Genomic DNA, 115,343 nt, shown 5'->3' on the forward strand with positions numbered 1-115,343 from the left:
TGGATGATACGTTCCATGCCGACCTGCTCGATCGATTCGAGAATGCCACTTTCACAATGTTTACGCATCAGCATGCAGAACATCGGTGCTTCCTGCGGATTCATAAACGATTGCTCTGTAAACTGCACCCGCGGATAAGTCGGGTTCGCACTCAAAAGTAATTTGCGATTATCACGCTGTGCGCGTATTTGAAATACGATATCGTTCTCAGTAGGTTGATGAATTTTATTAATACGCGATCCTACAAGAACCTGAAGCTCCTGTACAATCGCACGGGTTACAATACCATCCAGTGCCATGTGTATAATTCTCCTATTCCTCTATTTATCGGAAAATGGGCGTATGCGTTGCTTGCCCACCCTTTCTATGATGCCACAAACCATTCGCAATTGACAGCTATCTCATGCTATGCTTACCCCATAGATTGCATTTTGACCAGTATACAGAGCAGGGAGAGAGCCAACATGGAATTTACAAAAATGAACGGACTTGGTAACGACTTTATCGTCGTTTATGGCGAGCCCTCGCTGCCTGCCAACGCAGGCGAGCTAGCGATTCGCCACTGCAACCGCTACTTCGGGATCGGTGCAGATGGACTGGTATACATATTACCATCAGCGCGTGCGGATGTGATGATGCGCATTATTAATTCAGATGGATCAGAAGCAGAGCAATGCGGCAATGCCGTACGCTGTGTTGCCAAATACGTGTACGACCGTCAAATCGTTGCACATACCGATATTCGCATCGAAACGATCGGTGCAGGCGTGCAAACCGTAACGATCCAGGCTGAGAACGGCAAAGCCCAAACCGTACGTGTCGACATGGGGGAGCCGATTCTTGAGGGCGAGCGTATCCCCGTTGCCATAGCGAGCAATCCTGTGCTAAATGCACCGATTGAAGCGGGTGGAGAAACGTTCGAATTTACCGCCGTATCGATGGGCAATCCACACTGCATCATCTATGTCGATAATGCTGTCGACTTCGATCTGCACAAATGGGGCCCTCTATTCGAAAAGCATGAACTGTTCCCACGTAAAACCAATGTAGAATTCACCACAGTCCGCAGTCGCGACCGAATCGACATGCGCGTCTGGGAACGCGGAGCAGGCCCCACCCTCGCCTGCGGTACAGGCGCATGCGCGACACTCGTCGCATCCGTCCTCAACGGCTACACCGACCGTAACGCCTACGTATCCCTTAAAGGCGGAGACCTGTACATCGAATGGGACGAAGCAACAAACCGCGTATACATGACCGGCCCTGCTGAAATGGTGTATACCGGGCAGACGGTTGATTAATGTACAATGCAACATATTGCCTTTGAATAAGGCTATTTTAAAACTAGAATAGCTATACAGGTATAGAAACAGAATGAGTTTGAAAGGTTTAGTGAATTTCAAGAGTGTAAGAAAAGGATTAGATTGAAACTATCCTTAACAAGCTGAATCTAATTCAGTCGTATACATTGTGCAGTAATGGTGAATTACTATCATGCTATAGTTTTTATAGAAAGATGATTTATTTATTTTCAGAAGACTAATGTATCGAATAAAGTACACTTGTGTATGTGTATGTGTATGTGTATGTGTATGTGTATGTGTATGTGTATGTGTATGTGTATGTGTATGTGTATGTGTATGTGTATGTGTATGTTTTGCATAAGAAATAGATATGTAAGAAATATCGTCTATTATCAGCAACCAGCAGAGAACGGAGGGAAGGAAATAAGGGAAAAGGACGATTTGCAGTGTTAGTGATTTTCTAACACGGGGTTCAATGAAGAGTGATTTTTGCGAAGCAAAATATCTTACAGTTTTGGAGGGGCGGGAATCGTCAATTACTCTTCATCCAAAAGATTCCCGCGGCTCCACGGAGTCCGTTCCCTTATTCCTTACCGCAGTGGATGATGCTCCAACAAAAAAGTCTACAAGTACGTTTTTTCTGCTAACGAACAAGACAATGCACTAAATAAAACTTAATAACTATTTGATACACTGTAAGCTACTCTGCATTCCATCTGCCCACATTTCAGCTCCAACAAACGCAGATACCCCAGCAGTTATACCTTTTAGCTATATCAGTCGATTTTGCCTTTAATTGCCTGCAATTTATGTTACATTAAGCGTACATTATGACAGCGAGGTGTAGCTTTATGAAGCCTGATTTGCGGACAAGATGGACAGAAGGCGTCATCGTAGGCGATGGTGCGATGGGAACTTATTTATACCAGCTCGGTTTTCCGGTTGGCATTTCAAATGAAGAACTGAATCTGCTCAATCCGCAGATCATTGAAGATATTCACCGCCAGTATGTAAACGCCGGTGCAGAATTAATTGAAACAAACACATTCTCTGCCAACTATGAGCGGCTTGCCAAGTTTGGTCTGGAGCATAAGGTAGAAGAGATTAACCGTGCCGGTGTGCGAATTGCACGTCAGGCGGCAGCGGATAAAGCATATGTCGTCGGCTCAGTCGGTGCGATTCGAGAAGGCAAACGCTCGAATACGCCGCTACAGGAGCTGCGCAAGTATTTCAAGCAGCAGCTTCATGCGATTCTGGATGAAGGCGTGGATGGCATTTTGCTGGAAACGTTTTTCGAGCTCGAGGAATTGGCGCTTGCTTTGCGTCAGGTTCGTAAAATGACCGATATTCCGGTTATGTGTCAGCTCACAGTCGAGGATTCAGTGCGTACGCAGGACGGGTACGATCTGCCAGACGCATTTGCGATTCTTGCTGAAGCTGGTGCAGATATGGTCGGCTTGAATTGCCGTGTTGGCCCCAATGGAACGATGCGTGCACTGGAATATATTCGTGGTAAGGTTGCGTTGCCATTGTCCGTATACCCGGATGCGGGTGTAGCGAGCTATATTGATGGAGAGTATCGCTACAAGGCGAAGCCGTCGTATTTTGGTCAAAGCTCGGTACGGCTGGCTGAGCTGGGTGCACGGGTCGTGGGCGGATGCTGCGGCACCACACCGAAGCATATCGCTGCGATTGCACGGGCGCTGGAGGATTATAGTGCGCCTGCGCTTGATTTTTCGAATGTGAAGGTGCCTTCACCGAAGGTAAGCATCACGATGGAAAAGGATATTTTACACGGCTGGGATTCGATTGGTGAGGAAGCACCGCCAACACTCGTGGATCTGGCGCGCGAGCGCCCGACAGTTATTGTGGAGCTCGATCCGCCGCGCGATCTGGACATTAGCAACTTTATGACTGGAGCGGAGGCGTTGAAAAAGGCTGGCGCCGATGCGGTAACGATGGCGGATAACTCGCTGGCGGTGACGCGGATGAGCAATATGGCGCTTGCGCATCTGGTACAGCGAGAATATGGCTTGCGTGCACTGGTGCATATTACGTGCCGGGATCGCAATATGATCGGCAGTCAGTCGCATATGATGGGATTGAATGCGCTTGGAATCGACCATGTGCTTGCTATTACAGGCGATCCGTCCAAATTCGGCGATCTTCCAGGTGCAAGCTCGGTATATGATATGACCTCATTCGATATGATCCGTATGATCAAGCAGCTCAACGAGGGTGTAGCATTTTCGGGTAAAACACTCAAGCACCGCGCGCGCTTCGTCGTCGGTTCAGCCTTTAATCCGAATGTGAAGCATCTGGATAAGGCCGTACAGCGTCTGGAAAAGAAAATTGCTGCTGGAGCCGATTATGTGATGACGCAGCCGGTCTATGATGCAAAGCTAATTGCCGATATTCGGGCAGCAACGAGTCATCTAACAGTGCCTGTGTTTATTGGTATTATGCCGCTTGCAAGCGGACGTAATGCGGAATATCTGCACAATGAGGTGCCAGGTATCCAGTTACCGGATCATATTCGCGGGCGGATGTCTGGACTTGAAGGTGAAGAAGGACGCCAGATGGGGGTAGCGATCGCTGAGGAATTGATCGACGTGGCGCTGGAGCATTTTAACGGAATCTACATCATGACACCGTTCATGCTGTACGAGATGAGTGCTCGCCTGACCGAATACGTATGGGCAAAAGCAAAGCAACGTCCCAACCCCTTGTTTCAAGGCAAATAATCAATTACAATAGTATAACGGATGTGATGCCGATGTCATTCAGTATGACCGGATACGGTCAGTCCACCGTTCAACACGGTGGCTACAAAATCCAGATTGAAGTAAAATCCGTCAACCATCGCTATTGCGAGATCATGCTTCGTATGCCGCGTGAATGGGCAAGTATGGAAGACAGCTTGCGCAAGCTCGTGCAGAGTAAGGTGAAGCGTGGACGGATTGATGTATTTGTAAATAAAGAGCAGGATGACGGGCAGCCGTCATCTCTCCAGCTTGATCATGAGACGGCGGCAGCCTATATTACGGCAGCCGCAGAGCTAAGGCAACGATATGAGGTGGCAGGCACATTAGAGGTCAGTCATCTGCTTGCGTTGCCTGGCGTCATGAAAATGCAGGAGCGTAGCAATGAGCAAGATAATCCTGAGCAATTGCAGGAAATGCTGGAGCAGGGATTGGACGAGGCGCTGAACGGCCTGGTGGAAATGCGGGTGCGTGAGGGTCGGCATCTGGTCTTTGACCTGACGAGCAGACTTGCTCACTTGGAACAGCTTTATCAGGAGATGCGAGAGCTTGCACCTACTGTGGTGGAGGAGCACCGCCTTCGGATGAAGCAGCGACTAAGTGAGCTTCAGGATGGTAGCTTTCACTGGGATGAATCAAGAATTGGAATGGAAGTGGCGATTTTTGCCGATCGTTCCAATATCGATGAGGAATTGACCAGGCTATCGAGTCATTTTGGGCAGTTCCGGCAATTGCTGGAGCAGGATGATTCGATTGGCCGTAAGCTCGATTTCCTACTTCAGGAAATGAACCGGGAAGTCAATACGATTGGTTCCAAAGCTAATCATCTGGCTCTAGTTAACCATGTCGTCGAGATGAAAGCGGAACTGGAAAAAATCCGTGAACAAGCCGCGAATTTGGAATAAGACCAAGAAGCGACGTCAGTTTCGGCGCAATTGAGTCAAATGCATAGGGGGAAAAACCTGAACATGGCAATCAAACTTATCAACATTGGCTTTGGTAATATTGTATCCGCAAACCGGATCATTTCTATCGTAAGCCCGGAATCCGCACCAATCAAACGGATTATTCAGGAGGCACGCGATCGCCATATGCTGATTGATGCAACCTATGGTCGACGTACACGTGCGGTAATTATTACCGATAGTGATCACGTCATTTTATCGGCGGTTCAGCCGGAAACCGTAGCCCATCGTCTGTCCCTCAAAGACGACGATAACGACGAATAAACAAAATCAGACTGCCGGTGCTTGGAATCAGGCTACCGGCAGTCTACATTGGAGTGTATCATGTCTAAAGGATTATTATTTGTACTGTCCGGCCCGTCCGGTGTCGGCAAAGGAACCGTCAGCGCAGAGCTGCGCACACGCAAGCCCGAGCTGATCTATTCGGTATCCGCAACCACTCGCCAGCCGCGTGAGGGCGAAGTTGATGGGGTCAACTATTTCTTCAAAACACACGAGGAGTTTCAGCAAATGATCGCTGGCGATATGCTGCTGGAATATGCAGAATACGTAGGTAATCATTACGGCACACCACGTGATTTTGTAGAGAGCACACTGGAAACAGGCAACGATATTTTTCTGGAAATCGAAGTGCAGGGCGCACTGAAGGTGATGGAAAAGTTCCCTGAGGGTGTGTTCATTTTCCTGACGCCTCCTTCGTTTGAAGAACTGCAAAATCGTCTGACCAACCGTGGTACGGAAACAGTCGATACGATCAACAATCGCATGACGGTTGCAGCAGATGAGCTGGAAATGATGAAGCATTACGACTACTCCGTGGTGAATGATGAGATTGAGCTGGCTTGTCAGCGCATCGAAAGCATTATCATCGCTGAGCATTGCAAGATTCGTAAATAAGTTGCAGAGCAGAAATGTTCTGACAGAATATGAGGTGCAAAACTATGTTATATCCATCCATTGATGAAATGATGAACAAAGTAGACAGTAAATACTCGCTCGTTGTTGCGGCATCCCGCCGTGCAAGACAACTGCGTGATGGCAGCAAAAGCGAACTGCACCATCCAAAAGCTCACAAATTTGTCGGCGTAGCGCTGGAAGAAATCTACAACGACAACATCAAGATCGAGCGTCGTACTGAAGCAGAGCTGGAGCAAAGCGACCGCGAAAACTAATTCCTTCATTTGCTTATAGCATACCAATGCTATAGCGTAACCAAAGGGCAATGATAACAACCGAAAGGTTGTTATTTTTTGTGTAAACGAACGCACGATAAGGCACAGGATGTACGAATACCTGTACCCTTTTTGCACATTTAGAGGTATAATAAAGGGATTGAGAAGACAATTTCTCAATCCTTTTTTTATTTGATAATCGGGGTTTTCGATAGGAGCCAATAGTGAATTTTTAGTTGAAAAACTAGTAACTTTTTTGCTTATTGCACCCTGATTATATTCCACACAACAATAATAAATGCTCTAAGATATTTATTGGAATGTTGGTGCTTCAATCGTACTTGTACCAATGCTCCACACCATAAAAGATATTTTATCCTGGCTGTAGAAAGACTTGTGTTGCAAATGCGACGGAACGAAGATAAGGAAATAAGGGAAAGGACGACTTTGGAACGCGGGAATCTACAATTTTTCCTGCTCCGTAGATTCCTGCGTTCCACCGGAGGACGTTCCTTATTCCTTGTCGTAGTGAAGCATGCGTTACAACAAAAGTCTATACACGCACCAGGTAAAATCACTTTCCCACCACCAATTTATAAGAAAGCAGGGAATATCATGCTAAAAGGCAAAAAGATCGTGCTTGGCATCACCGGCGGTATTGCGGCTTACAAAGCAGCCTCGCTCTGTAGTGGGCTGGTCAAGCAGGGAGCCGATGTGCATGTGGTCATGACTGAATCGGCTGTCAAGTTTATTACCGAGCTTACCTTGCAGACGCTATCACGTAACCCTGTGCATATTGATACATTTGACGAACGCAATCCAGAGGTAGTAACGCATATTCATCTAGCTGATCTAGCCGACCTCGTATTGATTGCCCCAGCAACAGCGAATACGATTTCCCAAATGGCGCTGGGTCTAGCAGATAATATGCTCACGTCCATGCTGCTAGCAACGACAGCACCGATTATGGTCGCTCCAGCAATGAATGTGCATATGTACCAGCATCCGGCGATTATCGGTCATATGAACACACTTGTGGATCGCGGTGTGATGATGGTGGAGCCAGGCGAAGGTATGCTGGCATGTGGCTATGTGGGCAAAGGACGCTTGGAAGAGCCCGAGACGATCATCGCGGTAGTACAGCAGTATTTTGCCACACAGGAACGCGAACGCCAGCTTGCAGGGCTGTTAGCTGGACGCAAGGTGACAGTGACAGCAGGTGGAACGATTGAACGAATTGATCCAGTTCGCTATATTACGAATGATTCCTCTGGCAAAATGGGCGTTGCTGTGGCACGTATGGCACATCGAATGGGCGCAGAGGTAAAGCTTATCGCCGCCTCGGTTCAGGTGCCTTTGCCGACAGACATCGAGACGATTCGCGTCCAATCTGCACAGGATATGTATGAAGCGGTGCTGGCAGAATGGAACGATACCGATATTATGGTGCAAACGGCTGCGGTTGCTGATTACCGTCCGAAAACCGTACATGCCACCAAAATGAAAAAGAAGGATGCTGACCTGACGCTAGAGCTTGAAAAAACCGTCGACATTTTGCAGAGTCTGGGTGAGCGTAAGGTCGATCAATTTTTGATTGGCTTTGCCGCAGAGACAGGCAATGTTGCCGAATATGCGATGGACAAGCTTCGACGCAAGCGCTGTGATCTGATTGTCGCGAATGATGTGACAGCAGCAGGCGCTGGCTTTGGCACAGACACGAATCGTGTACAGATTTTTGATGAAAATGGGCTTGCTGATGACGTACCGCTGATGAGCAAGGACGAAGTCGCATCACGCCTGCTACAGCTTGCAGCGAAGCGAATGAGCGGGGTGTCTGCCTCATGAGCCGGATTGCCAGGGTGATCGTTGATGTTCCGAGCCGTGGCACTGACCGACCGTTTGATTACTTGATCCCGGACTCGATGCAGGGCTGGCTGGAGATTGGCAGTCGGGTCGGTGTACCTTTTGGTCCGCGTACCTTACAGGGCTTTGTCATCGGACTTGCTGAACAGTCGGAAACGCCAGATATAAAGCTGAAGCCGATTAAGGAGCTGCTCGATCTCGTTCCACCTTTATCTGAGGATCTGATCGAGCTGTCAGCGTGGATGAGTGCGCGTTATGCGTGTCACCGGATTACCGCGCTGCAAGCGATGCTGCCATCGGCGCTAAAGGGTAAAGCAGAGCGATATATTCGAGTTGCCGATCCATCCGAGTGGGGTGAGCGTGAACAGGATACAGCTACTGCGGCGGATGAGCCTGTCCTATTTGAAACGGTAGATGAGCTGGATGAAGCAGAAGCGGCGATCGTTGCTCATATTCGCAAGCAGCAGGAAGTACGGATGGAGCATCTCAGCCGCAAGTTTGCTGGACAGGCAGATACAATCAAGCGTTTGCTCCAGCGTGGTGTATTGTCGGAAACACGCAGTATTCGTGATAAGGTGCAGAAGAAGACGGTACGGACGATATCGCTTCGACTCCCAGAGGATGAGATTCGCACGATTATCGATGAGTTTCCTGCGCGAGCGAGTCGGCAAAAGGAAGTGCTCGCTTTTATCGCGGATATTGGCGGTGAGGTGACAATGAAGCAGATTCTGAGTGTGCTTGGTGTTACAGCTAGCACGGTCAAGTCGCTTGCGGATAAAGGCTATATTGCGATTCAGGATACCGAGGTATTCCGTGATCCGTACAAGGATCGTCATTTTAAGCCGAGTCAGCCCTTCGTACTGACGGATGAACAGCAGATGGTGTATGACTCCATCGTACAGCGTATCGACAGCCGTACCGAGGGTGAATTTCTAGTGCACGGTATTACAGGGAGCGGTAAGACCGAGGTGTATCTGCAATCGATTCAGCGGGTGATTGAGCAGGGACGGCAAGCGATTATGCTCGTGCCAGAAATCTCACTCACCCCACAAATGGTGGAGCGTTTTAAAAGCCGCTTCGGTGATCATGTGGCGGTGCTGCATAGCCGTTTGTCCAGCGGTGAGCGTTATGATGAATGGCGCAAAATTCGTGAAGGTCAGGCGCTGGTGGCAATTGGAGCACGCTCGGCGATTTTTGCCCCATTTGCCCATCTCGGTCTGATCATTATGGATGAGGAGCATGAGACTTCCTACAAGCAGGAGGAAAGCCCAAAATATCATGCTCGTGATGTGGCGGTGCATCGTGCGCATCAGCATCAGGCGGTGGTCATTCTTGGTTCGGCTACCCCTTCGCTGGAGAGCTATCATGCTTCTCGTTCACAAAGTAATGATGAATTCAAACCGACGCTACTGGAAATTCACGGACGTGCGCTTGGTAGCGAGCTACCTGCGGTACACATTGTAGATATGCGTGAGGAACTGAAGGAAGGCAACCGCTCCATGTTCAGCCGTCCACTACATGAGGCAATCGCCGATCGGTTGGAGAAAAAGCAGCAGACCGTGCTATTGCTGAATCGGCGTGGACACTCGACATTCGTGATGTGTCGCACCTGTGGCTATGTTGCTGAATGCCCGAACTGCGATATCTCGCTTACCTTCCACCAGCGCTCAAATAATCTGCGTTGCCATTATTGTGGTCATGCGGAGCCGGCGCCAGAGGTGTGCCCAGAGTGCGGAAGTGAGCATATTCGCTATTTTGGTACAGGAACACAGCGGGTGGAGGAAGAGCTGGCGAAGCTGTTCCCGGGTATTCGGGTGGTGCGCATGGATGTGGATACGACTACGCAGAAGGGTTCACACGAAAAGCTATTGAACACATTCCGTGATCGGCAGGCAGATTTACTACTTGGTACACAGATGGTCGCCAAAGGTCTGGATTTCCCGGATGTAACGCTTGTCGGCGTTATTGCTGCTGATTCGGCGCTGCATCTGCCTGATTTTCGTGCAGGAGAGAAGACATTTCAGCTATTGACTCAGGTAGCTGGACGTGCAGGTCGGCACCATTTGCCAGGTGAGGTTATCGTACAGACGTACAATCCGGATCACTATTCGGTGGTGCATGCGAGCCGACATGATTATGCTTCCTTTGTACGTGAAGAGCTGAAGCATCGTCAGGGGCTTGGCTATCCACCTTACTGCCGCCTGGCACTGATCACCTTTTCGCATGAGAAACTGCCATTACTTGTACGAATCGCTGAAAATTATGTGCAAATGGTCAAGGATCAGGCACAGCGATTGGGCTGGCTAGGCAGTCTGGAGCGCTTTTCTACCGAGGCGCTGGACGTGCTTGGACCAGTCGCTTCACCGATTCCACGGCTAAAAAATAGATACCGATTCCAATGTATGATAAAATGGCGTGGAGATATGGACGTTGCGAAGCTGGCGGAATTTGTATCCCAGCAGCTACAGGACAGCACGCGCGATAAAGAACTTTTGATCAGCATTGATGTTGATCCACAGGTAATGATGTAGCACCAACTGCCCCGATTGCTCCTACAGCTGCCTATAGTCAGGCGCTACTTGGAGTAGCGGGGCTGCTGTTTGCGGATGATCAACGATAGAGTCTGCGCAAATGATGCTGCATCAAGTAAACAAAACAACTGAACTGATATGACGTAAAGGATGGATGAGACGATGGCAATTCGTATTATTGTAAAAGAACCGGATGAAGTGCTTCACAAAAAAGCAAAAGAAATCACAAAAATTACTCCTAATGTACAAAAGCTGCTGACTGATATGGCAGAAACGATGTATGACGCAGATGGCGTAGGACTGGCTGCACCACAGGTCGGTATTCTTAAACGTGCAATTGTAGTTGATGTAGGAGATGAGCATGGCTTGATCGAGCTGATCAACCCTGAGATTGTCGCAAGTAGCGGCGAGCAGTTCGGTTCGGAAGGCTGCCTGAGCATTCCAGCATTGAATGGTGAAGTACGCCGTGCAATGGAAGTGACGGTAAAAGGTCTGGATCGCGATGGTAACGAGATTACGATAACGGGACGTGAGCTGCTGGCACGTGCGCTACAGCATGAGATCGATCATCTGAACGGTGTATTGTTCACCGATATCGCCGAGCGTGTCTATGACCGCAGACTGGACGAGGAAGGGGAATAAACATTGACCAGAATCGCTTTTATGGGAACGCCTGACTTTGCGGTAGCTAGCCTCAAGCTGCTACTGGAGCAGGGGATGAATGTTGTGTGCGTGGTTACCCAGCCAGACAAGCCACAGGGACGTAAAAAAATTCTAACACCATCGCCAGTCAAATCAGCAGCATTGGAGCATGGTCTGCCTGTATTACAGCCGCAGCGTATGCGCAATCCGGAAGCAGTAGCGGAGCTAGCGGCGTATGAGCCTGATCTAATCGTAACGGCGGCGTATGGACAAATTTTACCTAAGGCTGTGCTGGATCTACCACGTCTGGGCTGTGTTAATATCCATGGCTCGCTGCTGCCTAAATATCGCGGCGGCGCACCGATTCAGCGCTGCATCATTAACGGTGAGACGGTGACAGGAATCACGCTCATGTACATGGCGGAAGGTCTGGACACCGGTGATATGATCGCACGTCTGGAAGTGCCGATTACGGACGAAGATACGTCAGGAGCGCTATTTGAAAAAATGAGCGTTGCTGGTGCAGAATTGCTGAAGCAGGAGCTTCCACGTCTGTTGGAAGGCAAGCTGGATGCAGAGCCGCAAAATGACGACGAAGCGACCTATGCACCGAACTTGACGCGTGAAGACGAGAAGATCGACTGGAGCAAGGATAGCCGGGCGATTTATAATCAGATTCGCGGTCTTGTACCCTTTGCAGGGGGCTTTACGCTATGGAATGGCGATGTGTTCAAGGTATGGAAAACACTCAAGCCCCAGGCAAATGAATCGTTGCCGAGTGGCGTTGCGGATGCCGTGCCAGGTACAGTAGTCGAGTTTAACAAAAACGGAATCGTGGTTCGTACAGGTGATGGTGTACTAACGCTGACCGAAGTACAGCCTGCGGGTAAAAAAGCGCTGCGTGCAGCTGACTTTGCACGTGGGAATGTAATGACCACAGGAACGGTGCTGTCGTGAGTTCATCCGATAAGCGCCCACGCCGTCCATCGCAGTCATCAGGAAACGGCTCCTCAAATGGGCAAGGTAAACGATCGTCCTCACCTGCGAATCGTAACGGCTCCAGTAACCCGCAATCAGCACCAAAGGTAGGAGCGCGCAAGCTGTCTGCTCGTGATGTTGCGCTAAATGTATTGACCGATGTGGAAGCAAGCGGCTCGTATAGCAACCTGCAATTGAATCAGGCGCTGGTACAGGCAGGTCTGGAGCGAGCGGATGCTGGATTGACGACAGAGATCGTCTACGGCACCATTTCCCATTTGAATACGATTGATTATTTTCTCGGACGCTTTGTAGCGAAGGGAATGCATAAATTACAGCCATGGGTACGAAGCTTGTTACGGCTGAGCTTTTACCAGATTTATTATCTTGATCGCATTCCTCCGCATGCAGCGGTGAATGAAGCGGTCAATATCGCCAAACGCCGTGGACATCAAGGAATCTCCGGTATGGTAAATGGCGTGCTGCGTAATGTACTACGTCAGCTCGATGAGCTGGTGATTCCAGACAATCTGTCTGCGGTACAGCGTATTTCTCTCCAATATTCACATCCTGAATGGCTGGTAGAGCGCTGGGTGCAGCAATTCGGTGAAAGTGTTACCGAGCAGATTTGCATGTCTAACAATGAACCACCTGCTGTGAGTGTGCGTGTGAACACGAACAAGACGACACGCGAGCAGATGCTGAAAACGCTGAATGATGCTGGCTATTATGCGCAGCCATCTACCATTGCACCAGATGGTATTCTGGTGGGTGGTAGTGGCAATATGGCATTAACGGACTGGTATCGTGATGGTATGCTGTCGATTCAGGATGAAAGCTCCATGCTTGTGGCTGAGGCGGTTCAGCCAGAACCGGGCATGAGCATACTCGATTGCTGCGCAGCGCCCGGTGGTAAAACTGCTCATATCGCAGAAAAAATGCACAATCAAGGGCATATTATCGCCAACGATATTCATGAGCACAAGCGTAAGCTGATCGACGATCAAGCGCAGCGTCTGCATCTGTCCGTGATCGATACTGCTGTCGGCGATGCGATGGCTTTGCCTGAGCGGTATGAGGCAGCTTCGTTTGATCGTATTTTGCTGGATGCGCCTTGCTCAGGTCTGGGTGTCATTCGTCGTAAGCCAGATTTGAAATGGAACAAGTCCGCTTCGGATATTAAAGAAATTGCGGCTTTACAGCGCCGATTGTTGGAGCGCGTTTCTTCATTACTCAAGCCCGGTGGGATACTGGTGTATAGCACATGTACGATTGAGCAGAGTGAAAATGAAGATGTGGTGCGTAGCTTTGTCGATACCCACCCGCAATTTGAACCGGTCGTAGTTCCGTTATTTGCCGATAAGCTGGCACATGCGACAGCGTCGGAGCAAGCCGCGCTTGGCGTACAAATTTTGCCGCAGGATTATCATTCGGATGGATTTTATATCGCTGCGCTGCGTTTAAAACCTTAAATGAATGTATTAACTTTTATTTTTAACGAATCAGATGAATAGCAAAGATAGACCGCTATAGCCTGAAAAGCTGGTGCGGTATAGCCTACAGCGGGCCCGACAGAAGATGCTCCAAGCAGATTGTAGCAACGAATGGCGGCGCGCCCCTTTAGGCTTTCTTTGTTTTGTGCTAAAATAGTAAAGATGTGAACCCGATAGTAATGTTCAGTTAAACAAATTTAAGATATGAAGAATAGGTGTGATAAATCTAATGAAACCCTTTATATATGACTTTTCCCTGGAGGATCTTCAGGACTGGGTGAAAGAAAATAATGAGCCTGCATTCCGGGCATCGCAAATTTTTGACTGGCTGTATGTGAAGCGCGTAACTTCGTTTGAAGAAATGACGAACTTGTCCAAGGGGCTGCGTGCCAAGCTGAACGACCAGTTTTCTTTTGTCATGCTTGATGAGATTACCAAGCTGCAATCCAAGGACGGCACGGTGAAATTCCTGTTCGGTCTGCATGATAACCATGCGATTGAGACGGTTATTATGCGTCACAACTATGGTAACAGCATCTGTGTGACTACACAGGTCGGTTGCCGTATCGGTTGTACGTTCTGTGCATCCACACTAGGCGGTCTGAAGCGTAACCTGACAGCTGGTGAGATCGTAGCTCAGGTTGTTCAAGCGCAAAAGATTCTGGACGAAACGAATGAGCGCGTAAGCAGTATCGTTATTATGGGCTCTGGTGAGCCGTTTGAGAATTATGATGCAACGATGAAATTCCTGCGCATTATGATTCACGAAAAAGGGCTTAACATCGGACAACGCCACATTACCGTATCCACAAGTGGTATCGTACCAAGCATCTACAAATTTACTGACGAAAATACACAGATCAATCTGGCGATCTCGATTCACGCACCAAATGACAAGCTGCGTTCCAAGCTGATGCCGGTTAACCGCCGCTTCCCATTTGATGATGTAATGGAATCTCTGCGTCATTATATGGCGAAAACAGGTCGCCGTATTACATTTGAATACGCATTGATCGGTGGCGTAAATGATCGTCCTGAGCATGCAGAGGAACTGGCTAACGTGCTGAAGGACATGATGTGTCACGTGAACCTGATTCCGGTCAACTATGTACCGGAGCGCGATTATGTGCGTACTCCGCGTAAGGATATTTTTGAATTTCAACGTATTCTGGCAGACAAAGGTGTGAACGTAACGATCCGTCGCGAGCAGGGACATGATATCGCTGCTGCCTGCGGACAGTTGCGTGCGAAGCACATGGAGTCGACTGCGAGGTGATCGGTGTTGATTAAAACAGCACAGTTGAGTGATAAGGGACGCGTCAGACAGGTAAATGAGGATTCCGTATGGGTTGGCAATATACAGGGTGACTATGTACTCGGTATTGTAGCGGACGGCATGGGGGGGCATCGCGCAGGCGATACCGCCAGCCGTTTGGCTGTGCAGACGGTCATTTCAGATTTGCAGGGTCTTGAAGCGGGGCTATCGGCAGAAGCGTGCCGTGCCGCGCTGCATGATGCGATTTTACATGCGAATGATGTTGTTTTTCATACGGCTCAGATCAGCGATGATTATCATAATATGGGAACGACCGTGGTTGCCGTATTGCTGAGAGGAAGTCAGGGGATTATCGGTCATATTGGCGATAGTCGTGCCTATCTGATCAGCGAGGAAGGACTGCGTCTGATCACTCAGGATCACAGTCTGGTGAACGAGCTCCTAAAAACCGGGCAAATTAGCCAGGAGGAGGCGGCTGCTCATCCGCGTCGTAATGTATTGACGCGCGCGCTTGGCACCGATTCTGAGGTGAGCGTAGAGCTGGATGATATTGAACTGTCTTCAGGCGAAGTATTGCTGCTATGCAGTGATGGACTTAGTAATATGATCACACGCGATCAGATCGAGACAGTAGCGCTGGCTGGCATTGCGCTGGATGAGCGTGCACGTCATCTGGTTGCACTCGCGCTGGAAGCTGGTGGCGAGGACAATATTACCGTAGCCCTGTTTGAATATGATAAAACAGCACAGGGTGCACATAGTGAGGGGTGGACGCCATGATTGGACGTATTCTAGGCGGCCGCTATGAAATTATGGAAGAGATCGGCGGAGGCGGTATGGCACTTGTATACAAAGCGCTGGATGTACTGCTGAACCGTCATGTCGCCATTAAAGTATTAAGACAGCAGTTTGTGCATGATGAGGAATTCATTCGTCGTTTCCGCCGTGAAGCGCAGTCCGCAGCTTCGCTGTCCCATCCGAATGTGGTGAGCATCTATGACGTAGGGCAGGAGGACGATGTTCATTTTATCGTGATGGAATACGTGAATGGACAGAATCTGAATGAGATCATCAAGGCACGCGCACCGTTGCCAGTCGAAGAAGCGGTTCGCATTGCGACCCAGATCTGTGATGCACTGGAGCATGCGCATCATAATCAGATTATTCACCGTGATATTAAGCCGCATAACATCTTGATTGGCTTGAATGGTCGTGTGAAGGTGACTGACTTTGGTATCGCACGGGCGGTTACATCCACGACGATTACACAGACGGGTTCAGTGGTAGGCTCGGTGCACTATTTTTCACCGGAGCATGCGAAGGGCGTAACGACAGGCGAAAAGTCTGATCTGTATTCGCTCGGTATTGTGATGTATCAGATGCTAACGGGCAGACTGCCGTTTCAGGGCGAAAGCCCGATCAGCGTTGCGCTCAAGCATTTGCAGGATGAATTTGAAGATCCGCGCGTGATCAATCCATTGATTCCGCAAAGTGTAGAAAATATCATTCTCAAATCGATGCGCAAAAATCCAGCCGAGCGTTATCATTCGGCACAGGATATGCTGCTCGATCTGGATACATGTCTGATGCCAGAACGCAGCACCGAAACGAAGGTATATTTCCCAACTAATGACGATGATGAGCAGACCAAGGTCGTATCGGCAATCCGTCCGAACTCGATTCCGATACCGCCGCCTGAAAAGGAGGACGTTCGCCATATGGAACGTGACCGCGGAAGAACAAGCCCTGCCACCAAACCGAAAAGCTTTTGGAAAAAGCCAGCGGTATGGGTATCGATCGTTGTCGTGGTACTCTTGATCATGACAGCCATCGTAATGTACGTCAGCTCTACACTGGAAACAAAGGATGTTATCGTACCGAGCGTGCTGAATCAAAAGGAACAAAGCGCGGTACAGCAGCTGGAGGCAATGGGTCTTACCGTTTCGGATAAGATTAATTATGAATATCAGGAAGGTAAAGAAGCGGGAATTGTTTTCGCTCAGGACCCTGAACCGAATTCGACGGTCAAGTCAGGCGCACAGGTTACACTCAGCGTGACGGTAGACAAGGACCCGATCAAAATGCCGGACTTCAAGGATGGACAGACGACGTACGAGGATGCCCGCAAGCAGCTACTCGCGCTTGGATTCAAGGATAATCAGATTACCCGTGAAGACCAAACAAGCGACAGTGTAGATAGCGGCATCGTGCTTGATCAGAATCCAGGTGCAAATGAGGATGTGAAGCCAGAGACGCAGGCAGTCACACTCGTTGTGAGTAAGGGCGTATCCACGGCAACCGTACCGGATTTGACCAATTCCGGACAATCCTCAGCACAATCGAAATTATCCAGTGCAGGCTTTTCAATGGGTAATGTACAGCAGGAATCAAGCTATACGGTAGAAGCAGGCAAGGTTACACGTCAAAATCCACAGGCTGGCTCTTCTGCAACTAAAGGCAGCAAAGTGGATGTGTGGATCAGTAGCGGATATCCACCGGAAGCACTCGACTTTACGTACTCCGTTTCCGTACCACCAAAAACGGCAGGTCAGTCGAGCAAGATCAATATCATCTATACCGATGCACGTGGCGCAGATCGTAACTGGGGTACCAAAACGATCAATTCTCGCCAATCGCTACAGGTGAATATGATTCTGGACCCAAGTCAAAATGGTGTGGTCAAAGTATATCGTGATGGTCAGTTCCTGGATACATTTGCGATTAGCTATAATGATGCGAAGCAGGGAACTGTGCAGGAGGGTATTATCGAGCCAGACAATACAGGTCAGGTAACGCCTCCGCCAGATGGTGGTACAACCTCGCCAACAACACCTCCAGCTGACAATGGTGGTACCGATCCAGCTACAGGTAGTACGGGAACAGATAATGGAAATGGCAATGGAAATGGTAGCGATAATCAGGGACCGGGTAATAACAATGGTAACGGCAACGGGACATCAGATCCTGCGGCAGGCACCAACGGGCCTTGAGTTGTAGCTAGAGCTTGATCTTAACAAGCCTCATTTACAAACAATCATGGGCTATTCAAGCCAGCCTTTGTGCGAATGAGTAGGCACAACAACGATAAATAACAGGCTATTGCAACATAGCCAAGCTCAAGAAATGAAAGGACGGATGGCATGCCTGAAGGCTTAATTGTCAAAGCGCTAAGCGGATATTATTACGTTAAACCGGATACGGAGAGCGGAGATTACGCTCTCTCCGAAACGGGCACCATCCAGTGCCGCGCCAGAGGCATCTTTAAGAAAAAAGGCATTTCGCCGCTTGTTGGCGATGAGGTCATCTATTCATTGACTGAGAACGGAGAAGGCACCGTTGATGAAATATTGCCACGGAGGACGGAACTGATCCGTCCTCCTGTGGCGAATATTCGTCAAGCGGTGCTACTCTTTTCCGTCAAGGAACCAGACCTTAGCCTGATTCTACTGGATAAATTTCTGGTACATATTGAACATGCCGGACTGGAGCCGCTAATCTGCTTTACAAAAATGGATCTGATCGACCCGCAGGATACAGCGACACGGAATGAGGTGGAGCAGGCGAAGCAGCTATACGAACGTATCGGCTATCAGGTTATTCTGACCAGTGCGGAAAATGAACTGGGCACGGATCAGATTCGTGAAGAGCTGAATGGTAAAATTAGCATGTTCGCTGGTCAATCCGGGGTAGGCAAATCGTCGCTACTGAATAAGGTAATTCCAGGTAGCGATCTGAATACAAGTGAGATCAGTATGCGACTTGGTCGCGGACGTCATACGACACGTCATGTAGAGCTTATCGAGCTTCAAGGCGGCGGGTATGTCGCAGATACGCCAGGTTTCAGCCAGCTCAATTTTACGCAGCTGGGGGTAGATGATCTCGGTTCGTGCTTCCGCGAGTTTAACGAGTACGCAGACGGCTGCAAATTCCGTGGCTGTACCCATCTGCATGAGCCGGGCTGTAAAGTAATCGAAGCACTGGAGACAGGCGAGATTGCCAATACGCGCTACAAGCATTATCAGCAGTTCTATCAGGAAATGAAAGACGAGAAACGGAGGTACTAACCATGCATAATATCAAAATTGCTCCTTCTATTCTGTCCGCAGATTTTGGACATTTACTGGATGAAATAAAAGAAGTGGAGCGCAGTGGCGCAGACTGGCTGCATGTCGACGTGATGGACGGACATTTTGTGCCGAATATTACTTTTGGCGCACCTGTACTACAAGCAGTATCCTCTCACACCGGATTGTTCATCGATGTCCATCTGATGATCGAAAATCCAGAACAATACGTAGCTGACTTCGTGAAAGCTGGAGCACAGATGATCACCGTTCATGCGGAAGCTTGTACGCATCTGCATCGTGTGATCCACCTGATCAAGGAGCACGGCGCCAAAGCAGGCGTAGCTCTTAACCCAGCAACCCCAGCCAGCGCGATTCGCGAGGTGCTGGAAGATATCGATATGGTGCTCGTCATGACCGTTAACCCGGGCTTCGGCGGACAATCCTTCATCCCACGCACCGTACACAAAATTTGCGAAATCCGCCAATGGGCAAACGAAATGGGACACACCGCCCTGCACATCGAAGTAGACGGCGGCATCGCTGCCTCCACCGCCCGCCAGGTGGTCGAAGCAGGAGCCGACGTCCTCGTAGCCGGCAGCGCCGTCTTCGGCGCCCCAGACCGCGCAGCCGCGATTCGTAGTATTCGTGATAGTCTGGTATAAAGTCAGGTACGAATAGGGTGCAGGTCATAAAGCGATTTAGCAAAATAAGCTTAATCATCAAAGTGTAATCTAATATCATAAGACAAAATAAAAGCGTGTCGAAGTTACTCCTAACTTTGACACGCTTTTTACATGTAGATACGTAATTGAAACGATAGCGAAGAAATGAAAAATGATAGCTGTAGAGTAGCGAGCCAATACTACAAATCGAAAGTTTGCGATGATAAGCGATACGAGATGAGCAGACTTCCAATTTTTTCAGAGTTACAAAAAAATGTACGGCAAGCTTGAAAATGGTACGGATTGAGATTAAAAGTAGTAAGTAGGGAAATCAAAATGAAATCGACAGAAAAACTAGATAGAGATTCTCAATTATATATGACTTAAAATACATTGATTAAGAGAATATGATTAATGTATACTAACATGCTAAAGTGATAAAGTGTTTATGAACAAAAGAGTACACATTGTTGTAACTGAAATTCATAAAATAACGTAGTATTTTACATGGTTAACTAACTGGATACAATGAATTCAATCGAAATATCGCGTCAAGGAGAGCTGGTTTGCTGTATAAAATGTTTAGATTACTCGAAGCATTTATAAGTAATAGAAGTATTTATGAGTAATAAATAAAAAGTACATATGTACAACCCAGCACAGAGCGGAGGCAAGGGAATAAGGGTTAAGGACGACTTTGGAGGGGCGGGAATCTTCATATACTCCTGATCCAAAAGATTCCCGCGGCTCCACCTGAGTCCGTCCCCTTATCCCTTGCCGGAGCGCTTTACCTCACAAGCGCTCACATTTAAGATCCTAAAGTTCTTAACGCTCTTTTCCTTAAATCTTATTCTTAATTAATGAGCAAAAGCAAACTTCTAAACCCCAATCATCCAGCAACCTCAAAATCCACAGCAAAAAAGCACCCTCAGCGAGAGTGCTTTCTTCATCGACATATCATTATACGCGAGTAACTTTACCGGATTTCAGAGCACGAGTACTTACATAAACGCGCTTTGGTTTACCGTCAACGAGGATGCGAACTTTTTGAACGTTCACGCCCCAAGTGCGGCGATTACGGTTGTTTGCGTGAGATACGTGGTTACCGCTACCAGCAGTTTTACCAGTTACATAACATTTACGAGCCATAGTTACACCTCCTATTTCCAAAAAAGTGCATGAAAACAACACTCATAACATACTATCATAATCAAGAAAGCAACGTCAACACTTCTAAATACTTTATTTATTTCTGAACACGGTTATAGTACAATGTAACATAGTTCAGTGTGATATTTTGGCAATAAAGCAAGCCTATTTGCGGACAAATGTAAAAGCGTTTTATTTCCGGTACATCGGAAGTGAAGGGTATATTTCGCCGCTATTTATGCTTGTTGTGTGGGCGAATGCCTGTTCTTGGTACTTGGTACGAATACATGGTGCTAAAAAAGGTGGAACGACCCTGATGCGAGTGCGTATTGTATGTCAGAACATTGGGTATTGATATAGAGAGCACGGCACGCATGAATGCTGGGGCATCAATCAATACCGGCAAGCTGGATATACATTTACAATTCAAGCTCACGTATAAAATGAAAATAACGACAATAACAGAATGTTGAATCAGACGCGATCGATAGGCTTAATGCACAGAGCAAGCCGGATCATACGAGTGATGATAGATAAGGAAGGGGATTTTTCATTGAGCAAGCGTTCTTTAAACGGGGTTGATTTTACCGCGATGGTATTAGCTGGCGCGGAGAAACTGCATAATCATGCCGAGCATGTCAATTCCTTGAATGTATTTCCTGTACCGGATGGTGACACAGGAACCAATATGAATTTGACAATGACAGCAGGGGTAGCGGAGCTAAAAGTGAACTCCTCGGCTGTTATTGGACAGGCAGCAACCGTCTTGTCCAAAGGGTTACTGATGGGAGCGCGCGGTAATTCCGGTGTAATTCTGTCCCAGCTTTTCCGTGGGTTCAGTCGTTCTGCGGCATCGCGTGATGAGCTGAATGCAGCTCAGTTTGCGGCAGCCTTACAGCAAGGGGTAGAAACAGCTTACAAGGCGGTAGTCAAGCCGGTAGAGGGAACGATTCTGACGGTAGCACGTGAAGCAGCCAAGCATGCTGTATATTACGCACGTCGTACGACAGACATTACCGAGTTGATGGGCGAGGTATTGAAGCAAGCACAGGCAACACTGGCACAAACGCAGGAAATGCTGCCTGTGCTCAAGCAGGTCGGTGTCGTCGATTCTGGCGGTCAGGGACTCGTATATATTTATGAAGGCTTTTACGATTACTTACAGCATGGTGGATCGTCCACCAGCGATAGTAGCATAGTAGCTTCCGCTTCAACAGGGCAAGCAGCTGCGCCTTCGGTGACCAAGGTGGCGGTTGATGTGCCATTATCTGCACAGGCGAAGCTGGAGACAGAAGATATCGAATTCCTGTATGATATGGAATTTTTCATTAATCGTACACTTGGTGCATCTGCTGGTGCGCGTTTTGATGAAGAAAAGTTCCGCGCTGCGCTGGCTGTAAATGGTGATTCGATTATCGTGATTTCGGATGATGAGATTATTAAAGTCCATGTGCATTCGAGAGCGCCAGGAGAGGTGCTGAATCTGGCACTGCAATATGGCGAAATTACACAAATCCATATTTTAAATATGCGTGAGCAGCATCGTGATTTGCTATCCGCAGGGCTCGATATTGCGCCGCCGCCGGAGTTATTTGCCGATATTCCACAGGAGCCGATTAATCCGCAAACGGAAGCTTCCATACCTGCGGAAGAAGTGGCTGCCTATGGCATGATCGCTGTTTCATCCGGTGATGGAATTGCTGAGATTTTCCGCAGTCTGGGTGTAGATGTGATTCTGGCTGGTGGGCAGACGATGAATCCGAGCACAGAGGATTTTGTGAAAGCAGTGGAAAGTCTGTCTGCGCGTCATATTTATATTTTGCCGAATAACTCCAATATCGTACTGGCAGCACAGCAGGCACGTGATCTGCTGGAGGATCAGCGCCAGATTACCGTTATTCCAAGTAAAAGTATTCCACAAGGCATCGCAGCTGCATTCGCATTCCAGGAGGATGAAGATGCGGATGTGAATACCGCTAACCTGAATGAGGCGCTAACGCATGTTAAGTCCGGTCAGGTGACGCTGGCTGTACGTGATACAACGATGGATGAGATGTCGATTCGTCAAGGGCATTATATCGGTATTCATAATTCGAAGATCGTTGCTACAGCGTCCGAACTGGTAGAGACATGCCAGCAGCTGCTCGGCGCAATGGTTGAGGATGGTCAGGAAGTGATTACGATTCTGACCGGTAGTGAGGCTTCTGAAGAAGAAACCAACCAGCTTGCAGAATGGGTTGAGGCGACTTACCCCGATGCTGAGCTGGAAATTCACAATGGCGGACAGCCTGTATATCACTATCTGTTCTCTGTTGAATCCTGAGGTACTGCTGGGGGCGAATGGTAGCCACAGCAGTCGTATAGAGGAGGAACCGGGATGACCCATCCGATTATTGTAACGGAGAGTACCGCAGATATTCCGGCGGAGCTAATTAAGGAATATAATATTCAGATTATTCCGCTGCGACTGTTTTTTGGACAGGATTCGTATGCTGATGGTGTGGATATGACGCCAACGACCTTTTATGAGCGACTGGCTACCGTTTCACAGCTACCTACGACATCTCAGCCGTCACCTGCTGACTATGAGGCGATGTACACACGATTGCTCAATGACTATCCAGATCGAGAGATTGTATCGATCCATCTGTCCTCGGGTCTGAGTGGCACGTATCAGTCGGCTACGATTGGACGCTCGATGGTAGAGCAGGAGGATCGTATTACCGTGATCGATTCACTGTCTGCATCATATGGATATGGGATGGCGGTTGTGCATGCGGCACGTCTTGCTCAGGCAGGCGCATCCGTAGCTGAGATACAGGCAGGTGTGAAGCATATCCTGTCCCAGCGTGAGCTTTATTTTCTAGTAGATGATCTGGAGTATTTGCGTAAAGGTGGACGGATCGGGCGTGCATCGGCTGCGCTGGGTACGCTGCTGAATGTGAAGCCGATCCTATCGATTGATGAACAGGGTGTTATTTATCCGGTTGAAAAAATACGCGGACAGAAAAAGGCAATGGCGCGCATCGTAGAGATGATGCGTCAGAAGCTAACAGCACGCAAAATCCATCTGGCGCTGGGACATACGGCTAATCGTGAATCGTGCGAACCGATGCTACAGATGCTGCGTGAGCATTATGAGATCGTGGACGTGGTCTATTCGGAGATCGGTCCCGTGATCGGTACGCATACGGGCGCAGGTACGATTGCCGTATATGCTTGGCCGGATGAGGAATAGATGAGGGATGAACAATGAATATCAGTCTGGATCAGATTGGCGTTCGGCAGGTCAACGGCGTGAGTGCTTCCAAGGAAGGGGAGCTTCACGCCTTTGGCATCTCTACCGTACTTGATTTGCTGGAGTATTTTCCGTTCCGGTATGAAGATTACCGTTTGCGGGCGCTTCAGGATGTGAAGGACGGCGACAAAATTACCGTTGAAGGCAAGATTGTCGGTCTGCCGGTATTACAGCGCTATGGCAAAAAATCGCGTTTGACATGTAATGTTATGGTAGATAACTGGATGGTGAAAGCAACCTGGTTCAATCGTCATTTTCTGAAGGATCAATTGACGACAGGGCGCGATATTATTTTGACCGGTAAATGGGATCAGCGTCGTGCACAGATGACCGTTACCGATTCGGAGTTTCCTGATAAGGGCACACAACGTAGTGGTAGCTTGCAGCCGGTGTATTCAATCGGCGGTAAAATCACGCAGGGCTGGATTCGGAAAATGATCCATCAGGCGCTAGAGCAATACGGTGAGATGATTCCCGAGGTGCTGCCGCAGGAGCTGATACAGCGCTACAAATTAATGTCGCGTAAGCAAGCGATTCGGCAAATTCATCAGCCCGAGGATGTGGGCGAGGGTAAACAGGCACGGCGACGTATGGTGTATGAGGAGCTATTTCTATTTCAGCTCAAGCTGCAAGCGTACCGTAGTATGAATCGCAAGCGCAAAACAGGAATCGTGCATACGGTAGATAATGCAACCATTCGTGAATTTGTACGCAGTTTGCCGTTCGAGCTAACCGATGCGCAAAAGCAGGTAGAGCTGGATATTCTCAAGGATATGCGTTCCCCCTACAGTATGAATCGTCTGTTGCAAGGGGATGTAGGCTCTGGTAAAACGGTAGTCGCTGCGATTGGTCTGTATGCTACAGTGAAGTCGGGTCATCAGGGCGCGCTCATGGTGCCAACCGAGATTCTGGCAGAGCAGCATGTACGCTCGCTGAAAAAGCTGTTTGAGCCATTTGATATTGCGGTGGAGATGCTGACCAGCAGTGTAACCGGACGTAAGCGGAAAGACCTGCTAGCTTCCTTGCAAATGGGCATGACTGACATCATTGTCGGTACGCATGCGCTCATTCAGGAGGATGTATTTTTTCGCAGTCTTGGCTTCGTCGTGACAGATGAGCAGCATCGCTTTGGGGTGAATCAGCGTAGTATCCTGCGGCGTAAAGGCTTTGACCCGGATGTGCTCACCATGACAGCGACACCGATTCCACGTACGCTGGCCATTACAGCCTTTGGCGATATGGATGTGTCCACGATTGCTGAGCGTCCGAAGGGACGCAAGCCGATTACGACGTATTGGGTTAAGCATAATATGATGGATCGCGTGATGGGCTTTATTTCGCGTGAGATTAAGCAAGGTAGACAGGCATATGTCATCTGTCCATTGATCGAAGAGTCGGACAAGCTGGATGTGCAAAATGCGATCGATCTGTATGTGCAGCTGGATCAAGCGTTACCGGATATTCATGTCGGTCTGCTGCATGGCCGTATGAATGCTGCGGAGAAGGAAGAAACGATGCGTGCCTTTTATACAAATGATATTCAGCTACTCGTCTCCACTACTGTTGTTGAGGTGGGTGTGGATGTGCCAAATGCTACATTAATGATCGTGATGGATGCCGATCGCTTCGGGCTATCCCAGCTGCACCAGCTACGTGGACGGGTTGGACGGGGTGAGCATGAGTCGTTCTGTATTCTCGTTGCTGATCCGAAGTCTGAGATGGGGCAGGAGCGTATGCGTGCGATGACCGAGACAGATGATGGCTTTGAAGTGTCTCGCCGTGATCTGGAGCTACGTGGGCCGGGTGAATTTTTCGGTACGCGTCAGAGTGGATTGCCTGAATTCAAAATTGCGGATATGGTGAGCGACTTTGAAGTGCTGGAGGTTGCTCGCGACGATGCCGCCAAGCTAGTGAATCATGAGTTTTTCTGGACTTCACCCGAATATGAACCGCTACGTGAGTTTTTGGCAAGGCAGCAGGTATTTCAGGGTGAGCTGATCGATTGATCGGACAGTTTGACTATACAGTCTTTACAAAATAAAATCCCCATAATCTGAACAGATAGCATAGTGCTGTTCAGGACATGGGGATTTTTATTGATTCAATTATAAAAATAAAAGTCATAGCGCAATAATCAATTGCAGCTGTTCGTCCAGCATGTCGATGTACTGATCATATTGCCACTGTGTAATTTTCCCGGAGGAATGCTCCTCTTTCAGGGTCAAGCTTATGTTATGGCATAGCAGCTCACGGAATTGCTCAGCGGCGATGCCCTGGTGTTCGGCAATATGAATAATGTGATCGCCATCTTGTAAATATTGCTTAAGCTCCAGTAAGGTAAGTCCCAGTAAGCTTGCAGCATGATCGAGCAGGCGGTTCAGCATGAACGTCGCCTCAGGCTCTGCAATCAGTTCAGCGTCAGACGATCCGGTATAGACAGAAGTCGAATCCGCGCCGGATAATAAGCTTGATGCTGATGCTGATGCTGATGCTGATGCTGATGCTGATGCTGATGCTGATGCTGATGCTGATGCTGATGCTGATTCATCATGGTATATATAGTGAAGCTTGTATACGCAACTAATCGATGGATGTACCGTGTCGTCTGCCCAATGAATCATAGGGGAGGCCGCCGGGTTAATAGCAGGGACGGTTGCTTCGGCATAGGCGTTATTCCATACAAGCTGTCCGGGTACGAATCGTGGCATGAGGTTCATTCGGCTTCCTGCCTCTCTGGATGTGTCATAGATATGAGTTTGATTGTAGAGCAGTCATATGAACGATTCGTTAAATAAATCTTAAAGCAGGATAAAAAGCACCATTCCGTTACTGTTGTTCACATGATAGTCACGTCTGGATGAAGCGATCCAGCTGTTTTATTGAATTTCTGAATGATTACGGGATTCGGTTTGTTTATAATAGAGGGATGGAGATTGGAATGAATTCGCTGGAGGATTATAAATGTGACTAGCTATGTGACACCGATTATTTTATTGCAGCTGCTCGAACGGGCGGCGTTGCTGTTAATTTGTTTATTTTTACTGAGTAAGCTTCCGCATTTTCGGCAGATTTTTCAGAAGGAAGTGCTGGATACAAAGGATCGGATTATTTTATCGGTTATATTCAGTGGATTTGCTATTTTAGGAACGTACACAGGGATTAATGTCGAGGGCTCGCTGGTGAATGTGCGTATTATCGCCATTGTGTCTGGTGGGATTTTATTTGGTTGGCCGGTTGGCTTAATCACAGGTATTGTGTCAGGAGCGCATCGTTATCTGATCGATATCGGTGGGGTGACCTCGGTGCCGTGTCTCATAACGAGCATTACGGCTGGTATCGTGTCAGGATATATTCACAACCGGGTGAGTAGCCGTCGGCGCTGGATTGTCGGTATTGCTGCGGGGATGGCATGTGAAGCGCTCACGATGGTGCTGATTTTACTTATGTCGCATCCTTATGAGCTAGGACGAGAGATTGTATCGATCATTGCACTGCCAATGATTTTGGGACAGGTAGGCGTTGGTCTGATCGTACTATTCGTGCAAGGGGTAGAGGGAGAACGCGAAAATATCGCTGCCCGGCAAGCCAAGCTAGCACTGGATATCGCGAATAAGACATTGCCCTATTTTCGCTCGATTAATAGTGACTCATTACGTAAAATATGTACGATTATTCGGCAGGATATTCACGCAGATGCAGTGGCGATTACGGATAAACGCTATATTCTCGCTTATGTTGGACTTGGTGAGGAGCGCTACAATATCGGGCATGAGATCATTACCGATGCGACCAAGCAGGCGATATCGAGCGGTGAGATTGTATTGATCAATGATGATGCTGAGGGTAAGGTGCCGAATATCCAATCGCTTATCATTATTCCGCTTCAGGAAAAGGGCATCGTTACCGGTACGCTGAAAATCTACTATCGTAATGCGCATAAAATCACCTATTCTCTGCAAACGTTAGCTGTCGGTCTATCACAGATTATCTCCACTCTGATGGAAGTATCACGGATCGAGCAGATGAAGGAGATGGCGAACAAAGCAGAGATCAAAGCACTGCAAACGAGCATCAATCCGCATTTTCTATTCAATGCGCTGAACGCAATTGCCTCATCGATTCGTATTAATCCAGACAATGCACGCGAGATGATCATTAATCTGTCAGGCTATTTACGTCATAGTCTGGAGTGGAGCGACGAGCTGATCGATATCAATAAGGAGCTTGGGCAGGTCGTGAACTATGTGGAGATTGAAAAGGCGCGCTTTGGCAGTAAGCTTCAGGTCGTTTATGATATCGATGAGGTCGAGGTGAAAATGCCGAGCTTAATCATCCAGCCGCTGGTGGAGAATGCGATCGTGCATGGTATTTTAAAAGGACGTGGCTCCGGTACCGTCACATTAGCAGTGAAGGATGGAAGCGACTTCGTAGAGATTAGTGTCGAGGATACAGGAACAGGTATCGATCCCGATATTATTAACAGAGTCTATGATGGCAGTATGCCAGAGAATCGAATCGGTCTGTCCAATGTGCATCAGCGGGTAAAGCTGATCTATGGGGAAGGTTTACAGATTGAACGATTGGAAAAGGGAACACGAATCCGGTTCCATATTAAAAAGGAGCGTTCGGCATCATGAAAGCGATCGTTGTAGAGGATGAGTTCCTGGCGAGACAGGAGCTTGAATATTATATTCAGACATACAGCAATATTGAGATTACAGGTAGCTTTGAGGATGGTCTGGATGTGCTTCGTTATGTGCAGGATCATGAGATCGATGCGATCTTTCTCGATATTAATATTCCTTCATTGGACGGGGTGCTGCTAGCACACAATATTAGCAAGTTTTCGCGCAAGCCGTACATTATTTTCATCACAGCGTACAAGGAGCATGCAGCAGAGGCGTTTGAGATTGAAGCCTTTGATTATATACTCAAGCCTTACAGTGAATCGCGGATTACCTCTATGCTGCATAAGCTGGAGGCAACATATGCACGCGATTATATGCAAGCTGATCCGGGTACAGCTTCTGCCTCGTCATCAGCTTCAATACCAGCAACAGCACTACCTCAGGATGGGAATGACTCGGTAGGCAGCAGCCGTGCATTCGTGCGACCTTCCGCAGGTACAGCTACACCTGCGCTACAGGGCAAGCTCAGTCTGTGGAAAAACGATAATATTCACGTGATTTCCGTCGATGATGTCTATTATGCCTCAGCCAGCGAAAAGATCACCGAGGTGTTCACACGGCGAGATCGCTATACAGTACATGCTAGCATTAGTGATTTTCAGGCGCTGCTACCGGATGATTACTTTTTCCGATGTCATCGCTCTTATGTTGTGAATATGAGCAAAATTCGTGAGATCGTGCCGTGGTTTAACAGCACGTATTTGCTTCGATTACATGATCTTAATGATGAAGTGCCTGTTAGTCGTAGTAAAGTAAAAGAATTTCGGCAACTCATGCACATATAAATGCATTTCATTCCAGCATAAAGCATCTCATTCCATTTCCGTTATGCAGTGAAGGCTACAGGGGTATACTCGACCTATAGAGAATTCTCCTCACATCCATTACACATTGCAGTTATGACGGAAAGGAACGTCCATTATGAAAACATTATCTGCTCACACATCCACTACACGCTCGGGAGCCGATGCACCAGCTGTGAAGCGCTGGCTGATCGTTCTCGGTACGATTATTGTACAGATGGGACTCGGAACGATCTACACCTGGAGCCTATTTAACCAGCCGCTCGTTGATAAGTTTGGCTGGCAGCTCAGCTCGGTTGCTATTACCTTTTCGATTACGAGCTTTGCGCTCGCTTTTGCTACTTTATTTTCAGGTAAGCTACAGGAAAAATGGGGCATTCGTCGCTTGATCGGCACCGCAGGTATTGTGCTTGGACTGGGCTTGATGCTTAGCTCGCAGGTGTCCTCGCTTCCACTGCTGTACTTGCTGGCTGGTGTGGTGGTCGGATTTGCCGATGGTACGGCTTATATGACATCGCTGTCTAACCTGATCAAATGGTTCCCGGAGCGTAAAGGTCTGATCTCCGGTATTTCCGTAGGTGCCTATGGTACAGGCAGTCTGTTGTTCAAATACATTAATGGTTCGTTAATCGGTTCGGTCGGTGCCTCGATGGCATTCCTATACTGGGGTGTGATCGTACTGCTGATGATCGTGATCGGCTCGCGCATGATCAAGGAAGCTGTCGTAAGTGAAGCACCGGTAAGTAATACTGATGCAGCACCAGTGAGTGCATCCGCTAATCAAGCGGCACAGGCAGGCAATGGTCAGCTAGAGCCAAAGGGTGCAGTACCTGCTATAGCCCATAACTATAGCGTGAAGGAAATGCTGAAAACAAAGCAAGCGTATCTGCTCTTCATCATGTTCTTCACCGCTTGTATGAGCGGACTGTATCTGATTGGTATTGTAAAAGATATCGGTGTACAGCTTGCTGGTCTGGATCTAGCAACAGCAGCCAATGCAGTCGCGATGATCGCCATCTTCAACACAGTCGGTCGTATTATTCTGGGTGCGCTGTCGGATAAAGTAGGACGTCTCAAAGTATTGTGTGGTACATTCCTGGTCACAGCGATAGCTGTAGCGGTATTGAGCTTTGTTCCATTAACGTTCGGAATCTTCTTTGCAGCCGTCGCTGCGATTGCATTTTGCTTCGGTGGGAATATTACCGTATTTCCAGCGATTGTCAGTGACTTTTTCGGTCTGAAAAATCATGGAAAGAACTATGGTGTGATCTATCAGGGCTTCGGAATCGGTGCGCTGTCCGGTGCATTTATCGCTGCCTGGATGGGTGGCTTCAAGCCAACCTTTATCGTTATCGGCATTCTATGTCTGATCTCGTTCTTGATCGCAGTGATGATCAAGCCGCCAGTATATGGTGAGCGTGAGCAGCAGGCAACAGATGCTAAAGCGGCAAAATGGAAAGTCAATCCGCATACCGTACGCTAAGGTAGGTTGATTGAGCTAAACAAGCTAAACACTACCTTACAACCTTCTTATCATGAAATCACATCGATTCACAGTGATATCGTCACACTGCAATCAACATCAAACAATACAAACTATGATCCCTGTCCATGCTAGCTATGGCAGGGATTTTGTTTAAACAGAACATTTTCCAATTCTAAATTTCTAATATACTGGTATAGGGATAGAGAGGAAGGGTATAATGGCATTGAGTATAAGGTTACAAATATTGGTTATTTAGCAGCTGTTCAAACCTCCGTTTGTACTATTGCTTGTACTATGCAGGCATGAATAAGTAGGAACAGAGGAGCCTGCAAATACCATCATTAGCACCTTATCCATATGCCGGAGCGTTCAGATCATGCATGTATACCGATTCCACGCTAGTGAGGGAGGAATACGCAGTATGAACCCGATTCGATTATGTATACATCGACCGTTAACTGCACAGGATGTAGTGGAGCGATTGTCCAGAGAAGGTAGCCTTTCGCTGGTGCCTTCAGGTGATCAGCAGAACAGGCAGGACGCAGAGGAATATTATTCGTTTGTGATGAATGATGGGTTGACGATGATCTATGTGGTGGTGGATCGTGCGACCAGTCTACCTTATGTACTATTAAATGGCCCGTTATCCTCGCAGAGTGCATGGCTACTTCATATGCTTGGCGTGACCGAGGATATGCAGGCGATTATGCAATACTGCCAGGAAGCTACACATGCAGAGGACAAGATTGATGCGATTTGTCGTCTTGGTATTGCAGCGTATTTTGATGAGGCTCAGTCGGAAATTATCGATATGTTCAAGCAGTATATACGCGATGCGGACGCACGTGTGCGTCAATCTGCGATTTTTGCGACGAGCTTTATCGGTTGGCCGGAGTTTGAGCCGCTTTTACAAATAGCGATGGAGCGTGACCCGGATGCACGAGTATCTACCATTGCTGCGAGTGCGATTCGTATTATGCGTGAGAGTGATTGGAATGATACAGAGGAATCGCCAACACATTGAGCATTAACGATTTTTCCTTAAAAAGGATAGGAGTAGCGCATCCCTATGACCTACTGCCTAATTATTTTGACAAATGGCGATTGTTTGTGCCTGAGACACTTACAAGCGTCACATTTTGTGCTAGAATGTCTGTAACAACGGCCGTACATTTCTTTGTAAGCCTCCGGTATTGCTACCGACTGCTTCCTGCATGTACGGCTAATTGATTTAATCTGGCTGGTCCGCAGTACCTAATGCTGTAAACCGCGATAAGTGAGGTGGAAATGATGAGCAAACCGGTGAACAGTCCGACCCTTCCTCGCAACCAGAAGCTTGCCAGTACATATCAGATCCGCCGGACGTTATCGGTCAGCGAGCTGTCGATCATTTATGTGGCAAGACATATGGAGCAGGGAACATTGCATGTGATTAAGGAATTTTTCCCAGCCACGCTAGCAAGGCGCAGTCGGGATCGCTGCACGGTAGAGTGTAGCGGCAGTCATTTGCAAGCGAAGTTTGCCGATATGATGAAGACCTTCCGACAGGAAGGGGAAATATTGAGTAAGATCGATCATCCCGGAATTGTTCGCTATGAATCGGAATTTGAGCAGCATGGTACATGTTATCTGGTGCTGCAATATTATCGTGGAATGACATTGGATCGTTATATTCGCGAGCATCCCGAGGAGCTGGATGCACAATTTTTGCAGCGACGATTATTTCCGGTCATTGATGCGCTGGAGTACATACATAATCTTGGCTATATTCACCGTGATGTGAAGCCAAGCAATATTATGCTCACGGAGGACGGTCGCACATTATTGCTCGATTTTGGCTCAGCAGTTCGATACGAGCAGCGTACGCATCCTATTTTGACGACAGCTGGATATTCGCCGATTGAGTTCTATTCCGGTCGTTCGGTACAGGGGCCTGTATCGGATATTTACAGTCTGGCGGCAACCTTTTACTTCTGCTGTCGTGGCAAGGCACCAATCGATGTACCCAAACGTTTATTCAACGATACGCTGGAGAAGCTGGGAACGAATGAGGTAGCATCGCCTATTATGGCAAGGATGATCCACTGGGGACTTGCCGTATCCGCAGATAAGCGCTGCGCCTCGTTAAAATGGTTCAAAATTGCGATGCAGGCAGAACGCTTCTGGAACCGTAATCTGGTGCTGACACGAGGGAAAAAGGGCAAACGAACGAGTACGGCTGTGCAGCCATCATCATCTGAATTAACTGGAGCTGACGAAGCCAAGCATAAGGCGAATGAAGCGGAAGCAGCTGAATATTCACTCAAATAAATCGTTTTATCTTATATGTAGTCGCTGTAAATAAGCGATCTAAACAAGTAAACCACATCGTGATGATGTGGTTTTTTTGTATTCGTATCCGATTATTATGCGTAAACAGGATGTTTATTTGAATTTCTGGTCTTCAGAATGATGCAAATTAGCTAACATCGGTGTCGAATTTCTTGTAAAAAGATGTTGATAAATGAGGTGGAAAAACTGACATATGCGATCCTTTACTAAAACAGAGAACTATTTTTGCAATTCCGGTAAAGGTGTTCAAAATAGTACAAAAGTTTCGGTGAAATTATGTAAGAAAGTGAGGTGATGAAAGTGGAGTGAAAACGATACCCAAAAGTAATATGTATTATTTTTGTTATCACCGCACGGTATAACGCCTTAATGCCTTAAAGAAGTAAATAAGACGCCAAATCAAAATGCGAACATACTTTCCCAAATTAGGTCTATAGTCTTTTCATCTACATATGACAATAATTTTACAATTTCAGGTTGAAAATTTAAGACATAGAACTAATATTACAGAATTTCGACAGAAATACGATCAAAAAAGGGATAATTAAAACATTTCGACAAAATTTCAGCAAAATTCGTAGTCCCAGATTCCTATAAAAAAGCCGGATTTCAAAAAATTGACAAGTAACCCTGTGGATAATGTATGATGTGTTTTGTAACTCGGAGATCAGCAAGCACAAGCGATCACAGGTGGTAATTGAGCTGCCTATACAGCACATTACTCAAACGTCACAATTTACTTTTGCAACTCCGTGTATGACCGTTTATACATAAGCATGCAGGTGAGAATGGGAGGAATAACGGTGGACATTATTAAGCAAACCAACCGTACGATGCTCTTTGAGGAGATTAACCCGGAAAAGCTTGATCTAATCACGCTGGTTGGAGACGTACGCGGAATCGATAGCTTGAGCGATGATAAAATCAGAGAAATTAATCAGCACTTACTGGTACGTAGCTTTGATGAATTTTTGAATCGTTTCACCCCGACGGTTTATTCGTTTTTTAATGCTGCGAACCAGAAGGTCGTGTACACACTGAAAAAGCCGGAAGGCATCGCCGACGATTGCATTTCCGAAATTCGGATCGACCAGAATAATGATTTTCTGAAAATGCTGTTTACGTTGATCGATACGAAGCGAAGTCAGGGCATCACGAACGTAGATTTTAAGTTTGAAAATCTACTTGATATGATCTCGCCGAAAAAGGTGATGGATGATATTCGCCAGGTGCGTAAAGAAATCCATTACATGTATGGTCAGTACGATCAACTGGATGAAGGCGATCCGAAAAAGCTGGAAATGGGCGATAAGCTCAATCAGATGTTCGAGGAAGCGAGCCTGAACTATAACAATGTGATGGCTATGCTGCCGCTGGCGATTGAAGATATCAAAACACGCTTGTTGCTTGGCGGTTCGCAGGATGATCAGCAGGCAGAGGAATTCCGAATCGGTATGTTGAAGATCGGCGACGGTGGCGAGCTGCAAATCGTAGAAGCGCCTAAGGCAGATACAACCGAGCTGATGCTACTGGATGACAATAGCACGAACGAGCTGATCGCTGTATTTGAGGAAGATTATGAAAGTGTGAGCGAGACGCCATCGATGTACGTGAAGGATTTGGTCGTGCGTACATTCTGTCCGTTACCTGCGGTCAATACAGAAGTGGATACGGAGCTCGAAGTACAGAACTACAACACCTATCTGGAATTTTATAAAACGGCGAAGGACGAATTTGTAAAAGCAGTGAAGCCACTGGTGGAGAAGCTGCTCGGTGTGAAAATGTTCTTCGATCAGTATGCAACGAAAAATCGTGGCATGGCACCAAGCCTGCTCGTGACGAACACCAAGCTGGATCTGCTCGTGAAGAGCACGAACGCACCGCGTCTGGAAACGTATTTGAATACAGTCAACTCGAAAAATGATTTTACCGATACGGTCTGGTTTGGTATCGTGCCATCGATCGAGCTGGAAGCCTCCAACAATGTGCGCGTGAGCCGTGCCCGTTTCAAAGGCACTGAGAAATCGCTGCGTCAGGATGGCAACACGCTGGAATCTTTATCCATGCTGCTGCAAATCGTCAAAAACTACAAAGTGCAGCTATTCTTTAACTTTGAATCCGGTGAGGAAACGACATTTAACCATGTCGCTACTTCTGGCATTGATAACTTTATCGACAAATGCACACCGCTGCTGCGTCAGGATTATAGCGAATTTGCGATTCCGTGTCTGCCGAACTTTACGATCATTCCGAAGGACAAATCGGGAGTTATTATCGATAGTCGGATGATGCGTACGGAAGCTGGTGTAGAGCTGTCCCGTGAGAAAGAGGATATTTTGAAGCTGTGGATCGAGGGTGTGTATGTAGGAGCCGCTTATGTGGCTGCTGGATTAACCGCTGCGTACCAATGCCCGGAATATTTGAAGGAGCATTTCAAGCAGGTACAGCGTGATGCACCAGGTGTACGCTTTGATATTGAGTCTGGCGATAATAGCCTGCGCTTTGTAACAACGATGGCTAAAGAAATTACAGGCTTCACCAACAGCATTAAGGATTCGATCAATCGCAGAAACTTCGGCTTTGTCTTTTCCTCGGAAAATGCACAGCTGCTCGGCAAGGACATTCGCCGCATTACCGTATACAAGGCAAGAAGTCTGGCAATGTCGGAGGATGGCTTTGATTCCATTTACAAAACGCTGGTCAGCACGTATGTGGAGCGCATTTTACGCTTCCAGACGAGCGATTTCAAATACGAGAATATCGTGAAGTTTTTCAGCAACAACCCAAGTAGTCAAAAAAGCCTCTGGCTTGGCGCGAAAGGCTCGGTCAACTCGATCGTGCAGGATGGCGACGATCTGAATTATCTGATCGACGAAAAGAACAATTTGTGCAATATCGATCTGATGTTCAATGGCAATGTGAAGAATCTCGAAGTAACGATTACCAAAGCAACCAGTGCTGCCCGTGCATAAAGCGGCGGCTGGTCGGCAGTTAGGAAGTACGGGCAGGTATGCTGTAACGTGAGGATGAATCATCATCCGGCATTCCTGCCCACCTTCCGGGCTTTCTTTTCGATCCATGACTGAAAAGGAGGTGCCGACCGTCCTGTACATACTTCATCATAATCAAAATGATGATAACAACGAGTTGACGATGATCTGATTAGTGCGCAATTGTAGCATGGAGGCAGCTTGGAGAATATGCTTTAGAGCAATCTCCTCCGTAGTCTGTCCCATTTCCCACACTATTCTCGAACCAGTCGTCACGAGGCGTTATGTACAGTAGCAAGGTATGTTAGGAGCGGCTCCATAGGCTCCGTTCCTTTACATAAAAAATAAAAAAAGTACTTATTCCAAGGAGGAACACAAATGGGTTTCACACTCAAAGTAGAAGGCGCAGAAACAATCGAGCTGGGTCTGGACAACATTCAAACAGTCGTATATGACACGGATACACCGGATGATTCCAACGCACGCTCTACCGATGTGGGCTCCACGCTGCGCATCACAGGCAAAATTCTTACAGCTACGGATGGTGACAAAGCAGATGACACGATGAAGCTGGCAACCTGGTCGCTCGTTCCTGCTGAAAAGGCAGACTGCTATCGTAAAGTGACGCTGGAAGTCATTTCTGCGGATCAAGTGGTACGTAAAATCTATTTCCCGAACGCATTTGTTGTTGATTATAACGAGCGTTTTGGTGATGTAGAAGGCGTTGGTCAATTCAGCCTGTTCATTAAGCAAAAGAAAGACAAAACCGAGCTTGCCAAAATCGAGGGCGGTTACGCTAACTAAGAAGCGATCTACCAGAGCCGTGCAGCCGCGCGGCTCTACCCTCTACTCCAGTGCAAAGAAGGGACGTCCTCCATGAGCAATTGGTATCAGGTACTCGGTGTAGCTCCCGAAGCCGATGCAGCACAGATCAAGCAGGCTTATCGCAAGCTAGCCAAGCAGCATCATCCCGATCGCAATCAGGGAAGCGCTGATGCAGCGCAACGCTTCAAGCAGATTCAGCAAGCCTATGAAACACTGGGTGATGAACAGAATCGCACTCGATATGATGAATCACTAAAACGAACCACTTCCGAACAACGTCAGTCCAGAGCAACCGCTGCTAACGGAGAGCGCACTCGCACGACGGCACGTCCAGACTTCGATCCGCGTGATGTACAGACGCAGTTTGAACGCTTTTTTGGCTTTACGACCAATGGAGAGAAAAAGGAAGACACCGGTAATAAAACAAGCAAAAATCCGCTGGACACCTCACAGCTTTTTGATCGATATTTTGGGAAACGTCAATGAAGCTCAGTCTGGCAATGGAGGTTGTACATATATGAAATCCGAGAGAACCGCAGCATTATGGAGTGTCGATATCAGTATTGCCGTCCTGTCACTGGCAACGATCATCTATGTGTTTATGACACCTTCAATTGTACTTCGAATACTCGTTGTTCTGATGATCATAGCGGCTATAGGCTGGTTAATCTACGATCGCTGGGTTAAGGACAAGCACGAGGTAGCCGTGTACGAGCCGATTCGTGAAATCATTCTGATTGATGAATTCGGAGAACGGATTAAGGGCTGGGATATTGTTGGTGAAACGAGCATGCTGATCGGCAAAAATACACGTCATAACCGTGTGGATATCGATCTGTCTGGCAGTGATTATGCCTCGCTGGTGAGTAGCCAGCATGCGGTATTGAATTGTGTGAATGGTCTCTGGTATGTAGAGGATGCTGATTCCAGCAACGGAACGGGGATTCGTCCAGCGACAGAGAACAAATCCAATAAAATCGAAATTGGACGTCCCTATCCGATTGGACCCGGGGATGTTTTATATATTGCCAATACGAGATTGCTCGTAAATTGATACTGGGAGATGACAACGATGAGTTTAACAAGATGCCCCAATGGACATATGTTCAGCACAAGAAGACACGGCAGCACCTGCCCTTATTGCAATACAGTAGTCGCTATGGAAACGGGAACAGGTGGGGCGCGTCCGGTCGTTCGCATTCATGAGGAAGAAGAGAAGACAATGCCTTATCTCGGCGAAACAGTGGGCATCCATCCGGTTACAGGTTGGCTCGTCTGCATTGAAGGGCCGCAGCTGGGTCAGGATTATCGCATTATGGCGGAGAAGAATTTTATCGGTCGTGCGGAAGAAATGCATATCCGTATTATCGGCGATAATGCCATTTCCCGTCGCAATCACGCGGTGATCGTATACGATCCGAAAAAGCGCAATTTCTATCTGCTTCCGGGTGATGCTTCCGGTCTGGCTTACCATAACAACGAGGCGGTCTATTCGCCAGTTGAGCTGAATCCATATGATGTACTTCAGCTTGGTCACAGTAAATTTATTTTCATTCCGCTGTGTGGTGCCCATTTTGAATGGGAAAATAACGCTCTCGTCGCTGAATAGGAGGGTGAGCTTATGAGCGCAATGGCAACGCCTTATATTGTATTCGTCTGTGCCTGTGCCATTCTAGGTGGACTGCTGGTGCTACGTCATCGGCTGGCATTACAAACGAATGGCATATCGCTATATGTGAATGATACCGGATTACCGATGGACAGCGTACAGATTGGCAACGGTCAGATGATTGGAACACGTCCAGAGCAGGATGATTATTTTGCCAGTCAGACGACATCCGTGGGAACGCTGGCTGTGCTTGCAGACGGTATTAGTGGTCTGGATCATGGTCGGATGGCAAGCACACTGGCAGTTACGACCTTTATGAAGGATTATGAGCAGGTGCAGGAATATCGTCAGATTCCAGATTATATGGAGGAGGCGGCATTTGCGAGTAATCGAGAGATTGTGCAGCAGCTCAAAGGCAATCATGGTGGTACAACGCTCGCAGCCGTTGTGCTGACTGGACGACATTTATACTGGGGCGCAGTCGGCGATAGCATTATTACGATCTTCCGCAACAGTAGCTTTATTCCGGTTAATTCGATGCATACGTTCGGCGCAGCCGTTTTACAGCAAAAGGTATTATCTGGTGAGATGACACGTCAGCAGGCAGATAGCAGTCCGCAGCGCAAGCAATTGGTGAATTATCTTGGCTATGAAGGCTTTGATCATATGGAGATTTGCGATACACCATTTGTACTGCGTCCGGGGGACAAGGTATTGCTATGCAGTGACGGCATTTATGATGCCTTAACCGAGGTGGAGCTGGAAGCGATTTTGAAGGCGGAATTGACACCACAGGATGCCGCCGATCGGATTATCGAAAGTATTCAACAAAAACAACTGAAGCATCAGGATAATGCGACAGTCATTATTATGGAGCATGGTGTGAGCGGGAGGTAGCCTATGAGAAGAGAAAACAGTGATGTAAAGACAGCTTTCGTCTCGGAGGCAGGCTCTTTGCTCGATAATCGGGATTATTTTGCTTATACCGAGCTGGATGATCGCGCCTGTTATGTAATCGCTGACGGGCTGGATGAGGACGATCAGCAGCGTAGCGCCGAGATGGCGGCGAAGATCATTTTAGAGAATTTTATGGAAAAGCCGAGCCTGTCGCGCTGGCGCATTCGTCGCTGGCTCAAGGAAGCACATGAAACGCTCAAATTCGAAAGTCGGCGTATGCGTCTCAAGGCAAGTCTGCTCGTGATCGTGACCGATTATACCAAGTATGTGTGTGCATCGAGTGGTAACGCACGCTTACTTCATCTACGCAATGGACGTCTGCTGGTGAAAAGTCATGATCAGAGTCTGGCACAGCTGATGGCAGACCGCGGCAAGCTAGCACCCGATAAAGTGTATCATCACGAGGAAAGCAGTAATTTGATGGAATATATCGGTAAGCCAGAGCAATTCGGTATGTCCTTTATTCGCAAAACTCGCATGATGGACGGAGATGTGCTATTGCTGACAACTGCCGGGCTGTGGAAAGGCCTGGATCAGACCGAGATTGCTGATGCGCTGGCAGAATCGCAGGACCCACAGACATTCGCCGATACACTGGAGGATGTACTGCTGAGCAAGCAGGCATACCATTATGACAACTATACCGCTGCAGCTCTTTACATAAATAAGGTCTATCAGGACGACCCGAAAAAGAAAATGCGCATCATTCGCCGTATTCTGATTGCGGTACTTGTCTTTTGTGTTCTCGGCGGAGGGGTATGGTGGGCAACATATCGCAGCATCGAGCGCAAAGCCGAAGCTGCCGCCAATCTGGTTGAATATCAGCAAACAGGTGATCAGTACACCCAGCAGGGCGATTATGAAAAAGCGCTCAAATCGTACAGCGAGGCACGCAACGCTGCAATCAAAATCCGTGACCGACTGCACCGGGCTACACTGGGTGACAAAATGAAGATCGCCCAATCGCTCGTTGATGGCGATGGCTATCTCAAGCAAAAGGAATATGATCAGGCGATTACCAGCTACAAAGCCGCGCGCCAGCAAGCCGAGAATTACCCGATTTTCAGCCAGACGGATATTCAAAAACGACTGGATCAGACGGAAGCCTTTGAAAATGTAAACGAAACCGTACAGCAGGCAGACCTCAAATTCCAATCTGGTGAATATAGCGCTGCTAAAAAGCTATACGAGCAAGCCAACAAGGAAGCGACTCAGGTCGCTTATACCGACGCTCAGAAGGATGTCACCACCAAGCTAAATGACACACAGGCCAAGCTCGACACGATTCAACAGCAAACTCAGGAGCTGCGTGCCGAAAAACAGGAAAAACGAGGCGATAAAGCCCTCGACGCGGGTAACTACGAGCTTGCCGTTACCGCTTACGATGATGCACAGGGCATCTATCAGGACATCGACAAACTGGAAAAAGTGCTATCCATCGAACGCAAAATCAGCAAAGTCGAGGAACAACAAGACAAACGCGCCGAAGCCGCTATCGCCGCCCAAAACCAGGCAGCCCAGCAAAACGCCGCTATGAACAACATGCTACCACCAGCATCCAGCAACAACGAAACAACCGGCACCCTAAACGGCACAGGCACAACCGCAGCTAGCCAGGGAACAAGCAAGCCCGCCCAGGAGTCCAACTCAACCGACTCCACAGGCATCACCGACAGCGGCGTAGCTAACGGCTCGTAATCCTAACCTAAACAAACAAGCGTAATCACCTACATCATCGCATTCTAAAGCTACCTATTCATAAAACCAGTAATCCAAAATCTTTTCCCAACAGTTCAGCTTTCCAAAGCCCTTGACCTTGCCCTTAAATTACCGCCCCACCCAAGCCTTTGGAAACTGAACATGGCGCATATGCACGGAGCGTAGGGAAGAGAATAGGGGATAAGGACGACTTTGGAGGTGCGAGAATCTACATTCCATCCTACTCCGTAGATTCTCGCACCTCCACCCGAGTCCGTTCCCCTATCTCTTCCCGGAGCGGCTCCCTGCATATGAGCGCCAAACCATGTCATTCCCAAAGGAGCCCCCAAATGAAACGCCAGCTGCAATCCATCATGCATGACCGCATTCAACGCTTGACCCAACTGGATGATCGCCGATTGATGCGCCAGCTGGTCAATGACTTTTTGATTGATATGGTTGACTATCAGGAGCAAATGCTGAGCCGCTTGGAGCAGCGCGTTCTGGATGAGAGCCGTACCGTCAGCGATCGGTACGACATTTATGGCACCATTTGCCGCCAGGAGGACTGGGATAGCGCGCGTACCTTTCTATATCCGGTGTTGCCAGAGGATGTAGAACAGCAGCATTTGAATATCCGAGAGCTGCTAGCAGTTGGTATGGTAGAAGGAGAGACGACCGGAACATCTGCTCAGCGACTTTGCCGATTATTTCTCGAAATGGATACGGCACAGGTACAGCAGCTGGCACATAGCGGACGTACATTTCGTGCTGTAGTGACAACCGATATCGGGCAATATGAGGTGCATACGATGCTGCGTCCCTCCTGGGAGTATACGGCTTGTTTGGAGCATCTGTATGCGAGCTTCCAGTTAAGTGGATTGAGCTGGAAAACGGTCTATCATCCCTATCTGTACAAATTCGTTGATGTGCTGTTGCAACGCTGGGAAGTGCAGCCAACGCCTGAGGAGCAGATTTTATCGATCACCGTAGATATGGAAGAATTTCAGGCATATCAGCGACCTGGCTGGATTCCGGTATGGAATGTACAGCAGCTACGCATCAAGAGTACAGGCTTTCCGACTCCTGCGCTGGATCGCATTCATTATGAGCATTTAATTCATGTGCAACGATACGGCACAGAGCATGGTTATGTCGTGGATGCGTCTGCCGAGGATGTTCGCTATATTAAGCGTGGTATACAGGATATAACGATCGTGTCGACCGAGGAACGATCTGGCTTCTGGCAAATCCTGCAAATTCACCGTCCCGATCAAGGACATGAGGTGTATCGTCCTTATCCGCTACTGAATAACGCGTATGCCGATCGATTTGCCCATCATCATGGTGAGCGTCAGTCCTTACCAATACGCACACGTGGAGAAATGGAACGACTTGTTCATATGTTAGCGGACGTTCATGGTGTGGAGCTGATCGATGTACAGATAGGCGATAGTGGGCATAGGCATACAGCCGTACCGCCTCAGCCAGAATATAGTGCATTGGATCTGAACGAGTTTCTTGGCGACAATATCCGCCCAGATGCTCACCGTCCACTGCTGACTCTATCCTTTCAACAGCAGTCAGCTAGAGCATTGCCGTCCTTTTTACAGGAGGATCAGCTGCAATATCTTAGCGCTGAGCTGCAACGACGCTTGCCTGAATATCGATGCAAAGGGGTGTGGGCATGAATTATATTTGGGATTTGCTCATCCATGCGGAGGAGCAGGGGATTCCAGCGTCGTCGATTACGTTTGTTCCAGCGCAGAGCTATTCGCCTTATATGGAGCTCAGTCTCAATGAATTGAATGCGACCGAGGTTGGACAGCAGGTCGAGCTGAATCCGTATTATCGGTTTGAGTCGCTGTTCAAAAACTGGTTTCATCCTGATCTGCAAGAAGATGAAGAGATGCGTACCGTGCTGTTTGATATGATCATCCATTTTCTAGCACAGATCGATCGATATGAAGGCATGACAAGGCGAGAGTATGAAATTCGCTTTGTGCTACGTGATCTGGAACAGGGCGTATTCGGACATGAAGCCGCACAGTATATAGGCATGCTGAATCGGGATGAACAGGAACAGCTAGGTGAGCAATTGCTGCGGCTATATGAAACAGGTGAACCGATTGCGCTGCTGCGACAGCTACTGCGGCGCTGGTTTCCACGCTCGCTTATCTATGTCAATCGAGATGAGCGACAGGAGATGCTGGTCTATCTCGGTCAACCGGATCATGAGAGCAATCGTGCCAAGGTGAATATACTGCTGTTGCTGTTTGTACCGATTCCGTTTGAAGTACGCATGTACTGGGCTCATCACTTTGGGCTCGTAGGTACAGATGAGACGATGAAGATCGATAGTATTGCTCTGTATTAATATCACATCACGATGCCACTGCAAGGAGTAGAGGCATACAGACAACGAAAGGATGATCGCACAATGAGCAAAATGTATTCATATCGGCTGCACAATCATCCATTGGAGCGTCAGAGCAGCAAGGGGCAAGCCCGTTTCACCCGAGACGAGCTGGAGGAAATGACCACCTTTGAGCTGCGTAATATTTGTTATAAGGAGCGTCTGGTTGAAGGGATTGCCGGTACGCTGGATCGTGAAGAATTAATTCGTACTATTCTTAAATTCCGTGGTATGCAGCATACGCTACGTATTGAGCATTATCGCAAAGGCGGCTTTGAACGCATCGTATCGGTGTTAGGACGTTATCTAAATGCGCAAAAGCCCGATCATGGCAGCATTCGCGTACCCGCACGGATTGTGCTGTATCAGGGCATTCGACTGGGCTTGCTCGACAACTATGTGATTGAAGCTGGGCCGGGTCTGGGTGAGAATGTGCTGCTTGTGAACGATAATGGGGAGCTATGCGGTATTTTAAATGTAAAAGGGCAGGAAGATGAGCCGGGCAAATACTTGCTCACCGCACCGAGTCACTGGGAATATCGGATGACAGCGAACCAGAATTATAGCCTGTATTTTACTCGTAGACAGGATTCGGATTATCTGTACCATGCGTATTACAGCGATCGTCCGCTTATTCCGGCTAATCTACATTATTATCGTGTACCTGTGGCCGAGCTGGAAATCCGTATACCTGAGCCAACGGATACCGTGCTGGCAATCGACTTTGGTACATCGAACACGACAGCAGGCGCTTATCTGGGGAGCGGCTATGGACAGGCATTACAGCCAGAAGATCATGGGCTCCGCAATCAGGATCGTTTATTTGGACAAAATACTCCGTATCGCAAACGTGATGAAATTAACTATGTCGTATTCCCAAATGTGACCGATAAGCAGGAGCAATGGCTGGAGCTACTGCCTACACTTGCTGCGGCAGCGGATTGTGCAGATGCCGACAATGTACGCATGGTGTACGGCTATGATGCACTTGCTTATATTCAGCGCAATGGACATAACAGCCGGGCGACGGTATTTCGTGGTATGAAGCGCTGGGTGAACGATTACGAGCGTACCGAAGAGCTGATGGATGCGGCGGGCAATACGGCGTATTTGAGCCGTGGTGATATTTTGAAGGGATACATGTCGTATGTGGTAGAAACGGCAGAGCAGCAGTTCAAATGCCGATTTACTCATCTGCACATTTCCAGTCCGGTCAAGCTGAAAACCCAGTTCCTGGATATGTTCACGCGTATGCTGCCCGAGTACAAGATCGAAACCGAGGACGCGCTGGATGAAGGCATGTCGGTGCTATACAACACGATTGCCGATCAGATTGATAAAGGAACGTATGTAGACGGCGAGGAATATCAAGCACTCGTGATCGACTGCGGCGGCGGTACAACCGATCTTAGCTCCTGTCGCTTCAGTATTCATGAGGGCCGCATTTCATACGGTCTGGATATTCACACCAGCTATGAAAATGGTGATACCAACTTCGGCGGTAACAATATTACATATCGCATTATGCAATGGATGAAGATCGTATTTGCCGAATGGTACAGCGGTCAACAGCGCCGGATCGATATGGATGCACTGATCGATATTCCGGGTGCAGAGCTGTTCCGTTATGTGGATGAGTACGGTATTCGCGCAGTGTATGAGGGGATGGAAGCACGCTATCTGGAAGCGGAAAAGATTATCCCGACCAAGTACCGTGATTATGAGCAGCGCAGCCGGGACGAATACCAGCGTGTGCGTGGCAATTTCTATTTCCTATGGGCGATGGCAGATCAGATGAAGCAGGAGTTTTTCCGTAAAACAGGAATTTTGCGTAGTCGATTCCATGATGATAGTGAGATGACGATGGATAGCGATATCAAGATTACACGGGTGGATCGCTGGTTCCTATCTGTAGCGGAGCCAGATGGACGATTACGTAATGAATACCGTCCGCCGGATGTGGTGTTCAATATCCGTGAGATCAATCAACTAATCAAAGCGGATATTTATGAGATTGTACGCAAGTTTCTGGACGAATTTTATCAGGATGGACGCTTGCAGGACTTCTCCATTATTAAATTAACCGGACAATCCTGTCGAATTGACGTGTTCCGTGAAGCATTGAAGGAGTTCGTACCAGGTCGTAGCATCGAATTCCGCCAGAAAACAAAGGAAAACAGTCAGGTGCCCGATCTGAAGCTTGCCTGTCTGCGTGGTGCAATTCGTTATTTGAACGCCAAAAAGATCGGTATGATCAAGCCTGTTCTGACTAACGAAACACCAGCAATCCCGTATTCAGTCACCGCCTATACACATACCCGTCAGGAGATGACGCTCATTCGCAGTCTGGAGCGCGGTCAGACCTTTGGTAATGTATCCAGACCCCAGCATACGACCGAGATTGAGTTTCTCGTCTGGGCAGATGATGGCAGCCTGCGCCACCGCTATGTGTACAAAGGATGGGCAGATAGCTTCCGTCCGGTTGTATATGAAGAGATTGAAGAGATGTATGGAGCGTATATTATTCAGGATGAGACGGATAGTATCAGCAATGGAGAAACGAAGTTTTTCGTGTTTGCCGGTGAACAGCGCTGGGGCTTCAACATCGTACCCGTTATGCGCGATAACGAGCAATTGTACGTAGCGGATCGTCAATTTTTCGCTTTTGAAAATGATCTGTCCGAGCTGGATTTCTTCGATGGTACGAAGTAAAGGGAACTTGATAGAGCCAGGACGTGTAAGCAAACTGTTTTTTTGAGGCAAATATCATTCCGAGAAGGCATTCTGAATCTTATCTATTCCAACCCATCTGTTAGATGATTAGAACCGTAACGAAAGGAGGTGGTGCAGTGTTTACGTATATTCAACCTCGCTTTGAAAAGGGACGTGTGCTCAAAACCGAGATGCTAGAGCAGGTGCGTGACTACCCGCGTGTACTGGCGAATATCGAATATGACGAATACAGTGATGGCATTCTGAGCGGTGCCCATGTGACCGTTGATCCGGCAGAGCTGATTGTCGCTCCAGGTCTGGTTAAGTTCCGTGGTCACCTGTATATGCTGGAGCAGTCGCAACGATTGTTTTATGAAGCGACTGAAAACGAGCAGATTTTGCGTATTCGCTTTGAAGATAATGGATCGGATCGTGATTTTGAACGATTGGCAGGTATGCTTATTCTGGATGAGCAGCAGCCCTCAGCAAATGAATTGGAATTGGGACGATTTAAATTAAAGCAGGGCGCTGTGCTGCGTTCAGATTATATCGACTTTGCCGATATGGTGACCGAATTTAATACGTGGAATCCCGTATCTGCCTGTTATGCAGGCATTGGGCAGTGCACGCTACGACCGGAAGTGATACATCGCTTTGCACGCGAGCTATTGCAGACGGGTACACAGGAGGCTGCGGATTATGCCTTTGCTTTTATGGCGTTAAATACACAGCGTGTGGAACGTACTGTGCTGGAGCACTATATCGCTGCTCGCAATCAGACCGAACTGGTTAGTGGTAGCAATATGAAGCTGCACCGCCAGTTGACCGTTATTTTGCAGGACGCTGCGCGCGGTAAAAGAAGCTCGTCACGCTGGGGGAATCGCAGCCCAGGTGGACGTATGATTGTCGATTGATCACAATGCAGCCTGGCTGACAAGACAAGGAGGAATCACCGATGCCATTTGAAGATGAGAAGATCGCTGCTGTGTTAAATGAATGGGAAGAGCAACAGCGGAATCATAATATTCTGAACGGACCGGTTGAAGCGGAGGGAAGGGAGTACACGTTTGCTCTGCGTTCCTTTTTTAATAACCGACTGCATATGTATGTGCCGGAGTCGTTTCAGCTTATGTCCAAATCGATGCAAAAAGCTAAATACCCGTATGAGGATCGTCCAGCCGTTATCCTGACCAATGGACGTTGCGAGGTGGATCTTACATTCCAGCATGTAGATCAGCCGCTACAGGATGACTGGATTCCTGAGCTGGTGGATGGCATGAAGCAGATGATCCGTAATATACAGCCGACGAATGTATTTTATGAGCAAAAGATCGAGCAGGTGAATGGTAAACGCATCGGCTACTTTGACTTTAAAAGCCCGGCACTTGATCAGCCTGCGTATCGACTGATGTTTTATCTAGAGCTGGATGGCGAAACGATCATCGGCGGCTTTAGCTGTCCATACAAAAGTTATGCGGAATGGCGACCACTTATCCTGCAAATGCTGCAAACCATCTATACGACCACACCGGAAGGGGGAGCATCGCAATGAGCTTTATGCCAACTTCTTCATCTAGATCGAAATGGCCTGACCTATCTAATGGCGAACTGCCGATGCTGTTCCCAGATATTTTCAGTATTGGTGATCTGGATGTGCAGCCGTATCAGTTTGAGCGTATTCTTGATCTCAAGATCGTGAAAAATCTGAATGAGCATGTGACCTTTACGCTTAGCGGTATCGTACCGGAGGAATTAATGGATCAGTATGTGGAGCATGCTGACGAGAATGAGCAGATTGAGGTATTTATTACGAATCTGCTGGAGGATGTATATAGCGAGCGAGAGCGCTTATTTCAAGGAACCGTCACCAATATATCGATCAAGGCTGTGCATGGAGTACGTGAGCTACACATCGAAGCACAGAGTCTGACCTCCAAAATGGATATCGAGAAAAAACAGCGTTCTTTTCAAAAAACCGAAGATACATATCGCGATCTATTCAACCATATCGCCTCCGGCTATGCCGAAGCCAAGGTGCTGGATGAGGCATCCAATGGTCAGTATCTGGGCGAGCTATTCGTACAGAATAAAGAAACGGACTGGGAATTTCTCAAGCGCCTTGCCTCACGGCTACATGCACCTCTGATTCCGATGTCCACGCAGCCGGGACTGAAGCTGATGATTGGTGTACCGGAAGGCGATACGCCCATTACCCTGAACGAATACAATTACACGGTCAAAAAAGACCTGATGGAGCATAAGCTCAAAGCGAATAACGATATTCCCGACGATCTGGAAGAATCGAGCATTAGCTACGAGGTGAGCAGCTACGAATTATTAGAGCTCGGCACACCCGTTCAGTTTCTAAATAAAGTACTGTATATTGCATCTGCTGAGATTGGTATTGACGATGAGGTGCTGATGGGACGCTATATTTTAAGGGATCGCCCAAGCTTCCGCAACCGAATCATCTGGCCATACGATCTATCCGGTTCGTCGTTGTTTGGCAAAGTGATCGATATTATGAAGGATCAGGTTAAGATCAAGCTGGATATCGATCAGGGCTCTGAAGACAGCGGCGCGATGTGGTTTCCATATTCGACTGTGTATTCCTCACCGGATGGCAGCGGCTGGTATGCGATGCCAGAGGTGAACGATCAGATACGACTCTATTTTCCGAATGAACGGGAGCAGCATGCTTTTGTAGCCAGCTCCGTCGATCTCAAATCGTCCGATCCAGTTAAGCGTAGCGATCCCGCAGTCAAAAGTATCAGTACCAAATACGGCAAACAGATTGTGTTCCGTCCAGGTGCCGTGGAGATTATTGCGAACGGCGAATTGCTGATGCGTATGACCGATGACGGCGGCGTAGAGATTAACAGCAACAAGAAGATCATTATGACCGCGGATGAAGATATCGAGATCACGGGTAAAACGAAAATTATGATCGAGGGCAAGGAAGGCGTCGACTTTGTGCAGGGCGGAGCCACTGTCAATATCAAGGATGATGTGCGCCTGACCGGAGGCAAGGTGAATATCGAATGAGATTGCCGACCCGAGATGAAGCGATGCAGGAGTTTCTAGAGCAGCATGTATTAAGTGGCTGGCTGGATGATGTGCCGCTCATTGAAAATAATTGTACCCAGCACGAGCAGCGGTTAATCGATACACTGATGTCCGCATTGGAGCAGTCCTGTAATGAAGCAAGTCGTTTACAGGCGACTGGTGAAAAAGGGCCTGTGCGTCATATTTATATTTCTCTGCTACGCACATCGCTGCTAGACAATCGGGCGCAGTACCGAATCGACTGTCATGATCAACGCTGGTTTTTGGATGACACCGATAGCACCGCTTATTGGGATGCTGGATTGATATTCGATCCGCTTTTCCAACGGATGCAGCAGCTCAAGGAGCAACGCAAAGCATACGGTCGCCGCATCACGGTAATGGATATTGAGAAAATCATGCAGCTAGAAGCAATCAAATATCATACGCTTACCATGCATATCGTGCAGGCACTGCTGCCTTATTGGCTGGAGCATCCGACATGGCTTGCATTGAACAAAACGCCTGACTGCTCCATCTACGCTGGAGAGTTTCATGACGAGTGCGAGTTGCTGCATCAGGAGGGCGTAGAGCAATCGGAAGTAAGCCAGCTCGATTGAGCTTTGTGGTAAGCAAAGCATAGCTGGATGGCTGATAGACATTATTTTGAGCGCTGCTCAGATCAAAGGGATCAACAATACTTCTGCGTCAGCTCGTAGGTTATAGACGTGAGAAAGGTGAGAAGCTACGATGGACTATTTTCTGCTTACACAGGATTGGCGCTATACGGATATTCCTCAGCTCGAGCCGCTTAGCCGCCAGTTACCTGCTCTCAAGCCTGAGTTTATACAGCCTGGCGATTTGCAGCAGCCACTTGGTTTGTATATGCAAAGCCATGAGGATAGTGAATATCTTGATTATTTAGATGAAGCTCTGCCATTAGTCTCCGCTCGTATGATGAAGCTGTGGAGCATGTACGAGCCGCATATGAGCTTCCATCCAGTCGTACTGATGAATCCAGAGCTGTCGCTACAGATGACGTATCATCTAGCATTTCCTGCTGCGGTCAACATTCTGCACGAGGATAGCGAATGGAATGCCGATCGCACCCTGCTCCAGCATATTGTACTGGATCGTAGCCGCTTGCCACGACGTAAAATTTTCAAAATCGGCGAAAGCGCCAAACCGCAGCTCGTTATTCGTCTCGATGTTGCTGAAAGCATACTTCGACGCGACATGACTGGCATTACACTACAAAAGCTCGAAGTTGCAGCACCTCGAACGATATATCGAGCTGTACAGCCATTTGTAGAATAAACTCGTCAAATCATCTAATTTCAATTCAACTTTTCCATGGTGGCGTTTGTCATCTTTTTATTCAATAGTCGATAGGCAAGCGCTCAACGATCCATATGCAAATATGGATTAGATCCCAAGCCTTTGTATTAGATCATTGCCTGCCTGTAGAGATAAGCACATGAATCGATCCAGGCTCTTCATCAGCCGATCAACCCGATGCTACACACAAAGGAGGAACAGTAGATGTCGGATGAATACTATGTCGTACGCGGCGCATCTATGCGGTGCAGCTGCGGTTCCCATAAGCGTAAAATCAATCTACCCGCCAGTCATGGTGCTTTTGTCAAAACAAAGCCGATGATGAACGAGGACGATTACAAGTCCGTTAATGTACCTAGCTTTGGCGTATGCAGCAGTTCAGCCAATCCCAGCTCAGCCAAGGTGTATTTAGTAGGGGAGAACGGCGGGCAGGTAGAGGGCAAGCCATGTAAGCCGATGCTCATGCAGCCGTGGATGAATACGATGAAGAAGACGCGTGTAGAGAACAAGCCTGCTTTGACCACATCGTCCTGTCATATGTGCATGTATAAAGGAAGCATTACGTTTGAATCAAGCGGGCAGGAGTAATCCGATCAAGACGGCATCAGCCAGAAAATCAATATCAACAAAGCAGCAACACACATTACAGCTACATCGGAATCGGAGGTCGACAAGGTGATTGGTTACGATCAAATCAGGGTCAAATGCCCGTATCCACTCCTGCATATTCATGAGCTGCAAATCGACTGGCAGCCCGGCGAGCATGCCAAGCTAGTGCTTACCGGTTGGATGGATGAGCAATTGCAGATGGAGATGCCACTGACGGCCTCCGTTCAGGACGAGATTGAAGTGTTTTACAATACCCCGATCTGGATGGGACTCGGTATCGAGACTCCTTTATTTCGTGGTGTTGTGAATAAAGTGGAAGCCTATCGTCAAAATAGCGTACATAAAATTAGCATTGAAGGCATTAGCGCATCCTCACTCTGGGATGTGAAAAAGCGCAAGCGTACTTTTCCCGAGCCGACACAGACCTATGAGCAATTGCTCACCAAGGTGATCGAGGATTATCCTGGCAGTGAGGTTGAATTTCATACGGGAGCGGATAAAGAGATTGGCGATGCGACCTTGCAATATGAGGAAACGGATTGGGAGCTGAGTAAACGGCTAGCCAGCACATTACAGTCGGTTATCGTTTGTGATATGCTAAAATCCGTAAAGCCGTATCTGCATTTTGGTCTGCCTGAGGGTAAGGAAGTTATGGTACCGGACACTACACCATATACTGCGCATAAGGATCTAGCAGCATATCAGCGAGCTGTGGCGACTGGAGCAGAGCTGCATGATACGGACTTTTTTCGGTATGAATTGCAATATAATGAGCCATTAGCGATTGGCGATCGAGTCCGTTTCCGAGATAAGCAGCTAGTCGTCAAAGAGCTACACGCTCATATGGAAAAGGGAGAGCTGTTATTCAATTATGTGCTCGCTCGCGAATCAGGTGTGCGGCATCCTGTCATTTTGAATGCAAAAGCTGTTGGCGTATCCCTTGAAGGAACCGTACTGGAGGTACGCGGCGAAGAGGTGAAGCTCAAGCTGGATGTGGATCAGGACGATGGCAAAGCCGATCCACACTGGTATCCATTTGCTCCACCGACTGGAAGTCCCATGTACAGCATGCCACAGGTCGGTACAAAAGCAAGTCTGTACCATCCAGATGGTAGTGGCTTACATGCTCAAGTGCTAGGCTCCGTACGCACGAACGGCGCAACTGCGCCAAAAACGAGAGACCCGAATACGCGTTACTATGGTAGTGAGCATGGTAGCGAATTGAAGATCGCACCAGATCATGTTCACTTTTACGGCAATCCAGAGGGCACGCTGTCGATTAGCCTGCAAGACGGCGTCGGTGTGGTCATCCGTAGTCCAAAAAAGCTAACCATTACCGGTAAGGAAGATATCGTACTCAAAAGTAAAAAGAAGGTCATCCTGAACGCCGCCGAGATGATCATGGCGTACAAAACAGGAGCATCGTCCGGTATCGCTGTGGAGGGCGAATACCACGTGCTCGGTCAAAATGTATGGGCAGATGGTAGAGATCGTACGGCATACGCTGCCTATGATGATGCACCCAAGGAAGGCACGCCGCCACCACCGCCCGATCCACCTAAGCCATTCGATTGGGGCAAGCTCGGCCGCAACGTACTGGGCGGACTCGCTATCGTTGTCGGCGTAGCCGCCCTGGCAGCCTTCACCGTTGCCACGCTAGGTGCCGGCCCGCTCATCGTCGGCGCTGTCGCCGTTGGCGCAGTAGCCGCAGGCGGAATCGCCGTCGGCGTCCAAGCCGCATCCGATATCGCCCGAGGGGAAGTGAGCGACTTCGGGGAATACGCGACGACCGCATTGCGGGAGTCGTTCATCGGAGCCGTGACGGGAGCGATCTTTGGACCGCTAGGAGCGGGTGGGGCGATTGCGAGTAAGATGGCACTAGGTGCAGCGGAGAATGCCATATCCGACGTTGCCAGTCAGATGTTGCAAGGAAAAAGCCTATCCGAGCTCGATTGGAAATCTGTCGGCTTGAGCGCAGGTCTTGGCGCTGTTACAGTCGGCGTGGTGAATTCCAAAGCCGGTAAAGCAATTGGTGGCATGGTTGGCGAAGGCGTCCAGAAAGTGACACCCAAAGCCATCCAAAATGGTGTCAAAGCCGCAGGCGAAGGCTTCAGCAAAGCCGTCAACCAGATCGGCGAATCCGGCAGCAAGCTAGGCCAAAAGATAAGCGGTAGCCTAGGCAGTCCACAATTAGCAACTCCAAACGGTGGCATGCATATGGATATGGGTAGTGCCAATGCCAACAGGATGGAGAGCAGAAGCATACCGGAGACGGAAGTACAGCGGAATTATAATAAGGCGATGAAAGAAGCGGAAGCTACACAGCAATTAAATAAAAGTGGTTTGACATCGTATCAAGAAAAATACTATAGAAGTAAAATTGATGAAGCAGAAGCAAGTGGCAATAAACAAGCAGCAAATGATGCGCGATACGAACGTTATAAAGAAAAACAAAATAATCTAGGCAAAAAAGCAAAAGAAAGAGAAGAATGGAATACAGATCAGCAGCGCTTAGATAATAATAGAAAACGAGGTAGAGTTGAGGAAGAAAAAGGACGTAAGTCTTTAGAGAATCATTTAAATCGAAAACTTGAAGATAACAATGCAGGTACGGTGAGAACGCATACCTCTACTGAAGGTCATGTGACTCGTCCAGATAGTATTGGTTATAATGATAAAGGTGAAATTGATATTGTACATGATCATAAGCATAAAACTGGAGGCAATGATCAAACTGTTCACAATGATAGCCAAATGAGGGCAGAAAGAGAAATGATTGAGGATAAACAAAATGGTAGACATATTGTTACCATATCCAGTGATAAAGTCAATTTAGCTGCTATTCCTCCTGAACCCCGTCCAAGTGGACCATTAGCATCAAAAAGTGAAATCTTTTTTACAGACACTACAACTGGAGAGATTACACATGTTTGGGTAGCTAATCCTCGTTTACCTGGTGGGGGAAGATGGAAACCCGTAACGAATGGAGGTATATAATGAAGCCTGATTTTTTCTCAATAAGCATGTTCCCAACAAATACTTTAGAAGAACTAGACACATTGAAAAAATTTCTAAGTATTTTTGAAGAAATTGAAAAGTATACTCCAACCTACTGGGGAAATGATGAACGTGTTAAACTAAACTACAGTAAAGAAGATATTATTCAGGCTGTTCAAGAAAAGAAGCTATCTGAGCTTTATCTTGGGCGTGATAAAGTAAATAAGTATGAGTTAAATATCGATATAAACGCTAATCCAAGAGCATTTTTTAGATTGGAATGTAAATCTTTATCTACCAAAAATTATGAGAGCTTCTTAAACCTTTCCGATCAGCTTGCTGCTATTCTAAAGCCTTCTTTTGGTATAACCCATCTATTTTGGCCTGTCTCTTATCCATGGACGAATGATGATGAGCGAACACATATATGGATGGATACTTGTGCATTACCGACTCCAGTAGAATATTTCAAAAATGGTCCACTTGGTGTTGGAGCTAGAACGTATATATCCGGTTTGTGTTTGGAAATGTTTGGTCAAGATTTTATTTTGAATAGTCCAGGTAAAGCGGAGTTGCTGGATTGGGGAGGAGTACATTTGGACATAGTCGAATCTCCATTCCATACGAATAGCGAACAATTGCTTAACGCATGGGTGAAGATGATGACTTATTTACAACCTTCTGGGTGTATTGCAGAACATCACTTTGATGATGATCAAATGGGCGTGAGTTTTTCACCAGGCAAACAATGGGAACAAAAGCTTCGTCATTGACTATTTAAGGCTGAAATGGTGGGAGAAACATGACAAAAGTAATTAATAACAGAAAAGAATTCAATACCATTATTGATCAAGCAAAAATAAATGATGAACTTATTGATAATATTAGCATTCAAGTAGCGGATCTTTCTCTTTGCGATCTCTCTTACATTACAGCAGATCGTTTGTTTGCAGAAAATATTAATTTTAAAGGTTCAATATTTACAGGGATTTCATTGCGGGATTGTAGCTTTCTTTCTTGTGATTTTATAAGTGCAAATTTTGAGAATGTAGATTTAGCTGATTGTGTATATAGTGAATGTATTTTCATGAAAGCGAATATGAATAAGATGGGATTTAAAATAAGTACTGCTATAGAAGCAAACTTCACAGAAGCTGATCTTTCATCTGCTGATTTATCTGGAAGTACATTGCTTCGTTCAAACCTCAGATCTTCGATTTTGATTAATGTTACGGCAGTAGAAGTGAATTTTGATGAAGTTAATATGGATTCGGCCACCTTAACAGAAAGTAATTTTCAAGGATCCAGCTTTATTAAAGCAAAGTTAAATAATGTGAACGCGCAGAAAACAAACTTTACTGAAGCAGATTGTCGAGACTGTGATTTCTCAAATGCAGATTTAAGAGGAGCGAATTTCACCAATGCTAATCTTCAAAATACCACATGGAAAGATGCACAAATTGAAGGTGCGATTTTTGATGAAGGCATTCTTCCTATGATCGAAAAACATCTTTAGTAATAAGGCTTTTCATAAGTATCGCAAATGAAGCGCGAATATATAGCTTATTCAAAATAGAAGATGGGTGATTATCAGTATCTACTCATCTTCTATTTTTAAATAAGAAAGCTAAAACTCTGGATTATTAACAGAACGAATCTACATATAAAAGGTACAGCAAAGAAGCATACTCTCGTATTATCAAAAGCAAGTATTATCTTATGGTCATGGATAATCATTTACGAAAAGAGTGATCGAATTGAAAATATGGACGATGCGTGTAAACATGGATTATAAGCAAGTCAATATTAAGAATCCTTTAGATTTGGAAAATATGGAGCGAACAGGCAGGGGAGAAGCTCTATGTAAAGATTGGCATCCGATTGAGCTCGTCACTTACAAGGAAGGTCATCACGGGGATGTACTAACCTTTAAAGGTGAATCTCTTGATCTTATTGTTAATCGTGTTGTAAAAGAGAAAATACAACCTCTCATCGCTAATGATGCTGAATTTCTAGAACTGCGCTATCAGAATCAAGATTATTATCTGATCAATGTCACGAATGTATTGGAATGTATCGATTATGAACAATCTGTTCCTAATAATCATGGTGGCTTTAAGGAGAAAGTCTTTATACCCGATAAAGTTCATAATCAACCGATATTTAAAACAGTCAATACTAAGCATAATCTAGGTGATTTTCCTATCGTCTCAGTAACCACGTATGTGTCGGATGAATTAAAACAAGCCATCGAACAAGCCGGATTACAAGGATTCGACTTTACGATCGCCTGGACAGACAGTACCGAGCCGATCGTGGAACATAACCCACGCATTCGTGCTACGTCCCGTAAAGATGTAGAAGCACATATCGAACAACACTACGGTCGCATCATCGGCTGTATTTCCGGTGCCAGCAATGATGCAGGCGATGCAGAAATTTATCTAGCTGCACCAGGAAGACAGCTCCCTTTTCAAACACTCGTCACCTACGATAACAGCTTCTGGCGTGGCATGATCCCTGCTGGACATGATACGGGGTATGCCGAACTGGTCGTGCATCTCCCACCAGATGCCCAGTTGACCGAGCATAACTGGGAACACTCACCATATGCATGGGTCGTGCGCATGCTACGCCATTTCGGCAGCGAGATTATGCAACGCGGATACTGGATCGGGCAATGGCTCGTGTATCCTCACCAAAACGAAGACGATCTATCGGATAGTTATCGGGAAATGTTCTCGTTGAATGGACTGCCTGCGCATACGACATTGCTTCCTTACGATACGAACACCGATTACTGTGGCGTGATGGTCGTTCCCCCATATCCGGGCAGTACGGAAGCATTCAAAATGACGTATCGAGATGAAGGCGTAGCCGATCCAGAGGAATGGCCGATTTATTTTCAGACATTATTGCCGCTGTATGCCGAAGAAATCCAATATTATTTCTCCAATGGACAAGAAAAAACAGTAGAGAAGCTAATGAGCAGAGGCGTCGATACACTCTTTGATCTCCGTCGTCAGCGTTTAATTTAAGTGGCTAAGGTGTCTACAACCAAATGGTGTAGGCACCTTATTTGAATAGAATAGAAAAGCGATGCAATTCATGTCCATCAAAGTCAACCTACGTTGCGATAGCTGAGAATGTAGGAAGAATAATGTCTCTGGTTCTACAATAAAAAACTTTGCCAATTAAAACAAAAAGGAGACCTATAGATGAAAATCAATGATCCTATATTTGGCGAGCTAACCTATGAATATGGTTGGACTCGCGAAATAGAGCTAGATTTCCTTGAAAAAAGAAACATAATTACATTAATAGTCGATGGAGACGAAGATGGTAGATTTGCTGAGGATCAATATGTCGCATATCAAACATGTTTAGAGAATTGGCACCAATTACAAAGCCATGTATTGCAGTCGCTGCTACAGTATTACCAGCAAAAAAGACAGGAATTAGGATACGATACAGCTATCAATGCTGACTATCCGGCAATTGAAGGGATCGAACAAATAAGAAGCATGGTTACTTTAGAGGCTATAGTTGTTCCATATGGTAATATTTATGCAGAACGCGATATTGGACTATTATTTACCTGCACATAGGATATAGAAAATGGGGTGGGTATCGGTCTGCTAAATGAAAGAGTAACAGAAGTAGGATATCAGGATATTATAATTTGACATCCTTCAGCATTTACAAATAAGCAAAGATAGGTGGCTTGGATCGTATGAGTTCTAGAGAAAATCAAGTAATCATCAAAGAAATTATAGAAATTGCTAGAACTTTAAATAACCCCATTCCTAAGGAAAAGCCATTAGATATTATAACGATAAGCAATGCTGAACGTATACTACACTATGCTTTTGATGAAGTGTACGGCGAAGATGAATACACATGGTCAGATATTAGACAATTGGAAACTTCCGAGCTCAGAAGAAAACTTTATGAAATAACGACTCCTTCTAAGCTAGAAGGTTTAGAAGATTTGACAGAATATATAGCTGATCATCTCAGGAAAAGTATTCCAGAACAATACAGCGATTTTTTTGAGGTTATTGTTGTCGATTTGAAAAACTGTGCGATCAATCGTATTGTTACTGGTAAGATAAGTAATTTTTATGAGATCATATTACATATATATAAATCAGGTGGGTTACCCTGTGGCTGGCAAGGAAATTATCCTGATGAAGGAAAAATTATTGCCTACTATAATTGACGTGAAGTTCAAACATCAATTAAATCAAGCACTTCAAAATGGACAATCGCTGTACGATACTTCGATTAATCGGCAAAAAGAAGTTCTAAAAGCCTTAAATAAGAATACAGAGCAAATCGTAAAATTATGCCAGGAAATACACCCTACTGTAATGACAGAAATTAAATTAATTAATAATGTATCCACCAATCAATTCAAAGCGGACTACCAGTATGATCTAATCTATTCAAATGATCCTGTAAAAGATGCAGACGATGTTGCAGAAGAATGGTTTGAAGCGTTGCGAGTCAAATGAAAGGATGATTATATGATGGCTCAACCTAACATTCTAACTAAAGATGAGGTCATGACTCAAGGAACAGAGTTTACAGATAATGTATGTTACTCTGGTCTGTCAGGACAGGAACTATATAATCGACCTGTAGAAGAAGGTGGAGAGCCAATATCAGGATTGGTATATGAAAAAAATAGAGATGGAAATATAGCATATTATGCTCATTATATTAATGGAATCGAAGAAGGAGAATATGTAGAGTTTTTTGATAATGGATTACCAGTCTTATATCGCCAAATGATCAAAGGTACTGTTTATGGGATGTACATTTCATGGCATGAAAATAAACGAGTCAAAATCATTGCACAATACAGACATGGCTTCAAAACGAGTTATAAAGAGTGGGATAAATCTGGGATCATCATAAAGGAAAAGGTAGAGCTAAGCTCATTTGAAAAAGAAATGATTGAAAAGTACGATAACTGGTCTAGGCAAAATTAATTGCGCATATGTGACTAATAAAGCTTTGCGAAAATATATTACAGAAACCCATTTTATAAAGACGAAGCTGTACTATCAAGAAGTGCTGAAGAAACGAGGTTCGTTTGAACTACTCTATATACTCAAAAAAGATAGTAAACCATAAAATGAGTTCACCCCTCATCTTTTCAATCTCGCATTCACTAGCTGATCAGCCTGTCTTGTCGTTTCAGGCAGTCGATATTTCGTCGCTAGTTGCAATACGATTTGATTGGCAGTTGGGAGTGATATTTTATGCCCAACGGAGACAAAGATAGGTTTCACGTTCGTCTGGGTGCGCAACACATTTCCGATGATTTCAGTTTGATCTATGAGCGGACTGGAACTACCACGCTCTGGTGAAGGCTCTATATATTCGCCACATAGTCTCGTTTTCCCACAGCCAATCGTAGGAATATCATATAGAACTCCAAGATGGCAGGCAAGCCCAAAACGACGAGGATGGGCTACGCCTTGCCCATCACAAACGACGAGTTGGGGAACCGTTTTGATTTGCGAAAATGCTTTGGCGACTGGAGGCAATTCGCGAAAAGAGAACAGTCCAGGTATATACGGAAATGAAGCATCATCTTCTACAACAACGGATTCGGTGACATCCAATGAACGCATATCCAAAATAACGATACCTGCAATCAAGGTATTATTGTATTTGCTGTAAGCGACATCGACCCCTGCGACATAGTCGATAGTAAGAAATTCATCGGACGAAATGACTTTTTTAGCTAGATGAGTTTGTAACTGAATAGCTTCCTGCTCAGTTAAATTCCAGACATGTTCAAAGCTAGGTTTCATCGTGAATAGCTCCTATCGATATGAATAATATGTGTATAGTCATTTTAGCAAAAATAACAATCTTCTTTACATATAGATGTATAGTCTCTTTATAAATGACACGGAGTTTAATAAATCCTAGATTAACTAACTTTGAGGTGGGAATATGAAACCAAATGAAATGTTAGATCATGTATGCAGTTCCATATCAGTCCCATATAGAAATTACGATTGGAGGTATTCCAAGACAAGTCATTGGATGACAAAAAAAGATAAGAACTTCATGTACAAAGTATTCTTTTATACTAGCTTAAATAATATTTCTGATAAAAATGTGGTCTTTTATGGCGAGTTTGCAATAATTTCATTAAAAACTAAAAATAAAATATTTAACATTAATTCTCGTCAATGTAATATGCCTAATGGCAAATTACATTGGAATATAGCGAATAAAGAAGATTCACATCAAGCAGTTATTGAATTTACAGATTGGCTAGATCGGGTATGCATGCCTATTATAGAAAAGTGTACTAATGATTTAGATAATTTTGTAGACGAAGTTACTACAAGTGGGTTTTATCCACCTAAAGGTTATATAGTCGATATCGCATTCATTTTATGCTATGGTTCACGGGAATTAGCAGAAAAAGCTAGTAATAAATACTACAGAAGCCTAGAAGAAAAAATCCAAAAGGAATTTAGAGATAATTATAATAGTTTAAATTTAGGAAATGAAGCTGCCAGTTCCTATGGTAAAAATATGATGCGGAATTATTCGAATTTTAGAACAATAATAGAAAACAAAATAAAGGTGGATTTTTAATATACAAGATTATTTTTTATAGTTGTAAATAATTGATTATAAGTTATGACTTACAATAACTCACGGTAGCTTGATTTTTAAAACAGCAACTTAATATCGGCGTAATTAAGTTGCTGTTTTCAATACAAAGTATACATAAATGGAGCATATTGATTTCAATCATTATAACAACAACATTAACGTTTAAATATTTACTAATTTCCGAAAATAATTTCATGTTCAGTTCACTCAATGTTTAACAAAACGATTATTAACAGGGAAAATAGACTTTTTATATAGCGATTAAGAGGAGTGATTCAATTGAAAATATGGACAATACATGTAAGTGATGATTACCAAAAAGTAAATACTAAAAATTCTTCTGACTTAGAAAGTATCAAAAAAGCTGGTCGGGGTAATTCCTTATTAGCAGATTGGCAACCAATTGAGTTGATTACCTACCAGGAAGGTGATTCCGGAGATGTACTAATTTTTCAAGGCGGCTCCCTTGCCTTAATTGTGAATCGTTTCGTAAAAGACATAATCCAACCGCTGGTTGCTAATGAAGCAGAATTTTTAGAATTACATTATCAGAATCAAGATTATTATCTCATCAATGTTACGAATGTAGTAGAGTGTATCGATTATGAAAAATCCGTCCCTAATGATTATGGTAGCTTCGACGACGAAGTTTTTTTACCTGATAAAGTTCAGAATCAATCGGTATTCAAAACGGTAAATACTAAGCATAATCTAGGTGATTTCCCTATTGTTTCGGTAACCACATATGTATCCGATGAGTTAAAACAAGCTATCGAACAAGCAGAAATAAAAGGCATCTATTTTAGACTCGCCTGGACAGATAGTACCGAGCCGATTGTCGAACATAACCCACGCATTCGTGCTACATCCCGTAAAGACATAGAAGCACATATCGAACAACACTACGGTCGCATCACAGGCTGTATCTCCGGCGCCAGCAATAATGCAGGCGATGCAGAAATCTATCTGGCTGCACCAGGGAGCCATCTACCTTTTCAAACACTCGTCACCTATGGCAATAGCTTCTGGCGCGGAATGATCCCTGCTGGACATAATACGGGTTATGCCGAGTTGGTTGTACATCTTCCTCCAGATGCCCAACTGACAGCAGAACAATGGGAACAATCACCGTATGCCTGGGTTGTCCGCATGCTACGCCATTTCGGCAGCGAGATTATGCAACGTGGATACTGGATTGGGCAATGGCTCGTGTATCCTCACCAAAACGAAGACAATCTATCCGATAGCTATCGGGAAATGTTCTCGTTAAATGGACTGCCTGCGCATACCACATTGATTCCTTACGACACGAACACGGATTACTGCGGTGTGATGGTGGTTCCACCATATCCGGGCAGTGCGGAAGCATTTAAAATGACGTACCGAGATGAAGGCGTAGCTGATCCAGAGGAATGGCCGATTTATTTCCAGACGTTATTGCCGCTGTACGCAGAAGAAATCAAATATTACTTCGTCAATGGACAAGAGAAGACGGTAGAGCAGTTGATGAGTAGAGGCATCGATGCACTCTTTGATCTGCGTCGTGAGCGTTTAATTTAAGTGGATAAGGTGTCTACAGCCAAATGGTGAAGGCACCTTATTTGAATAGAAAAGCAATGCAATTCATGCCTATTAAAGTAAACCTAAGCTGCGATAGCTGAGAATGTAGGAAGAATAATGCTCTGGTTTTACAATAAAAAAATTCGTCAATTAAAACAAAAAGGAGACCTGTAGATGAAAACCAATGATCCTATATTTGGCGAGCTAACCTATGGATATGGTTGGACTCGCGAAGTAGAGCTAGATTTCTTTGAAAAAAGAAACATAATTACATTAATAGTCGATGGAGACGAAGAGGGTAGATTTGATCAGGATCAATATATCGCATATCAAACATATTTAGAGAATTGGCACCAATTACAAAGCCATGTATTGCAGTCGCTGCTACAGTATTACCAGCAAAAAAAACAGGAATTAGGATACGATATAGCTATTAATGCTGACTATCCGGCAATTGAAGGGATCGAACAAATAAGAAGCATGGTTACTTTAGAGGCCATAGCTGTTCCATATGGTGATATTCATAAAGAACGCAATATTGGACTATTATTTACCTGCACATGGGATCCAGAAAATGGGGTAGGTGTCCGGCTGTTAAATGAAGGAGTAGCAGAGGTTGGATATCAGGATGCTACCATTTGAATTTATTTTACTCAACGCATATAGTTGTTTTTGCGTTGCTTAATTTCCCTATAAGCTTCCTAAGTCTATTTCAATATATAAAAAAATTGAACAAAAAAGGCTTCAATAAAAATATTCAAACGGTGGAGAATTCGACATGAAAACATGGAGTAAACGAGAATGGATCACGTATATTATTGAATACATAGCATTCGATAAAAGCATTCAAAGTCTGAATATCGATCACATTGATTTAAGTAGAGTGGACTTTTCTGAATTGAGAGCAGACGGCCTATCCGCTGTGAAAACTAATTTAGAAGCAGCTTTGTTTATTAATTGCTCTTTACTTGATTGTGATTTTTCAGAAGCTAACTTGAAGAACGCGGATTTCTCTTATTCTGATCTAGCGGACTGTCAATTTAATGACACCAACCTGCATGCTGCTAATATGTTGAGTAGTAAAATCAATATAAGTATGGGCTTTCATACTTGCTTTGACCAGGCCAACCTTTCAAATGCTGAACTGATCGGCAGTTCATTTAACTTTTCTACGTTCCGTTTTGCTAATTTGTCTGGAGTATTTGCCCAAAAGGCGAGTTTTATTAATGTTGATTTAACGGGTGCTATTCTAAAAAATGGGAACTTCGAAGGCGCAGATTTTACGAATGCCATCTTAAAAGATGTGGATTGGACAGGAGCAGAAATCCCCAATGCCATATTTGATCCAAACATAGCAGCTCTTATTTCAGAAAACAAAAATATATAATTCAAAAACAGTACCTTCATCATCCCCATGAAAGTACTGTTTTTATTATAAATTCTGCATCGTAATTATTAAAACGATATCCGACTAAAAATAGGAATACCTAATTTATAAATTTAAAGTTAAAAAATTCCATATTAATACCGATATAATTATCAATGGAAATAGAGCAATTAGGTTGCTCATCCTTTGATTGTTTGATGTAAGGGGGAACGTTATGCATCGTTATCGCCAATTTGCTTATACAGCAGCAATAGGGATACTTATGAATTACCTACTACTAATCATCTTTCGACAGAATGACAATGTACTTACATGGCTGACACCAATTCTAAATATGATTGCGCCATTACTCACAACAGCCATTCTGTCTATAGTCACCTATCGTTGCCGGGGAGAAAGTCGAATATTTTGGGGTCTGCTAACGGCCAGTCATCTGTGCTATGGCTTTTCCATTGTAGCTTCTTCCATCCTTCACATGAATCCATCGCTTGTATCCTCGATATTCAGCTTCTCTGACTTTTTCTGGATGCTCCATAATCTTTTTATTTTCGTAGCTTTATTACTACTCGGACAACGTAGCCTGCGAGGGCTAGGTAAAATTCAATTTTTGCTGGATACGTCCATTTTCATGCTAACCGTGGTGGCGATCAGCTGGGCGCTTATCGTGGAGCCGATCATGTGGCGAAGCATCAATGAAAATGGTGGCAACTGGGCCTATTTGCTTGTGAATTTGAGTTATCCGCTAGTCGAGCTGGTGCTAATCTTTATGCTCGTACTCCTATTGTTCGTGCGAGTAGATCGACAGCATAATCGAGTTGGCTGGTTGCTTATGTGGTCATTACTCGTTTTTGCAGCAGCAGATATGAGCTACTTTTATATGCTAGAGCACAATATGTATCGTATGGGCAGCCTGATTGATCCATTATGGAGCGCTTCTTTATTATTGTCTGCACTAGCAGGGCTTGAATTTTTAAAGCAGCCGCCTTCCCAGGAAGTATTGCCTGTAGCCTATGCTTCTCATGCCAGAGGATGGGTCAAGCGTGTTCTGCCCTATGTTAGCGTAACTGTACTATTATTTTTCGTCATTCCACGGCAATTTTCATCCTTCGATATGCTGCTACTCAGCTGTATGCTCGGCATCTTATTGCTTTCGATCCGTCAGTTATTATCTCTCTCTGAAAATGATACCCTGCTACTTCGTCTGCGGCAGCTGCTACGGTTAAGCGACCATGCTGCACGGCATGATGAGCTTACTGGACTGCCTAACCGTCGTCAATTTTATGAGCAATTGCAACGACGAATAGAAGCAGCAGAGGATAAGCATGAGCTGGCTGTGCTATTCTTCGATTTTGATCGCTTCAAGTACATTAATGACAGCCTGGGACATGCGGCTGGAGATCGCGTATTACAAATGGCAGCGGAGCGCTTCCGCAGTCATTTATCGGATGAACTCATGCTTGCGCGTCTGGGTGGAGATGAATTCATTTTATTGCTTGATCCGATGCAGGATCATACGCATGTGGAGCGTGTCGTCGATAAGATCAGGCACTGCTTACAGGAGCCGCTTGATATGAATGGACATCCACTCTATATCTCAGTAAGCATCGGGGTAGCGATCTATCCGCAGGATGGATTAACGCTCGATGAGCTAGTGAAAAATGCAGATGCAGCGATGTATGAAGCCAAGAAGAACGCAAGGCAGGAAGCCGTCTATTTTACCAATGCGATCGGTGCGCATTATGAAAACCGCTTAGGTCTGGAAAGCTCTCTGCGCGGTGCATTATGTCGCCAGGAGCTGGAGCTATATTACCAGTATCAGGTGAGATTGGATAATGGACAGATTGAGGGGATGGAGGCGCTACTGCGCTGGAAGCATCCTGAGCTTGGATTTATTTCACCTCTTGATTTTATTCCGATTGCCGAAGAAACGGGTCTGATCATTCCGATTGGGGAATGGGTATTACGCTCAGCATGCGAGCAGCAACGCATCTGGAAAGAGCAGGGCTATGGTGATTTTCGTATGAGTGTGAACGTATCGCCTTATCAATTTCATGATGATCAGCTAGCTGACCGCTTCCTAGAAATTATTGCTGAAACTGGAATTGAGCCTACGCAACTTGTAATAGAAATTACAGAGTCACTTGCAATTCATAATGTAGAACGTGTCATTGTCCAGCTGGATAAGCTGCGTGAATGTGGGGTGCAGCTAGCGATTGACGACTTCGGCAGTGGTTATGCATCGCTTGCTTATGTGAAGCAGCTACGTCCATCGATTTTGAAAATTGATCGTAGCTTTGTTTGTTGTATTGATGATATGGATGAAGATTGTCGTATGGCAGGAGCGATTGTTGCACTTGGTAAAGCGCTGCATATTCATGTGCTCGCTGAGGGTGTGGAGACTGAGGCGCAGCTGCAATTTTTGAAAGAAACCGGCTGCGATGAAATTCAAGGCTACTATGTGAATCGTCCAATGCCAGCATCCGAGATCAGTCAGCAGCTTGAATCCGCAGGCAATTCATTTTATATCGTTAAAAGCTTGCTGGATAATCTTGACCGCGCCAAGTCGTAACTGCAAGTTGTAATTAAATGGTTTCATTATGATCTTCGTTATATGTCTCCATATTGGATCACTTTATTTGCATCATTTTATGAGGATAGATTAAAAACAGGGCTAGATTGTAAACGTCATGTTAGCCCTGTTTTAACACAACATTATCGCGGAAAACGGCGTATTTTCGCGGCTCATCCGCTTTTCCATTACGATCGACGAGAAACGGTGCATACGGAAGGAAAAGCGGTAGGATAGTGAACCTATACATGAATAGAGCGGAATAATGACAGTTTATTGCAAACCATTGCGACTTATTGCAGAATACGACGATTCGGCAAGTTGTTTAGCAACAAGCCGTCCGTGGTATAATAGATACAGATTTAAATTCTAACACCAGAAAGGATCAGGATACCATGTGTCCCCGAAGGATGATTTCCCAAAGGACGATTTGGAAACGTTATGATCTCTCCTATACTTAGCTCCTCCGTAGTGTAGTGCCCAACCTATTGGCCTATATCTTACGGAAAAGGAGCAGCACGTATGCGAAGGATGAAGTCCTCCAGGTGCACCTCCCGTAAGAACAGGTCATTAAAGACCACACTTACGAGAAAAAGAGGGAACCTGTATGAGGAAGAGAACAAATGACAATTGGAAGGTTGCAGCAAAGCAAGTAGCTGCAATATTGATCGGTACGTTTATTCTTGCGTTTGCTTATTATCACATTAATTTTCATAACAATCTGTCGGAAGGCGGATTTGTTGGTCTGGCATTGCTGGGCAAATATTTGTTTGGCTGGTCGCCAGCATGGAGTACGCTTGTACTCGATATTCCAGTAATTATGATTGCCTGGTGGCTAAAAGGACACCGCTTTATGATCATGACCATGATCGGAGCGGGTGCGTTTTCGCTGTTCTATGCAGGGTTTGAGCAATTATCGCCGTTTGTCGTGGACTTGCACGGAAGCCTGTTAGCAGCCGCTGTAGTGTCGGGTATTTTAACTGGACTTGGCGCTGGAATTGTTCTCCGTTATGGAGGGGCCACGGGAGGCGACGATGTATTATCCCGCTTGATCAGTGACTGGAAAGGCTGGAAGATCGGTAATGTGTTTATTGTTGGAGATGCGATCGTTCTTGGTCTTTGCCTCATCTTCCTGCCATTTAAGGAAACGATGTTTACGATGTTAGCTGTATGGTTGGCAGGTAAAATGATCACCTGGACAGTAACGGTAGAGCTGAGAATGCCATTTACCGTTCGTAAGGTAAAAGATGCAGCTACAGCTGTAAAAGTACCAGCAGCGTCAACGCTGCCACGTTCGTCCTGATATGCTATTAGCGATTCAGGATACTAAAATTGTAAATGGATGTGTGGAACATTTGATTGATGTGACCAGATGGACAAGATTCTCATCAGCTCAAGCGCATGAGCGATGTATCGAATACACTGAATTACCAATAAGGGCGTGCTGTATCGGATTCCTCCGTACAGCGCGCCTTTATTGTATTTGCGATGGAATCAGCGGATGTAGCAAGCCACGGCATACAAAATAGACTATGAATAGATAGGAGCGTATTCATGCTTGTACCAAGCTACTCCTTATACAGTCATAGTCTATTGAATGAGTCGGAATTTATTTGCCAAAATGATTGGAAGTAAAATACCATTTGCTAGGCAACTAGGCAACTAGGCAACTAGGCAACTAGGCAACTAGGCAACTAGGCAACTAGGCAACTAGGCAACTAGGCAACTAGGCAACTAGGCAACTAGGCAATCTGCTTTTTACGCTTCTCCACCATATAATAGCTGAGTACAGCGCCGCCTGTACCGATCGCAGCCAGTACACCGCCTACGAGTGGTACATACACGAGTCCAGCATGAGTAATGACCACACCACCAATAAAGGCACCTGCCGCATTGCCAAGATTGAGCGCAGAGTGGCTGGAGGTTGCAGCAAGTCGTGGTGCTTCGTGCGCCAGATTCATAATGCGTAGCTGAATTCCTGGCATAATACCAAATGCCGCCATTCCCCATAAGAAAATAACGATCAATGTAAGTACGGGCCAATGCAATACACCGGACAGAATGAATAGCAGCACCGACAATAAGCCAAAGATCGTAATCACAGACGGCATCAGCTTCCAGTCAGCCAGACGCCCGCCGATTAGATTCCCTAGCGTTACGCCAATCCCATACATAACCAGAATCCATGTGACATTGCTTTCCTGAAATCCTGTCACATCCGTTAGCATCGGGGTAATATACGTAAATACGGTAAACAGACTACAGCAACCAAAGGCACCTGTTGCAAGAATTAGCAGTACCTGCGGATGGAACAGACTGCGAACCTCTTTGCCCAGACTGGGTTGCTCGGTTTGATGAATTTTAGGAATAAGCCAGATAATACCGATTAGCGAGATTACACCCATGACCGTGATCGCACCAAATGATGAACGCCAGCCCAGCTGCTGTCCAATCAATGTGCCAAAAGGAACACCGATAATATTAGCGATGGTCAAGCCAGCAAGCACGAGCGAGACGGCACCTGCACGTTTATCAGGACGAACCAGTCGTGCAGCGATGAGGGAACCTGTGCCCAGGAATGTACCATGAGCAAGAGCTGTCACCAATCGCGAAATCATCAGTACATTGTAGTTAGGCGCAATCGCAGCTACCAGATTACCGATAATGAAGATCGCCATCAACAGGCAGAGCAATTGCTTTTGTGCCACCCGATTGGTAGCGATTGTGAGCAGAGGCGCACCTACAGCAACACCAAGTGCATAGCCAGTAATCAGCTGTCCAGCCTGCGGAATCGTAACCTTTAGATCGCTTGCTACATTGGGCAACAGTCCCATAATGACGAACTCAGTCATGCCAATCGCAAAGGCACCTGCGGTCAGGCAGAACAGAGCCACTGGAAAGCGACCACTAGGAGTTGCTCCAGCTTCAGATATTTCTTTGTTTTGCATCGTTTCTCTCCATTTCTTATTATTTCTCTAGGTATGATATATTCATACTAACATTTCAAATTGCAAATGAACATCATTTCAAGCTCGCAATTCCGTAGGGAGTATCACGTAAAAGTGGTTGCTCTCTGTTATCGGAGGAAAGGAATATAAACATGATACATGCTAAACGCGAAAAACAGCTTAGCAAGCAAATGAGCTTTGTCCTTCGCCATCGTCCTGAAGCTTACGGTATAGTGCTTGATCCAGAGGATGGTTCGTGTTTACTACAAGAGCTTGTCCAAGCTTTATCCGTTCATGGCGATGTTGGTGAAGTGACTGAACATGAAGTGCGCGACGTTGTAGCACATTCAGACAAGCAGCGCTTTGAGATCAATGGAGAACGCATTCGGGCTCGGTACGGTCACAGTAGCCCGGAAGTACAGTATGCTGCTGCTACTCCACCTGCTGTGTTATATCATGGAACAGCGGAAGCGTTCTGGGATATCATTCATGTCGAAGGCTTGAAGCCGATGGGTAGACAATATGTACATCTGTCAGCAAGCACGGAATTTGCTGCACTCGCAGGACGACGCAAAGGTAAGCTACTCATGCTGCGAATTGATGCCGTAGCTGCTGCACAGGATGATGTTCTATTTTATGATGCAGGTCATGATGTATGGCTGGCACATCATATACCAGCAGCTTATATTCAGCGAGAGGAATCATTGTAAGGAAGCGATGCTTCTTCGCATCCTGCATATGACTAGCATTTAAAATTGTAATATAGGCAATACGCGATATTTATAGCATGTGCAGAGAGACATAGCGTATCAACATATAATATAAACATACAGATAAAAAGCAGCGGCAGGATATCCTAACCGCTGCTTTTATTTATTATCTATACACACTCAAGCGTGTGCAGGTGCAGCATCGTTCAGCTTGAATGCTTCTGCAAGCAGCTCGTAGGAACGAATACGTGCTTGATTATCATGAATCGCTGACACGATCAGCAGCTCATCTGTCTGATAATCTGCTGCGAATTGCAGAAGGCGTTCTTTGACCTGATCCGGTGTACCGACTACGCGGAAGCGGCGGCTATCGCGAATGTTAGCCAGCTCCATGTCATTGTAATGGTACTCAGCAGCTGTCTTCGCCGATGGTAAATAAGGCAATGGACGATTCTGGCGTAAAGTCAGGAAATACAAATCATTACTGCGCATCAGATATTCCGCTTCTTCCTCCGTCTCTGCGCAAGCTACCGTAATCGCTGCTAATGACTTCGGTGTAGGGGAGAGTACAGACGGTCTGAAGTTTTCTTTGTAATGTGCTACTGCATCCTCGCCACCTGTTGTTCCGAAAAATTGGGCAAAGGCATATGATGCGCCAGTCATCGCTGCCAGCTCTGCTGTACCGCCACTGGAGCCGAGCAGCCATAGCTCAGGCATCGTATCGATGCTTGGCTGAGCAGTCAGACCGGCATAGCGATGATCCGCAGGTGTAGCTTCATTAAGATAGCCGATCAGATCAACGATCTGCTGTGGATAACGATCTGCGGCATGCATGGATGGGAATTTGCCCTCCTGCATCGCGCGATTGACCAGCGGTGTACCACCTGGTGCGCGTCCTACACCAAGATCGATTCGATTAGGATGTAAAGCTTCTAGCAATCGGAAGGTTTCGGCCACTTTATAAGCGCTGTAGTGTGGAAGCATAATACCGCCTGAGCCAACACGAATACGTGATGTGTGGGCGGCAACATGCGAGATCATAATTTCCGGGCTAGAATGGGCAAGGCTTGGAAAGTCATGATGCTCTGACATCCAATAACGTGAATAACCAAGACGATCAGCTGCCTTTGCAAGCTCTAATGTGTTGTTCAACGCGTCAATCGCGTTCTGTCCTTCATTAATATGCGACTGGTCAAGAATCCCCAGCTTTAACATGATTATCACCTCAAATAAAATGGATAGCAGCGTACAGCAGCTATCCGATAGATTATAGTAATTGTTACTTTTAGATACTATGTTACTTGTATGACGTTACTAATATTATATTACAAAACGTTCCAAATGACAAAGGGAATCGCATATTGTTACATCTGGTTATACATCCATACAGCTTTACATAGTATTACAGTAGCTTTTATTCAATGATTCACAACGTTATCTATAAAATAAGCGACCCTACCTATGTCATCTACAGACACAGCAGGGTCGCTCGGATATCAATATGAACTACTCCAAATTAGCATGATTGCTAAACATCGCTTCGGTATCGCCACCACGCAGCTCCATGAGATGCAGCATCAGACCATCAAACAGTAACAGCACAGACTGCTCAAACAGTGAGCCCATCGGTTGCACAGTGCTTGTATTGCCCTTCTGCGCAGGATCTTTTGGAGCGCCAGGAACTTGCACGATTAGATTCGCTTTACGTCCAATCGACGATTCAGGGAAGATCGTTACAGCAGCAAGCTCGACTTCGGCTTGAAGCGCCTTATCTGCCATAATGTCGAGCCCTTTGGTTTCTCCTGAGCCTGAGACAATAATGAGCAGATCGCCCTTGCCTGCTTTGGGAGTGACCGTCTCGCCAACAACATAAGCATTCAGCCCTAGCTGCATTAAGCGCATAGCGAGTGCACGCGACATAAGCCCGGAACGTCCTGCGCCAGCGGTAAAAATATGACGCGACTGCAAGATGCGTTCAGCAAGCTGTTCTACCTGTTCACCTGCAATACCAGACAATGTGCCTTGTAGCTCCTGTAAAATACGTTCAAAATGCGCTGAAACCGAAACCTTTGAGGAAGGAATCTGGCTCATCATATTACGCCTGTGCAATCAGCTCGCGGAATTGCGATGCTGTTGTTGCTTTGTCATCCTGGCTTGTGATGCCGCCGCCAACGATCACCAGATCCGGGTTCGCTTGAATGACTTCTGGCATCGTTGCGAGCTTGATGCCACCGGCAACGGCTGTTTTCGCGTTTTTCACTACACTTTTGATCGTTGCGAGATCAGCAAATGGGCTTTGACCTGCTGCTTGACCGTCGTAGCCTGTATGCACGCAAATGTAATCCACGCCAAGCTCATCCAATTCTTTTGCACGAGTGGCGATATCCTGTACGTTGATCATATCAACCAGCACTTTGCGACCTTGCTTTTTCGCTTCGTCTACACAGCCTTTGATCGTCAGGTCGTTACTTGCGCCCAGTACTGTAATGATATCTGCGCCAGCTTCAGAAGCCTTCATAATCTCATAACCGCCTGCATCCATAATTTTCAGATCGGCAAGCACCTTCAGATTTGGAAAAGCTTCCTTCATTGCTTTGACAGCATGTAGTCCTTCGTTGATCACGATCGGTGTACCAATTTCTACAATATCAATAAATGGCTCCACTTCTTTGACAAGTGCGATGCCTTCCGGAATATTCACCAGATCAAGTGCGAGTTGTAGTTCCATATTCGTAATTCCTCCTGTAGTAGCCACATCTGGCATATAATGTAGTAAATCCATGCGAACAATAGGTTTAATGGTGACAATATGTTATACATAGCACCATCACGGTTGCGTTCGCTGTAGTGCTAGTATAAAGTAGAGACGTTAGTTTAAGTAAGTACGCACTTTTTTTTTACCTAGTGCCTAAAAGTATACTATGGGTCATATCAAGGGTTTTGAGCGGCACGGATATGAAATAATGGAGGAATGTATAGATGCGTGAACGTGTATTTAACTGTGAAAAGGAATTAACGCTATCCGTCATTGGAGGCAAGTGGAAGATGCTGATCCTGTGGCATCTGGGCAAAACCGGTACCAAACGCTTTGGTGAGCTAAAGTCACTTATTCCGGGTATTACGCAGCGTATGCTGGTCAGTCAGCTGCGTGAGCTAGAGGAGGATCTGATCGTGCATCGTGAGGTGTACCCGGTCGTTCCGCCCAAGGTTGAATATTCGCTTACAGAGATCGGAGAAAGCTTGATGCCGATTTTGGATGCGATGTACAGCTGGGGACAAAATTATATGAAGGTCGCTGAAATCGAGCCAGTTGAGATTAAGCCAGCGATGTGGAATTAATATTCAGTCCGCTAACAAGCGATAGGTGGTATTCAGCAGTCGTTTCCGGGTATACATGTAAGGGAGCCTGCAACGACAGGCCAGTATACGGTAGATGAGATACCATCTGCTTAATCGTTTGCTTAGGAGGAATGGATGATGAATATTACAGTTATTGGCGCCAATGGCCAAATTGGCAAGCTACTCACACAATATCTGGCACAGGAAACAGAGCACGAGGTAACCGCTGTGATTCGCAAGCCAGAGCAAGCAGAAGCATTGGAGCAGCTGGGTGCGAAGACAGCGCTGGCTGATCTGGAAGGTACAGTGGAAGACCTGACTAAAGTGGTGACTGGATCAGATGCTATCGTATTCGCAGCCGGTTCCGGCGGTAGTACAGGCGATGATAAAACGCTGCTCATTGATCTGGATGGCGCAGTGAAATGTATGGAGGCAGCCGAGCAGGCAGGCGTATCTCGCTTCGTACTGGTCAGCGCATTGTTCGCCTATGATCGTGCCAAATGGTCTCAGGAGATCAAGCCTTATTATGTAGCGAAGCATTATGCTGACCGTCTGCTGGAAGCCAGCTCGCTTGATTATACAATCGTTCGCCCGGGCGGATTGAAAAACGATCCAGGCACAGGCAGCATCCAAATTGCCGAAAAGCTATCCGATAGCGGAAGCATCCCACGCGCCGATGTCGCAAAAGTAATCGCACATCTGATCGATAACAAAAACACGTATCGCAAAGGCTACGATGTCATTTCTGGTGATCAGCCGGTAGAGGAAGCATTGAAGGGATTGTAAGGTATAGAAGGTCAGGGTTAATAGAATTGTACGGATATAATCATGAATATACGCACGCATCTAAAAGTTTAAATGATGCATATTTGTATAAATACCTTTTTAGCGTTAAGTCATCCGTAGTTATGCAGCTGCACTGCATGGCTACGGATTTATTTGTTGGCGCTTTTTCATGATAATATACGTATGAAGGTGAGCAGGCTAGGCACAATGTGAATGCTATATAGACAATTGATAGATAACCATAGGTCTGATGATAGCTGAGGGGGAGTTGGATGAAACGATGGATATGTATATTACCCATCTTGTTACTGAATTGCTTGTGTACAAGTTATACAAGTGAGGCTTCGCAGGAACACATAAATCAAAAAGCTTCGCTTACTTCGACTAATTCAATAATGAATATCATAAAATATCAACCGGATTCATATATACATATAACAGTGAGTGATAATAAAAATACTACTCTCGCGGAGTCATCTTATTCAGCTAAGCTAGTATATTCACATTCAATGTATAGCGCTGTACCGAAACAACCAAGCTACAATCAGTTGATCCTTGCAACAAAATTAGGCGAGGTAGTAAATAATTCAGAATCGATTTCTATAGCGGCTCAAGAGGATTGGACAGGAAAGACATTGGCATGGATTGTCTATATGATCGCATTGATCGTTTTACTTTATTTTTTGTACTGGCTCAGTAAACAGATCCATCGATTGATACAGCCGAGTTTTGTTGAGATACCAGCTATTCGTCAAAGAATAAGTAGTCTAAAGAGTAAGGCTTTACAACATCAGGAGCAAGCTTTCCCCTTTTTAAAATCAACACAAGGTGAAAGTAATTCCATTGCTCGTCAAGCATATGATGAATTGCAACGCTTGATTCAACAAATAGACGATATCACACTATCTGTAGCTTTAACGAAATACTCTGTGTTTCAACGCGAGCAGGTGAAGCGAATAGTGAGAGAGACGACAGCCACATTAGATCAGATTGAGCAGGATATACTTTTGTATACCTCGCATATTCAAAAAATTAACGAAGCCAAGATCTACGTGTCAGATCAGCTTCACGATCTAAAGGATAGCTTGCAACGGGCTAGACGTCGGCTACAGCAGCTACAAGCCCAAACAGGCTTTTCTCTTCAACAGGTAGATACTGCATTATTCCAAGTCCATGAACACATGGAAACGATTAAAACCTTACAACGTTACGAACCTTTGCAAGCAGCAGCATCTATGAAACAGGTAATAACTACTATGCAAGGATTAGCGTTGGACTTGAGCTACGTTCAGCAATATAGTGAAAAATGCAATCAATTTGTAGCTCATGCACAGCATAACAAGCAGCTTGCAGAGAGCTTGATCGAACAACATCAGCTTCGGATATCATATAATATCGATGATCGGGTTGCAGAAAGTACTAATCATATTCCTGAATTGCGGCAGGCAATAGAGCGTGGTGATATGATAGCAGCAAAATCATTATACAAACAGATGGAGCAACGAATAGAGCAGATAGTTTTGCACATCCAGCAATTAATTGAGAAAAAGCAACAAATTCAATACGAGCTACCTTTACTTGACGATAAAATATCTTATTTGGCAAAAGCGATAGATCAGCGTGAGCAACAGTGGAACGCTATAAAAGAACGTTATCCTATGGATATATGGAATGAGCAATATCAAAAGTTCATACACACCCAACAGGAGCTACAACAAAGTACGCAACACATCAATAAAATGAAACAGCTTATTCATCCCAACCGCCAAGCGTATGATGAAGCAGATCACCTGTTAACTACAATGAAAAGGATGATAAAGCAAGCTGAGAATGTCCTCCGTGCAAATGATGATGATTTTCATCGATGGAAGGAAGCAGAGAAACCTGTATATGAAACGTTCAATGAATGTGTATACCAGTATGAGCGTATAAACAAAATTATAAAGCAAAGCGAGATGGAATGGGGAAATCATGCTGCCTTATATCGAAAATATGAACAAATAACGAAGCAACAACAGCTATTAAAAAATACATTTCAGCAAAGCGTACTGCATATCTATCGATTGCAGGAGCAACTTGCAACGCATAAAAATTCATCGATAGCATTCCACTCTGATATACAGCGTTTAATAGAGCAAAGAGGTCGTATTCGTGCCTATGCAGGTTCACTGGCTTCAGAGCATAAACAAGCGATGTATGCTGCCCGTACATTTATGAAAAGTAGTCAAATCAAATCGTATGAGCAAGAATATCAGCTCTATATTGAACGTTATGTAGAGCTTATGCAGAGAGGTAACTATGATATAGCAGATGAGCCACTACAAAATATCCGACAAATAAATGAGCGATTACATGCTGTTGTCCAAACAGGCAAAATAGCGCAGCAGCAAAGAAAGGATCACGCTCGACAGGTTCGTTTGATTAAACAGGCTCATCGCAGATCAAGTTCAACCTCACAATCGAAAAAATCTTCTTTAATTGATGATGACGATTAATAGTAAAAAGCCCGTTTGCATCATAAGACTATGCTTCCGGCATAACCGTATGTCATCCAAACGGGCTTTTTTCATTCTAAGCTCCTATCGACTATCTTAATCACATATTCAACCTAAACTCAACTCAATCTAAATCTATTCAATCCTTACCTTTACCCTCTGGATGATTCTCATCCCATTCCTCTGCCTTGGAAGTGGCAATGGCGATCGCTCGGCCTTCCTCATAGCCTTCATCCAGCAGGGCATTGGCAATCTCCACAGCTTTATTACGCACGCGTTCATCCAGATTTTTCATTGAATCAGGGTAATCCTTTTTAGTCCACGGCATCGTAATCGCTCCTTTGTATACAGATATCGTCTACACATAAAATCCTTTGAACTAACAATACGTGTTAATCGACTCCATTCCTTACAGGGATGTCTTACCCCATATGACAGCACCGAAACGTGTGAGCGTGTGTACCTGCTGTTATACGTTCCATAACAATAAAAGATCGCTGAACATAAAAAAGGGAACAGATCGTAATCTGTTCCCTTAGCATTCAGCAATTATTGAAACAATACTTTGTACTCGCTATAGCCTTCTTCGTCCAGCTGCTCCTTTGGTACAAAACGCAGGGCGGCGGAGTTGATGCAATAACGCAAGCCGTTTGGACCCGGGCCATCGTCGAATACGTGTCCAAGATGGGAGTCAGCTTCGCGGCTACGAACCTCGGTACGTACCATAAAGTGGCTTAGATCCATATTTTCCTTCACATGGTAGTCACGGATCGGGCGGGTAAAGCTAGGCCAGCCGCAGCCAGAATCGTATTTATCTGTAGAGCTGAATAGCGGCTCGCCTGATACGATGTCTACATAGATGCCGTCGCCATGATGATCCCAGAATTCATTGTGGAATGCAGGCTCTGTACCATTTTGCTGGGTAACTTTGAACTGCATTTCGCTCAGACGCTGCTTGAGCTCCTGTTTATCGACTGGCTTCGACCAGTGCTTTTCGATAAAGGCATCGCGACCAGAGCCTTTGCGATAGCGTTTATAATGACCTGGATTCTTTTTGTGATAATCCTGATGGTACGTTTCTGCTTCATAAAATGTTTGGGCAGGCTCAATCGTCGTTGCGATCGGTTTATCAAAGCGTCCGCTTGCTTGCAGCTCTTGCTTGGTTTGCTCAGCTAGCTCACGTTGCTGTTCGTTGTGATAGAAGATCGCTGTACGATAGGATGATCCACGGTCATAAAATTGTCCACCTGCATCGGTTGGATCAATCTGCTGCCAGAACAGCTCAAGCAGCTTACTATAGGGGAAAATCGCTGGATCAAATACGATCTGTACGGCTTCCGCATGTCCGGTAGTCTCGGTGCATACTTCTTCGTACGTTGGATTTTCCGTATGTCCGCCAGTATAACCGGAACGAATACTAATGATACCTGGGAGTTCCTCAAAAGGTGTTACCATACACCAGAAACATCCTCCGGCAAACGTTGCTTTTTCATAATGAGCTTCAGTCATGTATAAGTCACTCCATTTCATCAGAGTCGTTAAATTTGAAATGCTGGATAAGCCAGTCATTTTAATATACCCGTAGCTGTGCTTCTATATTCAGTCCAGCCTTGCAGCATTTATCATAACATAACTGAACAACCTAGAGCACCCATATATCTATATATACAAGATACTGGAACACTATTATATTACATACAATGTAAAAAAGATAGGCTTTTTGGAAATGATTTGAAAATATAATCGCTTGTATTCAATAGCGATATAGATATTGATATAGATATTATGGAAAAAATAGTGTATAGTTGTGTTATTGCTTAAATATAGCTTCCAAAGGGGAGTAGCTTCTACAGTAAAGTCGTCATTACGGGATGTCATCCCCGGCTTTATTGGCAACGCATGTTGACTACGTTGTTAGCGAGACCTTTGCCTGATTTGTGAATTGGGTGAGGTCTCTTTTATTTTTAAAGATCACCATTATCCGATTCCGGTTAATGGTGATTTTTTTATGTCTGGAAGCTATAGCGTTACATTTCTGGCTGAAGCCAAACAAGTAAAGGAGTCGTCGCATGGAATTATTTACAGTAGAGTTTTGGTTGGCACTTGCTTCAATTATTATGATTGATCTGGTGCTGGCGGGGGATAATGCGATTGTCATTGGTATGGCAGCGCGTAACATTCCCAAAGAGAATCAGAAGAAGGTTATTATCTGGGGTACTGTTGGTGCAGTAATTATTCGTGCCATTGCTACATTACTCGTTGTCTACCTATTGATGCTGCCAGGTCTACATTTGATCGGTGGACTTGCACTCGTGTATATCGCTTATAAGCTGCTGATTGAGGAACAGGAAGATAATGAAGTATCCTCCAGCACCCGAATCTGGGCAGCGATTCGCACGATTATTATTGCCGATGCGATGATGGGACTGGATAATGTACTGGCTGTTGCTGGTGCGGCTCATGGTGATACACTGCTCGTTATTGTCGGTCTAGCGATCTCGATCCCGGTTATGGTATGGTGTAGTACACTAATCATGAAGCTGATGGAACGTTTCCCGTGGATCGTAGCACTGGGTTCTGCTATTCTGGCATGGACAGCAGCTCGTATGATTATGGAAGAAAGCTTCCTGTCCGGTTACTTCGCTAATTGGGCAATCAAATATGGCTTCGAATTGCTCGTGGTTATTGCTGTTGTACTGATTGGTCTGCGTCAAAAGAAAAAGAAAGCACAGGCACGTACAGCAGAAGAGCCGGCAATATAAACCCGCATTGTAAAATAGCAAAATTAGAATAAAGCAGGCTTTAACGCTATTGTAAATCAGCTAGTGCAAAATAAGCCTTATCATCATTCATCTCCACATTTATCTTCACCCCAACGGCACTTGCCTTCTTATAGGCAGTGCCGTTGTTTAGTTATGGGCGTTACGGCTTGCGTCATGCTATAATGCAGGCTAACTGTGTAGTGAGAAATACATAGGCTGTGCATGACTGCGATCATGCTCGTATCCAATATGAGTCCAATGATAAACAACAGAAGGGAAGTCCATAACGATGAGCGATTCAGAACGATCGTTGAAACGTAAACGTATAGCTATAGTCGGCCTTGGAGGTATCGCGCAAAAAGTATACATACCGCTGCTCTCAGGTCGTTCGGATGTAGAGCTGGTAGGTGTGGTCAGCCGCACCGAAGCGACAGTACAGCAGATGATGCAGAATTATCGTGTACCCAATGGTAGTACAGCGCTTGCTGATCTGGCAAAATGGGATGTAAATGCTGTTTTTGTACATAGCCCGACACCGACTCATTTTGACGTAGTTAGCGCTTGTCTGGAGCTGGGCTTGCCTGTATATGTAGATAAGCCGCTTTCTTATGATCTAGAAGAAGCGAAGCGTATGGCATCGTTGGCGGAGCAAAAGGGGCTACTGCTCGCAGTTGGGTTTAATCGCCGTTTTGCTCCTTTATATATGAATGCCTATGCGTGGTTGGCAGAAGCAGGAGGCTTTGAGCTATGTGAGGTGAGTAAGCATCGGACACGAATGCAAAGCTTGCCAGCGCGCGAAACGGTATATGATGATCTGATCCATATGCTCGATCTGCTATTGTGGTTGGGTAATGAAGGATATGACGTACTGGCACGCCAGCTGCAAAAGCAAGGCAATGGCCCTATGCTCCATGCGTCTGGCATGCTGTCGCTGGGTAGAGGGCGATATGGCCAATATAGCATGGCACGCAGTGCTGGTGCGGATATAGAAAAGCTAGTTTTGCATGGTGGTGGACGATCCGCAGAGGTCGTGAATATGGAGCAGCTGTATCTTTATGAAAAGGATGCTCTTCCGCAGCTGCAAAGTCCGGGTAGCTGGGAAGGAATTTTACAGCGTCGCGGATTCACCGGGGTAGTTGAGCATTTTCTGGATCGTTTGGATGCACCGGAGCAATGCAGCATTCGTGCCGATCTGGTGCTGGATACACATCGGCTGGTTGAACAGTTGATTGTGGATGTATAATGAGGAGCGGACAATCCGTATGAAGGAGAGAGCATAATGAGTGATTTTGATGATATGGAGATGACACGCGCCGAGATGATCAAGAAGCGCGAGGAACAGATTGTAGAGAGCTACCGTCAGGATGAGGATATGATGATTTTAGTTTTCACGCAGTGGTGTGTGAATCGTGGTCTGGATGCACGGGAGCTATATTATAGCGCGTATCCTGACCAGCTCGACAATCCGCGTCTGGAGCAGGGCATTCGTTTAACGGTGCCAAAGGAGGAGGCTGGCGAGATTCCAGATGATACCCTCTTTGGTGTATTGTCGATGTATGGGAATGACGATCTGGCTTTTGCTGTAAGTGAAGCGCTGGATGCACGTCAGAAGCTGCAACAGCGTCAGCAGATGGATGAGGAATAAGCTGGAATAAGCATGAAACGACACGAAGCCGTATCCTTTTCATCGATGATGAAAAGGATGCGGCTTCTTCATTTGGTATGGAGCGTGAGACGCTTGGAAAATGATCAGAAGCTTTACATAAAGCAAATGTATACAACGGTAAAAGTGAAATGTCATAATAGCAATAAGCTTCATATGCTGAAAGGATAGGTGAATAAGGATGAAATATGATATTTTGTATGAAGGCGCGTTTGCGATGTTGAAGGTACATATAGAACAAGGGGAGACGATCAAGGCAGAATCGGGCGCCATGGTGTCGATGTCTCCCAATGTTGAGATTAAAGGCACACTCGACGGTGGAATAATGGGCGGTCTTGGACGTATGCTGACGGGCGAGAAGTTCTTTTTCCAGGAATTGCGCTCGACGCATGGCCCAGCTGAAATTTTACTATCCCCATCCAGTATTGGTGATGTGACGGCAGTAGAGTTAGATGGATCATATAGCTTGTATGTTCAAAAGGATGGTTTTCTAGCAGGTACAGATGGGATTAAGGTCGGCACACAGATGCAAAATCTGAAAAAAGGTCTATTTTCAGGAGAAGGCTTCTTTATTATTGAAATCAGTGGTAGAGGTACCGTATTCCTGTCTTCCTATGGTTCGATTCATGCGATCAATCTGGCACAGGGTGAAGAGGTGATTGTCGACAATGCTCACCTTGTCGCATGGCCGGGTTATATGAATTATCAGATTGAAAAAGCATCAAAGGGCTGGTTGTCCACAGTGACGAGTGGAGAGGGCATTGTCTGTCGTTTCCGCGGAGAAGGTGTGATTTTGATCCAGACGCGTAATCCAGCAGGCTTTGGGAACTGGATTCGGCAGTTTGTTCCGAGCAAGTAGGGAATAAGAAGCCGTACGTGATCATATTTTAACAGTAGCGCTATTTTCGTGACGTGGTTCGTATTGAACATTTCCTATCATGTACAGATGATCTCAAGTGTACCCATGATCTCAGCATGAATCATTATCGTAGTACGCTGATTTGGTGAGTGTGTTCACAGGCGCAGGCATGGATTCAACAAGAAGGTTTCGTATAAGTATAAATGATATGAGGATGGAGCTAGGATATATGGATAAAAGGCAGTGCGGCTATTCTTTGGAGATAGCTACACTGCCTTTTTATATTTTGACGAAAAATGTAGATAAAATAATAAATCGACATCCAAACAAAGGATATACAGAGAAAAATGACGAATAATGTTTGAAGATTAAGTAATAGGGTTAAAAGTACATATTACTCCTGATTCACCTAAAAAACGAACAATTTCGACTCGAAGCTTCTCGTAAAGCGGATTTGTTCCTAAAATAATAGTTAAAATTTTTAATATTTCTATAAATATTAACTTGGCATTCGCCTATTGATATGGTTTAATAATAACAATTACGATTAAAAATTTTGTAGATAAATGTAGAATTATGATATTGGAGGAGAACCAGAATGATGAAAGCAACTGGTATTGTGAGAAAAGTGGATGAGCTTGGACGTGTCGTCATTCCAATTGAGCTTCGTCGTATTATGAATATTGATGTTAAAGATGGTCTGGAGATTTTCGTAGATAGTGATCGTATCATTCTGAAAAAATACGAGCCTTCTTGCATTTTTACTGGTGACACTGAAGATTTAGTATATTTCAAAGGCAAGCTGATCAGCCGCAGTGTAATTGAAGAGCTGAATCGTCTGCATAGCGCACAGAAGTAATCATTTTATTGTTGCTGTGTTATATGCTATCATTCTACACATTTATTTTATGGCTACACATTATGCATATAAGCAAACAGGCATATTGGTACAGCATCTGCTGCCAATATGCCTTTTCTGATTGTGGAGTAAAGCATGCTGTAATCGGATTGCGTGTGAGAGTGTATTGTAAAAGTATATTTTAATAATAGAAAAGTATTTTCTACACCTTTACCTGCATTTCACTGTATTACGTAATATGCTGCTGTTCTCGTTTCGTTAAACGGAATTCCTTTGGCGACATGCCGAAGCGCGAGCGGAACACGCGGTGGAAATAAGTATAATTAGCAAAGCCTGACGATTCCGCAACCTCCTCCAGTGGCATTGGACTGAACATAATTCGCTCCTGCGCCATATTCAAACGCACATCCAGCGCATATTGCATAATCGTCGTGTCGAATGCTTCTTTGAATAGATGCACGGCTCTAGAAATACTGATGCCGGTATGTAGCGCAACATCCTCTAATTTAAAGGCAGAAGAAGCATTTTCCTCGATGTAGCTTTTAATTTGATAAGCCAGATAAGTGCGAGGGCCACCAATCGGCTGCTCGGACAAATAGCGATCCACAGACAGGCATAATATCTTCATATAATGGCTGCAAATTTCTGGATACGGATTATCAATACGCCGTTTTTCCATCGCAATCTGACGCATCAGATCGGTAATATTGTCAGTCAGCGGAATTTTGATTTTAGCTGGACGTCCTTGCTCATGCCACCAGCGATCTGCCCACTCGCCACCGAAAAAGATATGATAATCGCCACTTTCCACAGCCTGCTTGCCCGTAGCACCCTGCGTATAATCGATTCGTAGCTCATAGGGCTCGTCTGGCCCGTACATATGCAGATCGCCTACTTCCACATCGACGAACTTCCCGTCAGATCGTAGCTGACAATTGCCTTCCGTTTGCAGACGAAATAAGTAATTTTGAATCCCATCTGGCTCATGCATATAAAAAGGTTTCCTATGAAAGGAGTAACCTGCTGTAAATACTTTACAATCTTCTCCGTGTCCTTCCATTAAACGCTCCTCATTTCAGCAACAAATTTAAATTTTGACCAAATTGTTCATGTTTTAATCATATTATTCATTTTAATTGAAACGATTTTGTAATACTATGGTTACGAGCCAAAAATAACATAAAAGGACAGCTTCTGGTTTGCATTTTAGATGCAAATGGAACTAGAACAGCAGGCTGGACCTGAAACTCGCGGACAATCGTATCGATAAGTCCATTGTACATAGGGGTTATCATGCGTTTGGTAAGCACCAAAGGAGGACTACCCGTGCAGCGAATGAAAGCCGGATTAATCGGATGTGGCAATATCAGCTCTATTTATTTTACTAATCTGAAATCAAGTCCGGTGATCGAAATTGTAGCCTGTGCCGACATGGTCAAAGAACGTGCAGAGGAACGGGCAAAAGAATTTGGTATTGAAAACGTCTTCACACCGGAAGAAATGATGAAGCAGGACGATATCGAGCTGATTATCAATCTAACGATTCCTGCCGCTCATGCTGGCATTGATCTGGCAGCTTTAGCAGCAGGCAAGCATGTATACGCTGAGAAGCCGCTAGCGGTATCACTAGATGATGGTCGTCGTACACTGGAAAAGGCAAAGGAAACAGGTAAGCGCGTAGGTAGCGCACCGGATACATTCCTCGGTGCAGGTCTTGAAACAGCGCGCAAAGCGATCGATGATGGTCTGATTGGTCGTCCGATTGCAGCATCTGCATTTATGATGGGTGCAGGGCCAGAAGGCTGGCATCCAGACCCTGAATTTTTCTACGCACCGGGTGGTGGCCCGATGTTCGATATGGGACCATATTATTTGACTGCGCTTACAAGCTTGCTTGGCTCGATGACCCGAGTTAGCTCGTCAGCAGGCATTCAGATGCCAGATCGCAAAGTTCATAGCGGGCCTAAGGCAGGCACACCGATTCGTGTGCAAACGCCGACTCACCTTGCCGGTACGATTGACTTTGAAAATGGTGTCATCGCGACAATGGTAACTAGCTTCGATATTCCAGGTGGCTCTCAGTTGCCGCGTATCGAAATCTATGGTACGGAAGGCACGCTGGATTTGCCAGATCCGAACTTTTTCGATGGTACAGTACGCTTGAAGCGTGCAGGCTCGGATACATTCGAAGAGCTTCCGCCTGTATTTGAACCGATTAGCAATGATCGTGGTAAAGGCGTTAGCGAAATGGTACAGGCTATTCGTGAAAATCGTCCGCATCGTGCAAGTGGCGAGCTGGCGTATCATGTGCTTGAAGTGATGCACGCATTCCAGCGCTCATCCCTTGAAGGCAAGCATGTGATTATTGAGAGTCGTGCAGGTTATCGTCAGGGCAATGTGTATCAATAACTCTCTATCGATAGCTTACAATAAAACTTCCTTGTACAGCTAGCATGAAGACTGCACTTAGGAATTGATTTAACGATGTGTTCAAACGTATGCACCAGGTACAGGCATCATCATATCGATCCACCAATATATCATACAGGAGTGAACAAAACGATGTTAAAAGTGGGATTGCAACTGTTTACTGTTCGTGAGGATCTGGAACGTGATTTTGAAGGTACAATCGCTAAAATTGCTGAGCTTGGATATCAGGGTGTAGAGTTTGCAGGCTTTTATGGTCGCAGCGCAGAGCAGATTAATGAGCTGTTGAAAAAGCACAATCTTGAAGTAGTAGGTTCACATACGCAATACGCTGATCTAGTCAATGATGCGCAATCGCTGATCGATTACAACAAAGCGATTGGCAATAAATATATTATCGTTCCTTATCTGTCAGAGGAGCAACGCGGCAACTGGCCAGAAATCTTCGCTAATCTGCGTAAAATTGCAGAAGTATGTAATCAAAACGGCGTCACACTGCTGTATCACAACCATGACTTTGAGCTGACTGAGAAAATTGGCGAGCATACGGTACTGGATGCGCTCTATTCCGAATTGCCTGCTGACCTGATTCAGGTAGAGCTTGATACGGCATGGGTACAATACAGCGGCTATGATGCCGTGGAATATATCGAAAAATACGCAGGTCGTTTGCCGCTGGTACACTGGAAGGACTTTAAGCGTACAGATGAAGGCATCCAAATGATGGAGCTGAACGAAGGCGAAGTTGATGTTGCACGTATCGGAGATGCTGCTGCTAAAGCTGGTGTTGAATGGATCGTGGTTGAGCAAGATAACAGCCTGCAAGCACCAATGCAAAGTATTGAGCAAAGCATAAACTGGGTAAAAAGCTACGGCGCTAAGGGAGGACTTGTGAATGTCTGAGCAGGTTCTTAATATCGGCATCATCGGCTGTGGCGGCATTGCACAGGGTAAGCATTTGCCGAGTCTTGCCAAACAGCCACTCGCACGTATCGTTGCCTTTTGCGATATCGTGGAAGAACGTGCTACTGAGGCAGCCGAGCAATACGGTGCTGAAGGAGCAAAAGTATACACCGATTACAAGCAACTGCTACAGGATAGCAGTATTGATGTGATTCATGTGTGTACACCGAATGATTCCCATGCGGTGATCAGCATCGATGCGCTGGAAGCGGGTAAGCATGTACTATGTGAAAAGCCAATGGCGAAGACGACAGAAGAGGCGCGTGCGATGGTTGAAGCTGCCAAGCGTACAGGCAAAAAGCTGTCGATTGCTTACCAGAATCGTTTCCGTGATGACAGTCTGTATTTGAAGCAGATGGTCGAAGAAGGCGATCTGGGGGATGTGTATTACGGCAAAGCGATTGCACTGCGTCGCCGCGCTGTACCGACATGGGGCGTGTTTCTAGATGAAGAGAAGCAAGGTGGAGGCCCATTGATCGATATTGGGACTCATGCACTTGATCTGACGCTATGGCTGATGGATAACTATAAGCCAAAAACAGTACTGGGCTCTACATTCCACAAGCTCGGTCCACGTCCAAATTCCGCGAATGCCTTTGGCCCGTGGGACCCGGAGAAGTTCAAGGTAGAGGATTCTGCCTTCGGATTCATCACAATGGAAAATGGTGCGGTCATTGCGCTTGAGTCCAGCTGGGCACTGAATGTGCGTAAGTTTGGCGAAGCACAGGCATTGCTCTGTGGTACTGAAGGCGGTGCAGATATGAGCGATGGTCTGCATATCAACGGTGAGAAAAATGGCCGTCTGATCGACAGTCAGGTTGATCTGGGCTCCGGTGGAGTTGCATTCTATTCCGGCGAGGCAGAGGATGCTGGTGCTCGTGAAGCGAGAATGTGGCTGGAAGCGATCGTGAATGATACGGAGCCACTGGTGAAGCCAGAGCAGGCACTGGTCGTGACGCAGATTCTGGAAGCGATCTATGAATCCGCACGTACAGGCAAGGCGATTGAGCTGCAACCTGAAGCGATCACAGTTTAATCGATATGACGTAACGGTACAGACCTGCTTTACAGGACTTCCGTCCATTTTACAGCAACGGATGCATGTGATAACGGATAGTGTGCTCCTTATAGGTGAGATCATGCAGATAGAAATAAGATGATGAATGAGCCCATTCTCGGCAACATCTTTTTCGCTCTATAAAAGCTATGGATATCAGATATAAATAAAATTTTATTCATAAATTACTGGAAATTTCAAACTTTATCGGCGCTCGGTTCGTAGTAATAAGTAGAAGACTATTCGACACAATCGGACACGACAGCGACCATTCCTTTACCTAAAAAAATGGATGAGCCAGGAGGAAAAACGAATGAAATTGGGCGTATTTATGGTACTGCTGAACAACAAGAGCTTCGAGGAGGCGCTTGACTATGTAGCTGAAAAGGGAGTCAAGGCAGTAGAGATCGGCTCGGGTGGTAATCCCGGTGCTGTACACTGTAAGCCAGATGAGCTGCTGGCTGATGCAGGCAAGCTGCGTGAGTTCAAAAAAGCAGTAGAATCGCGTGGTCTGACAATCAGCGCACTGAGCTGTCACGGTAACCCGTTGCACCCGCAAAAAGCGATCGCACAGGAATCCCACGATGATTTTGTAAAATCAGTTCAATTGGCGCAAAAGCTGGATGTGCCAGTAGTCAATACATTCTCCGGTTGTCCAGGCGACAGCGATAATGCAAAATATCCAAACTGGCCTGTAGCACCGTGGCCAAACGATTACAGCGAGCTGCTCGACTGGCAATGGAATCAGAAAATTATTCCTTACTGGACAGAGAACGGGAAATTCGCTGCGGATCATAATGTGAAGGTAGGTATTGAGCTGCACGGTGGCTTCTCCGTTCATACACCAGGTACAATGCTGCGTCTGCGTGAAGCGGCTGGTGAGGCGATTGGAGCGAACCTTGACCCGAGTCATATGTGGTGGCAAGGCATCGATCCTGTCGCTGCGGTGAAAATTTTGGGGAAACATGGCGCAATTCACCATTTTCATGCTAAAGATACGCTTACAGACACCGATAATATGAATATGAACGGCGTCACGGACATGCACTCCTATGCGGAGATGCAAGACCGCGCATGGCAGTTCCGAACTGTAGGCTATGGTCATGATATGAAAACTTGGGCTGATATCATTAGTGCCCTTCGTCTAGTAGGTTACGATTATGTTGTCAGCATTGAACATGAAGACGGATTGATGTCCGTTAATGAAGGTTTTACTAAAGCCGTCCACAACTTACAGCAAGTCATGATCGAGGAAGAACTCGGCGAGATGTGGTGGGTTTAATAACAGGGAGGCAGTAACAGTATGATTAACGTAACAGTCTGGAATGAATTTGTACATGAGCAAATCCGTGATGACGTGAAGGCTATCTATCCAGAGGGAATCCACAAAGTGCTGGCAGATGGGCTGTCCAAGGAAGGCTTTGCCTGCCGTACAGCAACACTTGACCAGGAAGAGCATGGTCTTACCGAATCTGTTCTGAACTCGACCGATGTGATGTTGTGGTGGGGCCACACTGCCCACGATCTGGTTGATGATGACATTGCAGAAGCAGTGGTTCGTCGTGTTCACGAAGGAATGGGACTCATCGTTCTTCACTCCGGACATTTCTCGAAACCATTCAAGCAACTGATGGGCACTAGCTGCGATCTAAAATGGCGTGTAGCAGATGAGCAGGAAATTTTGTGGTGTGTGAATCCATCGCACCCAATCGCTCAAGGTGTTAACCCTTCGATCACGCTCGATAAAGAAGAAATGTACGGTGAATTCTTCGATGTTCCTGCTCCAGACGAGCTGGTATACCTGAGCAACTTTGAAGGTGGGGAAGTATTCCGCAGTGGCTGCACGTATCGTCGCGGTCATGGCAAAATCTTCTACTTCCGTCCGGGACATGAAACGTATCCAACGTATCATAACGAAGATATCATGCATATCATCGCTAACGCAGTACGCTGGGCATATCCAGCTACCAATGCGCGTCCACAATTTGGCCGCACGGAGCCGCAACGTACGCTTGCAGGTCATCTGACCATCTAATCGGTAGCGGAGCAAAACGGGTAGCTGATTGATGTTTCTACTTGCATCGTATGATGAAGCTTCTAAGGCAAGGTGCAAGGATCGTTCAAGGTACGGCGGATTTATATCTGCATAAGAGAAGGGCTGTTACCTTGCTGCTGACGTCTATAGGAACGCAGCAAGCCCCTGTTAATCATACTGAAAGCAACCGTTGGTATTGTATCGATTGCCAGTAAGCCTGACTTTTATGTGATAGCACTAAGCTGCATAATAATTGTATGGCGTGTTCCAAGTGCGTCTGCCGGGTAATATAGCGGCAGACGCATTTTTGTATACAAAATAAAGCAGTACACATCATGAAGGCAAGGGAGCGATACAGATGGCTCGACAGAATAGTTCCTCTTTTGAACACAATACACAGCAAAAAGCTACACGGTTGGAGCATTCCAGTCAGCAAGCTGTTCATATTGGTCATGTGCCGCTACCGCCTGAGTTGGTGGAGGCTTGTATGCGGCGTGTGGAAGGGAAGCCGCTGGAAGGCTTTTTAGCCGGATTTGGTAAATGGCCCGGCGATATTATGCTTGTGGGCGAAGCGCCTGGTGGCAATGAGATTGTACAGGGACGCCCCTTTTGCGGACAGGCTGGGAAGGTATTGGACGAATATTTACAGATTGCTGGCATTACGCGTGATGATCTGTATATGACCAGTGCTGTTCGCAGTCGTCCTTATCGAGATCGTCCGGTTAAAGGAAATCCAGAGCGTATAAGTCGCTCGAATCGCACACCGACTGCCAGTGAGATTCTTGCCCATGCGCCCATTCTGGATTATGAGCTATCCGTCGTGAAGCCGCGCCTATTGCTAACGGTTGGTAATATCGGGCTACAGCGTCTGCTCGGTGGTGGAGTGCGCGTATCCGATATTCATGGTCAACCAAGGCAGAGTACGATTCGGCATGTAGATCGCGATCATCCCGAGCGTGGTTATACGGAGGGAACGGAGCAGTATTGGATTTTTCCGTTGTATCATCCAGCCGCTATCCTTTACAATCGTTCACTCGAATCCGTTATCGAGCAGGATTTGCATCGGTTACGTGATTTCTTGCAGAAGGAAGAATGGATATCGGGTTAGCGAGCTAGAAGTAGGACTTTAAAAATAGAATGGCAACAACAATAACACGTTAAAATATAAGCAAGAGCAAATAATTATTATAGTGGATGATGTTTTGTGATAAATCTTACAAAACCGCATAACAAAGCGTACAAATCGGGATGTTTTCGTTTTCTTATGTTAGGAAATATGGTAAGATATTTGTGCTAACTTATTGTAAGCTCGAGTCTGTGAGCAGTAAGCCTAATTTGTATCCATATGTGATTTGGCAATGGACCAGTAAAGAGGTGAAATGATGGAACAGCATCAATTGGGATTGTGTCCGCGCTTTGAGACAGCCTTTTCGTTCCTGGGTAAACGCTGGAACGGCCTCATCATTCAATCCTTGATGAGCGGACCGAAACGGTTCAAAGACATATCGAACCTCATTCCGATGATGAGCGATAAAATGCTCTCGGAGCGTATGAAAGATCTGGAGGCAAGTGGCATACTGGTACGACAGGTATACCCGGAGACTCCGGTACGAATTGAGTATGAATTAACAGAGAAAGGTCGCGCCCTCAAGCCAGTAATGGAGCAAATTCAAAACTGGGCAGAGCACTGGGTAGACTAATGTATACAGGCTGTCTGCAAGACGGCGGTATCCGAACATAAAAAAGCTTTCCCCGGTATCGTTCCGGTGGAAAGCTTTTTTCGCATATACAATAGCAATGGGTTCACGTACATCCGATGCAGTGGGGAGAAGAGTGGTCAATCAGATCCGACAGATTTCTTTTGGACACAGCTCGCAGTGACAAACCTCCTGTAGTGCCTCCAGGTCATGAATGATAATCATACCGTGCTCGTACTCGATCGTGTCTTTTTTACGCAGATCGCTTAGCATACGGTTTACGCTCTCACGAGTAGCGCCGATCATATTCGATAGATCGGTATGCGTAATTTTTTTGTTAATCAGAATCGAGCCATCTTCATTATGTGGCTCGCCGTAGGTGTTGCTCAGACGAATCAGCGTCGAGCAGAGCGCTCCTGGTTTACCGTACAGCATCAGGTCGCGTACCTTGGTTTGAGTTAGACGATGGTGTGTACCCATCCATTTCATAAAATCAATAGCAAAGTCGCAATGCTGGCAAATGATCAGCTCCAGGTCCTTATGATCGATAACAGCAACCTCAGTATCTTCTAATGCTTCTGCTGTGAAGCCGAGGCGTGTACCGGAGAACAGATCAGCCTGACCGATAATATCACCAGCCTGATACATATACAGGATGAGCTCTTTACCTTCATCGGTCGATTTGGTTAATTTAACGCGTCCGTTTTTAATGTAAAAAAGCTTGTCCGACATATCGCCTTCCCAGAATAGATGCGATCCAGCTGCTACACTGCGATCTGTCGCATAAGCAAGCATGCGCTCCAGATTAGCAGGCGAGAAGCTACTAGTGTTACTATTTTCAAGCTGCTTCGTCAATTCCATTGGTTTGTTCATCATTGTTCCTCTCCTTTATATCCCCATTATACGTGAAAATAACCAAATTGCATTAAATTAAAGGAAAAATTAGTAAAATTAATTGATATATGTCACTTTACCTCTATATGTTATCGGTAAGAGGAAAGAAACTTTAAATTTTAAAAGTTTGTGATTATTTTCACTTATAGTATAACGCGATATCATTCAAAATGCAAAAGCAAAAAACAAGAAAAAAAAATTTTTAAAAATCAAAATTGATTGTGAAAAATATCACATTATGATTTATGTCTCTATGCTATGATCAGTGCGTAGACAAGAGCAACACACATTCTGAGGAGGATGAGAGAAATGGCTGTTAAAAATGATGCCGCCCGCACCGCAGAGTTGAGCGCACAGGAAGAGATTCAAAAGCAGATCGATAAGGCGAACAAAGCCTACGCTGCTTTCATGAAAATGGATCAGGAGCAGATCGATCGCATCGTACAGGCGATGGCGCTTGCCGGACTCGACAAGCATATGCACCTTGCTAAAATGGCTGTAGAAGAAACCGGTCGTGGGGTGTATGAGGATAAGATTACGAAAAACATCTTTGCGACAGAATACATCTACCATAGCATTAAAAATGAAAAAACGGTTGGCGTGATTGAAGATAACGCGTATGACAGCTTCCAAAAAATCGCCGAGCCAGTCGGTATCATTATGGGGATTACACCAGTAACGAATCCGACCTCCACCACGATGTTCAAAGCACTGATTGCGATCAAAACACGCAATCCGATCATCTTCGGCTTCCACCCATCTGCACAGCAATGTAGCCGCGAGGCCGCAAAAACATTGCTAGAAGCAGCGGTGAAGCACGGTGCACCAGCCGACTGTATTCAATGGATTGAGAACCCATCGATGGACAAAACGAATGCATTGATGAATCACCCCGATGTAGCACTTATTCTGGCTACTGGTGGCGGTGCGATGGTCAAAGCAGCATATAGCTGTGGAAAACCAGCACTCGGTGTAGGCCCTGGTAACGTACCTGCCTTTATCGAGAAGAGTGCCGATCTGAAGCAAGCGGTAACGGACCTGATCCTCTCCAAATCGTTTGATAATGGTATGATCTGTGCGTCCGAGCAGGCGGTTATCATTGAAGAGCCTGTATTCGATCAAGTGAAAAAGCTGATGATCGACAACGGTTGCTATTTCCTCAATAAAGAAGAAGTTGCCAAGCTGACCGCTGGAGCTATGAATGTGGAAAAATGTGCAGTAAATCCGGCAATCGTCGGACAGCCTGCAACTAAAATTGCTGAAATGAGCGGAATTACCGTACCTGCAAATACGAAGATTCTCGTTGCTGAGCTGGAAGGCGTAGGCACCAAATATCCATTGTCTGCTGAAAAGCTAAGCCCGGTACTCGCTTGCTATAAAGTGAAAAATGCGGATCAAGGGATCGAGCGTGCTGCCCAGATCGTTGAATTTGGCGGTATGGGGCACTCATCGGCGATTCACTCGAACAATGAAGAAGTAATTCAAAAATTTGCAGATCGTCTGCAAACTGGACGGATTATCGTGAATTCGCCATCGACACATGGCGCAATCGGTGACATTTACAATACGAACCTGCCATCGCTCACACTGGGCTGCGGATCGTATGGACGCAACTCGACTTCTTCGAACGTCACTGCTGTCAATCTGATTAATATTAAAAGGGTGGCTCGTCGTACCGTGAATATGCAATGGTTCAAAATCCCATCAAAAGTATACTTTGAAAAAGGTTCGACTCAATACCTTGCGAAAATGCCGAACATCAGCCGTGTCGCAATCGTCACTGACCCAATGATGGTACAACTGGGTTATGTCGAAAAGGTAGAACATTATCTGCGTCAGCGTCAAACACCAGTTGCTATCGAAGTATTCTCGGAAGTTGAGCCAGACCCATCGACTGCAACGGTAGAACGCGGTCGTCAAATGATGGAACGCTTCCAGCCAGACTGCATTATCGCACTCGGCGGCGGTTCGCCAATGGATGCTGCCAAAGGCATGTGGCTGTTCTATGAGTATCCAGATGTAAGCTTTGACAATCTGAAGCAAAAATTCATGGATATTCGCAAACGGATCTACAAATACCCACATCTTGGTCAAAAAGCACAATTCGTCGCGATTCCAACCACATCGGGTACAGGCTCGGAAGTGACATCGTTCGCAGTTATTACCGACAAGGAAAAAGGCAACACCAAATATCCACTGGCTGACTATGAGCTGACTCCAGACGTAGCGATTGTCGATCCTGAGTTCGTATATAGCCTACCACGTGTTGCTGTAGCAGATACTGGTATGGACGTACTGACTCACGCGATTGAAGCCTATGTATCGAATATGGCGAATGACTACACCGATGGTCTGGCGATCAAAGCGATCCAACTTGTATTCCAATACCTGGAGCAATCGGCACTGACTGGCGACAAGCTAGCACGTGAAAAAATGCATAATGCTTCGACCATTGCTGGTATGGCATTTGCTAATGCTTTCCTGGGTATTAACCACAGTCTGGCGCACAAATGGGGCGGTCAATACCACACTGCACACGGTCGTACCAATGCGATCCTGATGCCACACGTAATCCGCTACAATGCGAAAAAACCAACCAAGTTCTCGTCGTTCCCTAAATACTCGCACTTTATCGCTGACGAGCGCTACGCTGAAATCGCCCGCATTCTGGGACTACCAGCTCGTACAACAGAAGAAGGCGTAAACAGTCTGGTCAACGCCATCCGCGATCTGAACCGCAAACTCGGTATCCCAGAGACATTCCAGGAGCTTGGCTTTGATGCCAAAGACTTCGAATCGCGTGTCGATTATCTGGCAGACCGCGCATTTGAAGATCAATGTACAACAGCGAACCCTAAAATGCCGCTCGTGACCGAGCTGGCGGATGTGTACCGCAACGCGTTCTATGGTCGGTTTGAGTAATCTACAATCTAGCTTGTAGTGAAACGAGCACGAATGAAAGAATGTAATGATTATTTTGAAGATCATCGCCCGCTTTAACTGGCTATCGTTTGACTGAGTATATAGCCTATGTTGCTTATGAAATCTGTTTCTCCTCCCATTATTATATAGATTGATTACTCCTGCTTGTCCCATTGGGATGGGCAGGAGTCTTTTTTGTACTGGAGAGTAGGGTGGAGCTGCGTGGATTATTCGTGGACCATGTAGTGGTATAGCTCTTTGATAGGATATATAGGATTGATTGGTGCTGATATTAACTTTATGGAAGTCTGTATCTACACCACTTCGGCAAGGAATAAGGGAACGGACTCCGGTGGAGCCGCGGGAATCTACTGGATTAGGAGTAAAGGTAGATTCCCGCCCCTCCAAAGTCGTCCTTTTCCCTTATTTCCTTGCCTCCGTTCTGTAGCGTGCGCATACGTATGAGTTCACTAAGATCAATGAAAATACAGCGCTATAGTCTCCATACTTTATTATTAGAATCAGAGTTATTTTATAAAAGCTGTATTCGTTCTAATAACAAAAGCAATCTAAGCATATTCCAGCCCATCTGTATATGCAGCATATTCGCCATCAGCCCAGAGCTAGTAGTAAAACATTTACGTACCTATATGATCTAAATAATTATGATCCAAATAATAATTAAAAATAGCCTCTGCAAGCGCGAACCCTAAGCTCACATAAAATCCCTGGGAGGTTCGCGCTCCTTGCTACATAAGGGATTTGAGGTTTTTTGTTGTCTTTTTCACCAGTTTCCAGTAGGCTAAAAAGGAGGTTCGCGATTTTGAACTGTTTTTCCCTTGCTACGAAAGGGTTAGAAAGGCATGCAGTCACTCTCCGTGCGAGAGTGTGGATTGAAAGAGGATGCTATCCAATCCTTGCAGGTGTTGAGGTTGGTCACTCTCCGTGCGAGAGTGTGGATTGAAAGGTAACCGGTGATCGCCATATACTTATGCGTAAAATCGTCACTCTCCGTGCGAGAGTGTGGATTGAAAGCGCAGGTGTCTAATATTATTGCTGCATGGTTACCGAGTCACTCTCCGTGCGAGAGTGTGGATTGAAAGCTGAGTAACAAAACTTTTTAATGCGTAGGGACTAGTCACTCTCCGTGCGAGAGTGTGGATTGAAAGCAATTACCGCTCGCATCCTGTTCCAGCAGGCTAAACTGTCACTCTCCGTGCGAGAGTGTGGATTGAAAGTTTAGAAGCTCTGTGGCGTCCATATACGCATTGAGCGTCACTCTCCGTGCGAGAGTGTGGATTGAAAGCATCAATTCGACAGCTGTTGCATGATGTGGATGCAAGTCACTCTCCGTGCGAGAGTGACTTTCAACATCGGCTCGTGTACTTTCGGTTTTAATGTATTACCTACATCTTCCTGATGCGAGCATTGCAGAACGGAGGCAAGGAGATAAGGGGAAAGGACGACTTATAGTGTTAGTGATTTCCTAACACGGGGTTCAATGGAAAAGTGATTTTTGCGAAGCAAAATATCTTACTGCTTTGGAGGGGCGGGAATCTTCATTTCTTCCCCATTCCAAAAGATTCCCGCGGCTCCATCCGAGTCCGTCCCCTTATTCCTTGACGGAGTGGTGTAACCATACCCATCACACCACTCCATACCCAACAAGTTTAATTCAAATTCCAACCACCACATTTGCACTATTCCAAATCCCCACCAACTGTACCCAAATTCCCAACCACCTGTATGACAAAAAGACATACCCTTCAGCAGCATTAACCTCATTTCAAGCCAGCCCATCAGCACAATATCTGCAATTCCAACCAACTGTACTACAATTCACTCCCATCTGTATCCACTACAGAAAGTGATAAAAATCATAATAACAATCTCTAATTGTGATCTTTATCACATATTTATTCCCTCCCATACCTCATAATAAAGACATAGCCAGAGCACAACCCACTGGCGCAAGGTTACAAGTCAGCGCACAACAATATTTGTGATTTAATTCACAAATCATGGAGGGATTATCAATGTCCGTAATCGAACGTAACGTACAGGAAAACATCCAGCAAGCCTGGAGAGGATTCAAGCAAGGTAAATGGACAAACCACGTAGACACCAAAAACTTCATTGATGAAAATATCAATCCTTATGTTGGTAACGAAGCTTTTCTGGCTGGCCCTACTCAAAATACAAATGATCTGTGGGAGATCGTATCCCGTTTATCCCGTGAAGAACGCGAGCGCGGCGGCGTATGGGATGTGGATGTGAACACACCGGCTTCGATCGTATCTCACGGCCCGGGTTATCTGGACAAAGCAAAAGAACAGGTAGTCGGCGTACAAACAGACGAACCATTCAAACGTGCTATTCAGCCTTACGGTGGTATTCGGATGGTTATCGATGCTTGTAAAGCTTATGGCTTCGAGGTTCCACAATCTGTGATCGACATTTTCACTAATATTCGTAAAACGCATAACCAGGGTGTATTTGATGCTTATACCGCTGAGATTCGTGCAGCTCGCAAATCCGGTATTGTAACTGGTTTGCCAGATGCTTACGGTCGTGGTCGTATCATCGGTGACTATCGCCGGGTTGCATTGTATGGTGTAGATTTCCTGATGCAGCAAAAGCAGCAGGAGCATGATGAGACACTGGGCGAATACATGGATGAAACTACAATTCGCCAGCGTGAAGAGATCAGCGAGCAGTACAGAGCGCTGAACGAGCTGAAGCAGATGGCTGCGGATCATGGTTTTGACATTTCCAAGCCAGCACAAAATGCAAAAGAAGCCTTCCAATGGCTGTACTTTGGTTATCTGGCAGCTGTAAAAGAACAAAACGGTGCGGCGATGTCCCTCGGACGTGTATCTTCCTTCCTCGATATTTATATCGAACGTGATATGAAAGAAGGCACATTAACTGAAGAGCAAGCACAGGAGCTCGTTGACCATTTCGTAATGAAGCTGCGGATTGTCAAATTCCTGCGTACACCTGATTATAACGAGCTGTTCAGTGGCGACCCTACATGGGTAACCGAATCGATCGGTGGTATGGCAGTAGACGGTACGACTCGTGTTACGAAAAACAGCTTCCGCTTCCTGCACACCCTGTACAATCTTGGCCCAGCACCAGAGCCTAACCTGACTGTATTGTGGTCAGAGCAGCTTCCAGAGGGCTTCAAAAAATATTGTGCAAAAGTATCGATTGAAACGAGCTCGATCCAGTACGAAAATGATGATCTGATGCGTCCAATCTACGGTGATGACTACGGTATCGCTTGTTGCGTATCCGCAATGCGTATCGGTAAACAAATGCAGTTCTTCGGCGCTCGTGCGAACCTTGCCAAAACATTGCTGTACGCAATCAACGGTGGTAAAGACGAGAAATCCGGTGCACAGGTTGGCCCTGAGTATCCAGCGATCACATCGGAATATCTGGAATACGATGAAGTCATGAAACGCTACAAACCTATGATGCAATGGCTGTCCAAGGTGTATATGGATGCACTGAACATCATTCACTATATGCATGATAAATACAGCTACGAGCGTATCGAGATGGCGCTGCATGACCGTGACATTTTACGTACGATGGCGTGTGGTATCGCCGGTCTGTCGGTAGCTGCCGACTCCCTGAGCGCGATCAAATACGCAAAAGTCAAACCAATTCGTAACGAACAGGGCATTGCAATCGATTTTGAAATCGAAGGCGAATATCCTTGCTACGGTAACAATGATGATCGTGTTGATGCGATTGCCGTTGAGCTGGTTGAAAGCTTTATGAGCATGATTCGTCAGCACAAAACGTATCGTGAAGCGGTTCCTACTCAATCTGTACTGACGATCACCTCGAACGTAGTATATGGTAAGAAAACAGGTACAACACCGGATGGACGTAAAGCAGGCGAACCATTCGCACCAGGTGCTAACCCAATGCATGGACGTGATAAAAAAGGCGCTCTTGCATCGCTCAGCTCGGTAGCGAAGCTGCCATACGAGCACAGTCTGGATGGTATCTCCAACACCTTCTCGATCGTACCAAAAGCACTTGGTAAAGAAGAAGAAACTCGCAAATCGAATCTGGTCGCAATGCTGGATGGCTACTTTGGCAGTGATGCGCATCACCTGAATGTGAACGTATTTGACCGCGAGCAGCTGATGGATGCAATGGAACACCCAGAGAACTATCCACAGCTGACCATCCGTGTATCCGGTTATGCAGTTAACTTTATTAAACTGACTCGTGAGCAACAGCTTGATGTAATCAACCGTACGTTCCACAGCGCGATGTAATTCTCGCTTCGCTGTAAGTGACCGGTGAGTGCATCAACAGTAGCAGAATGTGCTACCACGGATGCCTGATAGGAAGGCTCCACACAACCAATGGCTGCCGGACAGAAGGCTACAGCTAGCAGACCTGAGTCGGCTCGCTTCCCTATCGATGTATTGCAAGTGTGATGCTCTTTTCTTCACCTCGTTGTTGATCAGGGTTCTCACCATCATCGATATGTTGCGAGCCGGTCGGCTGCTACCGTCGCTATTGGATACAATCATCCGGATCTGTTCGGTTATACTACTTATGAGAAAGGGGCTGAATGATCATGGTAACAGGCCGTGTTCACTCGCTGGAGACATTTGGTACCGTTGATGGTCCAGGTATTCGTTTCGTATTATTTATGCAGGGGTGTCTGATGAAGTGCCAGTATTGTCACAATCCCGATACCTGGAATCTGGACGGAGGCAAGGTCATGCAGCTGGACGAAGTGCTGGCTGAGATTGAGCCTTACCTGAATTACTACCGAAGCTCTGGCGGTGGACTTACCGTTTCGGGCGGTGAACCTACGCTGCAAGCCCCTTTCGTTAGAGCATTATTCCATGAGGTGAAGGAGCGCTGGAATCTTCATACAACGCTCGATAGTAACGGATATAATGATGGTGAGAAGATTCATGAGTTACTTGAGGTGACTGATCTGGTCATGCTCGATCTGAAGCATATTAATGATGAAAAGCACAAAAAGCTGACCGGTGTATCCAATGAGCGCACACTCAAGCTGGCACGGTGGTTATCGGATCATGGCCGCAAAATGTGGATACGACATGTATTTGTCCCTGGCATTCATGATGCAGAGGAAGACCTGATCGCACTGGGTGAATTCATCGGCACACTGGATGGGGTAGAGAAATTTGAGATTTTACCCTATCACCAGATGGGCATTTATAAATGGCAGTCGCTGGGCCGCATCTATCCGCTGGATGGCGTGCCTTCGCCGACAGAAGCCGAGGTGGAACGAGCATATCGTTTGATTGAACAGGGACGACGTCAAACTGCCTGTGTTCGTTAAGGGGTAAGGGCAAGCATTCCAGACGCGCTGACATTGTGAAACGGAATGATTGATGAAGCCTTATCTTCTATAGCTAGTACATTCATTTTCTCATTATGTATGTTGCTGAATGATTCATCTGTGTGAGCATATCCTTATTAAGCACCTTATAGCGCTGTGTATCCTGCTAGGCAGGAAGATCACATGACGTTGTAAGGTGCTTTTTTTGTATATCGCCAAACTTGTTTATCCATAGCAGAGCTTCGTATAATAGTTGCAAATAGAGCTAGTAGTCTATGGAGGATAAGGGAGGACGAGTAGCATGAATACAGAGATAGCGCACTGGACATTGGAGCAAAAGATTGGACAGCTCTTTGTATGCGGGTTTCACGATATTGTACCTGATGAGCAGATTCAACAATTAATCCAGCAATATCATATTGGTGGCGTGATTTATTTTCGGCGCAATATCGGTACAGCTACTCAAATCCATCATTTATCGGCCAGCTTGCAGGATATGGCACGTGCGCAGGGCTTGCCACCTTTATTGATTGCGATTGATCAGGAGGGCGGGATGGTCAGTCGTATCGATCAGGAGGAGCTGAGTCTCATTCCAGGCAATATGTCGCTCGGTGCCGCAGACGATCTGGATCTTACGGCTGCGGCGGCTACGATCAGTGCGCGCGAGCTATATGCACTTGGGATCAATGTGAATTTTGCTCCCTGTGTGGATGTGAACAATAATCCGCGTAACCCGGTGATTGGCGTGCGCTCCTATTCGGAAAAGCCAGAGACCGTCGGGCTGCACGGTGCGGCGGCGATTCGAGCGATGCAGGCGCAGAATGTAGCAGCGACTGCAAAGCATTTTCCCGGGCATGGTGATACCGATGTAGATTCGCACTATGGTCTGGCTTCAGTGCCGCATGATCGGCAGCGTCTGGAGCAGGTGGAGCTGCTTCCATTTCGCCATGCGATTGATGCTGAAGCCGATCTGATTATGACGGCTCATGTAATATTTCCCGCGTTCGAGCCAGAGCCCATCCCGTCTACATTATCACACTCCGTGCTGACTGGATTGTTGCGTGAGCAGATGGGCTATGAGGGTGTGATCGTGACCGATTGTCTGGAAATGCACGCGATTGCGAAGCATTTTTCGATTCCAGAAGCGGCAGTGCGGGCAGCGCAAGCAGGAGCGGATCTGTTGCTTGTAAGTCATACGCTGGAGGAGCAGATTGCAGCGATTGAGGCAGTTCGAGTAGCTGTTCAGGAAGGACGTCTATCCGAGCAGCACATCGATGCAGCATTGAAACGAATATTGAAGCTAAAGGCGCAACGTCAGATGGATACAGCGCCAGTAAATGAAGCACAGCTCGCTGCATTATTAGGTGCACGCGATACGGAAATGGTGCTACGACGAATTGCAGCGCATAGCATTACAGTGGTGAAGGATGAAGGCCAGCTTCCACTGCGACGCCCTGTATCTGCTCTAGAAGGACTTGTGATCTGGCCGCAGGTGATTCGTCGAACTGAGGTGGATGAGCCAGCACGTCACGAGGTCAGTCTAGCAGAGGCATTGTCGCTACATGGTCTACCGGCACGGCAGCTTGCTATCGATGTTGAGCCCGATGAGGTGGAGCGACAGCAGGTCATACAGCAAGCGATGGCGGCAGGCTTCGTCGTCATGGTTACTTATACGGCCGCAGGCGAGCTACCAGAGGGACAGGCACTGCTGACAAGACAGCTACATGAGCAGCTACAGGTTCCTTTTATCGTAGCATCGATGCGCAATCCCTATGACTTGAACGCATTGCCTGATGTGAAAACATACATTTGCGCCTATGAAAATCGCAAGTATGCAGCCGAGGCACTGGCAGCTGTGCTTGCAGGAGCGGCTACAGCGACCGGGCGCTTGCCTGTTACGTTGAATGAGCAATACGGCGTGCAGATTTGACTTGATATGCAGTGAAGCCTATGATGAAGAATGCAGCACTCCTTCAGATGTGGAGCTGCAACTCCGTCATCGACGTCATATGAATGTCTGAATCGATGATCGCCATGATTGATACAGGAATGGTAAGCCTGTCCATCTGCGGAGGACAGGCTTTTTCGTGCGCATGTACATACTTATGCATATCATGTCATTTAATTGTGGCTGAAATGTGAACAACGATATTTTAACGTGGCTTTTACGAATCAGACAGAAACTTTTCAGCAATTCGAGCGTCTTATATAACGTGTCATTTCGGGGGAGTTTTATTTTGACATCTGAATGTATAGAAAAAAAGACATAAGAAGGAGTCGAACAATGAAATTCAAGAAAAGCATGCTAATAGCTGTGCTTGCCTTTACCCAGGTAGTTGCGGCATTCCCTGCAAGTCAGGCGTTCGCAGCAGAAGGCAATACAGCAACCGGAATTGTAAAGGATGTGTATGGTGATCAATCATTAAATGATAATGGACTGTCCACAGATTCCGGTACAATGGGCACAGACCCAGCAGGTGTCGATGGCACAGGGACTGGAACAAGCGATACAAATGTTCCAACAACACCGCCTGTAACCACTACACCACCAACTACAACGGTTCCACCAGTAACAAGCTCACCTTCTGTCGTAACCGATGTGTATTCGGCAGGACCTAACAAACTGATCTTTATCATGAATTCCAATCAGATCTATCGTGATGGCAAGCTGTATTTCTCCAATCAGCCGATGACTGTCAAAAATGGTGTCTCTTACGTATCTGTACGTGCACTGGTGGAACGTGTTGGCCTTACGCTTACATATGATTCCAGTACGAAAGAAACAGTAATGTCCAAGGATGGTAAAGAGCTTCGTTTTAAAACAGATAGCAAATTTTACACGGTAAATGGCGTGCAATCGATGATGAAGGGAGCTTCGTTCCAACAAAAAGGAACGTTTATGGTACCGCTCACTTCAATCACAGCTGCGCTGAATATTCCATATACCGTTCAAGGTAAAATGGTTATTATGGATCTGCAAGTGAAGCCAACCGCTTCCTTCACCGTATCGCCAAAGGATATCTATGCTACACAAACAGCAGTAACTTATACTACAAAATCGAGCACATCCGACGGTACACCTATCGTTGATGAGCGCTGGACTGGACGCGAGGATGTATTCGCGGAAGCAGGCTCACATGTTGTAACCTATCAGGTAATGGATGCGAATGGACAGTGGAGCGATCCGTACAGCGTGACGCTTAATGTACTGCCACCGAACCAGCCGCCAGTAGCGATGTTTACAACGAATAGCGATTCGTATCGTATGGGTGAATTGATCACGTATACAGATATGAGCACAGATGATGAAAATGCGATTACAAAAACAGATTGGTCCAACAATCAGCTTGCTTTCTTCACACCAGGACCACAAACGATCACATTGACTGTAACCGATAAGCATGGTGCAACAGGCACATACAGCAAAACGATCAATATTACAAATGATACACTGTACACAGCAGATGAATTTTATCCGCTGTTCACACCAATCGGTGATTCGTTCGACTTTAATGGTAGCGAAGTACCAGGACTTCAAGTGACTCCATTCGAGGCTTCTTCTGAGCCTGTACGCTTGATTCGTAGTAACAGTCCAGAACGCGTACTGTCTGAAGGTATCGTGTATCAGGAGTTCGCTAATGGTCCAACTCGCTTTATGGTTCACCATTTGAACGAAACAGGTAAGCGTGTAAAAATGTATGTGATTGCGACGAACCCGAATGCTACACCAGCCAACATTAATCAGCTGGCAATCGGCTTTGGCGGACCAAACCAATATGCTACAGCTGTAGGTAAAGTATCGGTTGATCGTTACTATCAATCGCTGCAAAACGGTAAAGATGCAATGAACACGACATTGCAGCCTGGACAAAGTCAGGTCATCTTTAATCAGTTGAATGCATCCACGATGCCAAATGATACCGTTATATCACTGTTTGCTGATCTGGTGAGTGATTCCAACATTCAGTACACTGTATTGATGGTGGACGAAAATGCGGATCCATTGCAGGCGATGAACACATTGCCGAAGCTGGATCGCGACGGTATTCACAACCGTGGTACGTATGATAATTCGACTCGTCTAATTCATATCCCAAGCCTGATCGGAAACACGAGAGTTCGTTTGCCGATGGGCGATAACAATAGTGACCCTAACTTGATCGGTACAGATCCATTGTCCGGTACAGATGCATCGAATGCTGGTAACTTTGGTGTATTGTACAGAATCAAGCTCGATATGGTTGCACCAAATACGCTCATTTCCTTTAATGCTCGTGGCGGTCGCTACACTGGCTACATTTTTGTAAATGGTGTAAGTACGCCAGTTAAGCGTAATTCGGCAGTAACAACAGCGAACGAAAATGTTGTTCTCTATCGTACAGGTGCGTTGGATACAGAAGCAGTCGAAATCTGGTTCACAGCTGCACCGGGTAGTAACCTGCCGGTTAACCTGCTGTTCAACCAGTTGCCTGCGAAAAAGCAATAATACCGATATAACAATATAGAGCAGAGATAAAGACAGGTTAGCACCGAATACGCTACCTGATTATCCCGCACTGATCGATGATTACTAGGTGATACTTATCGATACTTTTGCTCAACATCAACGGAGTCGCTTCAGGCGGCTCCGTTTTTATATACTTTCTTTTAAAATTCGATACGATTCCACCATAAATATTCGGCACAGCGATTATTTTGGTGTATAATAGTTATGATTACGAATAGTGAATGTGAGGTATACAGAAGCGCTGTATACGGATATTTACTTGAATTGAGCATCCGGCAGTTCATGTAACACGTACCGGAATAATGACAGGAGGAGACACTCATGCTGTCTACAGAACAGATTATTGACATCATGTCCAAGCAAGGGCTACGTATTACGGATCAGCGTCGTACGCTAGCACGACTGTTTGCTGAGGCGCCGGGGTATCTGACGGCGAAGGACGTTTATGAATATATGGAGCGTAAATATAGTGGACTGAGCTTTGATACGGTATATCGGAATTTGCGTGTCATGCAGGAGCTTGGTGTACTGGAGCAGATTGTATTTGAGGATGGCGTGAAGTTTAAAAGTCATTGCAGTCAGGATCATCATCACCATCATATGATCTGCTTGCAATGCGAAAAAACGTATCCAATCGCTTTTTGTCCGATGGATATGACGGATATGCCAGAGCAATTTGAAGTGATTCGCCACAAGTTCGAGGTATTTGGCTACTGCAAGGATTGTCGTGCGCAGCTTGGCAGTCTGCCAGGGGAATCGGGTCATACAACAGGTGGCGACGGCAAGGAAGGCCCAGCCCTGCATATGAAGAAAAGCGCGCTCGCAACCGCTGCTGCCGGTGAATCTGTGGCAGGAAAAAGTCAGTGAATAAGCCGCAGAAATGGAGCCGGCGTGTGGTGCAGGTGCCCATCCATTTTTATCGTAAATGTATTTCACCGCTCAAGCCGCCGAGCTGTCGTTTTTACCCGACCTGCTCTCAGTATGCGCTGGAAGCGATCGAGGTACATGGCGTGCTAAAGGGAAGCTGGCTTGCAGCGGTACGTATTAGTAAATGTCATCCGTTTCATCCGGGTGGTATTGACCTGGTGCCACCTGTACGTGAACGGAAGCGCACATCGCTTGACAGTGCTGACATCGATTAGGTATATTGAAGAGCATAGGAAGATCATAGACATCCAGTGAACGGATAAGTATACAGAATAGGCACAGTGCAGAGAGCCGGAGTTGCTGCGAACCGGTCTGGGAGCCGCTGTAGAAGATGGTCCGGGAGGAACTGAAGTCGAGCGAAGCGGGATGACCGTGCGTAAGGCTACAGCGTGAGCCAGCGTTAATGGCTAGCCTGAACAGGCTAACGAGCCTGCTTTTCGTAAGGAAGCGGGGAAGTTGGGTGGTAACACGTGAGCACAGCTCTCGTCCCATAGGGGCGAGGGCTTTTTTGTGTCTGTATAGCCTGCTGTAGCTGTTGATCCATTTTATCAAGGAGGGGTATTTATGCCAGAAGAGAACAAGACATTTTATATTACAACGCCGATCTATTATCCGAGTGATAAGCTTCATATCGGTCATGCCTACACAACGGTTGCAGGCGATGCGATGGCGCGCTACAAGCGACTGAGAGGCTATGATGTACGTTATTTGACCGGTACAGATGAACACGGTCAGAAGATTGAGCGTAAGGCTGCGGAGAAAGGACAGACACCACAGCAATTCGTGGATGGCATTGTTGAGGGGATCAAGAGTCTGTGGGATAAGCTGGACATCTCGTATGATGACTTTATCCGTACAACCGAGCAACGCCACAAGGATGTCGTACAAAATATCTTTGACCGTCTGTTAGAGCAGGGTGATATTTATAAAGGGGAATACGAGGGCTGGTATAGTATTCCGGATGAAACCTTTTACACGGAAACACAGCTTGTCGATATCGAGCGCAATGATAAAGGCGAAGTGATCGGCGGTAAAAGCCCGGATAGCGGTCACCCAGTAGAGCTGGTAAAAGAAGCATCTTACTTCTTCCGTATGAGCAAATATGCGGATCGTCTGCTGCAATACTACCAGGATCATCCTGATTTTATTCAGCCGGAATCACGCAAAAACGAAATGATTAATAACTTTATCAAACCAGGTCTGGAAGATCTGGCTGTGTCCCGTACAACATTTGACTGGGGCGTTAAGGTTAAAAATGATCCGAAGCATGTCGTTTACGTATGGATCGATGCGCTGTCCAACTACATTACAGCGCTTGGCTATGGTAGCGACAATGAAGAGCTGTTCAACAAGTTCTGGCCAGCAGATATTCATCTGGTCGGTAAAGAAATCGTACGTTTCCATACGATCTATTGGCCGATTATGCTGATGGCACTTGATCTGCCATTGCCTAAAAAAGTATTTGGTCATGGCTGGTTGCTGATGAAGGACGGTAAAATGTCCAAGTCCAAGGGCAATGTGGTTGATCCGGTTACACTGATCGACCGTTACGGTCTGGATTCCCTGCGTTACTATTTGCTGCGTGAGGTGCCATTCGGCTCTGACGGTACATTTACACCGGAAAGCTTCGTCGATCGCGTGAACTCTGACCTGGCAAACGATCTGGGTAACCTGCTGAATCGTTCGGTAGCAATGATCGATAAATATTGTAGCGGTATTGTTCCTGCCTATGGTGGTGCTGTCAACGAGGTGGATGGTGCATTGCAGGAGTTTGTCGGACAGACGATTGATAAGATCGAGACCGCTATGGAGAAGCTGGAATTCTCAGTGGCACTCACAGCAATCAGTCAATTAATCAGCCGTACGAACAAATATATCGACGAAACTCAGCCATGGGTGCTGGCGAAGGATGAAGCGAACCGTCCGCAACTGGATTCGGTTATGTATCATCTTGCCGAATCGCTACGCATTATCTCTATCGTATTGCAGCCATTCCTGACGCGTGCGCCGCAGCAGATTCGTGAGCAGATCGGTGTTACAGATGGAGAGCTGACAACGTGGGATAGCACTCGTCAATTTGGTCTTGTGCCTGCTGGAACGAAGGTAGCAAAGGGCGATCCGATCTTCCCACGTCTGGATGCGAAGGAAGAGGTTGCCTATATCGTGGAAGCGATGGGTGGCGTGCTCAAAGCAGCGGATGAGTCTGCACCTGCACCAAAGGCAGAAGCAAGCAAGCCTGCTGCTGAGCCAGAAGAAGGCAAAACAGAGATTAGCATTGATGATTTTGCCAAAGTCGAGCTACGGGTAGCACAGGTTATCGCAGCCGAGCCAGTGAAAAAAGCAGACAAGCTACTGAAGCTACAGCTGGATCTTGGGTTTGAGCAGCGTCAGGTTGTATCGGGTATTGCGAAGTTCTACACACCGGAGGAGCTGGTAGGTCGTAAGGTTATTTGTGTAACGAACCTCAAGCCAGTGAAGCTGCGTGGTGAGGAATCGCGCGGTATGATTCTGGCAGCTTCGCAGGGCGATCAGCTTACACTGGCTACCGTACCGGACAGCATGCCTAATGGCGCATTGGTAAAATAATAACGGTAACCATCATATAACGAAAAGTGATACCACGTATTAGGCAATAACGGAATTGAGCGAACTTTTAAAAGAAATAACGGCTATGTTGCCGCTTCAAACGGACGCTTGAAGTGTGTAGCTGGGCTGTCTGAATCGAACCTTTTGCAGGCTGGAGAGCCTAATCTCACCGTCTGCAAAAGGTTCTTTATCTGGCAAAAAAAGCACGCGAAAACTTGCCAATCACGCGACATTCCATGTATGATTATTGAATGAACGATCATTCATGACATCATGTGATTGTCGGCACATTAACGAGAACGTGCATTCAAAGGGGGAGCAAGATGCCAACGCCCAGTATGGAAGACTATTTGGAGCGCATCTATCAATTGATCGAGCAAAAGGGATATGCGCGTGTATCGGATATTGCCGAAGGACTGGAAGTACACCCTTCATCCGTTACCAAAATGATCCAAAAGCTGGATAAGGATGACTACCTTATTTATGAAAAATATCGCGGTCTTGTATTGACTAGCAAAGGTAAGAAAATGGGTAAACGGCTTGTAGACCGTCACCAGCTGCTGGAGGATTTTCTGGATATTATCGGTGTAAATCCGGATTATATATACAAGGACGTTGAAGGCATCGAGCATCATCTGAGCTGGGATTCAATTACTCAGATCGAGACGCTGGTGGAATATTTCCGTCGTGATCCAGAACGGGTAGAAGAACTCAAAAGACTACAAAGCGAGCTTGTTAGCGACTCATAAGGCAGGCATCTGTCGATTACATGACAGATGTCTTTTATTTTGGGCGCAACTTTTGAAACAGGATGCGGTCTAATTACATAGACAACTCATCATGCGAAAAAGAAAGCATCGAAGTAAACAGGCAAGACAGCAACGTCGGCTAGTCGGATACGAAAAGATTTACTGGAGGTACTGAAACGATGAAATGGATGCGTTACATGTCGTTATTTCTGGCACTGATTATTCTAGTTCCGGCGGTAAGCGGAGCGCCAGCCTCAGCAGCATCAAATATTGCGATTGTGCTGGATGGTAAGCCGATTCAAGGAGATGCGGCTCCATACATTACAAGCGATAGCAATGTGACGATGGTGCCATTGCGTCTCATCAGTGAGAATCTGGGCGCAACGATCAATTGGGATCAACAGACAAGTACGGTAACGATTACGAGCGACAGTAAAAAGCTAGTGCTCACTGCCGGACAACAAACGGCTATGGTAGACAATCAGTCGGTATCGCTGGATACCTCCGTACAGATTCGCGGTGGTCGGGTAATGGTGCCGCTGCGTTTTATCGGTGAAGGACTGGGCCTGACTGTAAACTGGAATCAGGCGAACCAGACGGTAACCCTGCGTACAAGCGGTTATACGGGTGATGATGGAGCAACGACAGGCAGCACAACGGGAAGCGGTAGCACACTCGGTACGCCAGCTAATACGACAAAGCCAGTTACACCTTCGGCAAAGAAAGAAATGCGTGGGGCATGGATTTCGACCGTATTCAATCTGGATTGGCCAAGCACAGGCTCCTCTGGTAATGCAGCTAAGCAAAAGCAGGAATTTTCCGCACTGCTGGATCAGCTGCAAGGTATGGGCATGAATGCGGTATTCGTGCAGGTGCGCCCATCGGGTGATGCGCTGTATAAGTCTTCTACAATGCCATGGTCGAAGTACCTGACAGGTACACAGGGCAAAAATCCAGGCTACGATCCACTGGAGTATATGGTAGCAGAAGCACATAAGCGCGGTATGGAGCTGCATGCGTGGTTCAACCCATTCCGTGCAACGACGGATGCGAATACAGGCTCACTTGATCCAAGCAATGTTGTACTCAAGCATCCTGACTGGGTGATCAAATTTGGCGGCAAATACTATATCAATCCAGGTATTCCAGCAGCACGCCAATCGATCATTGATACAGTGATGGAGGTCGTGAACAACTACGATGTAGATGGTGTACACTTGGATGATTATTTCTATCCGTCGTCCGAAACGTCCAGCAACAAGTTCAATGATGATGCGACCTATACGCAGTACAAGGGTGCATCCTCCAACAAAGCAGAGTGGAGACGCAATAACATCAACAGCTTTATTCAGCAAATGGATCAGTCGATTCATGCGGCTAAGCCTTCTGTACGCTTCGGTGTGAGTCCGTTCGGTGTATGGCGTAATAAGTCCAGCGATGTGACTGGATCGGATACGAAGGCTGGTGTGACTGCGTATGATAGCATGTCTGCGGATACACGCACATGGATCAAAAATGGCTGGATTGACTATATTGCACCTCAAGTATACTGGAGCTTGTCCCTGCCAGTCGCTCGCTACGATAAAGTCGTAGACTGGTGGGTCAATGAGACGAAGAATACGGGTGTCGATCTGTACATCGGTCAGGCAATTTACAAGCTGAACACGCCAGAGGTTGGCTGGAACACCTCAGACGAGATCATTAATCAGCTTAAGTACAATGCCAAGTACAGTACGGTGAAGGGAAGCATTTTCTTCAGTGCTAAGGACTTGAAGAAAAATCCACTCGATGTGCTAAGTAAGCTGCGTGCGTACTGGGGATTATAATCCACCCCATTTTTAAAAATTAGAGATCATGATAAAGAGAGCAATTCGAGATATGAAAAGGTTCTAGCAGAGCGAGCGACTGCTCTGTTATAGCAAAAATCCCCCATCGCATAACACGATGGGGGATTTTTGTATAGATCGAAGCTGTCCGTCACTTTCGTTCAATAACACATTGTCATATCCATGTGTTCATATCACAGATAAGTGGTATCGCTTCGATTAATGAAATTTTGGTATTTCTTCATCATCTTTGCCCTTGTTGCCCTGAATAACTTGGAATGGATAATTCTTTTTGGGCTTACTTCCAGTTGAAGTGGCATTGCTTCTGCCAGATGGATTAGTTTTAGCGAAAGGAGATGATTTGGAGACGTTTTTGTAATTGCCTTGCTGTGCCTTCACTTTAGCCATCGTGCGTGCAGATGGCTTAATCTTAGGTTGCTTGCGACCGCCCTGAAATGCTGGTGAGGAACGAAGTGCATATAGCACCACACCCAGCAATACGAGCGTCACGATAATACCGCTCCAATCAAAGGTCGAAGGCATAAAAATCATACGATATACGCCCCATGCTAGCCCGACCAGTGCGAGCAATGCCATAACGGCAACAAAAATGGCTTGAAGAGGTGACTTTCTCATCATTCATCATCCTTTCACAGGGTCAGGAGAAGCATCCGGCAAGGTGGCTGTTGCGGTTTGTCGTTCCAGCTGAGCATCCAGCTCACGCATCCGGTTAAAGGAGGCGATAGATACCTCAATTTGATCGAGCGTAGGCTCCTTCGTTGTGAGTAGCTGGAGCCACAGACCCGGATAACCAAGATAACGAAGCACTGGAATATCCCGCAAACTATTCGTAAACTTCAAAACCTCAAATGAAACGCCGATAACGACCGGTAACAGCACAATACGTTGAATAATGCGCTCGGTCATTCCGTCCCAGTGAAAGAGGGAGTAAATGAATACACCGATAATAACGGTTAAAATAATAAAGCTACTGCCGCAACGATAATGAAGACGACTGAATTGCTGTACTTTTTCTGGAGTGAGCTCGGAGCCATTCTCGTACGCAGTAATAACCTTGTGCTCGGCTCCATGATATTGAAATAGACGTTTGATCATCGGTGTTTGCGAAATTCCCCACAGATAGGCGAGCAGCAAAATAATTTTGATCAAGCCCTCAAGTAGTGTGTGTAAAAACTGGCTCTGAAACAGACGTCCAAATAAAAATCCTTCTATTGCAGCAGGTACAACGGTGAAGATGAGCTTACCGACAATAAGAGATAATATGCCGACAGCCGCAACACCGAGAATCATGCTCAGGTTTGTTTTCGATTGTTCTTTTTCCTTTTCCTTCGCATATTCCTCCGGGTCCATCTGATCCTCAGAATACGCATCGGTTGCATAGTTCAAATGACGTGAGCCTTTTGCGCTTGAATCGATCAGGCTGACAATACCGCGTAGAAGCGGAATGCGACGCAGACTGCGCACCCAGGGCTTATCAGTACGTGGAACTTCCAGATAGGTGATCTCGCCGGATTTGCGTCGTACAGCGGTTACGTTTACATTTTTTCCGCCGAACATTACGCCTTCAATGACGGCCTGGCCCCCATAGTTGACTGGAGTAGATTGTTTTGGCAAATACAGTCACCCTTCCATGATGAATCGTCCGCTCGGAACGATTGTTAAAATAGCGACTTGCCCCCTGTACCTTAGGCATGGGGATGCAAAGTGTTGATACCCTATATTGTAGCGGATTTCCCTTTCCATTGCCACAACCTGTAAGTGCAAGGTAGCTGGAAGACGAATGTTACAACTGGCTATTCTCAAAATTGCTTGCGCTATGGTAAAATAATCTTTGGCTATTTGAAGACAGAACGGAGCGAAGGAGAGAGTTCATGACTACAGCACGTTTACAGCAATTGCGTAAAGCGATGAAAGAGCGTCAGCTTGAAGCGCTTCTCATTACAAGCAGCGTTAACCGCCGTTATATTACAGGGTTCACAGGTTCTGCGGGCTATGTACTCGTTACAGCAGAGCAAGCGTATCTGCTTACCGATTTCCGTTACATGACTCAGGCACCGGAGCAGGCTACAGCCTTTACTGTTGCCGAGCACGCACCGAATGTGGCAGATACGATCAAAGGACTGCTTGCTGATTGGGGTGTAGGCTCCATCGGATTTGAGCAGGATCAGATGCCGTATAGCCGTTATGCAGCGTATAAGGAAAAGCTGGCACCGGTTCAGCTGGTTCCGGTATCGGGTCTGCTGGAAGGTATTCGTAACTTCAAGGATGCTGAGGAGATCGCTACGATCGAAAAAGCTACAGAGATTGCGGATAAAACGTATGAGCATATTCTTGGTTACATCAAGCCCGGCGTAACCGAAAAGGAACTGGAGATCGAAATGGAATTCTTCATGCGCCGTCTGGGTGCATCAGGGCCATCATTCGAAACGATCGTCGCTTCCGGTGTACGTTCTGCATTGCCACACGGCGTTGCCAGTGACAAGCCGATCGGCGTGGATGAGTTCATCACGTTTGACTTTGGTGCCATCTATAATGGCTATGTATCCGACCTTACCCGTACTGTCTTTGTCGGAACCCCTTCTGACAAGCACCGCGAAATTTACGATATCGTCCTCCAATCGCAGCTGCATACGCTGGAGAATCTGAAGCCAGGTATGGGTGGACGCGAGGCGGATGCGCTGTCTCGTGACATCATCGCAGCCCATGGCTATGGTGATGCGTATGGACACAGTGCAGGACATGGAATCGGGCTTGAGGTTCACGAAGAGCCACGTCTGTCCAAACTGAGCGATACCGTGCTGCAACCAGGCATGGTCGTTACGGTAGAGCCGGGCATTTACATACCGGGCTTTGGCGGTGTTCGGATTGAGGATGATGTGTTGATTACCGAGAACGGTATTCGCGTATTGACTCATTCCAGCAAACAATTCACGATTTTACCGGCATAACCTTTTTTGACAATCGGAAGGTTGACAGAACATGGATGCCGAATAAAATATTACAGATGACGTGAACCGCTCATTTGTAGCGTTATGCGCCGCTGTCTTCATCTTATACGGAAGACAGCGATGCATAGCAGCTATGGATGATCGTGCTTCGTCCTGTGACATGCTCCTTTACCGGAGTATGCTTTCCCTAACATTAGGGTATAGTACAATATATAAGTACTGAGGCTGGTTGTAACCGGTTTAGTGTATATTGTATGACAACTGGCTTTACCATACATGAGGAGGCGTTATTTTGATTTCAGTAAACGATTTTAAAACAGGCTTGACCGTAGAAGTGGACGGTAACATCTATTCCGTTCTTGAATTCCAACACGTAAAACCAGGTAAAGGTGCAGCATTCGTACGCTCCAAGCTGAAAAACCTGCGTAACGGTAACGTGGTAGAGCGTACATTCCGTGCAGGTGAAACGATTGCTCGTGCACAGATCGAAAACCGTGGTGTACAATACCTGTATGCAAATGGTGACGATCACACATTCATGGATAACGAAACATACGATCAGTTCGAGCTGAACACTAGCCAGCTGGAATGGGAACTGAAATTCATGAAAGAAAACATGACCGTTAACATCGTTAGCTATCAAGGCGAAATTATCGGTATTAACCTGCCAACTTCGGTTGAGCTGGAAGTTGTTGAAACGGAGCCAGGTATCAAAGGTAATACGGCTACTGGTGCAACAAAGAGCGCGAAGCTGGAAACAGGTCATTCCGTTCAAGTTCCACTGTTCATCAACCAGGGTGATGTACTGATCATCGATACACGCGAAGGTAAATACGTTTCCCGCGCGTAATTCATTATTACGTGCATAAGGGCGCTTTGCCTGAACAAAAAAGACTGTCCGTATCCGAATGACTGAGATGCAGGACAGTCTTTTTTATAAGATTTCATGTATATTTATACTTTTTTAGTGATGAATTTGCATCAAATGATGAAACATTTGTAGTGGAATACACCCTATACATAGCGTTATTATGCGAATATTGCTACAGTAGGAGCATGCATAAAATTTGCAGTAGTGATTAATGCGTTGTCGTATTATACTGTTAAAGAGTAATCGTTTCATACGATGTCATATCTGCATACTGGATATGCTTTCAATCCGGGCAATGGCGCAGGTCAC

General features: G+C 46.1%; 95 protein-coding genes, 1 pseudogene, 1 CRISPR repeat array and 1 other annotated feature (1 of these 98 only partly in view). Of the genes and pseudogenes, 82 read left to right on the forward strand and 14 right to left on the reverse strand.

The features are described 5' to 3' along the window. Positions 1-299: the 5' portion of an Rqc2 family fibronectin-binding protein gene (locus tag IEX62_RS08920; RefSeq protein WP_188775122.1), read on the reverse strand. The gene continues 1,507 nt to the left of window position 1, outside the view; the window shows 299 of its 1,806 coding nt (coding positions 1-299); it begins with the start codon at positions 297-299; its stop codon lies beyond the left edge, outside the window. 165 nt (positions 300-464) lie between these two features. Here IEX62_RS08920 and dapF point away from each other — a divergent pair, with 165 nt between their 5' ends. From dapF to rpe, 16 genes are all read left to right on the forward strand, one after another. Then, on the forward strand, positions 465-1,301 hold the full coding sequence (gene dapF / locus IEX62_RS08925; RefSeq protein WP_188775123.1) for a diaminopimelate epimerase: 837 nt from the start codon (positions 465-467) through the stop codon (positions 1,299-1,301). A gap of 854 nt (positions 1,302-2,155) precedes the next feature. After that, complete coding sequence (locus IEX62_RS08930; protein ID WP_188775124.1) at positions 2,156-4,048, forward strand: bifunctional homocysteine S-methyltransferase/methylenetetrahydrofolate reductase; 1,893 nt, start codon at positions 2,156-2,158, stop codon at positions 4,046-4,048. Between the two features lie 32 nt (positions 4,049-4,080). Then, on the forward strand, positions 4,081-4,971 hold the full coding sequence (locus IEX62_RS08935; RefSeq protein WP_188775125.1) for a YicC/YloC family endoribonuclease: 891 nt from the start codon (positions 4,081-4,083) through the stop codon (positions 4,969-4,971). A gap of 63 nt (positions 4,972-5,034) precedes the next feature. Next, on the forward strand, positions 5,035-5,295 hold the full coding sequence (gene remA / locus IEX62_RS08940; protein WP_017814687.1) for an extracellular matrix/biofilm regulator RemA: 261 nt from the start codon (positions 5,035-5,037) through the stop codon (positions 5,293-5,295). Positions 5,296-5,355: 60 nt separating this feature from the next. Then, positions 5,356-5,928: a guanylate kinase gene (gene gmk, locus IEX62_RS08945; protein ID WP_188775126.1), complete on the forward strand. Its 573-nt coding sequence runs from the start codon at positions 5,356-5,358 to the stop codon at positions 5,926-5,928. A gap of 44 nt (positions 5,929-5,972) precedes the next feature. Further along, complete coding sequence (gene rpoZ / locus IEX62_RS08950) at positions 5,973-6,203, forward strand: DNA-directed RNA polymerase subunit omega (RefSeq protein ID WP_188775127.1); 231 nt, start codon at positions 5,973-5,975, stop codon at positions 6,201-6,203. 615 nt (positions 6,204-6,818) lie between these two features. Next, positions 6,819-8,048 carry a bifunctional phosphopantothenoylcysteine decarboxylase/phosphopantothenate--cysteine ligase CoaBC gene (gene coaBC / locus IEX62_RS08955; protein ID WP_188775128.1) on the forward strand — a complete coding sequence of 410 codons (1,230 nt, stop codon included), beginning with the start codon at positions 6,819-6,821 and terminating at the stop codon, positions 8,046-8,048. Continuing rightward, positions 8,045-10,597, forward strand: coding sequence for a primosomal protein N' (priA, locus tag IEX62_RS08960; protein WP_188775129.1), 2,553 nt, complete (start codon positions 8,045-8,047; stop codon positions 10,595-10,597). Before coaBC ends, priA begins: the two co-directional genes overlap by 4 nt. Before the next feature lie 162 nt (positions 10,598-10,759). After that, positions 10,760-11,239, forward strand: a complete 480-nt coding sequence (gene def, locus IEX62_RS08965) for a peptide deformylase (RefSeq protein WP_188775130.1) — start codon at positions 10,760-10,762, stop codon at positions 11,237-11,239. A 21-nt stretch (positions 11,240-11,260) separates the two neighbouring features. Then, positions 11,261-12,196 (forward strand): methionyl-tRNA formyltransferase, encoded by a 936-nt coding sequence (gene fmt / locus IEX62_RS08970; protein WP_188775594.1) that lies wholly within the window; start codon positions 11,261-11,263, stop codon positions 12,194-12,196. After that, positions 12,193-13,689 carry a 16S rRNA (cytosine(967)-C(5))-methyltransferase RsmB gene (rsmB, locus tag IEX62_RS08975; protein WP_188775131.1) on the forward strand — a complete coding sequence of 499 codons (1,497 nt, stop codon included), beginning with the start codon at positions 12,193-12,195 and terminating at the stop codon, positions 13,687-13,689. Before fmt ends, rsmB begins: the two co-directional genes overlap by 4 nt. Before the next feature lie 250 nt (positions 13,690-13,939). Then, a complete protein-coding gene (gene rlmN, locus IEX62_RS08980; RefSeq protein WP_188775132.1) occupies positions 13,940-14,986 on the forward strand; it encodes a dual-specificity RNA methyltransferase RlmN in 1,047 nt (348 codons plus the stop codon). Positions 14,987-14,992: 6 nt separating this feature from the next. Continuing rightward, complete coding sequence (locus IEX62_RS08985; RefSeq protein WP_188775133.1) at positions 14,993-15,766, forward strand: Stp1/IreP family PP2C-type Ser/Thr phosphatase; 774 nt, start codon at positions 14,993-14,995, stop codon at positions 15,764-15,766. Then, a complete protein-coding gene (gene pknB / locus IEX62_RS08990; protein ID WP_188775134.1) occupies positions 15,763-17,976 on the forward strand; it encodes a Stk1 family PASTA domain-containing Ser/Thr kinase in 2,214 nt (737 codons plus the stop codon). Before IEX62_RS08985 ends, pknB begins: the two co-directional genes overlap by 4 nt. A 150-nt stretch (positions 17,977-18,126) precedes the next feature. Continuing rightward, entirely contained in the window at positions 18,127-19,050 is a 924-nt protein-coding gene (rsgA, locus tag IEX62_RS08995; protein ID WP_188775135.1) for a ribosome small subunit-dependent GTPase A, read from the forward strand. Positions 19,051-19,052: 2 nt separating this feature from the next. After that, the gene (rpe, locus tag IEX62_RS09000) at positions 19,053-19,715 is read left to right on the forward strand and encodes a ribulose-phosphate 3-epimerase (protein ID WP_188775136.1); all 663 of its coding nucleotides are present in this window, start codon (positions 19,053-19,055) and stop codon (positions 19,713-19,715) included. A gap of 960 nt (positions 19,716-20,675) precedes the next feature. On the opposite strand, the gene rpmB is transcribed toward rpe, so the two are convergent. Then, complete coding sequence (rpmB, locus tag IEX62_RS09005) at positions 20,676-20,864, reverse strand: 50S ribosomal protein L28 (RefSeq protein WP_082472268.1); 189 nt, start codon at positions 20,862-20,864, stop codon at positions 20,676-20,678. Positions 20,865-21,417: 553 nt separating this feature from the next. Here rpmB and fakA point away from each other — a divergent pair. The 3 genes from fakA to recG are packed head-to-tail and all read left to right on the forward strand — an operon-like array spanning position 21,418 to position 26,168. Beyond that, positions 21,418-23,187 (forward strand): DAK2 domain-containing protein, encoded by a 1,770-nt coding sequence (gene fakA / locus IEX62_RS09010; RefSeq protein WP_188775137.1) that lies wholly within the window; start codon positions 21,418-21,420, stop codon positions 23,185-23,187. Positions 23,188-23,241: 54 nt separating this feature from the next. Then, positions 23,242-24,102: a DegV family protein gene (gene fakB / locus IEX62_RS09015; protein ID WP_188775138.1), complete on the forward strand. Its 861-nt coding sequence runs from the start codon at positions 23,242-23,244 to the stop codon at positions 24,100-24,102. Between the two features lie 14 nt (positions 24,103-24,116). Next, positions 24,117-26,168: an ATP-dependent DNA helicase RecG gene (gene recG, locus IEX62_RS09020; RefSeq protein ID WP_188775139.1), complete on the forward strand. Its 2,052-nt coding sequence runs from the start codon at positions 24,117-24,119 to the stop codon at positions 26,166-26,168. Positions 26,169-26,282: 114 nt separating this feature from the next. Here the strand turns inward: recG and IEX62_RS09025 are convergent, their stop codons facing one another. Next, positions 26,283-26,870, reverse strand: coding sequence for a hypothetical protein (locus tag IEX62_RS09025; RefSeq protein WP_188775140.1), 588 nt, complete (start codon positions 26,868-26,870; stop codon positions 26,283-26,285). A 255-nt stretch (positions 26,871-27,125) separates the two neighbouring features. Here IEX62_RS09025 and IEX62_RS09030 point away from each other — a divergent pair, with 255 nt between their 5' ends. The 29 genes and pseudogenes from IEX62_RS09030 to IEX62_RS09170 all read left to right on the forward strand — a co-directional run bounded on the left by IEX62_RS09030 (position 27,126) and on the right by IEX62_RS09170 (position 59,663). Next, a complete protein-coding gene (locus IEX62_RS09030) occupies positions 27,126-28,799 on the forward strand; it encodes a sensor histidine kinase (protein ID WP_188775141.1) in 1,674 nt (557 codons plus the stop codon). Next, positions 28,796-29,635 (forward strand): LytR/AlgR family response regulator transcription factor, encoded by an 840-nt coding sequence (locus tag IEX62_RS09035; RefSeq protein WP_188775142.1) that lies wholly within the window; start codon positions 28,796-28,798, stop codon positions 29,633-29,635. Before IEX62_RS09030 ends, IEX62_RS09035 begins: the two co-directional genes overlap by 4 nt. A gap of 235 nt (positions 29,636-29,870) precedes the next feature. Beyond that, on the forward strand, positions 29,871-31,136 hold the full coding sequence (locus IEX62_RS09040) for an L-lactate MFS transporter (protein ID WP_229685729.1): 1,266 nt from the start codon (positions 29,871-29,873) through the stop codon (positions 31,134-31,136). 424 nt (positions 31,137-31,560) lie between these two features. Continuing rightward, positions 31,561-32,163: a HEAT repeat domain-containing protein gene (locus IEX62_RS09045; protein ID WP_188775144.1), complete on the forward strand. Its 603-nt coding sequence runs from the start codon at positions 31,561-31,563 to the stop codon at positions 32,161-32,163. Positions 32,164-32,426: 263 nt separating this feature from the next. Beyond that, complete coding sequence (locus IEX62_RS09050) at positions 32,427-33,449, forward strand: serine/threonine protein kinase (protein ID WP_229685699.1); 1,023 nt, start codon at positions 32,427-32,429, stop codon at positions 33,447-33,449. Positions 33,450-34,246: 797 nt separating this feature from the next. Continuing rightward, positions 34,247-36,442, forward strand: a complete 2,196-nt coding sequence (locus tag IEX62_RS09055; RefSeq protein WP_229685700.1) for a transcriptional regulator — start codon at positions 34,247-34,249, stop codon at positions 36,440-36,442. 396 nt (positions 36,443-36,838) lie between these two features. Next, complete coding sequence (locus IEX62_RS09060) at positions 36,839-37,264, forward strand: membrane-associated protease 1 (protein ID WP_188775146.1); 426 nt, start codon at positions 36,839-36,841, stop codon at positions 37,262-37,264. 72 nt (positions 37,265-37,336) lie between these two features. Next, positions 37,337-37,771 carry a J domain-containing protein gene (locus tag IEX62_RS09065; RefSeq protein WP_188775147.1) on the forward strand — a complete coding sequence of 145 codons (435 nt, stop codon included), beginning with the start codon at positions 37,337-37,339 and terminating at the stop codon, positions 37,769-37,771. A 31-nt stretch (positions 37,772-37,802) separates the two neighbouring features. Then, complete coding sequence (locus tag IEX62_RS09070) at positions 37,803-38,339, forward strand: FHA domain-containing protein (protein ID WP_188775148.1); 537 nt, start codon at positions 37,803-37,805, stop codon at positions 38,337-38,339. A gap of 18 nt (positions 38,340-38,357) precedes the next feature. Next, entirely contained in the window at positions 38,358-38,894 is a 537-nt protein-coding gene (locus tag IEX62_RS09075) for an FHA domain-containing protein (RefSeq protein WP_188775149.1), read from the forward strand. Between the two features lie 12 nt (positions 38,895-38,906). After that, on the forward strand, positions 38,907-39,791 hold the full coding sequence (locus tag IEX62_RS09080; RefSeq protein ID WP_229685701.1) for a PP2C family protein-serine/threonine phosphatase: 885 nt from the start codon (positions 38,907-38,909) through the stop codon (positions 39,789-39,791). A gap of 3 nt (positions 39,792-39,794) precedes the next feature. Next, the gene (locus IEX62_RS09085; protein ID WP_188775150.1) at positions 39,795-41,549 is read left to right on the forward strand and encodes a serine/threonine protein phosphatase; all 1,755 of its coding nucleotides are present in this window, start codon (positions 39,795-39,797) and stop codon (positions 41,547-41,549) included. A 350-nt stretch (positions 41,550-41,899) separates the two neighbouring features. Then, positions 41,900-43,240 carry a hypothetical protein gene (locus IEX62_RS09090; RefSeq protein WP_188775151.1) on the forward strand — a complete coding sequence of 447 codons (1,341 nt, stop codon included), beginning with the start codon at positions 41,900-41,902 and terminating at the stop codon, positions 43,238-43,240. Beyond that, positions 43,237-43,926 carry an iron-dependent peroxidase gene (locus IEX62_RS09095; protein ID WP_188775152.1) on the forward strand — a complete coding sequence of 230 codons (690 nt, stop codon included), beginning with the start codon at positions 43,237-43,239 and terminating at the stop codon, positions 43,924-43,926. Before IEX62_RS09090 ends, IEX62_RS09095 begins: the two co-directional genes overlap by 4 nt. 63 nt (positions 43,927-43,989) lie before the next feature. Then, a complete protein-coding gene (locus tag IEX62_RS09100; RefSeq protein WP_188775153.1) occupies positions 43,990-46,677 on the forward strand; it encodes a molecular chaperone in 2,688 nt (895 codons plus the stop codon). 137 nt (positions 46,678-46,814) lie between these two features. Beyond that, a complete protein-coding gene (locus IEX62_RS09105) occupies positions 46,815-47,591 on the forward strand; it encodes a DNA and RNA helicase (protein ID WP_188775154.1) in 777 nt (258 codons plus the stop codon). Positions 47,592-47,632: 41 nt separating this feature from the next. Further along, a complete protein-coding gene (locus IEX62_RS09110; protein ID WP_188775155.1) occupies positions 47,633-48,229 on the forward strand; it encodes a hypothetical protein in 597 nt (198 codons plus the stop codon). Beyond that, positions 48,226-49,722 (forward strand): phage baseplate assembly protein V, encoded by a 1,497-nt coding sequence (locus IEX62_RS09115; protein WP_308422637.1) that lies wholly within the window; start codon positions 48,226-48,228, stop codon positions 49,720-49,722. The genes IEX62_RS09110 and IEX62_RS09115 overlap by 4 nt, the downstream gene beginning before the upstream one ends. Next, positions 49,719-50,342, forward strand: a complete 624-nt coding sequence (locus IEX62_RS09120; protein ID WP_188775156.1) for a hypothetical protein — start codon at positions 49,719-49,721, stop codon at positions 50,340-50,342. Before IEX62_RS09115 ends, IEX62_RS09120 begins: the two co-directional genes overlap by 4 nt. 130 nt (positions 50,343-50,472) lie before the next feature. Next, complete coding sequence (locus tag IEX62_RS09125) at positions 50,473-51,039, forward strand: hypothetical protein (protein WP_188775157.1); 567 nt, start codon at positions 50,473-50,475, stop codon at positions 51,037-51,039. A 225-nt stretch (positions 51,040-51,264) separates the two neighbouring features. Next, positions 51,265-51,648, forward strand: coding sequence for a DUF4280 domain-containing protein (locus IEX62_RS09130; RefSeq protein WP_188775158.1), 384 nt, complete (start codon positions 51,265-51,267; stop codon positions 51,646-51,648). 87 nt (positions 51,649-51,735) lie between these two features. After that, on the forward strand, positions 51,736-54,666 hold the full coding sequence (locus tag IEX62_RS23735; RefSeq protein ID WP_229685702.1) for a hypothetical protein: 2,931 nt from the start codon (positions 51,736-51,738) through the stop codon (positions 54,664-54,666). After that, positions 54,666-55,439 (forward strand): hypothetical protein, encoded by a 774-nt coding sequence (locus IEX62_RS09140; protein WP_188775159.1) that lies wholly within the window; start codon positions 54,666-54,668, stop codon positions 55,437-55,439. Before IEX62_RS23735 ends, IEX62_RS09140 begins: the two co-directional genes overlap by 1 nt. Positions 55,440-55,468: 29 nt before the next feature. Beyond that, positions 55,469-56,182, forward strand: coding sequence for a pentapeptide repeat-containing protein (locus IEX62_RS09145; RefSeq protein WP_188775160.1), 714 nt, complete (start codon positions 55,469-55,471; stop codon positions 56,180-56,182). Between the two features lie 241 nt (positions 56,183-56,423). Beyond that, positions 56,424-57,704 carry a suppressor of fused domain protein gene (locus IEX62_RS09150; protein WP_188775161.1) on the forward strand — a complete coding sequence of 427 codons (1,281 nt, stop codon included), beginning with the start codon at positions 56,424-56,426 and terminating at the stop codon, positions 57,702-57,704. A 180-nt stretch (positions 57,705-57,884) separates the two neighbouring features. Further along, a pseudogene (locus IEX62_RS09155) lies at positions 57,885-58,352 on the forward strand (DUF6985 domain-containing protein). A 47-nt stretch (positions 58,353-58,399) separates the two neighbouring features. Beyond that, positions 58,400-58,888 (forward strand): hypothetical protein, encoded by a 489-nt coding sequence (locus IEX62_RS09160; RefSeq protein WP_188775162.1) that lies wholly within the window; start codon positions 58,400-58,402, stop codon positions 58,886-58,888. Then, on the forward strand, positions 58,857-59,183 hold the full coding sequence (locus tag IEX62_RS09165; protein ID WP_188775163.1) for a hypothetical protein: 327 nt from the start codon (positions 58,857-58,859) through the stop codon (positions 59,181-59,183). Before IEX62_RS09160 ends, IEX62_RS09165 begins: the two co-directional genes overlap by 32 nt. Positions 59,184-59,195: 12 nt before the next feature. Then, positions 59,196-59,663 (forward strand): toxin-antitoxin system YwqK family antitoxin, encoded by a 468-nt coding sequence (locus IEX62_RS09170; RefSeq protein WP_188775164.1) that lies wholly within the window; start codon positions 59,196-59,198, stop codon positions 59,661-59,663. Positions 59,664-59,822: 159 nt separating this feature from the next. On the opposite strand, the gene nfi is transcribed toward IEX62_RS09170, so the two are convergent. Next, complete coding sequence (nfi, locus tag IEX62_RS09175) at positions 59,823-60,494, reverse strand: deoxyribonuclease V (RefSeq protein ID WP_188775165.1); 672 nt, start codon at positions 60,492-60,494, stop codon at positions 59,823-59,825. 145 nt (positions 60,495-60,639) lie between these two features. Between nfi and IEX62_RS09180 the strand changes: the two genes are divergently transcribed. The 6 genes from IEX62_RS09180 to IEX62_RS09205 all read left to right on the forward strand — a co-directional run bounded on the left by IEX62_RS09180 (position 60,640) and on the right by IEX62_RS09205 (position 68,136). Next, positions 60,640-61,296, forward strand: a complete 657-nt coding sequence (locus tag IEX62_RS09180) for a hypothetical protein (RefSeq protein WP_188775166.1) — start codon at positions 60,640-60,642, stop codon at positions 61,294-61,296. A gap of 300 nt (positions 61,297-61,596) precedes the next feature. Then, positions 61,597-62,877 (forward strand): suppressor of fused domain protein, encoded by a 1,281-nt coding sequence (locus tag IEX62_RS09185; RefSeq protein ID WP_188775167.1) that lies wholly within the window; start codon positions 61,597-61,599, stop codon positions 62,875-62,877. A gap of 174 nt (positions 62,878-63,051) precedes the next feature. Continuing rightward, entirely contained in the window at positions 63,052-63,519 is a 468-nt protein-coding gene (locus tag IEX62_RS09190; protein WP_188775168.1) for a DUF6985 domain-containing protein, read from the forward strand. A 136-nt stretch (positions 63,520-63,655) separates the two neighbouring features. Continuing rightward, positions 63,656-64,264, forward strand: coding sequence for a pentapeptide repeat-containing protein (locus IEX62_RS09195; RefSeq protein WP_188775169.1), 609 nt, complete (start codon positions 63,656-63,658; stop codon positions 64,262-64,264). 214 nt (positions 64,265-64,478) lie between these two features. Further along, the gene (locus IEX62_RS09200) at positions 64,479-66,833 is read left to right on the forward strand and encodes a putative bifunctional diguanylate cyclase/phosphodiesterase (protein ID WP_188775170.1); all 2,355 of its coding nucleotides are present in this window, start codon (positions 64,479-64,481) and stop codon (positions 66,831-66,833) included. 607 nt (positions 66,834-67,440) lie between these two features. Then, positions 67,441-68,136, forward strand: a complete 696-nt coding sequence (locus IEX62_RS09205; RefSeq protein WP_188775171.1) for a YitT family protein — start codon at positions 67,441-67,443, stop codon at positions 68,134-68,136. Between the two features lie 439 nt (positions 68,137-68,575). Here IEX62_RS09205 and IEX62_RS09210 read toward each other — a convergent pair whose 3' ends face one another. Then, on the reverse strand, positions 68,576-69,781 hold the full coding sequence (locus IEX62_RS09210; protein ID WP_188775172.1) for an MFS transporter: 1,206 nt from the start codon (positions 69,779-69,781) through the stop codon (positions 68,576-68,578). Positions 69,782-69,933: 152 nt separating this feature from the next. Between IEX62_RS09210 and IEX62_RS09215 the strand changes: the two genes are divergently transcribed. Continuing rightward, positions 69,934-70,491, forward strand: a complete 558-nt coding sequence (locus tag IEX62_RS09215) for an RNA 2'-phosphotransferase (protein ID WP_188775173.1) — start codon at positions 69,934-69,936, stop codon at positions 70,489-70,491. Positions 70,492-70,671: 180 nt separating this feature from the next. On the opposite strand, the gene IEX62_RS09220 is transcribed toward IEX62_RS09215, so the two are convergent. The 3 genes from IEX62_RS09220 to hxlA all read right to left on the reverse strand — a co-directional run bounded on the left by IEX62_RS09220 (position 70,672) and on the right by hxlA (position 73,219). Beyond that, positions 70,672-71,706, reverse strand: coding sequence for an LLM class flavin-dependent oxidoreductase (locus IEX62_RS09220; RefSeq protein WP_188775174.1), 1,035 nt, complete (start codon positions 71,704-71,706; stop codon positions 70,672-70,674). Positions 71,707-71,997: 291 nt separating this feature from the next. Next, complete coding sequence (gene hxlB, locus IEX62_RS09225) at positions 71,998-72,585, reverse strand: 6-phospho-3-hexuloisomerase (RefSeq protein ID WP_229685703.1); 588 nt, start codon at positions 72,583-72,585, stop codon at positions 71,998-72,000. 1 nt (position 72,586) lies between these two features. Then, on the reverse strand, positions 72,587-73,219 hold the full coding sequence (hxlA, locus tag IEX62_RS09230; RefSeq protein ID WP_188775175.1) for a 3-hexulose-6-phosphate synthase: 633 nt from the start codon (positions 73,217-73,219) through the stop codon (positions 72,587-72,589). A 251-nt stretch (positions 73,220-73,470) separates the two neighbouring features. On the opposite strand from hxlA, the gene hxlR reads away from it, so the two are divergent. From hxlR to IEX62_RS09245, 3 genes are all read left to right on the forward strand, one after another. Beyond that, positions 73,471-73,830 (forward strand): transcriptional activator HxlR, encoded by a 360-nt coding sequence (gene hxlR, locus IEX62_RS09235; RefSeq protein WP_188775176.1) that lies wholly within the window; start codon positions 73,471-73,473, stop codon positions 73,828-73,830. Positions 73,831-73,968: 138 nt separating this feature from the next. Continuing rightward, positions 73,969-74,616 (forward strand): SDR family oxidoreductase, encoded by a 648-nt coding sequence (locus IEX62_RS09240; RefSeq protein WP_188775600.1) that lies wholly within the window; start codon positions 73,969-73,971, stop codon positions 74,614-74,616. A gap of 272 nt (positions 74,617-74,888) precedes the next feature. Next, the gene (locus IEX62_RS09245) at positions 74,889-77,111 is read left to right on the forward strand and encodes a septation ring formation regulator EzrA (protein WP_188775177.1); all 2,223 of its coding nucleotides are present in this window, start codon (positions 74,889-74,891) and stop codon (positions 77,109-77,111) included. A gap of 139 nt (positions 77,112-77,250) precedes the next feature. Here the strand turns inward: IEX62_RS09245 and IEX62_RS09250 are convergent, their stop codons facing one another. Together IEX62_RS09250 and msrA are read right to left on the reverse strand one after the other, a co-directional pair. Then, positions 77,251-77,439 (reverse strand): DUF2188 domain-containing protein, encoded by a 189-nt coding sequence (locus tag IEX62_RS09250; protein WP_188775178.1) that lies wholly within the window; start codon positions 77,437-77,439, stop codon positions 77,251-77,253. Between the two features lie 221 nt (positions 77,440-77,660). Further along, a complete protein-coding gene (msrA, locus tag IEX62_RS09255; RefSeq protein WP_188775179.1) occupies positions 77,661-78,620 on the reverse strand; it encodes a peptide-methionine (S)-S-oxide reductase MsrA in 960 nt (319 codons plus the stop codon). A 560-nt stretch (positions 78,621-79,180) separates the two neighbouring features. Between msrA and IEX62_RS09260 the strand changes: the two genes are divergently transcribed. The 5 genes from IEX62_RS09260 to IEX62_RS09280 all read left to right on the forward strand — a co-directional run bounded on the left by IEX62_RS09260 (position 79,181) and on the right by IEX62_RS09280 (position 83,254). Then, positions 79,181-79,873, forward strand: coding sequence for a TerC family protein (locus IEX62_RS09260; RefSeq protein WP_188775180.1), 693 nt, complete (start codon positions 79,181-79,183; stop codon positions 79,871-79,873). A gap of 289 nt (positions 79,874-80,162) precedes the next feature. Further along, a complete protein-coding gene (locus IEX62_RS09265) occupies positions 80,163-81,116 on the forward strand; it encodes a Gfo/Idh/MocA family protein (protein ID WP_188775181.1) in 954 nt (317 codons plus the stop codon). 36 nt (positions 81,117-81,152) lie between these two features. Continuing rightward, the gene (yxiS, locus tag IEX62_RS09270; protein WP_229685704.1) at positions 81,153-81,518 is read left to right on the forward strand and encodes a protein YxiS; all 366 of its coding nucleotides are present in this window, start codon (positions 81,153-81,155) and stop codon (positions 81,516-81,518) included. Between the two features lie 199 nt (positions 81,519-81,717). Next, positions 81,718-82,395, forward strand: a complete 678-nt coding sequence (locus IEX62_RS09275) for a TIGR00266 family protein (protein ID WP_188775182.1) — start codon at positions 81,718-81,720, stop codon at positions 82,393-82,395. 598 nt (positions 82,396-82,993) lie between these two features. Then, positions 82,994-83,254 carry an AbrB/MazE/SpoVT family DNA-binding domain-containing protein gene (locus IEX62_RS09280; protein ID WP_308422638.1) on the forward strand — a complete coding sequence of 87 codons (261 nt, stop codon included), beginning with the start codon at positions 82,994-82,996 and terminating at the stop codon, positions 83,252-83,254. Positions 83,255-83,483: 229 nt separating this feature from the next. Here IEX62_RS09280 and IEX62_RS09285 read toward each other — a convergent pair whose 3' ends face one another. Beyond that, entirely contained in the window at positions 83,484-84,314 is an 831-nt protein-coding gene (locus IEX62_RS09285) for an AraC family transcriptional regulator (protein WP_188775183.1), read from the reverse strand. A 266-nt stretch (positions 84,315-84,580) separates the two neighbouring features. Between IEX62_RS09285 and IEX62_RS09290 the strand changes: the two genes are divergently transcribed. The 7 genes from IEX62_RS09290 (at position 84,581) to IEX62_RS09320 (ending at position 91,436) form a co-directional block, all read left to right on the forward strand. Then, complete coding sequence (locus tag IEX62_RS09290; protein WP_188775184.1) at positions 84,581-85,663, forward strand: Gfo/Idh/MocA family protein; 1,083 nt, start codon at positions 84,581-84,583, stop codon at positions 85,661-85,663. A 153-nt stretch (positions 85,664-85,816) separates the two neighbouring features. Then, positions 85,817-86,584, forward strand: a complete 768-nt coding sequence (locus tag IEX62_RS09295) for a sugar phosphate isomerase/epimerase family protein (RefSeq protein WP_188775185.1) — start codon at positions 85,817-85,819, stop codon at positions 86,582-86,584. Beyond that, entirely contained in the window at positions 86,577-87,680 is a 1,104-nt protein-coding gene (locus IEX62_RS09300) for a Gfo/Idh/MocA family protein (protein WP_188775186.1), read from the forward strand. The genes IEX62_RS09295 and IEX62_RS09300 overlap by 8 nt, the downstream gene beginning before the upstream one ends. A gap of 334 nt (positions 87,681-88,014) precedes the next feature. Beyond that, a complete protein-coding gene (locus IEX62_RS09305; RefSeq protein WP_188775187.1) occupies positions 88,015-88,983 on the forward strand; it encodes a sugar phosphate isomerase/epimerase family protein in 969 nt (322 codons plus the stop codon). Positions 88,984-89,004: 21 nt separating this feature from the next. Then, positions 89,005-89,736, forward strand: coding sequence for a ThuA domain-containing protein (locus tag IEX62_RS09310; RefSeq protein ID WP_188775188.1), 732 nt, complete (start codon positions 89,005-89,007; stop codon positions 89,734-89,736). Between the two features lie 358 nt (positions 89,737-90,094). Beyond that, positions 90,095-90,844, forward strand: a complete 750-nt coding sequence (locus IEX62_RS09315; protein WP_188775189.1) for a uracil-DNA glycosylase — start codon at positions 90,095-90,097, stop codon at positions 90,842-90,844. 274 nt (positions 90,845-91,118) lie between these two features. Beyond that, on the forward strand, positions 91,119-91,436 hold the full coding sequence (locus IEX62_RS09320; RefSeq protein ID WP_188775603.1) for a winged helix-turn-helix transcriptional regulator: 318 nt from the start codon (positions 91,119-91,121) through the stop codon (positions 91,434-91,436). A gap of 141 nt (positions 91,437-91,577) precedes the next feature. Here IEX62_RS09320 and IEX62_RS09325 read toward each other — a convergent pair whose 3' ends face one another. Further along, positions 91,578-92,306 carry a Crp/Fnr family transcriptional regulator gene (locus IEX62_RS09325; protein WP_373289119.1) on the reverse strand — a complete coding sequence of 243 codons (729 nt, stop codon included), beginning with the start codon at positions 92,304-92,306 and terminating at the stop codon, positions 91,578-91,580. A gap of 330 nt (positions 92,307-92,636) precedes the next feature. Between IEX62_RS09325 and adhE the strand changes: the two genes are divergently transcribed. The 10 genes from adhE to IEX62_RS09375 all read left to right on the forward strand — a co-directional run bounded on the left by adhE (position 92,637) and on the right by IEX62_RS09375 (position 111,194). Then, on the forward strand, positions 92,637-95,249 hold the full coding sequence (adhE, locus tag IEX62_RS09330) for a bifunctional acetaldehyde-CoA/alcohol dehydrogenase (protein ID WP_188775190.1): 2,613 nt from the start codon (positions 92,637-92,639) through the stop codon (positions 95,247-95,249). 868 nt (positions 95,250-96,117) lie between these two features. Further along, positions 96,118-96,555: direct repeats of the CRISPR family, unit length 32 nt; unit sequence GTCACTCTCCGTGCGAGAGTGTGGATTGAAAG. A gap of 730 nt (positions 96,556-97,285) precedes the next feature. Then, on the forward strand, positions 97,286-99,550 hold the full coding sequence (gene pflB, locus IEX62_RS09335) for a formate C-acetyltransferase (protein WP_188775191.1): 2,265 nt from the start codon (positions 97,286-97,288) through the stop codon (positions 99,548-99,550). A gap of 308 nt (positions 99,551-99,858) precedes the next feature. Further along, the gene (pflA, locus tag IEX62_RS09340) at positions 99,859-100,599 is read left to right on the forward strand and encodes a pyruvate formate-lyase-activating protein (RefSeq protein WP_188775192.1); all 741 of its coding nucleotides are present in this window, start codon (positions 99,859-99,861) and stop codon (positions 100,597-100,599) included. 301 nt (positions 100,600-100,900) lie between these two features. Then, positions 100,901-102,529, forward strand: a complete 1,629-nt coding sequence (gene nagZ / locus IEX62_RS09345) for a beta-N-acetylhexosaminidase (protein ID WP_188775193.1) — start codon at positions 100,901-100,903, stop codon at positions 102,527-102,529. A 354-nt stretch (positions 102,530-102,883) separates the two neighbouring features. Then, positions 102,884-105,085: a stalk domain-containing protein gene (locus IEX62_RS09350; RefSeq protein WP_188775194.1), complete on the forward strand. Its 2,202-nt coding sequence runs from the start codon at positions 102,884-102,886 to the stop codon at positions 105,083-105,085. A 342-nt stretch (positions 105,086-105,427) separates the two neighbouring features. Beyond that, on the forward strand, positions 105,428-105,973 hold the full coding sequence (locus IEX62_RS09355; protein WP_188775195.1) for a Fur family transcriptional regulator: 546 nt from the start codon (positions 105,428-105,430) through the stop codon (positions 105,971-105,973). Next, complete coding sequence (yidD, locus tag IEX62_RS09360; RefSeq protein WP_188775196.1) at positions 105,970-106,248, forward strand: membrane protein insertion efficiency factor YidD; 279 nt, start codon at positions 105,970-105,972, stop codon at positions 106,246-106,248. The genes IEX62_RS09355 and yidD overlap by 4 nt, the downstream gene beginning before the upstream one ends. A 27-nt stretch (positions 106,249-106,275) precedes the next feature. Further along, positions 106,276-106,527, forward strand: a binding site (T-box leader). A gap of 70 nt (positions 106,528-106,597) precedes the next feature. Beyond that, entirely contained in the window at positions 106,598-108,619 is a 2,022-nt protein-coding gene (gene metG / locus IEX62_RS09365) for a methionine--tRNA ligase (RefSeq protein WP_188775197.1), read from the forward strand. A 323-nt stretch (positions 108,620-108,942) separates the two neighbouring features. Next, positions 108,943-109,368, forward strand: coding sequence for a transcriptional regulator MntR (mntR, locus tag IEX62_RS09370; RefSeq protein WP_188775198.1), 426 nt, complete (start codon positions 108,943-108,945; stop codon positions 109,366-109,368). Between the two features lie 179 nt (positions 109,369-109,547). After that, the gene (locus tag IEX62_RS09375) at positions 109,548-111,194 is read left to right on the forward strand and encodes a family 10 glycosylhydrolase (RefSeq protein ID WP_188775199.1); all 1,647 of its coding nucleotides are present in this window, start codon (positions 109,548-109,550) and stop codon (positions 111,192-111,194) included. Positions 111,195-111,413: 219 nt separating this feature from the next. Here the strand turns inward: IEX62_RS09375 and IEX62_RS09380 are convergent, their stop codons facing one another. Then, positions 111,414-111,833: a hypothetical protein gene (locus tag IEX62_RS09380; RefSeq protein WP_188775200.1), complete on the reverse strand. Its 420-nt coding sequence runs from the start codon at positions 111,831-111,833 to the stop codon at positions 111,414-111,416. A gap of 3 nt (positions 111,834-111,836) precedes the next feature. After that, a complete protein-coding gene (locus IEX62_RS09385; RefSeq protein ID WP_188775201.1) occupies positions 111,837-112,829 on the reverse strand; it encodes a DUF1385 domain-containing protein in 993 nt (330 codons plus the stop codon). A 257-nt stretch (positions 112,830-113,086) separates the two neighbouring features. Here IEX62_RS09385 and IEX62_RS09390 point away from each other — a divergent pair, with 257 nt between their 5' ends. Both IEX62_RS09390 and efp read left to right on the forward strand, forming a co-directional pair. After that, positions 113,087-114,163, forward strand: a complete 1,077-nt coding sequence (locus IEX62_RS09390; protein ID WP_188775202.1) for a M24 family metallopeptidase — start codon at positions 113,087-113,089, stop codon at positions 114,161-114,163. A gap of 292 nt (positions 114,164-114,455) precedes the next feature. Further along, a complete protein-coding gene (gene efp, locus IEX62_RS09395) occupies positions 114,456-115,013 on the forward strand; it encodes an elongation factor P (protein ID WP_188775203.1) in 558 nt (185 codons plus the stop codon). Positions 115,014-115,343: the final 330 nt, after the last annotated feature.

Source organism: Paenibacillus hunanensis (assembly GCF_014645615.1).
GTDB classification, from domain to species: domain Bacteria; phylum Bacillota; class Bacilli; order Paenibacillales; family Paenibacillaceae; genus Saccharibacillus; species Saccharibacillus hunanensis.

What these genes read in the sequence shown, in the direction of transcription:
- recG (WP_188775139.1), top strand. Translation starts at nt 24,117, where the DNA reads ATGAATATCAGTCTGGATCAGATTGGCGTTCGGCAGGTCAACGGCGTG.
- hxlB (WP_229685703.1), bottom strand. Translation starts at nt 72,585, where the DNA reads ATGATGAGCCAGATTCCTTCCTCAAAGGTTTCGGTTTCAGCGCATTTT.
- IEX62_RS09200 (WP_188775170.1), top strand. Translation starts at nt 64,479, where the DNA reads ATGCATCGTTATCGCCAATTTGCTTATACAGCAGCAATAGGGATACTT.
- adhE (WP_188775190.1), top strand. Translation starts at nt 92,637, where the DNA reads ATGGCTGTTAAAAATGATGCCGCCCGCACCGCAGAGTTGAGCGCACAG.
- IEX62_RS09065 (WP_188775147.1), top strand. Translation starts at nt 37,337, where the DNA reads ATGAGCAATTGGTATCAGGTACTCGGTGTAGCTCCCGAAGCCGATGCA.
- IEX62_RS09390 (WP_188775202.1), top strand. Translation starts at nt 113,087, where the DNA reads ATGACTACAGCACGTTTACAGCAATTGCGTAAAGCGATGAAAGAGCGT.
- mntR (WP_188775198.1), top strand. Translation starts at nt 108,943, where the DNA reads ATGCCAACGCCCAGTATGGAAGACTATTTGGAGCGCATCTATCAATTG.
- IEX62_RS09190 (WP_188775168.1), top strand. Translation starts at nt 63,052, where the DNA reads ATGAAAACCAATGATCCTATATTTGGCGAGCTAACCTATGGATATGGT.
- priA (WP_188775129.1), top strand. Translation starts at nt 8,045, where the DNA reads ATGAGCCGGATTGCCAGGGTGATCGTTGATGTTCCGAGCCGTGGCACT.
- pflA (WP_188775192.1), top strand. Translation starts at nt 99,859, where the DNA reads ATGGTAACAGGCCGTGTTCACTCGCTGGAGACATTTGGTACCGTTGAT.
- hxlA (WP_188775175.1), bottom strand. Translation starts at nt 73,219, where the DNA reads ATGGAACTACAACTCGCACTTGATCTGGTGAATATTCCGGAAGGCATC.
- IEX62_RS08935 (WP_188775125.1), top strand. Translation starts at nt 4,081, where the DNA reads ATGTCATTCAGTATGACCGGATACGGTCAGTCCACCGTTCAACACGGT.
- IEX62_RS09310 (WP_188775188.1), top strand. Translation starts at nt 89,005, where the DNA reads ATGATTAACGTAACAGTCTGGAATGAATTTGTACATGAGCAAATCCGT.
- IEX62_RS09305 (WP_188775187.1), top strand. Translation starts at nt 88,015, where the DNA reads ATGAAATTGGGCGTATTTATGGTACTGCTGAACAACAAGAGCTTCGAG.
- IEX62_RS09055 (WP_229685700.1), top strand. Translation starts at nt 34,247, where the DNA reads ATGCAGGTGAGAATGGGAGGAATAACGGTGGACATTATTAAGCAAACC.
- rpoZ (WP_188775127.1), top strand. Translation starts at nt 5,973, where the DNA reads ATGTTATATCCATCCATTGATGAAATGATGAACAAAGTAGACAGTAAA.
- IEX62_RS09350 (WP_188775194.1), top strand. Translation starts at nt 102,884, where the DNA reads ATGAAATTCAAGAAAAGCATGCTAATAGCTGTGCTTGCCTTTACCCAG.
- IEX62_RS09325 (WP_373289119.1), bottom strand. Translation starts at nt 92,306, where the DNA reads ATGAACAAACCAATGGAATTGACGAAGCAGCTTGAAAATAGTAACACT.
- IEX62_RS09220 (WP_188775174.1), bottom strand. Translation starts at nt 71,706, where the DNA reads ATGTTAAAGCTGGGGATTCTTGACCAGTCGCATATTAATGAAGGACAG.
- IEX62_RS09260 (WP_188775180.1), top strand. Translation starts at nt 79,181, where the DNA reads ATGGAATTATTTACAGTAGAGTTTTGGTTGGCACTTGCTTCAATTATT.
- IEX62_RS08930 (WP_188775124.1), top strand. Translation starts at nt 2,156, where the DNA reads ATGAAGCCTGATTTGCGGACAAGATGGACAGAAGGCGTCATCGTAGGC.
- IEX62_RS09320 (WP_188775603.1), top strand. Translation starts at nt 91,119, where the DNA reads ATGGAACAGCATCAATTGGGATTGTGTCCGCGCTTTGAGACAGCCTTT.
- IEX62_RS09265 (WP_188775181.1), top strand. Translation starts at nt 80,163, where the DNA reads ATGAGCGATTCAGAACGATCGTTGAAACGTAAACGTATAGCTATAGTC.
- IEX62_RS09100 (WP_188775153.1), top strand. Translation starts at nt 43,990, where the DNA reads ATGAGCAAAATGTATTCATATCGGCTGCACAATCATCCATTGGAGCGT.
- IEX62_RS09080 (WP_229685701.1), top strand. Translation starts at nt 38,907, where the DNA reads ATGAGCGCAATGGCAACGCCTTATATTGTATTCGTCTGTGCCTGTGCC.
- IEX62_RS09195 (WP_188775169.1), top strand. Translation starts at nt 63,656, where the DNA reads ATGAAAACATGGAGTAAACGAGAATGGATCACGTATATTATTGAATAC.
- pflB (WP_188775191.1), top strand. Translation starts at nt 97,286, where the DNA reads ATGTCCGTAATCGAACGTAACGTACAGGAAAACATCCAGCAAGCCTGG.
- fakB (WP_188775138.1), top strand. Translation starts at nt 23,242, where the DNA reads ATGACCCATCCGATTATTGTAACGGAGAGTACCGCAGATATTCCGGCG.
- IEX62_RS09075 (WP_188775149.1), top strand. Translation starts at nt 38,358, where the DNA reads ATGAGTTTAACAAGATGCCCCAATGGACATATGTTCAGCACAAGAAGA.
- def (WP_188775130.1), top strand. Translation starts at nt 10,760, where the DNA reads ATGGCAATTCGTATTATTGTAAAAGAACCGGATGAAGTGCTTCACAAA.
- IEX62_RS09125 (WP_188775157.1), top strand. Translation starts at nt 50,473, where the DNA reads ATGGACTATTTTCTGCTTACACAGGATTGGCGCTATACGGATATTCCT.
- IEX62_RS09040 (WP_229685729.1), top strand. Translation starts at nt 29,871, where the DNA reads ATGGGACTCGGAACGATCTACACCTGGAGCCTATTTAACCAGCCGCTC.
- IEX62_RS09085 (WP_188775150.1), top strand. Translation starts at nt 39,795, where the DNA reads ATGAGAAGAGAAAACAGTGATGTAAAGACAGCTTTCGTCTCGGAGGCA.
- IEX62_RS09210 (WP_188775172.1), bottom strand. Translation starts at nt 69,781, where the DNA reads ATGCAAAACAAAGAAATATCTGAAGCTGGAGCAACTCCTAGTGGTCGC.
- IEX62_RS09170 (WP_188775164.1), top strand. Translation starts at nt 59,196, where the DNA reads ATGATGGCTCAACCTAACATTCTAACTAAAGATGAGGTCATGACTCAA.
- gmk (WP_188775126.1), top strand. Translation starts at nt 5,356, where the DNA reads ATGTCTAAAGGATTATTATTTGTACTGTCCGGCCCGTCCGGTGTCGGC.
- IEX62_RS09315 (WP_188775189.1), top strand. Translation starts at nt 90,095, where the DNA reads ATGGCTCGACAGAATAGTTCCTCTTTTGAACACAATACACAGCAAAAA.
- IEX62_RS09060 (WP_188775146.1), top strand. Translation starts at nt 36,839, where the DNA reads ATGGGTTTCACACTCAAAGTAGAAGGCGCAGAAACAATCGAGCTGGGT.
- remA (WP_017814687.1), top strand. Translation starts at nt 5,035, where the DNA reads ATGGCAATCAAACTTATCAACATTGGCTTTGGTAATATTGTATCCGCA.
- IEX62_RS09035 (WP_188775142.1), top strand. Translation starts at nt 28,796, where the DNA reads ATGAAAGCGATCGTTGTAGAGGATGAGTTCCTGGCGAGACAGGAGCTT.
- coaBC (WP_188775128.1), top strand. Translation starts at nt 6,819, where the DNA reads ATGCTAAAAGGCAAAAAGATCGTGCTTGGCATCACCGGCGGTATTGCG.
- IEX62_RS09115 (WP_308422637.1), top strand. Translation starts at nt 48,226, where the DNA reads ATGAGCTTTATGCCAACTTCTTCATCTAGATCGAAATGGCCTGACCTA.
- IEX62_RS09355 (WP_188775195.1), top strand. Translation starts at nt 105,428, where the DNA reads ATGCTGTCTACAGAACAGATTATTGACATCATGTCCAAGCAAGGGCTA.
- nagZ (WP_188775193.1), top strand. Translation starts at nt 100,901, where the DNA reads ATGAATACAGAGATAGCGCACTGGACATTGGAGCAAAAGATTGGACAG.
- IEX62_RS09205 (WP_188775171.1), top strand. Translation starts at nt 67,441, where the DNA reads ATGAGGAAGAGAACAAATGACAATTGGAAGGTTGCAGCAAAGCAAGTA.
- IEX62_RS09050 (WP_229685699.1), top strand. Translation starts at nt 32,427, where the DNA reads ATGATGAGCAAACCGGTGAACAGTCCGACCCTTCCTCGCAACCAGAAG.
- IEX62_RS09160 (WP_188775162.1), top strand. Translation starts at nt 58,400, where the DNA reads ATGAGTTCTAGAGAAAATCAAGTAATCATCAAAGAAATTATAGAAATT.
- IEX62_RS09285 (WP_188775183.1), bottom strand. Translation starts at nt 84,314, where the DNA reads ATGGAAGGACACGGAGAAGATTGTAAAGTATTTACAGCAGGTTACTCC.
- IEX62_RS09375 (WP_188775199.1), top strand. Translation starts at nt 109,548, where the DNA reads ATGAAATGGATGCGTTACATGTCGTTATTTCTGGCACTGATTATTCTA.
- msrA (WP_188775179.1), bottom strand. Translation starts at nt 78,620, where the DNA reads ATGACTGAAGCTCATTATGAAAAAGCAACGTTTGCCGGAGGATGTTTC.
- IEX62_RS09165 (WP_188775163.1), top strand. Translation starts at nt 58,857, where the DNA reads ATGAAGGAAAAATTATTGCCTACTATAATTGACGTGAAGTTCAAACAT.
- IEX62_RS09245 (WP_188775177.1), top strand. Translation starts at nt 74,889, where the DNA reads ATGAAACGATGGATATGTATATTACCCATCTTGTTACTGAATTGCTTG.
- rpe (WP_188775136.1), top strand. Translation starts at nt 19,053, where the DNA reads ATGCATAATATCAAAATTGCTCCTTCTATTCTGTCCGCAGATTTTGGA.
- hxlR (WP_188775176.1), top strand. Translation starts at nt 73,471, where the DNA reads ATGCGTGAACGTGTATTTAACTGTGAAAAGGAATTAACGCTATCCGTC.
- IEX62_RS09215 (WP_188775173.1), top strand. Translation starts at nt 69,934, where the DNA reads ATGATACATGCTAAACGCGAAAAACAGCTTAGCAAGCAAATGAGCTTT.
- rlmN (WP_188775132.1), top strand. Translation starts at nt 13,940, where the DNA reads ATGAAACCCTTTATATATGACTTTTCCCTGGAGGATCTTCAGGACTGG.
- rsgA (WP_188775135.1), top strand. Translation starts at nt 18,127, where the DNA reads ATGCCTGAAGGCTTAATTGTCAAAGCGCTAAGCGGATATTATTACGTT.
- IEX62_RS09045 (WP_188775144.1), top strand. Translation starts at nt 31,561, where the DNA reads ATGAACCCGATTCGATTATGTATACATCGACCGTTAACTGCACAGGAT.
- metG (WP_188775197.1), top strand. Translation starts at nt 106,598, where the DNA reads ATGCCAGAAGAGAACAAGACATTTTATATTACAACGCCGATCTATTAT.
- IEX62_RS09095 (WP_188775152.1), top strand. Translation starts at nt 43,237, where the DNA reads ATGAATTATATTTGGGATTTGCTCATCCATGCGGAGGAGCAGGGGATT.
- fmt (WP_188775594.1), top strand. Translation starts at nt 11,261, where the DNA reads ATGGGAACGCCTGACTTTGCGGTAGCTAGCCTCAAGCTGCTACTGGAG.
- IEX62_RS09090 (WP_188775151.1), top strand. Translation starts at nt 41,900, where the DNA reads ATGAAACGCCAGCTGCAATCCATCATGCATGACCGCATTCAACGCTTG.
- pknB (WP_188775134.1), top strand. Translation starts at nt 15,763, where the DNA reads ATGATTGGACGTATTCTAGGCGGCCGCTATGAAATTATGGAAGAGATC.
- IEX62_RS09250 (WP_188775178.1), bottom strand. Translation starts at nt 77,439, where the DNA reads ATGCCGTGGACTAAAAAGGATTACCCTGATTCAATGAAAAATCTGGAT.
- IEX62_RS09025 (WP_188775140.1), bottom strand. Translation starts at nt 26,870, where the DNA reads ATGCCACGATTCGTACCCGGACAGCTTGTATGGAATAACGCCTATGCC.
- IEX62_RS09280 (WP_308422638.1), top strand. Translation starts at nt 82,994, where the DNA reads ATGATGAAAGCAACTGGTATTGTGAGAAAAGTGGATGAGCTTGGACGT.
- IEX62_RS09140 (WP_188775159.1), top strand. Translation starts at nt 54,666, where the DNA reads ATGAAGCCTGATTTTTTCTCAATAAGCATGTTCCCAACAAATACTTTA.
- IEX62_RS09275 (WP_188775182.1), top strand. Translation starts at nt 81,718, where the DNA reads ATGAAATATGATATTTTGTATGAAGGCGCGTTTGCGATGTTGAAGGTA.
- dapF (WP_188775123.1), top strand. Translation starts at nt 465, where the DNA reads ATGGAATTTACAAAAATGAACGGACTTGGTAACGACTTTATCGTCGTT.
- IEX62_RS09130 (WP_188775158.1), top strand. Translation starts at nt 51,265, where the DNA reads ATGTCGGATGAATACTATGTCGTACGCGGCGCATCTATGCGGTGCAGC.
- IEX62_RS09120 (WP_188775156.1), top strand. Translation starts at nt 49,719, where the DNA reads ATGAGATTGCCGACCCGAGATGAAGCGATGCAGGAGTTTCTAGAGCAG.
- IEX62_RS09300 (WP_188775186.1), top strand. Translation starts at nt 86,577, where the DNA reads ATGTCTGAGCAGGTTCTTAATATCGGCATCATCGGCTGTGGCGGCATT.
- IEX62_RS09110 (WP_188775155.1), top strand. Translation starts at nt 47,633, where the DNA reads ATGCCATTTGAAGATGAGAAGATCGCTGCTGTGTTAAATGAATGGGAA.
- IEX62_RS09240 (WP_188775600.1), top strand. Translation starts at nt 73,969, where the DNA reads ATGAATATTACAGTTATTGGCGCCAATGGCCAAATTGGCAAGCTACTC.
- IEX62_RS09145 (WP_188775160.1), top strand. Translation starts at nt 55,469, where the DNA reads ATGACAAAAGTAATTAATAACAGAAAAGAATTCAATACCATTATTGAT.
- yxiS (WP_229685704.1), top strand. Translation starts at nt 81,153, where the DNA reads ATGAGTGATTTTGATGATATGGAGATGACACGCGCCGAGATGATCAAG.
- IEX62_RS09180 (WP_188775166.1), top strand. Translation starts at nt 60,640, where the DNA reads ATGAAACCAAATGAAATGTTAGATCATGTATGCAGTTCCATATCAGTC.
- rpmB (WP_082472268.1), bottom strand. Translation starts at nt 20,864, where the DNA reads ATGGCTCGTAAATGTTATGTAACTGGTAAAACTGCTGGTAGCGGTAAC.
- nfi (WP_188775165.1), bottom strand. Translation starts at nt 60,494, where the DNA reads ATGAAACCTAGCTTTGAACATGTCTGGAATTTAACTGAGCAGGAAGCT.
- IEX62_RS09295 (WP_188775185.1), top strand. Translation starts at nt 85,817, where the DNA reads ATGTTAAAAGTGGGATTGCAACTGTTTACTGTTCGTGAGGATCTGGAA.
- IEX62_RS09380 (WP_188775200.1), bottom strand. Translation starts at nt 111,833, where the DNA reads ATGATGAGAAAGTCACCTCTTCAAGCCATTTTTGTTGCCGTTATGGCA.
- IEX62_RS09070 (WP_188775148.1), top strand. Translation starts at nt 37,803, where the DNA reads ATGAAATCCGAGAGAACCGCAGCATTATGGAGTGTCGATATCAGTATT.